Genomic DNA, 115,343 nt, shown 5'->3' with positions numbered 1-115,343 from the left:
CGCGGCAACGAGAGCCTGGCCACCGTGCGCGGCCTGGGCCCGCGCATGACCATGGGCACCGTCAACGGGCGCGAGATCGCCTCGTCCGAACCCAATCGCGCAGTGCGCTGGGAAGTGTTTCCCACCGAGATCGTCTCCACCGTCAAGGTCTACAAGACCCAGTCGGCCGACCTGGTCGCCGGCGGCCTGGCGGCGACCGTGGACATCTCCACCATCAGCCCGCTGGACTACACCGGCCCCGGCTTTGTCGGCACCGCCGGGCCGGTGTTCTACGACCACGCCAAGGACGTGGACGGCTACACCCCGTGGGGCAGCCGCTTCGGCGCCAGCTGGGTGCACAAGTTCAACGACAATCTGGCCGTGGCCTTCGGCGCCACCTATCAGAAGCAGAAGAACGCCAGCTCGTCGATCGGCAGCTGGGGCTATACCGACGCCACCACCTCGCGCGACGTCGATGGCGATGGCACCGTGGATCCCACCCCGTGGGGCGCGGCCGACCAGCTCAAGCTGATCGAGCAGACCCGCACCGGCGCGATGGGCACCGTGCAGTGGCGCTCGGGCAATTTCGAGTTGAAGTTCGACGGCTTGTATTCGCGCATCGAGATCGACGAAGACCAATTGCAGAACTGGTTCAACGGCCTGGCCTTCAGCACCTTCTCCGGCGCGACCAATCCGTACACCACGCCGGGCTCGTCCTACACCATCGTCGATGGCGATGTGGTGGCCGCCACCTTGGCCAATTCCAACCTGCAGGTCGACCATGTGGTCAGCCACTACAACGAGGTCAAGACGCTCACCGCCGGTGGTTTGAACGCCAAGTGGAACGGCGATGTGTGGACCTTGGGCAGCGACCTGTCGTTCTCGCAGGCCAAGCGCGACAACGTTTGGCAGGCAGTGCGCTTCGGCAGCAACCCGGACACGGTGTCGTTCGATTTCCGCCGCAGCGTCACCCCCACCATCAGCACCAGCTCGGACACGCCCGAATACGGCATCGCCGGGCAGACCCAACCGCAGGCACTGCGCGACAAGATCGCCGCGCTGGCGCTCAATGCCAGCCGTGCAGTGGACGCAGGCCCGTTCACCTCGCTGGAATTCGGCGCACGCGCCGCACGCCGCGAAAAGCAGAACCGGAATTTCATCGGCAACCAGTCCGGCTACGACCAGCCGATCTCGGCGTATCAGGGCTTGATCTACCCGGTCACCATGCCGGACTTGAATGTGCCCACGCTCACCGGCGGCAACATGGCCGAGATCGCACGCATTGGCTTTGGCGGCTTCGATCCGGCCGCGCTCGATGAGCAGATGCTAGATCACTGGAACGTCAAGGAAGACGTGCGCGAAGCCTTCGCCAAGGCGGTCTTCAGCTCGCAGCTGTTCGGCACCGATGTCACCGGCAATATCGGCGTGCGCCTGGTCAACACCAAGACCACCAGCGACGGCTTCGATTCGGTCGGCGGCACCGTGCAGGCCAGCAGCGACAGCAAGGAGTACACCGACGTGCTGCCCAGCGCGACGCTCAACTTCCTGATCGACGATCAACGCATCCTGCGCTTTGCGGTGGCCAAGGTCATCGCACGCCCGCCGCTGGACGAGCTGCGCACCGGCCGTCGCCTGGACGACCCCACCGTGACCGTCGGCCAGCTGACCGGCAGCGGCGGCAACCCGCAGCTGGACCCGTTCAAGGCCACCCAGGTCGATGTGTCGTACGAGTGGTACTTCCACAAGGAAGCGCTGGCGGCGTTGGCGGTGTATCGCAAGGAAGTGGATTCCAGCATCGGCTACCGCACCGACCGCGAAGTGATCAACGGCCTGGATTACCTGGTCAGCGCGCCGTTCAATGGCGGCGGCGGCTACATCAATGGCGTGGAACTCACCTTCCAGACGCCGTTCTTCTTTATCCCGCACATGGAAAACTTCGGCGTCTATTCCAACTATTCGTTGGTGGATTCCAACCTCAAGGAATTCTCGCCGGAAAACAACCCGCTGCCGCTGAGCGGACTGGCCCGCAAGACCGGCACCTTCGACCTGTGGTACAGCAACGGCACTTTCGAAGCGCGCGTGGGCTACAAGTACCACAGCCCCTACACGGTGGTGTACGGCTGGAATGCCGCGCGTCTGGCACGCCTGCAGAGCGAAGGCACCGTGGATCTGAGCTTGAACTGGCAGTACAGCAAACAGCTGGGCTTCCGCTTCCAGGCCGGCAATCTCACCAACGAGCCGCTGCGTGCCTACACCGACAACAAGCCCAACCGTCTGGCCAATCAGGACGATGGCGGCTACCAGCTGTTCGGCCGTCGCTACCAGCTGGAAGCGACGTACCGGTTCTAAGAGCAGCGAACAAACCTACTGTGCTCACCGCCAGGCGGGCGCGGCCGGTGCTCGATGCGGCATGTACCACTCGTACACTCCGCTTCTGAGCGCGCCGTCCACACCCACCTGACGACTGCCCGGCTACGTTTTTTTAGCTGCTCCAAGCATGGTGGCGAACGCATGACGCGCAGTCGGCGGCACTGCATGAACGGCACGCAGGAACCGGCAGATACGCGTTGTAGCTGCCGGTTCCATGCAGACCGCTATGCGCCTGGCGCCTGCACCGTCGTGTTCGATCGCCACCCCACAGAAACATCCGGCGCCTGCTGCGCCGGGCAGCAGGCGAGTGACGTCGATACGCGGGAACGCACTGCGACTCTGGTTGCGATTCCGCACACCGCCTGCGCTGCACGATGGCCACATGCAGCATGCTGTTGGCCGCTCCATGGTTGATTTGTCGAGGAATTACATGCGCTCTACACGCCGCTTCTGGACGCCGACGCTGCTGGCGTTGGCATTATCCGTTTCCGCACACGCCGCCCAGCCTCCCGCCACGTTGTATCTCGGCGCGGACCTGTCCTACGTCAACGAGATGGAGGAATGCGGTGTGCAATATCGTGAGAACGGTGTGGTCACCGATCCGTTCGAACTGTTCCATGCGCATGGCGCCAACCTGGTGCGTGTGCGGCTGTGGAACGACGCGCGCTGGACCAAGTACAGCGACCTGACCGACGTCAAAAAGACCATTGCGCGCGCACGTGCACAAGGCATGCAGGTGCTGCTGGACCTGCACTATTCCGACGATTGGGCCGACGGCGAAAAACAGCTGATCCCCAAGGCCTGGGCCAGCATCACCGATACCGACGAACTGGCCCGCACGCTCTACGGCTTCACCTACGACACGCTCAGTGCGCTCGACCGCGCCGGGCTGATGCCGGAGCTGGTGCAGGTGGGCAACGAAAGCAATTCCGACCTGATGGACAGCCAGCCCTGGGACAAGAAGCGCCCCATCGACTGGCAGCGCAACGCCAAGCTGTTCAACGCCGGCATCAAGGCAGTGCGCGACATCAGCGCGCGCTCCACGATCAAACCGCGGGTGATGTTGCATATCGCCCAGCCGGAAAATGTGGAGCCGTGGTTCGCCGCCGCCACCAAGGCCGGCGTCACCGACTTCGACCTGATCGGCATCAGCTACTACCGCAAGTGGTCCACCCAGTCGATGGCGCAGTTGGGCAAGACCATCCAGCGCTTGCGTGGCCGCTTTGATGCCGACGTGGTGGTGGTGGAAACCGCCTACCCGTGGACCCTGGAGTCCGGCGACACCTCGCAGAACCTGCTCGGCGAAGACTCGCTGATTGCCGGCTATCCGGCCACGCCGCAAGGCCAGTCCAAGTACATGATCGATCTCACCCAGCTGGTGATCGATACCGGCGGTGCCGGCGTCGTGTACTGGGAACCGGCATGGACCAGTAGCAGCTGCAAGACGCGCTGGGGCACCGGTTCGTCGTGGGAAAACGCCAGCTTCTTCGATTTCAAGCATGGCAATGACGTGCTGCCGGCGATCGATTTCATGCACCATCCATACACCGGCGCGCCGCCCTCGTACACGCCTGCAGCGCATACGCCTGCACCGGCACACCCAGCAGGCGCCAGCACGAGGACACAGCCATGACCGGCATCAATCGTCGCGAGTTGCTGCGCGGCATGCTTGCAAGCAGTGTGAGCGCCGCACTTCCGGTTGGCGCGGCTGCCGCCCTGGTGCCAGGCATTGCCGGCGCCGCATCGGCGACTGCCAAAAACACACCACCGGCTGGCCCATTAGGTGACGCAACGCTGGCGCCACGCGAGCGGCTGCTGTTCGACTTCGGCTGGCGCTTTCATCTGGGCCATGCCAGCGACCCGTCGCGCGATTTCGAATTCGGCACCTTCCAGCGCACCTTCGCCAAGGCCGGCAAGGACACCGCCACCGCTGCGCAACTGAGCTTCGACGACAGCAACTGGCAACAGGTAGATCTGCCGCACGATTGGGCCGTGACCCTGCCCTTTCGCCCGGAGCCGATCTCCGCTTCGATGACCGAGGAAGACCCGGCGGCCGCACACGGCTACAAGGCGTTGGGAACGAGCTTTCCCGAAAACAGCGTGGGCTGGTATCGGCGCACGCTGCAGATTCCAGCCAGCGATCTGGGCAAGCGCATCTGCCTGGTGTTCGACGGCGTGTTCCGCGATTGCGTGGTGTTCTGCAATGGCCACATCGTCGGGCGCAATGCCAGCGGCTATTGCGGCTTCGAGGTCGACCTGAGCGAAGTGCTGGACTACGGCAAGCCCAACCTGATTACCGTCCGCGTGGATGCCACGCTGGGCGAAGGCTGGTTTTACGAAGGCGCCGGCATCTATCGGCATCTGTGGCTACAGAAGACCGACCCCTTGCACATGCCGCAGCACGGCGTGTTCGTGCGCAGCACCCTGCAGGGCGACAACGCCACTGCGCAGGTCTCTGCCGAAGTGCGCAACGACGGCACCGCCCCGCGCCAATGCAGCGTGCAGGCCCGCATCACCGCACCGGATGGACGCGTGGTCGCGCAGACGGTGAGTGCTTCCATCACGGTGGCGCCAGGCCAGGTGCAACAGCTCGAACACACCCTCCCGCTGGGTCAGGCGGCATTGTGGTCGATCGACACCCCACAGCTGTACACCCTGACCACCAGCGTGCACAGCGACGGCAAGGCCACCGACGCCGTGGTCACCGCCTTCGGCGTACGCAGCATCGCCTTCGACGCGCAGCGCGGTTTTCTGTTGAACGGCGCGCCACTCAAACTGCACGGCACCAACAACCATCAGGACCATGCCGGCGTCGGCACCGCTATCCCCGACGCCCTGCACGAGTGGCGCCTGCGCCAGCTCAAATCGATGGGCTGCAATGCCTATCGCAGCTCGCACAATCCGGCCACCCCCGAGTTGCTCGCCCTGTGCGACCGGCTCGGCATGTTCGTGATCGAAGAAACCCGCCGCATGTCCACCGACCCCGAAGCGATGGGCGAACTGGAGACGATGGTGCGGCGTGGGCGCAATCATCCCAGCGTGATCCTGTGGTCGCTCGGCAACGAAGAACCGCAGCAGGTCACCGAGCGCGGCGCGCGCATCGTGTCGCGCATGCAGCAGCGCGTGCGCCAGCTCGACCCCACCCGCCCCACCACCTTCGCCATGGACAAGGGCTTCGGCGATGGCGTCGGCCAGGTGGTGGACGTGGTCGGTTTCAATTACCGCACCAGCCAGATGGACAGCTTCCACGCGCAATACCCAGACATCCCCATCTACGGCAGCGAAACCGGCAGCACCGTGTCGGTGCGCGGCAACTACCAGCGCGACGACGCACGCGGCTATACCCGCGCCTACGACCTGGACCACCCCTGGTGGGCCAGCACCGCCGAAGCCTGGTGGAGCTACGTCGCCCAACGCCCCTATATCGCCGGCGGTTTCATCTGGACTGGCTTCGACTACCGCGGCGAACCCACACCCTACAACCGCTGGCCGAATGTCGCCTCCCAGTTCGGCGTGCTCGACAGCTGCGGGTTTCCCAAGGACAACTACTGGTACTACCGCGCGCAGTGGACGCGCGAGCCAGTGCTGCATCTGTTCCCGCACTGGAACTGGGACGGTCTGCTGCAACCCGACGACAACGGCCACCTCGCCGTCTGGTGCCATAGCAATCTCGACGCGGTGGAGTTGCTGGTCAATGGCGTCAGCCAGGGCCTGCAGCAGGTGCCGGCCTACGGCCATGTCGAATGGCGGGTGCAATACGTCCCCGGCGTCATCGAAGCGCGCGGCTATCGTGGGGGCGCACTGGTGCTCCGCGAACGCCGTGAGACCGTTGGCAAGCCCGCCGCGATCCGCCTGAGTTGCGACCACAACGCACTACGTGCCGATGCAGAAGATGTGGCAGTCGTGAAAGTGGAGATCGTCGATGCGCAAGGCCGCTTGGTACCCAACGCCAACAACCAGGTGAACTTCGCCCTGCGCGGCCCCGCGCGTCTGATCGGCGTCGGCAACGGCGACCCCAGCAGTCAAGAAGACGACAAGGCGCCGCAGCGCAAGGCCTTCAACGGACTGTGTGCTGCGCTGTTGCAGACCACCAGAAGCAGCGGCGATATCGTGCTGCAGGCCAGCACGCCCGGATTGCGCCCGGCTACGCTGCGCCTGCAGGCTGCCAAATCGCCCCTACGGCCGTCGGTGGGCTAAGCGCGGCTACCAAAACGTCGCGAGCAATCGTCAGGTGGGCGTGGACGGCGCGGAGGAACCGGTGTGTAGGCGTGGTACATGCCGCACCGAGCACCGGCCGCGCCCGCCTGGCGGTGAGCACAGTCCTGTTATTAGCTGCTCTAAACCCCGGCCATCAAGTGCAGTTCGCCGCTGCACAGGCCCGCGCCTCGAATCGGAGCGGGCACTGGAGAGCTAGCTCGCCACGGAAACGATAGGGCACGGCAGTACAGCGTTGCACGGCTTATGTATGGCTCTCCTGCAACCCGAATGGACTTCCGTACCGCACGGAAATGCACTCGCCCGACATCCAGAAACCGCGCCTGACCATCGCGCATGAAACTTTCTGCCTGAGTCGCCTGCAATCCTCTCCAGGCACACCACCGGTCATCGCTCCATGCCGGCAGCCCATGCCCGACGGCCAGTCTCGAAGCAATACCGCTGACGGACATAGCTGCCGAGAGACAGCCCCGTCGCAAAGCGGTATCAGGGCGTTCTTGCACGCCTCTTCGCTCTGACAACCAATCGAGCAGACAACCGCCGGGTTTCTCTCGCTGAGTTCGCACAAGGTCACGTTTCGCGTTCTGGACGTCAGCGCACATGGCGTTGGCCAGCTCGCGCGTAACGCCGCCAAACCAGCCAAGTCACCTGGTCATTCGAGAACGGGGCGATCCAGTCGTCATTGCGTCTGTCTCCCGGCGTACGGTGGCACTGACGTTACGGAGAGAGGCCGGGCAGAGAGGTGGCCTAGCTTGGCCGAAAGCAAGACGAGAAAAATTTATTTTCTTGACTGCTGCAACTTGCTTGACGCGCCGCCCTATCGACACCGGATCATCCGCCGCTATTCCACAGCCATACAAAACCCATCCATTTTCATCATGGCAGAGAGAAAACTTGCATCAACCATCAGCTACTGCATCGCTTAAATAAAACCAGCTTCGCAATTTTGCATTATTTTTCAATGCAAAGATTTGGTTATCTTTTGAGATTAACGAACACTTTTTAACACCTGTGAATCCCATGCTTTTCGCTTGAAGTAAATTACCCAAAGATAGTAACCAACTTTATCGCAGCAACTGACGATTCGTGGCAATAACTGACATAGATAACGCTACTTGAACATGTACGTTTATCGAAAGCAGCAATAGTTCGAACCTGATTCGGGAAGTCATAAAGACCCATCCGAATTAGATAAAGTCTCGAAACCGCACTACTGAGATCACGACTTAGAAAAAAAAAGACCTAGTCACAGACCCCGCGCCGGCAAATGCATACCCCCATTAGCTAGAGCAACTAGCATTCACGCATACCGCAATGTTATGCCCCGTCAATTTCAAATTTATTGAATATCCAGCTAATTATACGCCCGAGAAAAATCAATGACTGACAACATTAGATATACCCATCCGGGAAAGCCGGCCGCGCCATTCGTCATCGGAGGACTCGTGGCGGTCATTGGAGTGTGCTCATTGGCTTATCTTGGAGTTCAATCAAGCAGCGACAACAACGTTGACGCAAGCCGCGTACCCCAGACGCTCAACCCTGTCGGAGGTCGCCACGCTCCGCAGACGGCGCATGCAAAGATGAGCGGGAGCGAATTCAGCGATTTCATAGATGCTGACAGCGACAAGCCCTTTGGCCCGAGCGAAGTCCAGCACCGCTTACAGGATTTTTTTGATCGTTGGGATCAAGGTCATGCCATGTCCCAGGCGCAACAAAAAATCTTCATGGCCCGCTTACTCAACACAATCGACTCCAGCCCGGAAGCACGCAAGGCGGTGGCTGATTATTATGCAAAAATACCCGCAAAAGACGCTGCCAATCGCGAAATTATTCAAAACATGATTGTTCGCAGCGAGTCCGGCAGAAAAATGATGGTAGACGAGGCGAGTCGCATCTGGAAAAGCAAGGACTCCAGCCTCTACACTGCGATGTACAAAACGTATTCAAACTTTCCTGGCACAGCTTCCAGGGAAACGCTGTCCGAAGCGATGTCCACTCTCAATAGCCACGCCAGCGACGTACCTACATCGGTCGCTGCGTTGAACTTTATTGGCACGATCGAAGAAGACACATCCAAGGATGCGATGTCCCTCAGAAGAAACGCGATTTCCCAGCTGAATTCGGTTGCCACTGGAAACGGCGACGATGTGGTGAAGGCATTGGCGGCCCAGAAGGTTTACCGACTCTCCGCCCCCGATGCCGCAGCAGATGCTGCGGTCGACTACCTGAGAGGCGGTGCAACCGAACCGCTGGTGAGACAGACGCTCAATGCGATCGCAAGTGGAGAGGTTGAACTCACTCCTCCACTAAAGTCGACCCTGCTGACCGCAGTAGCACGCCCCTCTGCGTCGCCTCAAGAACGGAAAATGCTGGAGTCTTTGCTGCAGGGTCACAGCTGAGAGCACTCGTCCAACTCCAACCAGCACGCACATGCATGACCTAGCCAGCTGTGCTGCGGGCCATGCAAGAAATAATCTTAAACACCAAGAAATTACCCGCCGTTTTTTTAAATCACATTGATCCGGACCAACCGGATCAATTGATAGAGCAGCAATGCACGTAACTCTTGAAAAAACCCAAATATAAAAAAATAAAAAACACCCATCACCTATTGCGCACCTGCAGATTATTGATATCCAGCGAAATTTAACCCGCATTGGGCCAAGCCACACCAGAAATACCCCCCCCTAAAAATTTAAACAACCGCACAGAGATGATCATGATCAAAAAAATAAGTAAGTACCTATTCCCCGTTCTATTGGCGTTGACTTTGGTGGGAACCACCCAGGCGGCATCACCACCGGACAAACACATGTTCACCACCTTCGGAGGATGGCTAGGAAAAAATCAAAAGTCTTTCTACGAAGATCACGGAACCCTTTCGGTATGCTACGGGGACGAAGCACATTGCCCGACCTCCACGGAGTCCACAACGCGCGGCGCATGCCGAGACCAAAGCTTCGACATGGGCGGAAGCTGGGAACTGCCGCTCAAGATTCCCGGATTATCCCTTTCGGGGAACTTCAGTAATAGCTGGACAGAATGCAATGAAAAGGCGGAAGAGAACTCCTGCCCTCCGAAAGCGCACTCGGCATACGCTCCAGCGATCTTGGTCGGCGAACGGTGGGGCCGCACCCGTGTCACACATGTCAATACCGGATGGTTCCAGAATGGCAGTTGCGAAGCTGGCTATAAGAAGACCTGGATGGGTGGCGCTAACTTTCGCTGCGAATATAACGGCGCTCCGTACGACAAGGATGGCTACCTCCCTGAATTTCGCTACAAAAGTTGCGAATACATCCCGACCTGACAGAAAATATTGAGCAGCAATCAGCTCGGTCACTCAAAGTAACGGTCGCGTCCGTGTCTGCTCTGTTGAGCAGGCACGGACGTCATAGGACGCGTGGCAGAAGGCAAACGCCAATGCTTCGCGCCGAGCTGGTGACGGAGCAATTTAACCACTGACTGACTGCAGCGCCGAGGATGGCGAATGATTGCACAGCAAATGCGTGGTTGGCATCTTGCCGCAGAATCATTGCGATGGTCACGCAGGATGCACGCAGATGTGTCATGCAATGATGTCTGCGATCTCGCGAAGATGGTGTAGCCCCCCAGCTGCCCATTATTGACGCATCAGGATCGCGCTAAAAATAGCGGAGAAATCCATATCCCCCCCTGAAATCGCTCCAGCGTGCAGCCATCAAGATGGTCTTCGTTATCGAAATGAAGGCACTACCGCTTCCGGGCTGATTTGGGAAGCCTGCACCTGCCGGCGATGCGAGTTGGCTAACCCGCCAGGCTATCTTCGGGCAACACTCAGCTCGTCAGTACTGTGTTGATTGCTATTGGTCGCGATGCGGCGCTCGATACCACTGACAAACACTGCTCTATTCCGCCGAGTCTGATCCAGCTAGCAACGACGGTACACAATGGCATTGCCGCTGAAAGCCTGGCGCATGCATCCCAGCCACCGACAGTGAATGACAATCGGTGCCTTGCGACGATGCCAGCTCGAATGAGACCCGCAACCGACGTCCTGTACCAGTTGCACACCGTGCTCAGGTCAGGCGATTCAATCTTGCTTATCGCCCATGTCCAGACACCTGGGGAAACAACGATTGAGCGTCTCATCCCATGCCAGGAACTACGCAAGCGTGTGATGTACCCCTCCATGGGACGTGGATCGTCGGCCACCGTTTTTTGCTTGGCCACGTAAGCGATGCGTTGCGACGACAGCTCGTCCCACGCTTTGCGGCGCATGACCGGATCCGGATGCGACACCGGCATCACTTCGAACAACGGTCGTGGCCACGCGCGCGTCCAGCAGATCGCCAGGCGCTTCGGTCGCGGCCTGCATCCGCTCATGCTGTTTCTGTTCCATACCCACCAGGTTGCCTGCGTAATGCGCCACGCACCATCGCGCGTCGTCCGGGAGGCACAGCTTCACCGCCGCTCGCGCATTCTCACGCCTGCGAAACTGCCTCGCTCCAGCGATGCACTCCCTCGCAGCGCTTGGCCGCGAGGGAGGCAAGCGCTCAACGCAAGCGCGAAAACGCACCGATACCCGCGATCGCCAGCCGCTCGGCGGGCACCGCCGTTTCCGCAAACGACAGCCGCAGATAGCGGATCTGGCGAACCTCGGGGAAATTCAGGCGCTGGGTCGAGAGCGCGTAGGCGATATTGGATAGCTCGCCGGCGCCGGCCGGCTGCCAGCGTTGACCATCTTCGCTGGTTTCGGCGCGATAGCCCTTCGGTGGCGCCGCACCGTTCATCACCGTGCGCGAGGGCGTGAGGCTGAAACCGGCCACCTGATGCAGCGCACCGAGGTCCATGGTCACCTGCGCGGGATGGCCCGGCGTGGGAGCGGGCGTGATCCAGATCGTGCTGGCATTGTCGTCCAGCAACGTGTCCGCCCCTGGCGCGCTCGCCTCGACGATGCGCCAACCGGCGGTGGACAGCACGTCCGGCGCGTTTGCCGTGGGGCGTGCCACCGGCACCGGCGCCACGGCACGGAACAGCGCGAATTCGCTGATCGCCGGGCACACCGGCGCCTCAAGCACGACCAGGCGCACCCGGCGCGCGGCAACCGGGCGCTCCAGCCGCACGATGCGCTGTGCACCGATACATTGCGCTTCGGCCAGCCGCCGCCATTGCCCATCGACCTCGGCTTCGACCGCAAAGCGGGTGACGCGCACGCCCAGCGGCAGGTACTCGCGCAACCTGATCAGGTCAAAGCTGTGTACCGCAGACAGGTCCAGCGTCAGCGTCGGCGTGGTGACGTCATCCGGTGTGGACCAGTAGCTGTCCGGCTGCCGATCAAGCACGCGCGCCGGCTCGAACCCGGGACCACGCAACGCGCTAGCGCTTGCCTTGGCGCCCTTGGCCAGATCGATGGCGAAGCTGGCGCGGATTGCGTCGCCGAAACTCTGCAGCACCGCCACATCGTGGTCGGCGATGCGGCCGCGTCGGTCGGGCGGGAGATTGAGGTTCATGTTGGTGCCGCGCGCCACCGAGGTGTCGAAATAGCGCACCAGATTCTCCGGGCTGCGCACCTTGCCGTCTTCATCGGCATGGTAGAACCAGCCCGGGCGGATCGAAGTGTTGGTTTCGGCCGGCCACCACAGCGCCCCTCCGCGCACCCCGGAATTGCCGTTTTCCTGTGTGTAGGGCGCGTTGGGCATGGTGGGCCAGGACGGATCGCCGGCGACACCGTCCTCGTTGCCGCCCCACCGGATATCGGCGCCGAGCGGGTCGAAGGTGCAGGCCATCGGCTGATGCCGATGCACCAGCTCGATCATGCGTGGCCAGTTGTAGTAAGCGGGCGCATCGATCTTGCGCGCTTCGCGCGCTCCACCGTAATAGCCGTCGCCACCATTGGCGCCATCGAACCAGAACTCGAACAGGTCGCCATAGCCCGTGCAGAGTTCGACGATCTGCTTGCGGAAATAGTCGAGATAGCCAGGCCGCCCATACTCGGCGTGGTTGCGATCCCAGGGCGAGAGATAGAGGCCGAACGCCAGGCCAGCGCGTCGACACGCCGCGGCCATCTCACCAACGATGTCGCCTTTGCCGTTCTTGTACGGCGAGTTCCGGATGCAATGCTCGGTCAAACGCGTCGGCCAGAGACAGAACCCATCGTGGTGCTTGGCGGTAAAAATGAGCCCTTTCAGATTGCCAGCCTTGGCAGCAGCGACGATCTGATCGGCTGAAAAATCGCTGGGATCGAATTTGCGCGGATCCTCGTCGCCGTAGCCCCATTCCTTGTCGGTAAAAGTATTCATCGCAAAATGCACGAAGGCGTATTGCTCCCACCGATGCCACCGTAGCTGTCGCTTGCTGGGCAGCGCACCCCACGGTGCCGGCCCGTTTGCGCGCGGCGTCTGTGTGATCCGCGCCGCCGGGGAACTGAAGCTGGCGGCAGCGGCCACCACACCCGTGGCAAGAAAAGTACGACGATCGATCATTGGCACCTCCGACTTTGCACAAGTTTCGATCTTAGCTTTTCCAAAGGCGAAAGAGTCCTACCCCCGAAGCAACAGGCGGTGATGCAAGGCACCGCGCACAGGCCGCTGCGCGGCTGGCCTTGAATCGCGTGCGACGCACGCTGCGCGAAGGTGTGGTTTGACGGCCGATTGTCTTTCTACGCTGCGCTGTTGGCGCTTGCATGGCGACTCATCTTCCGCACGCGAAGCGAGCTGCGTGAACAGAGACAACAATGGCTAACTGATGACACCCAACAAAGACCGTACGACAACCCGGGCGAGCCAACATCTGCCATTTTTTGTCATCACGATTGACCACAGGCGCCCTATTTTGGCTGCACTGAAGTGCGCGGACCACAGAGACGTTGCGTCACAGCAGTTGCTTGGGCTGCTTGTGCATCCCCCTTCGATGCCAGGACGCCCTGGTCGTCAGCCGTACGCACTAACGAAGATGCTGCGGATTGATCTGCTGCAGCATTTGGACGCCAGCGATCCGGCAATGGATAAAACGCTGCACGAGTCCCCATCTCGCGACATTTGCCAAGCTCAAGCCCACGACGCGCGTCATCTCGGCCGTGGCATTTGAACTTCAAGCATCCCGCAGGTTGTGCGGAGCTTTCTGCATCGGGGCAATTAAGCAGGCGTCACGGACATACACCGCTCTCCGTCTGTTGCTTTGCGTTTTCTACGGAGGCGAGAACGCTCGACCGCGGATCTATTGCCTATCCACATCGCGCGGAAAATAGCGACGAAACTTTTCTTCCCAGGCCTGGAATTGTTCCAGCGTGTACTCATCCATTGGCCGTTCCACCGAGGCGACTGCCTTGTTCTGTGCAACGATCGCGATCCGCTGAGACGACAGTTCGTCCCAGGCCTTCCGCAAGGCCGCCGGATCGGGATGCGACACCAGCATGGCTTCCAGCAGCGTGGCCTGCGCAACACGCGCGGCCAGCAGGTCGCTGAGCGCATCGGTCACTGCGCGCATCCATTCCTCGTTACGAGTGTCCATTCCAAGCGTACCGCGAGCATTGAGAGTGCCGCAGCGTAGCGCCTGTACGTCAACGGCAATGTGCAGTGCGCCTGATCGGTCACCGGCCGCGCAATGGCCTGGCGATGAACACCAGAAACCCAGCGCATTGTCAGTCGGTTTTTCCCTGACAGCGGGGGAAATACCGGCTAAACGCGAGCTCGGCCGCAGGATTTCAGTTCTGTGGTGGTTGGTCGCTATCCCGTTGCCGAGCCATCACGCGGACTTCACGCGCACGCGGGTCGGTGCCTTCTTTATGGACACCAGGACCACCTACATGACTGCTTACTTGCAACGCTATAACGTCGGCCGCCGCCTAGGCGCTGCATTTGGAATCCTGATCTTGCTGTCGAGCCTGCTCGTGGCGATCGGCCTGGTCACCATGGCCAACGCCAAGCAGCAATTGGACTTTATCGTTCTGGATCGCATGGCCAAGATCCAGATCGGCAACGGCATGCTGGACGCGAACTCCACGATCATGATCGCGCTGGGCACCTACTCTATGGCAACCAGCCCCGAGCTCGACGCCGAAGCGCTGGCGACCATCAAGGAGCAACGCCAGCGCTACAGCGACCTGCGCGCCAAGCTCGACACGCTGCCCAGCTCGGAGGAAGGCCGCAAGATTCGTACAGTGCTGGACGAGCGGCGCACGATCTCGGCCAAGATCAACGACGAGGTCATGAAACTGGCGGCCGCAGACGACAATGCACCGGCGCAGGCGCTGCTGAGTGCGAAGGCACGCCCGGCCACCATGGCGTGGCAGGACAAGATCCGCGAGCTGGTCACCCGCCAGGAAGATCAGAGCCATCAGGCCTATACCGAAGCGGTTGCGTCGATGAAACGCGGCAAGCTGCTGATCAGTCTGGGCGGTATCGCTGTTGTGGCGATCAGCAGCCTGCTGGCCTGGCTCATCACCCGCAGCCTGACCCAGCCGCTCGCGCGTGCGACCAAGGCAGCCGAGGCCATCGCCAACGGTCAGTTGGATAACAACGTCCAGACCGATGCAAAAGACGAAACCGGCCGCCTGCTGCGCGCCATGAGCGGCATGCAGACACAGCTGCAAGCCTTGCTCAGCGCACAGGGCGACATGGCCAAGCGCCACAACGATGGGCAGATCAGCTTCCGCATCGATGCCAACGCATTCCCCGGCGACTACGGCCGCATGGCGCAGGACACCAACACCCTGGTCGCCTCGCATCTGGCCGTGCAGACCACGCTCGCGCGCATCATGGGCCGCTATGCCATTGGCGACCTGAGCGAGAGCATGGACGCGCTGCCCGGCGAAAAAGCCGTGCTCACCCAGACCATGAACGAGGTCAAGGCCAACCTGTCGGCGATGAATACCGAGATCAAGCAGCTGGCGCAGTCGGCGGCCAACGGCGATTTCAGCGCGCGCGGCGATGCCGACCGCTTCCAGTACGACTTCCACATCATGGTCGACAGCCTCAACCAGCTGATGGCTACCGCCGATGGCAATCTGCAATCGCTGTCGTCGCTGCTGCAATCCATCGCCGCAGGCGACCTGACCGCACGCATGAGCGGCGACTTCAAGGGGGTGTTCGCACAGATGCGCGACGACGCCAACGCTACCGCCACACAGCTGGCCGAAATTGTCGGGCGCATCCAGCACTCGGCGGTGTCGATCAATTCGGCCGCCAGCGAGATTGCCGCCGGCAATCAGGATCTGTCGCAACGTACCGAGCAGCAGGCCGCCAACCTGGAAGAAACCGCCGCATCGATGGAAGAACTCACCTCCACCGTGCGCCAGAACGCCGAACATGCGCGCCAGGCCAATCAGCTGGCGATCGGCGCCGCCAGCGTCGCTTCGCAGGGCGGCGACATCGTCAGCAAGGTCGTGGGCACCATGACCGGCATCGAAGCCTCGTCCAAGAAGATCGCCGACATCATCAGCGTCATCGACGGCATCTCCTTCCAGACCAACATCCTGGCACTGAACGCAGCGGTCGAAGCCGCACGCGCCGGCGAACAAGGCCGCGGTTTTGCGGTGGTCGCCAGCGAAGTGCGCACCCTCGCCCAGCGCTCCACCGCTGCGGCCAAGGAGATCAAGAGCCTGATCGACGATTCGGTCGAGCGTGTGGCCGAAGGGTCGGCACTGGTGCACAGCGCCGGCACCACGATGGCCGAGATCGTGGCCAGCGTGCAGCGTGTCACCGACATCATGGGCGAGATTTCCGCCGCCTCGCAGGAGCAGTCGGCCGGTATCGAACAGGTCAACCTCACTGTCACCCAGATGGACGAAACCACGCAGCAGAATGCCGCGCTGGTGGAAGAAGCCACCGCCGCCGCTCGCTCGATGGAAGAGCAGGCCGTGCAGCTCAGGCAGGCGGTGTCGATCTTCAAGATCGAAGCCGAACGCCCGTCGGTTGTGCGCGCAGCTGCACCGACCGTGCTGCATTCCAAGAAGCCGGCCGGCGTTGCCGCAGCGAAGCCGCGCGTTGCCGCGACATCGATCAAGCGTCCGGCCAGACCGGCGGTGGTCGCCAGCGCGTCGAGCAATGGTGCGGATTGGCAAGAGTTCTAAGCAGGCGTTCTTAGCAAGAGATGGCGCAATACGAAGGCCGGCTGCGTGAGCAGCCGGCCTTCTGCATTGCACCCGATTGCCCTCCAGTCAATGACGACGAGACAGCGATCAGCTCCACTCGGCCAGCAACTGCGCCATCCGCGCCAGACCCAGCTCCAGTTCCGCAGGCGACACCCCGCCCGCGCCCAACCGCAGGTGCTGCGGGCATGCATACGCACCACCGGACATCACAAACGTCTTGAACGGCGGCGCAAGCAACCGGCGACTGAAGGCATCGGCGTCGATCGGCAAGTTGAGATGCGCAAGACCGAGCAAGCCTGCCTGAGGCCGCTGCCATGTCAGTGCCGGCTGCTCGGCGACAAAGCGATCCAGTAGATCGATCCGCGCGCGCCCCATCGCACGCGAGTGCTCGACCGTCGCATCGAAATGTTCCGGTCGCAGCGCAACCTCGGCAATGCGCTCCCCCAGCACGTTCATGATCTCGCTGGTGTTTTCGCGCAGCACCATCGCCGCATTGAGCAAGGCTTGGTCGCGCGTCACCATCCAGCCGGTCCGCAAGCCCTGCAGGCCGAGCAGCTTCGACACGCTGCCGGTGCTCACTCCGCGGTCGTAAAGGGTTGCGATGCGTGGCGTCTCTTGCCTATCCCACTCCAGGCCGCGATAGACCTCGTCGGAAAGGATGTAGGCACCCACGCGTTCTGCCGCAGCCACAATGCGCTGCAACGTCGCCAGGCTCTCCACGCGTCCAGTCGGATTATTGGGATTGCACAGGAAGATGAGCTTGGTCTTGGGCGTGACCAACGCTTCGAGCTGGTCGATATCCAGTGCCCAGCCGGATGCCTCCGAACGTGTCACCAACTTGGGCACCGCACCGATCTGCTGTGCCAGCACCAGCGGTTGCTGCCACCCCGGCGCATCGATGACGAACTCATCGCCGGCAGCGAGCAACTGCGTCAGCACCAAGTAGTTCGCCTCCTGCGCGCCGGCGGTGATCAGCACATCCTGCAACCCGCATGTGCTGGCATACCCATACTGCGCCAGCACCCGCTCGCGCAGCAGTGGCAAGCCTTGATAGTCCTCGCCGGTCCAATCCAGCGACTGCGCAGGATCCAGCTGCGACAGATAGCGCTGCAATGGCGGCGAAGGCGACAACGAATAGGTGACGCAGGCATCGGGCTTGGCACGATGCGCAGTGAGCCATTGCTCCCAAAAACTGTTCGACGGCACAGGCATGCGTAAGACTCCCTTATCCCATGACGGCCGGGCACACGCCCAGCCCAAGCGAAGCATCGATCACCGCGCCGCGTAGAATGCGTGCCTCATCGCGGCACAGGTAAAAGCACAGGTCGGCAATCTCCCGCGGCGCGATCAACCGCCCGCCGGGCAGCGATGCTTCAAGCGCCTGGCGTTGTTCGGCCGACAAGGCATTCAAGGTACTGGCCTGAAACATCGGTGTATCGGTGGCGCCAGGACAGACAGTGAAGACATCGATGCCTGTGCAGGCGTAGGTGGCCGCAAGTTGCCGCCCCAGAAACGCCACTGCCGCCTTGCTCATGCCATCGGCAGCGCGAAAGCGCGGAAAGTGCGTGATTCCGCCGTCCACCGAACTCATGAACACGATCTTGCCGTGTCCGCGCGCCAGCATGCTCGGAATCACATCCTCGCTGAGCCACAGCGGCCCCAGCGTATTGACCCGGAAAAATACCTCGTCCTGTTCCTTGTAGCTGGCCGCCGCACGTTCAACGGTCTTGGTGCCGACGCCAGCGTTATGGATCACGATGTCCAGCGGCAGAGACAGTGCCTGCATCAGTTGCGCGTGGCTCTGCTGGTCGCCCACATCCAGCTCCAATGCGTGCACGTACTCATCGCCGACCTCATCGAGCAGCACCTGCGCCCGTTGCCGGCTCTCCTCCCCCGGGCGGTAGGTAAAGCTCACCCTGTAACCGGCCTGCGCAAAAACGTGCACCAGCTCGACGCCGATGCCTCCTGCACCGCCGGTAATCAGCACATGTTGACGATCGATCCCGATTGCATTCATCGCGCAACTCCCGCAGTGACGGCCTGCATCAGCGCATCTCGTTCGTCCAGCGCAGCAAAGGCGCCCTGCAACGCATCGCCCAGTCGAACCACATCCTCCATCGCGGCGTAGACCTGCATGGAAACACGCAGCACGTAGCTCGCGTTGTCTGGCCAGGCGGTCACTGCCACGTCGATGGCATGGGTGTCGTACAGCCAGTCCTGTAGCGCAGCCGCATCGGGATACGCCGCGCAGAGGCGAGGTGGCAGCGCGAACGCCACCATGCTCCCCAGGTGTTCGTCGGAGGCCAGGCGTTTCAGCGGCAATCGCGCAGTCAAGTAGTGCGCACAGCGCAGCGCCAACGCATGGTGATGTGCGAACACTGCAGGCAGGCCCCCAGGCAGCACGTTCTGCAGGAAAACGATCGCTTCGGGAATGCACAGCAGCGGCGTCGGGTCGGAGGTACCCAGCCAATCGAATTCCAGATGCAGCCGCGGGCGAGCGCTGCTGCTGTCGCCATAACCGCGACTGATCACCGGCGGATGCACGCCCGTCTGACGATCGCGACGCACATGCAAAAATCCCGCACCACGCGGGCTGCACAGCCATTTATGGCAATCGCCCGCGTAATACGCCGCTCCGATCGCCTGCACATCCAACGGCAACATGCCTGGTGCATGCGCACCATCGACCACTGTATCGATGCCACGTTCGGCCAGCGCCGCGACCAGGGCTTCGATGGGAAATACGATCCCGGTGGGGCTGGTGACATGATCCAACACGGCAAGCCGCGTGCGCGGAGTGACTCGTTCCAGCACGGCCTGCACGACACGCTGCGGGTCCGACACCGGAACGCCGACCTGCGCAACCACCACGGTGGCCCCGGTGTTGCCGGAGACAAAGTCGAGCAGATTGCGTGCAGACAAATACGCATGGTTGGTGGTCAGAATCTCGTCGTCGGGCCCAAAAGAACGCGAGCGCAGCACCGCGCTCAATGCGGTGGTCACATTGGGCAGCAACACCAGGTCGACTGGATCGGCGCCGATGACCCCAGCCAGCGCCTCGCGCGAGGCATCTAATAAGCGCGGTAAATCGCGCAGGATGAACACAGATGGCAGCCGCTCGATCTGCGCACGAAACGCCGTCTGGCGTTCCAATACAGCGTTGGGGCATGCCCCCAGCATGCCGTGATTGAGACAGGCGACGCCTGGATCGAGCAAAAAACGTTGCTTCATCCGCACAGCCGGTGCGTCGGATTCCCACGGTGATTGCATCAGACACGTCCTCTCGGCAACGGCAGATCAGGAAACAAGGGTGGGCTCGGCCGCGACGCGGTGCTGAGCGATCAGCTGCAGCAGTGCCTCTCGCGAAGGTGCGGCCGGCGATGGCACGGCAGGTGTCGCGGCAAGACTGCGCACCCGCGTTACGACGTCGTGTCGATTGAAAATTGCAGACGGGTCTTCGAGCATTCCCGTGCGCCGTGCCAATGCGTGCCAGACCACTGCATCATGGCGCGCAGCGGCAGCGATGTGCGGCAAACCGATCGCATCCGGGTGCTGAAATGCAAGCGGTTCGCCGGCCCACAGCGCGCTGCGTGTGCGGTCTTGCGCCACGCTATCGACGTACCAGGGCCGCACAAGACGCTGTGCAAGCGCGTCGGCATGGATGGCAAACCGCAGCGGGTCATCCAGTCCTTCGCGATGCGCAAGATCGGCGACGGCATATGCATAGCGCATCGCCAAGGACATACCGCGCGTATAGGTCGGATTGGTAGTGCACAACGCATCGCCGACCGCGATGGTCCCAGCCACTGTCGGCGTGCCACTCGCCACCGCAGACCGATAGCGGTTTTCGCACACTGGCCAGCGCAGCACATCCGACACCGGCTCGCAGACGCCAGCGTCAAGCCAGGGCGCGATGCCGGAGTGTGCGCCTGCGGCTGCAGTGAACACCGCTGGCTCAACCATGGCATGCCATGCGCTATCGCCATGCGGTGCCATCAGCGTGATGGAGACATAACCGTTATCGGCGGGACACACGATGCAGCCACTGGACGCGGCATAGCCACCCACCGAAAAACCCGCAGTGAGTTGCACGTTAGGCAGCTGCCGGCAGCGATACCACCGCGTGAAATATGCGAGCCCGCAGTTGTCCACCAAGGTATCGGGCGTCTGCACACCGGCCTGTCGCAACCATTTGCCGAACGCAGAGCCGCGACCCAGCGCATCGATGGTCAGCGCCGCGCGTAGCTCACCGCGCGAGCTGCACACCCCTTCCACCAGTGGACTGTCGTCGGTGCGAACCAGCAGGCCATGGACGCTGGTTGCGTCATGCACCGTGATGTTCGGCTCTGCCAGCACCACCGCACGAACGACGTCCTCGATCAACGAGCGGCGCGTCGACAGACCGAACAACTCCGGATCGTCGTTGCGAGGCACAGCGACACCTGGCGCAAGCGTTGCGCCGAACGGCATCTCGACCGCACCGGCATCCAGCAACGCCTGCCAGATATCCGGCGCGCGTTCGCGCATCACCTGTCGCCCCAGCGCGGCCAGCGCATGCGTATGACGCGCGTGCGGCACGCCTTTGCGCCACCAGCGCTGCGTGGGCAGATGGGCATCGCCCGCCAGCGATGACCCACCGACGACCCCGTCGCGTTCAAGCACGGTCACCTGGTAGCCGTGTCTGGCAAACGCCAGTGCGTTCATCAAGCCGGCGATGCTGCCGCCGACCACCAGCACCTGCGACGTATCGGTCATGGCGCACACCCTGCGTCCGCATCGATCAGGCATGGCGCCAGGTCGTACGCAAACGGCAAACGGGTGGCGACGACAAACCCCGGCCTCATCGGCCGCCCTCCATCGCGAATCCATACCCGTCCGGGTTGTCGAGCACAGGCACGCTGGAGGTGCGCAACAACAACGAGCGCGCCGTCCACAGTTCCGCAAAAATTCGGTAGCGCAGCGCGGTCTGATCCAGGTAGTCCACGCCCGCGGAACCGCCCGTGCCAACGCGACGGCCAATGAAGCGCTCCACCATGCGCGCATGCCGCTGCCGCCAGATCAACATCGCCTGTTCCAGCTCGACCACGTTTTCCAGCAGTTCGCGCGGCCACGCAAGCTGCGGCAATTCACGATGACTTTCGACAAACACCAAGGCCGCACGTACCGCACGGTGTGCGTCGTGGGCGGGCGCGTCGAGCTGCGCGTGCTCGTCTGCCAGCAGGAACGCCTGGGCGCTCTCGTCTTCCGCCGCATGCCGCGCACGCAGCCGCTGCAGCTCTTCTACACTGCTGCCACGCTCGGCGGCCAGACGCCAGCGACGCTCGCTGTCGGCGCGCATCGCCTGGATGTAGCGACGTGCGAAGCGCTCCTTCGCTGTCGGCGTCGTGGCGCCATCGATCGGTAGCCGAGCCAGCCATGCATACAGACACTGCTTGAGGGATGGCCCGGCCTTGGCGCGTGCTTCGACACGTTGCGCAGCAGTCGAGGGACTGCCATCCGGCAGTTTGAGCGCATCGCGATAGGAGCCCGCGCCGATGGAAATACGTTGTGCATCTTCAAGACCCAACAGGATCTCGATCTCGCGCAGTTGCGCCGATTGAAACCCGCTGGCTGGCGTCAACCGCTCGCGAAACTCCAGAAAGTCGCGCGCCGTCATCGTCTCCATCAGTCGAAAATGCTGATTCGCTTGCTCGAATACCGTGATTGCACGACGGAGCGAACGCACCCCGGCAACCACCTGATGCCCGGCCACGTCCGGTGCATTGAGCAGGTCACGGGTCAAGGTCAACTCGCGCAGCACCAGCTTGAACCACAGCTCGTGGACTTGGTGCACGCTGATGAACAAGGCCTCGTCGTTGCTGACCGCCGACTCATCGTCGTCAAGTCCTCCCTGCAGGGCCAGCAGCTGCTCGACCTTGATGTAGTCCCAGTAGTTTGCCGTGACCGCCCGCGCGCCTTTTTGGTGCTGCGATGCCAGGTCGGGCTCTGCACTCAACCGGCCAGCATCATCCAAGCAAATGCTCCCTTTTCAGTTGCGTCCACGCGGCGAGATTGGCGTAAGCCATCTTCTCCAGATCGTCCCAGATGGCCGTTTGCGCCACCTCCGGTTTGACGATCAGCTCCAGGCGATGCCCATTCGGGTCGCGGAAGTACCACGACGTGGCCAATTCGGCATGCCGTCCATCTCCGGCCACGTCATGGATCACCGGCCCCTCCACCTCGACGCCGCTGTCGCGCAAGCGGGCGCAGAGTGCGTCGGCCCGCTCGCTGTCGCGTACTTCAAGGGCAAGATGCTGCGCCCAGTCCTCCTCGACCGGCACCAGCGGCAGCGCACTGCCAAGCACCTCGAAGAAACAGATATAGCTGCCGTCTTCCATTTCAAAGAAGACATTATTGTTGGTGGCCTTCAGACCACTGGAAGGAACGTGGTCAATCAATGCCGCCGCAAACTTCAAACCCAGGGTATCGGCATAGAAACCCACTGTTTCTGCCGCATCCCGGCAGCGATAACCCACATGATGAAGTTTACTCAACATACCGCACTCCCATATTCCGCCCATAGAAATTCGACTTTCAATTAAATGAAAGGTCTTCAACACATATTTTCTAGCCAGCAACAACACACAGCCACGCTTGCGCACAGCTTGATATAGCGACTGCAGCTATCGGACGCAGTTACCCCTTACAGCCCATCCACCGGCGATGCTGGCGAAGAGCCGACTGGCTGCAAGCGTTCTCATCCACAACGAGATGGAACTTAACACTTATAGCGGGAGATTTTTAGTAATACCTCAACGATTTTTCGAAGGCATTTGCAATCGATCGCGAGTTTTTCCGAGGGCGCCGTAGATCGCTACCGATGGGAAAATTCAATTTTTCACGAGAGTTGCAGGTGAGCACGCAGATCCGTCGAGACATGCATCACAAAGTGGTCCTCTGCAGATCTTCCGAAGATCATCGGAGGTACCTGCAGAAACTTCGAGATTTACATCAATTTCTCGAGACAGATCTCATTCCAGCATAATCACCACATGGTTACTTAAACGGAACCATTATCTACCCCGGATTTCGCGGCAGCCATAAAGAGGCGTGGACTGTCACTGAGATGACACCTTGGAAGCGGATGCATGGCTACTTCACCAGACGACCTCCGCACAAGAATCGACTACGCGTGGCCCCGACACCCCGCACGATCATCGCAAGCGGCGCTGGCCCGATTTGCAGCGGATGTCCCACACGGAGCCCGGGCACCCAACCCGCCGCTCTGACCCCATCGGCAGCGCTCCGCTTGTGCGTCTGCCCAGGCGTGCAGCGCTGCACCCTGGATCGCGGTTCCGGCCCGCTCGGCTTAAACTTGTCGCCCCCCCCCGGTCGACCCGACCACCGCAGCCGCCGCACGCGGCGCACCGCAGGCCATTGCCGCACGCCCTGCACGCCATCGCCTGCCCGCCCCTCACCGCGCCCAGATTTCGGAAGACGTTTCTTGCAAAGCACTGACACCAAAGACAAATCCAAGCCCAGCAGCGGAGCCCCCGAGCACACCCCGCTGATGAAGCAATTCTTCGCCGCCAAGTCGGACTACCCCGATCTGCTGCTGTTCTTCCGTATGGGCGACTTCTACGAGCTGTTCTACGACGATGCGCGCAAGGCGGCGCGGCTGCTCGATATCACCCTGACCCAGCGCGGCAGCTCCGGTGGTGCGCCGATTCCGATGGCCGGCGTGCCGGTGCATGCCTACGAAGGCTATCTGGCGCGGCTGGTGGCCTTGGGCGAGTCGGTGGCGATCTGCGAGCAGATCGGCGACCCGGCGCTGGCCAAGGGTCTGGTCGAGCGCAAGGTGGTGCGCATCGTCACGCCGGGCACGGTCACCGACGAGGCGCTGCTGGACGAGCGACGCGACACCTTGTTGATGGCGATCTCGCGCAGCAAGCAAGGCTATGGCCTGGCCTGGGCCGATCTGGCCGGCGGGCGTTTTTTGGTCAATGAAGTAGACAGCGTCGATGCGCTGGAAGCGGAGATCGCGCGCCTGGAGCCGGCCGAACTGCTGGTGCCCGACGAAGACAACTGGCCGGAATTTTTGCGCGGGCGCATCGGCGTACGTCGCCGGCCGCCATGGTTGTTCGATGCCGATAGCGGGCGTCGTCAATTGCTGGCGTTTTTCAAACTGCACGACCTGTCCGGCTTCGGCATCGACGACAAGCCGTGCGCCACCGCTGCCGCCGGCGCGCTGCTCGGCTATGTGGAAGAAACCCAGAAGCAGCGCCTGCCGCATCTGACTTCCATCGCCATGGAAGTGGCCAGCGAAGCGATCTCGATGAACGCTGCCACGCGCCGGCATCTGGAGCTGGACACGCGCGTCGATGGCGATACCCGCAATACCTTGCTCGGTGTACTCGATAGCACGGTCACGCCGATGGGCGGGCGGTTGCTGCGACGTTGGCTGCATCGCCCATTGCGCTTGCGCGATGTGCTGATGCAACGTCACCACGCGGTCGGCAGCCTGATCGATTCCGGCGCCGATGCCGACGTGCGCGAGGCCTTCCGCGCGCTTGGCGATCTGGAACGCATTCTCACGCGCGTGGCATTGCGCTCGGCACGCCCGCGCGATTTTTCCACCCTGCGCGACGGCCTGGCGTTGTTGCCGAAGGTACGCACCATCCTGGCGCCGCTGGATTCGCCGCGCCTGCAGACCTTGTTCGCCGAACTGGGTGAGCACGACGCCACCGCGCATTTGCTGATCGGCGCGGTAGCCGAACAACCGCCGCTCAAGCTCAGCGATGGCGGCGTCATCGCCACCGGCTACGACGCCGATCTGGATGAGCTGCGACGGCTGTCCACCAATGCCGATCAATTTCTGATCGACCTGGAACAACGCGAACGCGCCAGCAGCGGCATCGCCACGCTCAAGGTCGGCTACAACCGCGTGCACGGGTATTACATCGAGATCAGCAAGGGCCAGGCCGACAAGGCGCCGCTGCATTACAGCCGCCGTCAGACCCTGACCAATGCCGAGCGCTACATCACCGAAGAACTCAAGAGCTTCGAAGACAAGGTGCTGTCGGCACGCGAGCGCTCGCTGTCGCGCGAAAAGCTGCTGTATGAAGGGTTGCTCGATGCACTGGGTAGCGAGCTGGAAGGCCTCAAGCGCTGCGCCAACGCACTTAGCGAGCTGGATGTGCTGGCCGCCTTCGCCGAGCGCGCGCAGGCGCTGGACTGGGCGCAGCCCGAACTGGAAAGCGCGCCGTGCCTGCGCATCGAACGCGGCCGCCACCCGGTGGTGGAAGCAGTGCGCGACCAACCGTTCGAACCCAACAATCTGGACCTGCACACCGACCGCCGCATGCTGGTCATCACCGGCCCGAACATGGGCGGTAAATCGACCTATATGCGACAGAACGCGTTGATCGTGTTGCTGGCGCATATCGGCAGCTTCGTGCCGGCCAGCCGCGCGGTGATCGGGCCGATCGATCGCATCCTCACCCGTATCGGCGCTGGCGACGACCTGGCGCGCGGGCAATCCACCTTCATGGTGGAAATGGCCGAAACCAGCTATATCCTGCATCACGCCACGCCGCACTCGCTGGTGTTGATGGACGAGATCGGCCGGGGCACGTCCACCTACGACGGTCTTGCCTTGGCCGATGCGGTGGCGCGCCATCTGGCGCACACCAATCGCTGCTACACGCTGTTTGCCACGCATTACTTCGAGCTCACTGCGCTGGCCGACGAATCGCATGCCGGCGGCACCAGCGGCATTGCGAACGTGCATCTGGATGCGGTGGAACACGGCGAGCGTCTGGTGTTCATGCATGCGGTCAAGGACGGCCCGGCCAATCGCAGCTTCGGTCTGCAGGTGGCCGCACTGGCCGGCCTGCCCAAGGCGGCGGTGACGCAGGCGCGGCGTCGCCTGGCGGAGTTGGAGCAACGCGGCGGCGAAAGTCATAGCGCACACATGGCGCCCGCTGCCCTGGATGCCCCGCAACAGTTCGGGCTGTTCACCGCACCCTCCTCCGCGGCGCAGGAAGCACTGCAGGCACTGGACCCGGACGAACTCACGCCCAAGCAGGCGCTGGAAGCGCTGTATCGGTTGAAGGCGTTGCTGTGAGGGCGGGGATTGGGGAGTCGGGATTAGGGATTGGTTAGTCTGAGAGCGCGATTGGGGAGTCGGGATTAAGGATTGGTTAGAGCGCAGTTGGGTGGTTTCATTCTTCGACGCACAGTGTGCAAACACCCCATTGCTGTCGTGACCAGATGCGTTCGCTTCGCCGCTTGGCGGTGAGCGCTACGCAGCCGCCCTGGATCACGCTTCGCGTGCGCCGGTCCGCAGGTGGATTGCTCTGACGCTGCGACAGGCGCACCCTGCCGCAACGCTTTGTCCAACAGGGAACCCGACGCATGACCACCTCTGCCTCGCTGACCGATCAGCTAGCCGCGCAATTGCAAGGCCCGCAGTTGCAACAACTCGCCAGCCGCCTGGGCATTGCGCCCGAGCAGGCCCAATCGGCGGTGCAGACCGCGCTGCCGCTGTTGATGGGCGCGCTGGGGCGCAACAGCCAGCAAGCCGGCGGCACCGATGCCTTGCTGGGCGCCCTGCAGCGCGATCACGCCGCCAGTCCGGACATCGGCAGCCTGTTCGGTGCGTTGCTGGGCGGTTCGGCTGGCGGGCAGCAAGCCAACGGTGCCGGCATCGTGAGCCATCTGTTCGGCGACAAGGCACCGCAGGCGGCGGCCGGCCTGGGCCAGGCCACCGGGCTCGAACCCAGCAAGGCCGGCCAACTGCTGCAGTTGCTCGCCCCCATCGTGATGGCGTACCTGGCCAAACGGTTTCTTGGTGGCGGTGCGGCGACCAGCACTCAGCTCGGCCCTGCCCTGGCGCAGGAACATCAGCAGGTCCGCAGCACTGGTGGTGCCGGCGGTTTGCTGACCAGCGTGCTGGATCAGGATGGCGATGGCCAGCTGGGTCTGGGCGATGTCATGAAGTTGGGCGGCAGCCTGTTCGGCAAACGCTGACCACGGGGCGATGCACCGAGTGGGCACCGCCGTGCTATCCATAGTGCGACGCTATCGATATGGTTGAATAATTCGAATTCACCAAATGATCGATGCTCTTTATCGTGTGCCAACGCCGCCATGATGAGTCCGCCTGAAGTATCCGCCTGTCTGTTGCGTCTTCCGTCAGCCAGATCGCACTTGCGACGCCAGGCAGCCGCTAGCATCGGCAGGGCCGGCAGCCGTCGTGGAGCGGCTGCCGCATTGTTTTCGTCATCGATGACCACGCCTCACGCACTGCTCCACTTCGATTCCACCAGCACGTGTCGCGCATCGGCACGCAGCTCCCCAAGTGCTCACGCACATAGGTATTGCCATGACCACCGAAGCAAAGTGTCCGATCAACCACGCCGTCGTCGGCGCCGGAACCACCAATCGCGATTGGTGGCCGCAGCAATTGCGCGTGGATCTGCTCAGCCAGCATTCGACCAAGTCCAACCCGCTGGGCCAGACCTTCAATTACGCCGAGGCGTTCAAGCGCATCGACCTGCCCGCGCTCAAGCAGGAACTGCGTGCGTTGATGACCGACTCGCAGGACTGGTGGCCGGCCGACTTCGGCCATTACGGCCCGCTGTTCGTGCGCATGGCCTGGCATAGCGCCGGCACTTACCGCATCGGCGACGGTCGCGGCGGCGGCGGTCGCGGCCAGCAGCGCTTTGCACCGCTCAACAGCTGGCCGGACAACGTGAGCCTGGACAAGGCGCGCCGCCTGCTGTGGCCGATCAAGCAGAAGTACGGCCAGGCCATTTCCTGGGCCGACCTGATGATCCTCACCGGCAACGTCGCGCTCGAATCGATGGGCTTCAAGACCTTCGGCTTTGCCGCTGGCCGCGAAGACACCTGGGAGCCGGATCAGGACCTGTACTGGGGCCGCGAAACCAAGTGGCTGGGTGGCGACGACCGCTATGCGCACGGCTCGCCGGGCGTGGACGAAGCGCACGGCGTGCTGGTCAAGGACGACGACAGCCAGGTCAAGCACACCCGCGATCTGGAAAACCCGTTGGCCGCCGTGCAGATGGGCCTGATCTACGTCAACCCGGAAGGCCCGGACGGCAAGCCCGACCCGGTTGCCGCCGCACACGACATCCGCGACACCTTCGCGCGCATGGCGATGAACGACGAAGAGACCGTGGCGCTGATCGCCGGCGGGCACACCTTCGGCAAGACCCACGGTGCCGGCCCCGCCGATAACGTCGGTGCCGAGCCGGAAGCCGGCGAGCTGGAAAGCCAGGGCCTGGGCTGGCACAACCGCTACGGCAGCGGCAAGGGCGCCGACACCATCACCAGCGGCCTGGAAGTCACCTGGACCACCACGCCCGCGCAATGGAGCAACGACTTCTTCGACCATCTGTTCAAGTTCGAGTGGGAACTGAGCAAGAGCCCGGCCGGCGCGCACCAGTGGGTGGCCAAGAACGCCGACGCCATCATTCCCGATGCGCACGACGCGGCGAAAAAGCATCGCCCGACCATGCTGACCACCGATCTGGCGCTGCGCTTCGATCCGGCGTATGAAGCGATCTCGCGCCGCTTCCACGCACACCCGGACCAGTTCGCCGATGCGTTTGCACGCGCCTGGTTCAAGCTCACCCACCGCGACATGGGTCCGCGTGCCCGCTACCTGGGTCCGGACGTGCCGGCCGAAGAACTGCTGTGGCAGGACCCGGTGCCGGCGGTCGACCATGCCCTGGTCGACGCGCAGGATGCTGCTGCGCTGAAGCAGACCATCCTCGCTTCCGGCCTGAGCGTGGCGCAGCTGGTCACCACCGCCTGGGCCTCGGCATCCACCTTCCGCGGCTCGGACAAGCGCGGCGGCGCCAACGGTGCACGCATCCGCTTAGCACCGCAAAAGGACTGGCAGGCCAATCAACCCGAACAGCTGGCCAAGGTGCTCGGCACGCTGGAGCGCATCCAGGCCGACTTCAATGCCGCGCAATCAGGTGGAAAGAAGATTTCGCTGGCCGACCTGATCGTGCTTGCCGGTAACGCCGCGGTGGAACATGCAGCGCACGCCGCAGGTCACAGCGTCACCGTGCCGTTCGCGCCGGGCCGCACCGATGCATCGCAGGAACAGACCGATGTCGAATCGTTCGCCGTCCTCGAGCCGGTGGCCGATGGCTTCCGCAACTTCGCCAAGCGCCGCTACGCGGTGCCTGCCGAAGCGATGCTGATCGACAAGGCACAGCTGTTGACCCTGACCGCACCAGAGTTGACCGTGCTGGTCGGCGGCCTGCGCGTGCTCGGTGCCAACGCAGGCGACGCGAAGAATGGTGTGTTCACCACCCGCCCCGGCGTACTGAGCAACGACTTCTTCGCCAACCTGCTCGATATGCGCACCGAATGGAAAGCGACCTCGGACGCGAAGGAGCTGTACGAAGGCCGCGACCGCAGCACCGGCGAACACAAATGGACCGGCACACGCGTGGATCTGGTGTTCGGCTCCAACTCCATCCTGCGTGCGGTGGCCGAGGTCTACGCCAGCGCCGATGCACAGGAGAAGTTCGTGCACGACTTCATCGCCGCCTGGACTAAGGTGATGCAGCTGGATCGGTTTGATCTGGCCTAAGCGCAGCTAACACACCGACTGTGTTCGCCGCGAGGCAAGCACTGTCGGTGCTCGGAACCGGCATGGACAATCCATACTGGTTCCGAGTGCGCTGTCCACAGCGACCTGACGACTGCTCGCTATGATTTGTCAGCCGCTCCAAGCCGCAGCAGTAACGCAAACGCCCCGGATATCCGGGGCGTTTTGTTTTGCGGCACTGCAGCCGCAGTGCCATGCGTTCCGACTGCAGTGATGCTGTTGATCAGATGCGTTGCTGCTCAGCATCGCCATCACCCCGAACAACAGCGAGTCTCCTTCGACAGGAGCGCAGGTTTTCAGCTGAATCGCACGCCCGAATAGCCACAGCAATGGTGTGCCATGGTCGGATATGGGCAACGCACGCGCCCCACACCCACCGATTTTTTACAACGCGTCAATATCGCCCAACGCGTTGATCAACCGGCGGGCACGCTTGTCTGGTTTTCCTTCCGGTGCGCGGTAACCGGTGCGCTCGGCAGCGCGCTGCAACCGCCATTGCACACGCGCCTCGCGTGAGGCATCGCCCTCCACATACAGCGCCTGCGCAACCGGCGCGGGGCCGCGCACGTCGCTGAGTGCAGCCACTGTGACCTCAAAGATTTCGCCACCGCGGTCGATGCGCAATTGCTCGCCGCTGCGCAGCGTGCGCGACGGCTTGGGTCGCTGACCGGCCACATCCACCTTGCCAGTCTCCACCGCCGTCTTGGCCAGGCTACGCGTCTTGAAAAAGCGCGCGGCCCACAGCCACACATCCAGCCGGACCGTCTTGCCCTGTTCCAGCTCCAGATTCATGCGTCTTGCTGTCTCGTTCTATCAGGTAAGCAATGTTTGGGCAGCCATTCGGGAACTCAAGCTGGACCGTCAGCCCTGCGATGGTGATCGATTGCCAGGTCGATGGTCGGCGCGCCCCCATCCGCCCTGCGGGCACCTTCCCCCGCAGGCGGGGGAAGCGACCTGTTGTGCGTGTGCAACGCCGATCCATCAAATGCTCGCAAACCCCGACCCTTCTCCCGCCTGCGGGAGAAGGTGGCGCGCAGCGCCGGATGAGGGACACGCCCCTGCTCTGCAGCGCATCCCGAACAGCAAGCGCAACATCTTGCAAAGGCGGTCACCGCTAGTATCGAACGTGGAGCGTGTCCCAACCCGACATCTGCAGCGCAAACCAAATGGCACTGCATCGGATCTCACCCGCGCAATGCTAGTGTGCGCAGCTTCTGCGCGACGATACGCCTGCGATGCCCAAATCCGCTGTCCTGACAGAAGGCCCGATCGGCAAGAACCTGCTGTTGTTCGCCCTGCCGATCATGGCCGGCAACATCGCCCAGTCGCTCAACGGCTCGGTCAATGCGATCTGGATCGGCCGCTATCTCGGCGAAGAAGCGCTGACCGCAGCAGCCAACGCCAACAGCATCATGTTCTTCCTGATCGGTTCGGTGTTCGGCATCGGCATGGCCTCCACCATCCTGATCGGTCAGGCCATGGGCGCGCGCGACATCGCGCAGGCACGCAAGGTGATGGGCACCAGTGCGAGTTTCTTCGGCGGGCTGTCGGCGGTGATTGCCGTGCTCGGCTGGTATCTGGCGCCGCACCTGCTCACTGCCATGGGCACGCCGGCCGCCTCGCAGACGCTGGCCGAAGACTATCTGCGGGTGATCTTCCTGGCGATGCCAACGCTGTATCTGTTCGCCTTCCTGTCGGCGGCGTTGCGCGGTACCGGTGATGCGCGCACGCCATTCCGGTTTCTATTGTTGTCGGTGCTGCTGGATATCGTGTTCAACCCATTGCTGCTGTTTGGCATCGGTCCATTTCCTGCGCTGGGCATTGCCGGCGCGGCCTGGGCCACGCTGATCGCGCAGGTCGTCGCACTGGCCGGCCTGCTGCTCTATCTGCGCAAGAAACGCCACGTGTTGTGGCTGGGTCGGCGCGATCTGCATCTGTTCCGCATCGACCCGGCCATCCTGCGCGCCCTCATCGTCAAGGGCGTGCCGATGGGCCTGCAGATGGTGATGATCTCGCTGGCGATGATCGCAATGCTGTCGCTGGTCAACGGCTTCGGCACCGACACTGCGGCCGCGTTCGGTGCCGGGCTGCAGCTATGGAATTACGTGCAAATGCCGGCAATGGCCGTCGGCGCCGCCTGTTCGTCGATGGCCGCCCAGAACGTGGGGGCCGGCCTGTGGTCGCGCGTGGATGCCATCGCTCGCACCGGCATTGCCGCCAACTTCCTGATGACCGGCCTGCTGATTGCGCTGTTGATCGGATTCGATCGCTGGACCCTTGCCCTGTTTCTGCCCGCAGGCAGCGCCACGTTGGAGATTGCGCGGCATCTCAACCACATCGCGATCTGGTCGTTCCTGCTGTTCGGTGTCAGCTTCGTGGTGTCGGGCGTGGTGCGCTCCACCGGCGCGGTGATCCCGCCGCTGTTGATCCTGGCATTTTCGCTATGGGGCGTACGCGTGCCGTTAGCCAACGTGTTGCTGCCGCATCTTGGGGCTGATGCGGTGTGGTGGAGCTTTCCGATCAGCTCCACCTGCTCGATGCTGCTGTCGCTGGCGTATTACCGCTGGGGCGGCTGGCGCAAGGCGCGCATGCTGGCCACACCCACGCATCCGTCAGCACTGGCCGCCCCGGCTGAAGTACCCGCACATCCCGCTTCGCCGGTCGCCGATACCGCACCCACCGCCGAGCCGACGCAGACACGATCGCACTGAACGTGCACGTCAAGCGGAACGTGCAGGCCAAGCGCAGCCAAGCTGTGCGATCAATGCCGGTGCGCAGATGCGTTGATTGGCTTTCAGATGTCGCGCAGAACCAAGGACTGACACGTGATAAATCCAAGCGGCTTCATGCTGTCCGCCCGATGTCGTCATCCATCGGCATCCAGCAACGCCTGACATCCTGACGACCAAGCAGCATCTGCTCTGCACTTGGCCGTGCCTGAAACAGTGCAGCGGTTTTACAGCGCCCTGAGTGAGCAGGTCCGGGGGTTGCTGCATCCGTCGCGCAGACCCCATGTCCCAGACACGTAGAGTGGATCGACATGCGATTGTTTGCTGACGTGCATCCACTCCAGGGACCGGATGCAGGGAGATGCCTTCCATCTGCGTCGATCCATCTGCGTCGATGACGACTAGCGATCTGCATAGCGCGTAATCCGCCACTGCGATGGCATCAGCATCAGCGCATCGCCCATCGAGCGCACCCTAAAAAAGCACGCCCTGAGCGTGGTCGACATTTCCCATTCCACAAACGCAAACGGCCGCCCGAAGGCGGCCGTCTGGCAAAGGCAGATCTTAAAGACATGCCAGTGTGGCTTACTCGGCGGACTTGGCAGCAGCCTGGCGAGCGGCCTTGGCCTGTGCAGCGGCGGCCAGATCTTCCTTGATGCGGGCAGCCTTGCCTTCCAGACCACGCAGGTAGTACAGCTTGCCGGCGCGGACCTTACCGCGGCGCTTCACTTCGACCGAGTCGATGATGGCGCTGTGGGTCTGGAACACGCGCTCGACGCCGAAGCCGTGCGAGATCTTGCGCACGGTGAAGGCGGAGTTCAGGCCGGCATTCTTGGTACCGATCACGACGCCCTCATAGGCCTGCACGCGCTCGCGGTTGCCTTCCTTCACCTTGACGTTCACCACAACGGTGTCGCCCTGGTTGAATTCCGGCAGCTTGCGCTGAATCTGGGCGGCTTCGAAGTCAGCCAGGATGGTCTTGTTGAGTTTGCTCATGATGGGCACCGCGTGTCTGGTGATATTGGACCGGCAGTCGCCGCACGGCGATTGCTCGAGGTTCGTAAAGAGGGCCAGACGCAAGGCTGACCAGCAAGCCGCATATTGTACCCCAATCAATCTTGCAAGAGCTAGGGGTGAGCCCTTATTTCTCGTTATCGGGTTTATCGTCGCTTGGGGCGAGTTCGCGGCGAAACTCGTCCAACAGACGGCGATCGTTCTTGTCCAACCCGGCCTCGTCCAACAGGTCCGGGCGTCGCAGCCAGGTCCGGCCCAGCGACTGCTGCCGGCGCCAGCGCGCGATGGCGCCGTGGTTACCGGAGCGCAACACGTCCGGCACATCGCCCCAGGCATGGGTCGATGGATGGCTGTAGTGCGGGCAATCCAGCAGGCCTTGCGGGCCTTCGAAACTGTCCTGCGCGGCAGATTCGGCATCGTTCAACACACCGTCCTGCAGCCGCGTCACCACATCCACAAGGACTGCAGCGCCCAACTCGCCACCGGACAACACGTAGTCGCCGATGGAGATTTCCAGATCCACTGCCTGCGCCAGGAAGCGCTCGTCCACACCCTCGTAGCGCCCGCACAACAAGATCATGCGCGGCAACTGTGCCAGCTCGCGTGCGAGCGGCTGGGTGAGCGGCCGCCCTTGCGGGCTGAGGTAGATCACCGGTGCCGGCCGTGCATCGGCGGCTTGCACCGCATCCAGACAGGCCCGCAACGGCTCGATCAACATCACCATGCCGGGCCCGCCACCGAACGGACGGTCGTCCACCCGGCGGTAATTGCCCTGCGCATGGTCGCGCGGATTCCAGCCTTGCAGCTCCAGCAAGCCACGCTCCTGAGCCCGCCCGACCACACCGAACGCCGCGCATTGCGCGATGAACTCCGGAAACAGGCTGATGACGTCGATGCGCACTTAAGAATCGGGAATCGGGATTGGGGAATGGGTAGAGCAAGAGCGAAGCCGAGGCAACGCGTCGATCAGAAATCCGGATCCCAGTCGACCACGATCAAATTGGCCTCGAAGTCCACCGATTTGACGAACTCCGGCAGCACGAACGGGATCAGCCGCTCACGATCGCCGCGCACGACGACCACATCGTTGGACCCGGTGGAAAACAGATGCGACACCGTCCCCAGCTTGACGCCCTCGACGGTTTCCACCTGCAATTCTTCCAGATCCACCCAGTAGTACTCGTCGGGCTTTGGTGGCGGCAAGACGCTGCGGGAGACATAGATTTCGGTCCCGTGCATGGCCTCGACCGTATCGCGGTCGGTCACGTCCGGGAACACCGCAATCAGGTTCTTGCCTTGATCGCGCCCACGTACGCCGCTCACAACCGTTTCCTGTCCCGATGGCGAGCGCACGATCCACGGCTGATACCGAAAGATCGCACTGCGCGGCTCGGTCCAGGATTCGAGCTTGAGCTCGCCCTTGACACCAAAAGCGCCGACAACCCTGCCTAACAGGATGCGGCGCTCGGTCGGCTTCATCTGCGTCGACTCTGGGCCAGGCAGCGACGCCCGGCCCTCAAGATCAGGCCGCAGCGGCCTGGGACTTGGATGCTTCGCGATACAGGTTACGCACCTTATCGGTCAGCTGCGCGCCCTGGCCGACCCAATGGTCGACGCGTGCAACGTCCAGCACGATGCGCGGTTCTGCGCCCTGTGCAACCGGGTTGTAGTAACCCAGACGCTCGATGTTGCGGCCGTCGCGCGCGCTGCGCACGTCGGTCACGATGATGTGGTAGAACGGACGCTTCTTGGCGCCGCCGCGGGTCAGTCGAATCTTGACCATGGTGTCGTTTTCCTGAGTTGCCCAGTCGCCAGAGTGGCGCGGTAAGCCGGCGATTATAGCGGGCTCCGGCGGCGAAGCCAAGTCAGCCGGCGCCGGCAGGCCAGATCGCTCAGATCGCTTGCCAGGCATGGGTTTGCAAGGCCCGCTCCAGCAGCGGCAACTGTGCGGCATGCGGCCCCCAACGCGCCGGCCCCAGCGCCACGATGGCCTGCTGCCCACGCGCGTTGCAGGCGAATGCGCCATCGAAGCGGTCCAGCTCGCTGAGCTCCACCGGGCGACTGACCTGCGTGACGCCCAGCGTTTTCAGGCCGGACTGCAGCAACTGCTGCCGGGTGCCCAACAGTGACGCCCCTTGCGGCCAGACCAACCCGCCGCGCTCCCACAGCCCCAGATTCCAGAACGCCCCCTCCAGCACCCTGCCCTGACGGTCCTGCAGCACCACATCGTCATGGTCGGCCTGCATGGCCAGCCGGCGCAGATGCAGCAGCGGGAAAGTGCCGACATGCTTGAGTTCCGGCCGCTCGCGCACGTAGTCGGTGACCTGCACACGCAGCCCGGTCTCGGGCATGTCCGCCGGCGGCGAGATGGCGACCAGCACATCCAGTGTGACCTCGCGCAACGGATTGCGGAAATCGTAGTCGGGCGCGAACACGGTGACGCGCAGACTGGCATCGGCCATGGCCGATGCCACCAGCGCAGCGTGCAACTGCGCCCGCAGCTGGTCTGCTTCCAGTTCCTGCCCGAACAGCGCGCGACTACCTTCCTGCAGGCGCTGCAGATGCAGATCCAACCCCAGCGCTGCTCCGTTGCGCACCTGCAGCGTGGTGAAGTGGCCGTAGTTGATCAGCGCCGCAGCACCGAGCTGTTGCGCGCTCGCCGGCGCGCCGTTGCAGAAGATCAGCGACATAGCAGTGCCTGCGCCTGCTCCCACCAGTGCGTGACCAGCTCACCGGCCGGCTGCACTGGCGCCATCCACGCCGATTGGCCCGCCCAGGCCTGCATCGACGCCAGACGGTTGTCGCGCGCTGCCGCCTGCCGCATTGGTGCAGTCAAGCCGCGCTGCACCGGATACGGCGCCGGCGGCACTGCATCCGCAGCAGCGGCCGCACGCACATAAGGCGTGAGCAATGCCCGTCCCAGGCGACCTGAAAACGCGCGGGTTGGCTGGGTGTGTTCCGGCTCGGCGGCCGCAAGCGCATCGGCCCAGGCGCTGGGCAGCGCGGCTTCGGGCGTGCGCAGCAGGCCGGTGCCGATCTGCACCGCGCTGGCGCCCAGCGTCAGCGCCGCGGCAATGCCGCGCGCATCGGCGATACCACCAGCAGCGATGACCGGAATCTCCAGCCGATCGACGAGCCGCGGCAGCAACGCGAACAACCCGGTCATCTGCTGCGCTGCCTGACTGGCATCGAACGCGCCGCGATGGCCGCCGGCTTCAGCACCTTGCGCAACCACCGCGTCGGCACCGGCAGCCTGCGCCGCACGTGCTTCGTCCAGGGTGGTGGCGCAGGCGAACCAGGCGATGCCGGCCGCCTTCAGACGCGCAACCTGGTCGGGCCGGAACAGGCCCATGATCGAGGATGCCACCGCCGGGCGGGCAGCGAGCAAGGCATCGAACTGTGCATCGAAGTCGGCTGGGGTGGCATCGCCTGCGGTCTCGGACACTGGCGGGCCCCACTGCGCAAGAAACCCGCGCAGCCGCGCTTCTGCCTCTGCATCGCGCACAGGCGCCGGATCGGGAATCCACAGATTGACCTGCGCAGGCCCGGCACTCGCTTCACCAAATGCGGCCATCCACGCAACGATGTCCTGCGGCTGCGATAACACCGCCCCCATCGCGCCCATACCACCCGCATTGGCGACAGCGACCGACAGCGGCACCGGGCAAGCGCCGGCCATGGGGCTGAGCAGGATCGGGACGCGCAAGCCAAAGCGCTCGCAGAAAGCGGCGACGTTTGAGTACGGGCCATCCAACGCGAGCGACTGTGTCATGACACCCTCAGCGATAGCCTTCGAGCAGTTGCACGATCCTGGGCCACTGCATCTGCCGCGCCAGGTCCAGCGCGGTGTTTCCCGAGGGCGTGCGCAGCGACGCATCCGCGCCGTGCTTGAGCAGCAGCGAGACCGGCTGATAATTACCGGCCAGGGCATCGCGCTGCAACAGCGTCCAGCCAGCGTCGTCGCGGAAATGCGCCATGTCGGGCTGATCGCGCAGGCCCTGATCGAACTTGGCGCCCATGTTCTCGCTCATCGGATGCTCGCACTCCGATGGGTCCTGCTGCGCTGCGGCGGGCTGAGCCGGCTTGCTGCCGAACAGCTTGCCGAACAAGCCGCTTTTGCGCTCCTGCACGCGCGCAGGCACCAGGCGCACGGCACCCGGACCACCGAAATCCAGGCCCCACGCGGCATCGTGTTCGGCGCGTTCGTCCTGCGGCATCGCGCGACGCATCGCATCGATGGTGTGGCCGCCGTAAGCCAGCCCATCGATGACATACATCCAGTCTTCCAGTTCGCCGATCGGCGCAGAGACGGCGTCGCCGGCGGCCAGCTCCAAGATCCATGCCGGGTCGTTGAGCAGGCTGCCGGACAGCTGCTCGCCATCGAACTGCACGTCCGATACCCACATGTGCTCGTGTGACGGCGCACCAACCGCGGATGCGTCGGTGGCAAACGGTAATTTGATCGCTGCCAGGGACAACGCCGGCACGATCCGACGATATTCCCAGGACAGCTCACGCCAGAAAAACTTGAACGTCGCGCGTGCATCGGCATACGCCGCCAACATCGCAGCGTCGTCCTGGGCGGGATACATACGGCTTTCGGTCACGGTTACCTCGACTAAGAGCCGCCAACAAAACTACTTCACGCAAGTCTACTGCAGGCCGGCTGATCTACTGCCTGGCTGCAGGGCCCTTGCCCGCCCACCCTCGCGGGACACGCTGCAAGTACGTCCTTGTCAGCGCTTACGCGGCATCCATGCCGCTTAAGGTCCCGCGACGGTGGGCGGGCGAGGACTAGTCGAGATAGTCGGTGTGCATACTTTTGAATAAAGCAACCGACCAACTTTCTGGTGCGGTGTCCTCGCCGCTTGCGGGACCGTGTGGCGGCATGGATGCTGCCACCGAGCCCCCAGGGACGGGTTTACGGCGTGTCCCGCGAGCGGTGAGGACACCGCGCCCTCGACCCACGCAGCGTTTGATATGGACTTCTGACTGCATCCATGCAATCCCACCTGCATCTGCGCGAAACCCTACATTGCCAGCGCAGGGCCAGTGCGGCGCCGCACTGGCCACGTCAGCGCATCACTAAACTCAACGGAACGGCATGCCGCCGCGGCCGCCCATGGCGCCCATCATGCCCTTCATGTTGCGCATCAGGCCCTTCATGCCGCCGCCGGCCAGCTTGCCCATCATCTTTTCCATCTGCTGGTACTGCTTCATCAGCTTGTTGACGTCGGCCGGCAGCATGCCCGAGCCACGCGCGATACGGGCGCGGCGCGAGCCGTTGAGCAGGGCCGGGTTACGTCGCTCTTTCTTGGTCATCGAATTGATGATGGCGATCATGCGCGGCACTTCCTTGCCGGTGACCTGCTGCTTGACGTTGTCCGGGATCTGGCCCATGCCCGGCAGCTTGTCCATCAGCCCATGGATACCGCCCATGTTCTGCATCTGCTCGAGCTGTTCTTTCATGTCGTTGAGGTCGAACTTCTTGCCCTTGGCGACCTTGGCGGCGAGCTTGGCGGCCTTTTCCTGATCGACGCTCTGCTCGACCTGTTCCACCAGCGACAGCACGTCGCCCATGTCCAGGATGCGGCTGGCCACACGGTCCGGATGGAACACGTCCAGGCCGTCGGTCTTTTCGCCGGTACCGACAAACTTGATCGGCTTGCCGGTGATGTAGCGCACGCTCAGTGCGGCACCGCCGCGGGCGTCGCCGTCGGTCTTGGTCAGCACCACGCCGGTCAGCGGCAGCGCCTCGCCGAACGCCTTGGCGGTGTTGGCGGCGTCCTGGCCGGTCATGGCATCGACCACGAACAGGGTTTCGGTGGGGTTGATCGCGGCGTGCAAGGCCTTGATCTCGTCCATCATCGCTTGATCGATCGCCAGACGGCCGGCGGTATCGACCAGCAGCACGTCGGCGAAGGACTTGCGCGCGTCGCTGATGGCCGCGCGCACGATGTCGACCGGCTTCTGCGAGGCATCGGAGGGGAAAAACAGCACGCCGACCTGCTCGGCCAGGGTCTTGAGCTGCTCGATCGCGGCGGGGCGATAAACGTCGGCCGAGACCACCATGACCTTTTTCTTGCGCTTTTCCTTCAAGTGCTTGGCGAGCTTGCCGACCGTGGTGGTCTTGCCCGCACCCTGCAGGCCCGCCATCAGGATGATGGCCGGCGCCGGCACGTTGAGGTTGAGGTCGGCAGCGGCAGCACCCATGACGGCGGTGAGCTCGTCGCGCACGATCTTGATCAGCGCCTGGCCCGGGGTCAGCGACTTGAGCACGTCCTGGCCGACCGCACGCACCTTGATGCGCTCGATCAGCGCCTGCACCACCGGCAATGCGACGTCGGCTTCGAGCAGTGCGATGCGCACTTCACGGGTGGCTTCGCGGATGTTTTCCTCGGTCAGGCGGCCGCGTCCGCGCAGGCGCTCCATGGTGCCGGAGAGACGTTGGGTTAGGGACTCGAACATGCGCAAAGGACCGCGTAAGGGGAAACGGGCACCGATTATAGCGGCACAGGCCAACTGCCGGCCCCGCCGCCCGCCCGGCGAAGCCAGACCAGGAAGAAGCCACCCCAACACTAGGCAATGTGCAGAGCCAACCCGCGCGACAGCGCGCCAGCGCCAGGAACGGCAGCTGCAGCGCCGACGGGCAAGTCTCCCTTACCCGCTCGCGCGCCGGCCCCACTTGGCCAGCCCACCTCCAGCCCCGCAGCTCGCAACCTGCTTTCCCGATTCCCGATTCCCGATTCCCGATTCCCGATTCCCGATTCCCGATTCCCGATTCCCGATTCCCGGTTCCCGGTTCCCGGTTCCCGAATCATCAATCCCGACTCCCCGCCGCCAATATGCGAAACTTCCACGATGACAATCGTTCTCATCGCGTTCGCCTTGTATCTGCTGGCCGCGGCGCTGCTCACCCAGGCGGTGCTGCGCGATGGCAACCAGGCCCCTGCGCGCTGGCTGGCACCGGCACTTGCCGCAGTTGCGCTGCACGCGGGGTATCACGTGCTGGTGGCGTTCCGCACAGCAGGCGGGCCGGACATGCATTTCTTTGCGGCGCTGTCGCTGTGTGGCCTGGGCATGGCCGCGCTAACGGCGGTGTTCGGCGGCCGCGGGCGGATGGCGGCGGTGGGCGTGGTGGTGTTTCCGCTGTCGGCGATCCTGCTGGCCAGTTATCACGCCTACGGCCACGAACCGAGCGCGGACCTGGGCTGGCGGCTGGAGTTGCACGCCTGGATGGCTTTGCTGGCCTACGCCACCCTGGGCATCGCCGCGCTGCTGGCGATCATGCTGTGGCTGCAGGAGCGTGCGCTGCGGCGGCGCGACTTCCACACCTGGCTGCGAGCGCTACCGCCGTTGACCGAGCTGGAAACCTTGTTGTTCCGCACGATCACGGTCGGCTTCGTGTTGCTGAGCCTGACCCTGCTGACCGGGCTGCTGTTCGTGCAGGACTTCCTGGCGCAGCGGCTGTTGCACAAGACCGTGCTCAGCATCCTGTCGTGGATCGTGTTCGGCGCGCTGTTGATCGGCCGCTGGCGCAATGGCTGGCGCGGCAGCAAGGCGGTGCATTGGACGTTGACTGCGATGGCGCTGCTGGTGCTGTCGTTCTTCGGCAGCAAGTTCGTGATCGAGCTGGTGCTGGGGCCGCGTTGATGGCGGTGGGCGTGCAACGGTCTTGCACGTCATCTGGGCGGGACGCATGCCGGAGGTGTTACGACGTGGGTCACTGCATGTTGGTGCCAACGAAACAATGATCAGTCGTCTGCGCGAATACGCGGGCGATGCGCTTCAGAACGCAGGCCTGGAACTGGCTTGCCACTGCGGCGTTTATCAACAGTCAGGCTGACCTGACTGCTGTGTGGATCGATTTGCAGTGCACGCCTGCCGATGTCGCCGCGTTGCTTGCGCCCAGCTCACGAGCGCACTCCATGCTTGCGCGGTGACCAGACGCAGCAACGCCTGTTTCCAGCAGCGGCCGCGCAGGCCTATCGCCTTCCCTTCCCCTGACGCCGCCGCTCACGCATCCAGCGCCGCACTGACCACATCCCACGGCTGGTCCCGGCCGGGGCTGGCGAAGCGATAGACGATACGGCGGCGGTAGGTCTCGCCAGGGCGCAGGATCGTGGAAGGGAAGTTGGCGTGATTGGGCGCGTCCGGGTAGTCCTGCGGCTCCAGGCAGACGCCGCGGCCCAGGCCGGGATGATGGGCGTCCAGATGCTGCCCTTCGTAGAGCTGCACTGCCGGTGCGTCGCTGCTGATGCGCAGCGCCACGCCACTGTGCGGCGAGTACAGCTCGGCCACGCGGTCCGCACCGTCTGCCAACACCAGGCACTGGTCGTAGCCCTTGCCGAGCACCACCTGCGGATGCGCGGGGTCGATGCGGTCGGCCAGCGCGGCAGGCGTGCGGAAATCGAAGGGCGTACCCGCGACCGAGGCGATCTCGCCGGTCGGGATCGACTCGGCATCCACCGGCAGATAGCGGTCGGCAGGCACCCGCAACACCTGTGAAGCCGCACGCGTCTGCGGGTCGCCCGACAGATTGAAGTACGGGTGATGGGTCAGGTTTAACGGCGTGGCGGCATCGCAATGCGCTTCGAAGTCCAGCTGCAGGCTGCGCTCGTGCAGCGCCAGACGCGCACGCACCTGCAGATTGCCGGGGTAGCCTTCTTCGCCATCGGGCGAGTCGTAACCCAGCAACACCTGATCCGAGGTCTGCTCCAGCACGCTCCACACGCGTCGACCGAACCCGCGCAGGCCGCCATGCAGCTGGTTGCGCCCTTCGTTGGCCGCCAGCGTGTGGGTGACGCCATCCAATGTGTAACGCGCCCCGGCGATGCGGTTGCCGAAGCGGCCCACCAGGATATTGAGGCTGTCGCCATCGGCCGCGTAGGCAGGCAGATCCGGCAAGGCCAGCAGCAACGGCACCACGCCGTGCGCAGTGGTCAGCCGCAGCGCGTGCAGGATGCCGCCATACGTCAGCACCTCGGCCTCCAGCCCGGCATCGCTGCGCAGGGTAAGCGCGTGGACCTCGACACCGTCTGGCAACTGCCCGAACACTCGCTGCATGAATCGCCCCGCCACTGATGGAAGCTGGCGAGCATAGCGGTGTCGCGCATCTGACGACCATGCCCTTGCGCACATCTCCACGTGCGGCACGCGCAGCCGCAGCCGCAGCCGCAGATCGGTGTCCGCGGCCGTGCTCGCCTGCGGCGCTCGCGCTGCAGCACGACAACCGGCCGCGCCACGCACTACGCTAAGGCAGCGCCGCTCCTACGGCAGCGCGTGACCAACCCGACGACCAACACAGGAGCGCACAGCCGATGCAGTGGATTTCCCTCACGTTGCGGACTTCATGCAAACGACTGGCGCAGACCGTCGTTGCGGCCGCCCTGGCGACCGCCGTCTGCAGCGTGTCGGCGGCCGAGGTCAAAGTGACCGGGACGCTGCGTGCGGACCAACCGGGCGCACAGGTCTCGCGGCAGCTCTTTGGTCAGTTTGCCGAGCATCTGGGTACGGGCATCTACGGCGGCGTGTGGGTGGGCGAAGACTCCCCGATTGCCAATACGCGCGGATACCGCAACGACGTGCTCGCCGCGTTGAAGGCCATTGCGGTGCCGAACATCCGCTGGCCGGGCGGCTGCTTTGCCGACGAATACCATTGGCGCGATGGCGTGGGTAACCCGGCCAAACGCCCGATCCGCGTCAATACGCATTGGGGCGGCGTGGAGGAATCGAATCGGTTCGGCACCCACGAGTTCATGGACTTCACCGAACTGCTCGGCACCCAGGCCTATATCGCCGGCAACGTGGGCAATGCGGCGCCGGACGAGATTGCGCAGTGGACCGAATACATGACCGCGCCCACACGCTCCAGCCTGGCCAACGAGCGCCGCGCCAACGGCCGCGATGCGCCATGGAAGGTGCCCTACTTCGGTGTGGGCAACGAGCTGTGGGGATGCGGCGGCAATATGCGGGTGGAATACGCGGCCGACGTCTATCGGCGCTACCAGACCTTCGTCAAGGCACCGGCCAATCAGCCGCTGCTCAAGATCGCGCCCGGCCCCAATAACGACGACTACCACTGGACCGAGGTGATGATGCGCCAGGCCGGCACGCTGATGGACGGCCTGAGCCTGCATTACTACACCGTGCCCGGCGGCTGGCCCCCGCGCGCCTCATCGACCGACTTCGACGAGCGCGCCTGGATCGACACACTGTCGCGCACGCTGGTGATGGACGAGCTGATCACCAAGCACAGCGCGATCATGGACAAGTACGACCCGGTCAAGAAAGTCGCGCTGGTGGTCGACGAATGGGGCACCTGGTACGCAGGTCTGCCCGATGCGAATCCGGGATTTCTGCATCAACAAAACAGCCTGCGCGATGCGCTGGTTGCGTCGCTGAACATCGATATCTTCAGCATGCATGCCGAGCGCGTGCGCATGGCCAACATCGCGCAGATGGTCAACGTGTTGCAGGCGATGATCCTCACCGATGGCGACAAGATGGTACTGACGCCCACCTACCACGTGTTTGCGCTGTACAAGCCCTACCAGGACGCCACGCACCTGCCGCTGCAGCTGCAGACACCGGAGTACCGCCACGGCGACGCGCATGTGCCGGCGGTGCATGGCTCGGCAGTCAAGGCGAAGGATGGGCATGTGTATGTCGCGCTGACCAACCTGGATGCCACTGCCGCGGCAAGTGTCAGCGTAGACGTGCAAGGGCTGTCTGCACGCCGCGTCGACGGGAAGATTCTGACCGCTCCGGCGATCACTGCCCACAACACTTTTGCGCAGCCGCGCGTCGTCGAACCGAAGCCATTCAACGGCGCCCGTTTGCAAGCGAAGGTGTTGACGGTGGCGCTGCCTGCGCACTCGGTAGTGATGCTCGAGCTGCAGTAAACCAGCTATCGAGGGGTTATCGCTTCAAGAGCGCGCAACAAAACGAGTGCGCGACCACCATGCAAGCCAGGCAGTTGCTGGAAATCAGCATGTCACGTGCGCACGTCAGGGTGCGTACGCCGCCCCCCCACACTCGCGTGGCCGGTCGCTGCGCTTGATTGGCCGATCTAGACCGATGTAGGCGCCGATGCCGGTAGCGGATCCGGCTCAGCAACGCGCCACTCTAGGGGCAAGCGTTCCAGTACGTGCGCCATGAAAGCGCGCACTTTCGGAGTGAAGTCGCGGCGGTCGGCCACGCAAAGAAATAGACGCAATGGCTCGACGGCGGCCTGCGTCGCGTCGCTGCCATCGGGCACAAACAACGCTTGCAGTTGACCGCGCTGCAGGTAGGGCTGCACCACGAAGGCGGCCAGGCGGGTGATGCCGCCGCCAGCGACGGCCATGGTGGCCAGCGCGTCGACATCGTCGCTGACCATCGCCTGGCCGAGTTGCGGCTGAAACCGCACGCCGTCGCGCACGAAGTTCCAACGCAAAAAGCGCCCGTCCACCGGGTAGCGCAGCAATAGACAGTCGTGATATTTGAGCTCGTCCGGGTGCTTGGGGGTGCCGCAGCGGGCCAGATACTCGGGCGCCGCGCATACCACGAACGGCACATCCGCAATGGGCCGTGCCACCAGTCCATCTTCCAGCTGCGCTTCGATACGCAAACTGACATCCACGCTCTCCTGCGCGTGCTGCACCACACGGTCGGTGCACAGCAGTTCGATCTCCAACTGCGGAGACTGCTGACGCAGCGCAGGCAGCATCGGTGCGAGCACATGGCGTGCGAACGCGGCGGTGCTGGCCACGCGCAGTCGTCCCGCCAGCGCCTGCTGAGGGCCGGCCACCAGTTGCCGCGCACGCTCCAGGTCGCGCTCCAGTTGCCGCACCTGTTCGAAATACAGCGCACCGCGTTCGGTCAACGCCAGGCTGCGGGTGGTCCGGTGCAGCAAGCGCACGCCCAGGTGCTGTTCGAGCCGCGCGATGTTCTGGCTGACCGCGGCGGCGCTGACGCCCAGCAATTTGGCTCCACCGGCAATGCTGCCGGCATCCACGGTGCATACGAAACTGCGAATCGACTGAAGAATATTCATTAATGGAGCAAGTATTTCCGAGCGATTCGTAAGATTCTCTTACGTAAGCCGCAAGGTTACGCGATCTACCCGAGCTGCGACGCTCGCCCTAGAGTTGCGCCATGCCGCTGGTTCGCGGCAAGCGAGGCCCCCCCTATGTCGTCATCCCCACCCTCCTCCGCACTGGCACGCTCACGTTGGAAGCTCGGAGTACGCGCCACGCCATTCGTGTTTGCGTTTTACATGGCCGCGATCATGGCGTTGCTGATGTGCGTCGTGATCACCGGCGCCAATACCGGGCTGACGCCGGGATTCGGATGGCGCGTGCTGGATGCCTACCGCATTGCGATGCCCACCGCGTTTTGCTGCGTACTGGTGGTGCGGCCGCTGGTAAGCCGCCTGGTTGCGTGGACCGTGCATGCGGGGCAGTGACGAACGCCTGCACGTGCAACGCTGGTGATCGACAGGCGCATCCGCATGGCCGTGCCTGCGCGCGGACGGCGTAGATGGCACCGCCATGCTGCAAGCGCTTCCATGCGTCTTCGACACATTTGAGGTGTGACTGGCTCGCGCATGCCGGCCGCTGCGCGGCAGTGAAATACCCCGAGCATGCGCGATCGCATCAGGCTGCTGCCGCGCAACATACGGCAGCCGACGTTTGCGACCGTCGTCATACCAATGATTGATTATTCCGGAATGAACACCACGGAACGGAAACACGCCGAACAATTGCTTTGACTCTGAACCAGGCGCTGCGCAGCGTCGTTTCTCCACGGACCCGGGTCCATCATCGGAGAGGCGCATGAGCGTCGTACGCAGCGTCACCATGCAGTTCGCTGTTTTGCTGGGCATCGCACTGGCCCCCTGCACGCAAGCGCAGACCCTGGTGTGGGAAGACAACTTCAACGGTCCATCGATCGACGGCACCAAGTGGACGTACGACGTCGGCAACGGGTGTCAGATCAGCTTGTGCGGTTGGGGCAATGGCGAGATGCAGTACTACACCAGTCGCCCCGACAACGCGCGCATCGAAAACGGCCGGCTGGTGATCGAAGCGCGCCGCGAAGCGTTTGGCGGCATGCCCTTCACCTCGGCACGGCTCAAGACCGAAGGCCGCATGCATTTCACCTACGGCACGCTCGAAGCGCGCATCAAGACGCCGGTGGTCGGCAATGGGCTGTGGCCGGCGTACTGGATGCTGGGCACCATCGGCGTGTGGCCCGGGCGTGGCGAAATCGATCTAATGGAAGCCGGCATGGCTGCGGCGATCGCCAACGGCACCGCCAATCGCCGTATCGGTGCGGCCGTGCATTGGGACTACAACGGCGCGCAGGCCGACTACGACACCAGCTACACCAGCCCGGTGAATCTGCACACCGATTTCCATGTGTACCGCATGACCTGGGACCCGCAGTTCATCCGCATCTCGATCGACGGGCAGCAGTACTTCGAATTTGCGATTTCCAATATCGAAGGTGCCTCGCTGCACGAGTTCCATCAGCAGCAGTATCTGCTGCTCAATCTGGCGGTGGGTGGCACCTACACCGGGGTGACCTCACCGGCCGCGGTGACCGCACCGCTGCCGGGCAAGATGGAGATCGATTACATCCGTCTGTATCAAAACCCCGATTCGCAATTGTATGTGGGCAGCCAACACGCCATGCCGGCCGGACGCTTCGGTGTGTTCACCGACCAGGCCGATACCAGCGCGCGATTGACCTTCGGCCAGGATGCCGAACTGTATCTCTGGAACAACCTCACCCCGATCGCGCAGGCGCCATTTGAAGGGGCCAACGTCATGGCGTATCGCGCCAACGCGGGGGCCTGGTATGGACTGGGAATCCAGAGCGATTACCGCAATCTGGCTGCCTACGCCGGCGGCGCGCTGAAGCTGCAGGTAAAGACCACCACCGCATCGACATTCAAGATCGGCATCAACACCAGCTTCGGCGACAGCTGGGTGGATTTTGCGGCCGGCGGCAACCAGTACGGCCTGGTGCGCGATGGCGCCTGGCACGAAGTGAGCATTCCATTCAGTGCCTTCTACGACCTGGATCTGCAAGCGGTCAAACAGCCTTTCATGCTGGTGGCCGAACCGCCGGGCGCGCCGGTGGAGATCGCCATCGACAAGGTCTACTACCAGAGCCGTTGACGCCGCAGCGGATGCAAATCTGCGGCCAGCGCTCAGGCGTTGGCCGCAACGCCCTTCAACATGTCGATGAGCTGACGCAGGCGATAAGGCTTGGGCAGGAAGTCGACCCCAGCCGGCAGCGGCGGCAGCTGCGCTTTCGCAAACCCCGAGGCCAGGATGACGCGTGCCTGCGGCAACAGCTGCGCCACCTGCTCGCTCAATTCGATCCCTGACATGCCGTTGGGCATGCGGATATCGCTGAACACCACGTCGTAAGGGCCGCTGTCGCGCAGCATGCGCAAGGCGTCCTGGGCATCGTCGGCGGTGTCGACGGTGATGCCTGCATCGCGCAATGCCTCGCCGATCAACTCGCGCAACTCTTCTTGGTCTTCCACCATCAACAGACGCAGGGGTTCAGTCATGCTCGGCCTCCTCGATGGCCGGGAGAAACAGGGTGACGGTGGTGCCGCACCCAGGTGCGGTCTCCAGATCGACGAAGCCACCGGATTGGGACGCAAAACCATACACCTGGCTCAATCCCAGGCCGGAGCCTTTGCCGACATCCTTGGTGGTGAAAAACGGCTCGCTGGCGCACTGCGCCACCTGTGCCGACATGCCGGGGCCATTGTCGCGCACTGCGACGCTGACGTAACTGCGCGTTGCGCCCTGCGGCGCCGATGGTGCAACGCGCTGCTGCGCGGCGGTGATCACGGTGATGGCGCCACCGGCCGACATCGCGTCGCAACTATTGAACACCAGATTGAGCAGCGCCGCTTCCAGTTGGCCGGGGTCCACGCATACATCGGGCAACGCATCGGCGAAGTCCAGCGAGAGTGTTACCGCGGTCGGGCAGGCGCGGCGCAATAGTTCGAGCGTGCGCGTCACCACCGCGTTGGCGGTATGCCGCTCCGGAACCAGGCGCTGCCCACGTGCGAAGGCGAGCAGCTGGCGTGTCAGCAAGGTGCCGCGATCCACCGCGGTCTGCGCCGCTTCCACCAGCATGCGCGTGCGCGCATCGTCGCCGGCACGCAGCGCGATCAGATCCAGGCTGGTCACCATCACCGTCAGCAGATTGTTGAAGTCGTGCGCCATGCCCAGCGTCAACCGACCCAGTGCCTCGACTTTCTGCGAATGCAACAGCGCGTGCTGCGCCTGCTGCAATAAACGTTGCGCGTCATGGCGGTCGGTGACATCGCGGGTGATCTTGGCAAATCCCACCAGCACGCCGAACTCCAGTACCGGTTCGATTACCACGCTGGCCCAGAAGCGGCTGCCGTCCTTGCGTACGCGCCACCCTTCAGCAGCAAGACGCCCCTGCCGCTTGGCAATGTCCAGGTTCTGCATGGGCTCGTCGCGCTGCACATCTTCGGGCAGATAAAAACGCGAAAAATGCGAACCAAGCACGTCAGCAGCGGTGTAGCCCTTGATGCGCTCACCGCCGGGATTCCAGCTGCGCACATAGCCGCCGGTGTCGAGCATATAGATCGCGTAATCGGAGACGCTTTGCACCAACAGCTGGCATTGCCGGCTGTCGTGCGACAGCGGCCCTGCGTTGTCGATGGCGGTTTCCGTCTCCATCGCGCGATGTTCCCCCAGAAAAGCGCGCGACCATAATGACGTTGCCGTGAAGGTTGCGTGCAAGCCAACTCGGCTGGAAAAGCGTCAAAAACCCGGCGATTGGCGCGTGAAAGTTATCGGCTACCATGACCGCCCTCTCAGTTTGGTGCGCGCGCCTCATGCAGAACATCTCGACCACACGCGACCGCTGGATCTGGGTCATCGCGGCGGCCTTGATGGCTGGCACGTTGAGCGTGGAGTTGGTCACGCCGCTGGGGTATGCGGTGTGGCTGACCTACTTCGTGGCGGTCGGCGTGACGGTCTTTCAGAACCGCCCGCAGGCGCCGCTGGTAGTGGGCGTGCTGTCGTGCGTGCTACTGGCGATCGGTTTTCATCTGGCGCCGCCCAGCACCAATTCGAGCTTCTCATCGATCAACCGCAGCATTGGCGGCGTCTCGTTTCTGGCGATGGCGTTGGTGGTGACGCAGGCGATCCGCGCACGTCGTCAGGCCGAATTGGCGTTGTGGCTGCAACAGGCCGAAAACACGGTCGAAGCCAGCCTGCGCGGCGATCAAAGCCCTGAAGACTTGGCCGATGCCGCGCTGCGCGCGCTGTGCGACACCTTGGGCGCACAGGTCGGCGCGCTGTACCGCATCGAAGGCGAGCGCCTGCGGCTCACCGGCGGCGCGGCGCTGCCGGTCGACATGCCCAAGACGCTGCCCAGCAATGCCGGCCAATGGGGTGAGGTGTTGCAGCGTGGCACTGTGCGCCGCGTGCGCGGCGTGGATGCCGGGCATCTGCAGATTGCCTCCGGCCTGGGCCAGAGCGCCTGCCAGGAATTGCTGCTGGCCCCGGTGACTGCCGATGGCCGGGTAATTGGTCTGCTGGAACTCGGTCGGGTCACCGACGTGCAGACATCCGGATCGCGCGAGCAAGAATTGCTGGCACGTTGCGGTGAAAACATCGGCCTGGCGCTGCGCACCGCGCTGCTGCGCGCGCAGTTGATGGCCCTACTGGAAGAAACCCAGCGGCAGAGCGAGGAACTGCAGACGCAGCAGGAAGAACTGCGCGTGGCCAACGAAGAACTGGAAGAACAAAGCCGTAGCCTGCAGCAATCGCAAAGCGATCTGGAACAGCAGCAGGCAGAGCTGGAACAAACCAACGTCCAGCTGGAAGAACGTACCCAGGCGCTGGAAGCGCAGAAGCAGGCGCTGTTGGTCGCGCAAGGCCAGCTGGTGCGCAATGGCAACGAACTGGCCACCGCCTCGCGCTACAAGTCGGAATTTCTGGCCAACATGTCGCACGAGCTGCGCACTCCGCTCAACAGCGCGCTGATCCTGGCCAAGCTGCTCGCCGACAACAAGGACGGCACGCTCAGCGCCGACCAAGTGAAGTACGCGCAGGCGATTCTGTCGTCCAACAACGATCTGCTGGCGCTGATCAACGACATCCTGGACCTGTCCAAGATCGAAGCCGGTCACGTGGAACTGACCGACGACACCATCGCCACCAGCTCGGTGCTGCAGCGACTGCGCGACACCTTTGAACCGCTGGCGCGACAGAAGGGCCTGACCCTGGAAATCGGCACCGAGGCCGACGCACCGACGCAGCTGGTGGTCGACAACCAGCGTCTGCAGCAGATCCTCAAGAACCTGCTGGCCAACGCGATCAAGTTCACCGAACGCGGCACGGTCAGTCTGTCGATCCAGGCGAGCGCGCCGGGACGGGTGCTGTTCAAGGTCGACGACACCGGCATCGGCATCGCACGCGAACAGACCGATGTGATCTTCGAAGCGTTCCGTCAGGCCGATGGCAGCACACGGCGTCGCTATGGCGGCACCGGCCTGGGCTTGTCGATCTCGCGCGACCTGGCACAACGCATGGGCGGCAGCATCAGCGTGGACAGCGAACCCGGACGCGGCAGTTGCTTCACCCTGGAATTGCCGACCGACGGTGCACCGGCAGAAGCGATGCGCGCCGCCGAAGCGACATCGACCCCGACATCGACATCGACATCGACATCGACATCGGGTGCAATCAACGCGCCCGCGCTATCGCGTCACCACACTGGCATGACGATGACACCGCGGCCTGGCGAGCACCCCGGGGTTGTCTCCGCTGCAGTACCGCTGCCGATTCCTGCGCCCAACGCGGCGCCACAGCAACGCGCACAGGACGACCGCGATCAGCGCACCCGTCCCGGCCGGCTGATCCTGGCGGTGGAAGACGATACCCGCTTTGCGCAGGCCCTGGTGGACCTGGCGCACGAGCTGGACTTCGATTGTGTGGTCGCCCCCAGCGCCGAAGAAGCGCTGAGACTGGCCGCCGAGTTGCGCCCCAGCGGCATCCTGCTCGACATCGGCTTGCCGGATGCCTCCGGCCTGAGCGTGCTCGAACGCCTCAAGCGCGATCCCGCCACCCGTCACATCCCGGTGCACGTGGTGTCTGCACTGGAACGCAGCCAGATCGCACTGGAACTGGGCGCGGTGGGCTATCTGATCAAGCCGGCAACGCGCGAGTTGCTGGCCGGTGCGATCCGTCAACTGGAAGACACCAACGCGCGTGCGGTGCGTCGCCTGCTTATCGTCGAAGACGACAGCGCCTTGCGCGAAAACCTGCAGTTGCTGCTGGCGCGCGACCAATTGGACATCGTTGCGGTGGGCAGCATCGCCGAGGCGATGGCGCAGTTGGCTGGCTCCACCTTCGACTGCATGGTCACCGATCTCACTTTGCCCGATGGCAGCGGCTACGACCTGCTCGAACGCATGGCCGGCAACGACGCGGTGGCATTCCCGCCAGTGATCGTCTACACCGGCCGTGCGCTCACCCGCGACGAAGAACAGCGCCTGCGCCGGTATTCCAAGAGCATCATCATCAAGGGCGTGCGCTCGCCCGAACGCCTGCTCGACGAAGTGACCTTGTTCCTGCACAGCGTGGAAGCCTCGCTGCCCAGCGACCAGCAACGCTTGCTGCGCGAAGCACGTCGCCGCGATGCGGTGCTCGATGGCGCCACCGTGCTGCTGGCCGAAGACGACGTACGCAACATCTTTGCGCTGTCCAGCGTGCTCGAACCGCTGGGCGTGACCCTGGAGATCGCACGCAATGGCCGCGAAGCGCTGGAACGCCTGGCCGAGCGTGAGGTGGACCTGGTACTGATGGACATCATGATGCCGGAGATGGATGGCATCACTGCGATGCGCGAGATCCGCGCCAATCGCCAGTGGCAGGATCTGCCCATCATCGCGCTGACCGCCAAGGCCATGGCCGACGACCGCGAACGCTGCCTGGAAGCCGGTGCCAACGACTACATCGCCAAGCCCATCGACGTGGACAAGCTGGTGTCGCTGTGCCGGGTCTGGTGCTCGCGGCAATGACGCCGGTTGAACTGTTCGATCTGGAGTTGCGGGTGCTGCTGGAAGCGGTATACCAGCGCTATCACTACGATTTTCGCGATTACGCGGTGTCGTCGTTACGGCGGCGCATGCGCCATGCCATGGCGCGTTTCGAGTGCGCCCGCGTGGCCGATCTGCAGCATCGGCTGCTGCACGAACCGGAAACGTTTGCGCAGGCGATGCAGTTCTTCACCGTGCAGGTGTCGGAGATGTTTCGCGACCCGGCGTACTTTCGCGTGTTGCGCGAGCATGCGGTACCGGTGTTGCGCACCTATCCGTCGATCAAGTTGTGGGTGGCCGGCTGCAGCACCGGCGAAGAGGTCTGGTCGCTGGCGATCCTGCTGCACGAAGAAGGCTTGCTGGAAAAGGCCGTCATCTACGCTACCGACATCAATCCCGAAGCGTTGAACATGGCCGAAGCCGGCGCGTATGGCATCGATCGCATCGCACAGTTCAGCCGCAACTATCTAGATGCCGGCGGCCGTGGGTCGTTGTCGGACTACTACACCACTGCCTACGACGGTGCGGTGTTCGACCGCCGCTTGAAGCGCAATATCGTGTTCGCCGATCACAGCCTGGCCACCGATACGGTGTTCTCCGAAGTGCATCTGGTGTCGTGCCGCAATGTGCTGATCTATTTCAACCGCGGCCTGCAGGACCGTGCCGTGGGCCTGTTCTTCGACGCGCTGGTGCACCGCGGTTTTCTGGGCCTGGGCAGCAAGGAATCGCTGCAATTCGGCGCACATGCGCAGGCCTTTGAAACCTGCGCACGCGAACAACGCCTGTATCGGAAGGCCGCATGAGCAGCACGCCTGCGCACCGGCAGTTCGACGCCATCGTGATCGGCACCTCCGCCGGTGGTGTGATGGCGCTGCAGGCGCTGTTGTCCCACCTGCCCGCCGATCTGCCGATGCCGGTGCTGGTGGTGCTGCATCTGCCGCGCGACCGCACCAGCCATTTGGCCGAGCTGATGGACGCGCGTTGCGCGCTCCCGGTGCGCGAGGCGGACGACAAGCAGCCATTGCGCGCCGGCACCGTGACCATTGCCCCGCCCGACTATCACCTGCTGGTGGAAACCCGCGACAGCCTGGCCCTGTCGATGGATGCGCCGGTGCTGTTCTCGCGGCCGGCGATCGACCCCTTGTTCGAATCGGCTGCGGACGTGTTTGCCGAGCGTCTGTTGGCGATCCTGCTCACCGGCGCCAGCAGCGATGGCAGTGCCGGCGTGGCCGCAGTGCGCGCAGCAGGCGGCACCGCCTGGATCCAGCTGCCCGATGATGCCGCGTCTCCGCTGATGCCCGCCTCTGCCCTTGCCCACGCCGGTGCCGATGCGGTGCTGACCCTGCAGGCGATCTGCAACCGACTGGAAGTCTTTCACCCATGAATCTCACCACGACCGGCCTTGCTGCGCACGGCGACGAACCCGCCAAGCTCCTGATCGTGGACGATGTGCCGCAAAATCTGGTGGCGATGGAAGCGCTTCTGCAGCGCGATGGCATCCAGGTGCTGTGCGCATCCTCCGGCGCGCAAGCGCTGGAGCTGCTGCTCGAACACGATGTGGCGTTGGCCCTGCTCGACGTGCAGATGCCGGAAATGGACGGCTTTTCGCTCGCAGAACTGATGCGCGGCTCGCAGCGGACCCGGCATGTCCCGATCATCTTCCTGACCGCCTCGCCAAACGATCCGATGCGCGCGTTCCAGGGCTACGAAAGCGGTGCAGTGGATTTTTTGCACAAGCCCATCGAGCCCCACGTGATCCTGAGCAAGGTCAATGTGTTTATCGAGTTGTACCAACAGCGCCGGCTGCTCAAGGCGCGCAATGCCTCGTTGGAACGCGCGCTCACGCTCAACGAAACCATGATGGCGGTGCTCACCCACGATCTGCGCACGCCGCTGTCGGTGATCCTGTTGTGTGCGGACAAACTGAGCCTGGACGTGGATGGCGACGGCTCGGCCGCACGCACGCTCGGACATCTGGAAACCAGCGCGCGGCGCATGGCGCGCATGGTCGAACAATTGTTGGATTTCTCGCGCCTGCGCACCGACGGGCTGTCGATGCAGTTCGGCCCCTGCAATCTGGGCGAAGTGGCGCACAGCGTGGTCGGCGAGGTGGCGCAGGCCAACCCGCTCACCACCATCGACCTGCGCACCGAAGGCGACCTGGACGGCGACGGCGACGGCGATCGGCTGGCGCAGGTGGTGTCCAACCTGGTCGGCAACGCGGTGCTGCATGGCGGCAGTCATCCGGTGCAGGTGCATCTGGACGGCCGCGAGCGCGACGTGCTGCGGCTGTCGGTCCGCAACACCGGGCACATCCCCGACAGCCTGATGCCGCGCTTGTTCGAACCATTCAAGGCCAGCTTCCATGCCAGCCAGGGACTGGGCCTGGGATTGTTCATCGCCGATCAGTTCGTCAAGGCGCACGGCGGCACGCTGCAGGCGCGCAACGAAGCCGGCGACGTGGTGTTCGAAGCCAGACTGCGGCGGCACAACCTGGCTGCATGATCGCAGCACGCGCAGGCGGCCAGGCAACGCACTGGCGGCCTGCGACAACGCATGCGGCCACGCTGCGCTGTGCGGCTCCACGCCCGCGCAATGCCCGGCGCAGGCGCCCCCGCACCACCAGCCCCTCTGGGCGTTGCAGCATCGCAACCGCACCTGGCGCGCGCATCCAACGTGGATCGCACGTCATCGGCGCGCCCTGTAACGCATCGCCGGACTCAACCGCAGCCGATTGGGGGTCATGCGAGCGCAAGCAGTGCCAGTCGCCGAAATGCACCGTATGCTCCGCTCGATGCCCTGGTGCCACGCGCCTGAACACGGCTCTCTACGTTCTTCGATCGCACCAACATCTGTTCGTCATCATCAGGCGCACGCCGTGCGTCATGTCAGCGGAGGCGGTTATGTCGTATGTCGATGGGTTTGTCCTTGCAGTGCCCAAGGCCAACAAGGACACGTTTCAGGAGTACGCCCGCATGGGCGATACGATCATCATGGAGTACGGCGCACTGCGCGTAATGGAGTGCTGGGGCGACGATGTCCAGCAGGGCCAATGGACCGACTTCCAGCGCGCGGTAGCGGCCACCGAAGACGAGATCGTGGTGTTTTCGTGGATCGAATGGCCGGACAAGGCCACCCGCGATGCGGGCATGCGCAAGATGATGGACGACCCGCGCATGGACCCGGCCGTCAACCCGATGCCCTTCGACGGCAAACGCATGATCTACGGCGGCTTTGTCCCGATCGTGGCGCTTGGGCGTTCGGCCTGAGCGAAGCAGCGCGCGATTGCCGCGCGCTGTCGCCTGGCCGCCGCAGGCATCATGCGCGGCGGCCGGCCTCCCGACACAGGGCCTTCTGCCGTGGTCGCTAAACTGACCACATGCAGCCGCATGTGCCGTCAGTGATGTCCGGGCGTCGCGACTGCATTGCCTGTCCACCGGAGACCACCGCATGACCGACGCACCGCTCCTGATCGCCTGCCCGAACTGCGCCGCCATGAACCGCGTTGCGCGCGCACGCCTGCACGATGCGCCCAACTGCGGCAGTTGCCATCGGCCGCTGTTTCTGAGGGCGCCGGTGACCTTGTCGGCGGCGGATTTCGACAAGCACGCCGTGCGCAGCGAGCTACCGCTGGTGGTGGATTTCTGGGCGCCGTGGTGCGCGCCTTGCCTGAGCATGGCACCGCAATTTGCGGCCGCCGCCGCGATGCTGGAGCCGCAGGTGCGGCTGGCCAAGGTGGATACCGATCTGCATCCTGCACTGGGCACGCGTTTTGGCATCCGCAGCATCCCCACCCTGCTGGTCATCCGCGGCGGCCATGAGATCGGCCGTCATTCCGGCGCGGTGAGCAGCGCGCAGATCGTCAGCTGGGTGCGCTCGGTGCTGGACGGTCGCTGATAAAAAAAGCCAGCTGCGCATGCACGCAGCTGGCCTTCGTCGATACAGGCACGGCTGCGACGCGTACGCCGCAGCCCACCGATCAGCTGGCGATCACTGCCAGTTGACGTTGACCGACACGCCCACGATGCGCGGCTCGTTGTACACCGCCGCCATGTAGTTTTCGATCACGCCCTTGACGTTCTTTTCGTTGGTGATGTTGCGCGCGAATGCCGCCACTTCCCATGCACCGTAGCCGCCGGTGTAGCCCAGCTTGAGGCCACCTTCGAAGTTGCCGTCGGCACGGAACTCGGTGGAGTCGTACAGCACAAAGCTGGTCTCGCCCTGCTTGTTCCAATCGGTGGACACGAAAAACGCGCCGTCGTTGCCCATCGGAATGTCGTAGCGTGCGGCCAGGTTGAGGTTGTACTTGGGCGCGTTGGGCAGCGGGTTGCCGTCGATCTGCGCGAAGGTGTTGGCACCAACTCGGATGGTGGGGTCGTTGACCGTGCACACCACCACGCCATTGAGCGCGCAGGCCTGCGCAAACACGCGTTTGTCGTTGATTTCGCTATGCAACAGGCTCAGGCCCGCGGTCAGCGACAGGTTGGAGATCGGGCGCCAATCCAGGTCTGCTTCCAGACCGTAGGCCTTGGCCTTGTCGGCATTGAACAGCACGCCGTTGCCGTCCGAATCGTTGCCGTTGAGCTGGATGTCATCGACGGTGTAGGTGAAGCCGCTGACATTCAGGCGTAGCCGGTTCTGGAACAGGCTGCTCTTGATGCCGGCTTCCCACGACAGAATGGTTTCCGAATCGGCAGTGGTGAAATCCGAATTGAACACCGCGCTGCGGCCCTGGATGGTGGGGCCGCGGAAGCCGCGTGCCACGCGTGCATACACGCTCAGGTCCTGGTTGAGTTCATACATCGCGCTCAGGTCCCAACTGGGCTGGGTGTCGGACATGCGCACATCGCGACGGCCGCGGTAGGTCACCGCGCCGGCCGCGGTGTCGGCGGTCTTGAGCAGACGGGTTTCCTTGGTGTCCTTGGTCTGGCGGATGCCGGCAGTCAGCGTCAGCGCATCGGTGGCCTTGTAGCTGAGCTGACCGAAGCCGGCCCACGAGGTATTGGTGTTGCGCAGCCGCACCCAGTTGTTGGGATTGCGCGCAGCAGTGCGCAGGAAATACGCACGCTGATAAAAATCGGTGGTGTCGCGGCCATCGAAATAGAACGCGCCCACCTGCCACTGCAGCGCGTCGTCGCCCTCGCTGGCCAGGCGCAGCTCCTGGGTGTACTGATCCAGATCGCGAATCTGCCCCATCGATTGGCCGAACCCGTTCGGCACGCCGTTGACCGGATAGTTGGCCGCCGCGCCGCCATCGGTGTCGCCACGGCTGTAGCCGGAGGTGGTTTCGTAAGCGGTGATCGAGGTCAGCGAGACGCCGCCGAAATCGTAGATCGCCTTGATCGAGCCGCCATCGGTCTTGTAGGCCTGCGGATTGTCGTTGGCTTCGTCGTAGGCCACGCGATCGCGCGGCACGTCGACCTTGTCGCTGCCGCGCGTCACCGCATTGCGCAAGAACAGCGTGGAGGTGCCGTCGTAATCGCGGGTGTGCACCGAGCCCAGCAGCGAGAACGCATCGTTGGGCTTCAACAGCACCTGCAGGCGCGCATTGCGGTCGTTGTAGCCGCCCATCGCATCCTTGCGCGGTGTGCGCGTGCCATCGGCGCTGCTGCCGGCAAAGGTGTTGTCCACCCAATCGTCGCGGTGCTGGTACAACGCCGACACGCGGAACGACAGCACGTCGTTGATCGGCCCGCCGAAGCCGCCATCCAGCGACACCGTGTTGTAGCTGCCGTAGCTGGCGTCGACGCGGCCGGTGTAGGTATCGCCGGGCTTGACGGTGTCGAACTTGACGATGCCGGCGGTGGTATTGCGGCCGAACAAAGTGCCCTGCGGGCCGCGCAGCACTTCGACCTGGTCCACGTCGTAGACCGGGTTGGACTTGAGCACCACGTGCTCCAGCACCACGTCGTCCTGGATGATGGACACCGGCTGCGAGGCACCCAGATAGAAGTCGATATTGCCCAGGCCACGGATATAGAAGCGCGGGAAGATGCGCCCGGTGGTGGTCTCGGCGTAGAAGCCCGGCACGCGGCCGGACAGCGCTAGCAAGGTGTCGTCGCCGCCGGCGGTGTACTCGCGCATCGCCGCGCCCTGCACCACGCCCACCGACACCGGCACCTCCTGCAGGTTCTGCTCGCGGTGCTCGGCGGTGACGGTCACCGCATCCAGCGCAGTAGGGCTGCCCTCGCCCTGGCTGGCCGGCGCCTGCTGGGCCGATGCGGCAGCGGCCATCGAGGCGAGCAGCAGACCGGCGCAGGCGCGTGCCAGCGGCGTACGTCGCGGTGCACGCGCATCCAGATGTGCAACAACGGACCTCAGCGACGGAGAAACAGACGAGTACAACGACATGCGGGTTGATCCTTGGGTAAAGACGCGAAGATGAGTCCGTTCGGCATGGGTCTGCCAGAAGGGGGCGCCGCATGGCGCCGCGCGCACGATATGTCAGCAATGTTGCAGCGAAGTGGCAGGCGTGCCGATCCGCGCCCATCGGCCACGTTGCGCACAGCCATGCCATCACACGCGTGCGGCATGGCAAAACGGCATGCCCTGCCCGGCGGCGAGCTGTCATGCTGCCGCGAGGCTGGCGCTACGCCAGTGGCGCGCATCGGGGGACCTGTCGTGAAACCAATCGGATGGATGCTGGGCCTGATGGCCACCGTGAGTTGTCAGCTGGCCTACGCCGGCAGCGCACTGATCACCCAGGTGGATTACCAGGGCGATGACGGCGGCCCGTTGCCGACCGAGGCGCAGTACCGCAATCCGGTGGTGGCCGGTTTTTATCCGGACCCGTCCGCGATCCGGGTCGGCGACGACTTTTATCTGGTCAACTCCACGTTCGGCTATTTTCCCGGCCTGCCGGTGTTCAAGAGCAGCGACCTGGTGCACTGGAACCAGATCGGCAACGCGATCGATCGCGCCGACCAGATCGACTACGGCCGCGACGAACTGACCCGTGGCCTGTTCGCCGCCAGCATCAGCCACCACGACGGCACCTTCTACATCGCCAACACCTGTTTTTACTGCGATGGCGGCAACTTCCTGATTACCGCCACCGATCCGGCCGGGCCGTGGTCCGATCCGATCTGGCTCGACGCCAAGGGCATCGACCCGTCGCTGTTTTTCGATGACGACGGCAGCGCCTGGCTGGTCAACAACGATGTGCCCGCCGGCAAGTTGCGCTACGACGGACACCGCGCCATCTGGCTGCAGCAGCTGGATCTGACCCGCATGAAGCTGGTCGGCACGCGTCAGGCAATCGTGGATTCGGGCTTTCAACCGGCCACCAATCCCGAGCACATCGAGGGCCCGCATCTGTTCCGCCGCGATGGCTATTACTACCTCACCGCGGCCGAAGGCGGCACCGGCGAGCAGCATGCGCAGATGATCTACCGTAGCCGCCAGATCACCGGCCCCTACGAGCCCTGGAGCGGCAATCCGGTGCTGACCCAGCGCGACCTGGACCCGAGCCGCAGCGCACCGATCACCTCCACCGGGCACGCGCAGTTCGTCGAGCTCAAGGACGGGACCTGGTGGGCGGTGTTCCTGGGCACACGTCCGTATCAGGGCAACCACTACGCGCTTGGCCGCGAAACCTTCTTATTGCCGGTGCAATGGCGCGACGGCTGGCCGCAGGTAGTGCCGCATGGCAGCGCTGTGCCGCCGGTGGCCACGCGCCCGGCACTGCCGAGCGGCACCCAGACCCTGCCCACCAGCGGCCCGATGCAATGGAGCGAGCGCTTCCAGGAAGCGCGCGTGCCGATGCAATGGATGACCATCCACCCGCCCACCCAGCCGTGGTACCTGCCCGGCCCGCAGGGGTTGCGCATCACCCCGTCGCAGGTCGCGCTGGGCGACATCGGCCGCGGCCAACCTGCGTATCTGGGCCATCGTCTGCAGCATCACCACGCCACGCTGGCGGCCAGTGTCGATGGCAGCGCGCTGGCGGCCGGCGAACAGGCCGGTCTTGCACTCGTGGCCAAGGAAAGCCACTTTCTGGCGGCCATGCTGGTGCGCGATGAGGCTGGCGCGTCGGTGGTGCTATATCGCCGCGCCGGCCTGCAGGGCCCAAGCATCGGCACCGTGATGGCGCGTGCGCCGCTGCCCGATGCAACGCAACCGGTGCAGCTGCGCTTTGCGCTGGACGGAGCGCGCGTGCATGTGGATTACGCGGTGGGTAGCGGCCAGTGGCAGACGTTGCTCGAACAGGGTGACGCCACCCTGCTCAGCACCGAGACGGCCGGCGGCTTTCTGGGCGCCACGTTCGGGCCGTACGCGTATTCGCGTTGACTGCCGGCACGCGTACACCGCACTGCCGCGCAATCAGCTCCATGCAGTGCACGTGAAAACCGGCGCGCTCTGTTGCTTGCGTTATCTGCGCCTGGCGCAGGCCTGATCGAACGCGCTACTGCGGATGCGACTTATCACATCCAGTGCCAAAACAGCAGCGTCGTGCCGCAGCGTCGTCGTATCCAACGTCGCATCCACCCACACCAACATGCAAATCACTACGCTTTACGCGCGCGCCAGCACGCTGCTGTCGAGCATCTGCCCCACCGTATTGAGCAGATCGTTGAGGCTGAAGGGCTTGGGCAGCAAGGCCATGCCGTCGGCCAGGAACTCCTGCCGCGTGATCGCGTTTTCGGCGTAGCCGGTGATGAACAGAATCGGCAACCCCGGGCGCAACGTACGCGCCACGTCGGCCATGTCGCGCCCGTTCATGCCCGGCAGGCCGACATCGGACACCAGCAGATCGATCTGCACATCGGTACGTAACTGCTCCAGTGCGCCGATGGCATCTTCGGCTTCGGTCACCTCATAGCCGGCGTCGCTGAGCACCTCGCTCACCATCATGCGCACCACGTCGGTGTCGTCCACCAACAAAATGCGCGCGTTGCGCGCCCGTGGCGTTGTCGGCGCCGGTGCCGGCGGCACCGCGCTCGCCGACAGTCCGCGCGGCAGCATCAACGCGACCGTGGTGCCCTTGCCGATCGCACTGGTGATACGCGCAGTACCGCCGGATTGGCGCGCAAAGCCGTATGTCATCGACAACCCAAGGCCGGTCCCTTCGCCGATGGGTTTGGTGGTGAAAAACGGCTCGAACACCTGATTGAGAACGGCAGGTTCGATGCCGCTGCCATTGTCGATGACGTTGACCGCCACGTACTCGCCATCATCCAGTTCCGGGTCGTTGTGCGCGGTGTAGGCCGCGGTCTGCACACAGATCGTGCCCTGCCCGCGCAAGGCGTCGCGGGCGTTGATCACCAGATTGAGCACCACGTTCTCGAGTTGGTTGGCATCGGCAATGGCCACCAGCGAGGTATCGGCAAGCTCCAGCTCCAAGGCGATGTTCTCGCCGATCGAGCGTTGCAGCATGTCTTCCAGCGAACGCACGCGCAGATTGACGTCGAACGGCTGCGCATCCAGCGATTGCTTGCGCGCAAACGCGAGCATGCGCTGCGTCAGCGCTGCAGCCCGATGCGCAGAGCCGGTGGCAATTTCGGCAAGACGCGGCACACGTTCGATACGGTTGGATTCCACCGCCAGCTGGATCATGTCCAGGCCGGAAATGATGCTGGTCAGCAGATTATTGAAATCGTGCGCGATGCCGCCGGTGAGCTTGCCCAGCGCTTCCATTTTTTGCGCCTGCAGCAGCTGGATTTCGGTGCGCTGGCGTTCGGCGATCTGGTGCGCCAGTTCGGTGGTGGCGGTATCCAGCTCCTGGCGCTGCTCGCGCTCGCGCTCGCGCCGCTCGGTGACGTCTTCCACCATCAGCAGGCCCAGATCCGGCTCGCGGTACGGCGACACCCGCCATTCGGTTTCGCACAGCTTGCCATCGCGCAGGATCGACAGCGTGCCGCTCCAGCGCTCGCGCTGCGCCAATGCGCTGGTCAGCGCCTGCACCGTGGCCGTTTGATCCAGCCCGGCGGCGTGGATCGCATCGCCCGGCGTGGCTTCGCCGATCAGGCGCTGAAACGCCGCGTTGAGTTCATGCGTGTGCAGGGCGGCATCGACCACCGCGATCGGCGCGCTGATGTGCTCGAAGATCTCGCGGAAGCGGGCCTCGCTGACCCGCAACGCTTCTTCGGCATTGCGCGCGCGCAACAGCGTACGCAAGGTGGCGACCAGCACATTGGGGTCGACCGGATGGATCAGGTACGCATCGGCGCCGGCATCCAGGCCGGTGATCATGTCGCCGGTGGCGATCGATGCGGCAGACACGTGTACCACCGGCAACAATGCGGTGCGCGGCTCGGCGCGCAAGCTGCGCACGATGTCGAAGCCGCTCATGTCCGGCAGGTTGACGTCCAGCACCACACCGGCAAAGGTCTGCGTCGCCAGCTTGCTCAGGCCTTCGGCGCCGGTGCCGGCTTCGTCGACCACAAAACGGTGATGCTCGAGCACACGCCGCACCGAATAGCGCGTCACCGTGTTGTCGTCGACGACCAGAATGTGCTGCTTACTGCTCAAGTGCCTTCTCCGCTGCCAGCGTCACCGGCAGGACCACAAAAAATTCCGAGCCTTGCCCGACCACGCTGTTGATACCGACCCGTCCGCCAAGCAATTCGGCAAACCGCTTGCAGATCGCCAACCCCAGCCCGGTGCCGGTCAGGCGCTTCTGCAGCGGCGAGTCCACCTGTACAAAATCTTCGAACAAAGCATCGTGAAGCTCGGGCGCGATACCAATACCGGTGTCCTGCACGCTGAAGCGCACGTGGCTGTCACCTTCCAACTGCGCCAGCACGCGCACCTGGCCTTGCGGGGTGAATTTGAGCGCATTGGAAATGAAGTTGCGCAGGATCTGCGCCAGCTTCTTGTCGTCGGTGTAGAGCATCGGCAGCACCGGCGGATCTTCGAAAATCAAGGTCGTGCGGCTGGCATCGGTCAGCGGGCGGAACATCCCGCGCAACGCTGCGAACAGGTCCATCAGATCGAACCAGCCCGGCGAAATGGTGACCCGCCCGGCTTCGATCTTGGCCAGATCCAGCAGGTCGTCGACCATATCGGTGAGCTCGCGTGCCGAAGTGCTGACAAAACGCACCTGCTTGACCTGTTCGGCATTGAGCGGCCCATCCATACCGTCTTCCAGCAACCGGGTGATGCTCAGGATCGAACTGAGCGGCGTGCGGAACTCGTGGCTCATGTACGACAAAAACCGGCTCTTGAGCTCGGACACGCCGCGCAGCTGTTCGGCTTGCTGGTCGAGCTCGGCGTACAACGCCAGCACGCCCTGGTTGGTTTCTTCCAACTCTTCGCGCAAGGCCTGGTTCTGCTGCCGCAACGCGTGCAGTTCGGCCATCGGGTCGATCGCCGATGCATCATCGGATGAAGTCATTGCATGCCTCCCAACCGCATGACGAACACGCATGCATCGTCGCGGCCGCGCGCGTAATCGCGCAACAGCACCGCAGCAACAATACGCGGGTGGCGCGCCAATAGCGCCGGGTGATCGCGCAAATTCCAGCGCGTTTGCAGGCCATCGCTATGCATCACCAGCAGTTTGCCGGCCGCATTCGGGAAGTCGAACGGCTGCGCCTTGCGAAACTGCACCCCGACGATGCCTGGATGCGAAGGCATGCCGCGCATTCCATCGCCATCACAGAGCGATGCAACGATATTGCCCACACCGGCAAAGCGCACCTGGCCGGTACGGCTGTCGAACTGCATCACTGCCGCCGCACCGCCGCGCGTTCCTGACATGCCGGCATGCAGCTGCGCGATCAGTTCGCCAGGCTCGCCACTGGCCGCCGCCGCAACGCGCGTGCCGACATCGGCAGCATCGGCGGCATCCGGCCCGTGGCCCAGGCCGTCGATCAGCACGACCGTCGCCCGCTGTTCGCGGATCGCCAACTGCCAGGCATCGCCGCAGACCGTTTCGTTGTGCAGCGGCACACGCACCGCGCCATACGGCAGATCCAGTTCGGCGCGTTGTTGCGCAAACAACCGCGCCATCACAATGGCGCCTTTTGAATCCGAATACGCATCCAGCACTTGCGCCTGACGCTGGATCGCACCCAGACCTGTGCCGGGCGTGCCGACAGTGGAATAGCCATCGCGCAGACCGTCTTCGAGCGCAAACCCGGGGCCATCGTCGATGGCGCAGATTTCCACGCCCATGCCTTCGCACGTAGCCACGCGCGACAACTGCAGGCAGCCGCCACGCCCATGCTTGACCATATTGGTGGCAAGTTCGGTGGCCACCAGGGCGACGCGCCCGCATGCGGCTTCATCGAAGGCCAGCGTCTGCGCCAGCGCCGCTGCTTCGCGACGCGCTTGTCCGACCTGGCTGGTTTCGTCGACGCGAAACGCGCGGGTCAGCTCACCGGCGAGGGTCACTTCCATTTGGTGATGGTGACGCGCGTGCCCTTGCCAGCGGCAGTGTCCAACACAAAATCATCCACCAGGCGACGGCTGCCCGACAGGCCGAGCCCCAGCCCGCTGCCGGAGGTCCAGCCGTCGGTCAGCGCAAGATCCAGATTGGGGATGCCCGGGCCTTCGTCGCGGAAGGTCAGCTGCACACCCTTGCGGATGCCGCTTTCCAGCAGCGCCCAGTCCATGTCGCCGCCGCGACCGTAGATCACGGTGTTGCGCGCCAGTTCGCTGGCCGCGGTGATCAGCTTGGTCTGGTCCACCAGCCGCAGGCCGCACTGCACCGCCAACTTGCGCACGGTCTGCCGGGCCAGCACCACATCCTGTTCGGTGCGTACCGTTTGCGAGCCCGTGGTCGCCATCACGACTCGTGATCGGGTTGCTGCAACAGGCGCATGCCGCGTTCGACGTTGAGCGCGGTACGCACTGCTGGCAAGGTCAGTCCCAGTTCCACCAGGGTGATCGCCACCGCCGGTTGCATGCCCACCACCACGGTGCGGGCACCCATCAGCGTCGCCAGCCCGGAGATGGTGCTGATCATGCGGCCGATGAACGAGTCGACGATGTCCAGTGCGGAGATGTCGATCAGCACGCCGCGCGCGGAGGTGACGCTGATCTTTTCCGACAAGTCTTCCTGCAGCTGCAGCGCGAGCTGATCGTGCATGTCCACCTGGATGGTGACCAGCAACAGATCGCCCATCCGCAGGATCGGGATGCGCTCCATGTCAGCTCGCCTTGCTCACGATCACACCGGTGCGCTTGAGCGCCAGCGCCAGCGCATCGGACAGGTTGGCCTTGGTCACGATGCCCTGCAGATCCAGGCCCAGATGCACGATGGTCTGCGCAATCTGCGGGCGCACGCCGCTGATGATGGCATCGGCGCCCATCAGCCGGATCGCGGTGACGGTCTTGAGCAAATGCTGCGCCACCAGCGTGTCCACGGTAGGCACGCCGGTGATGTCGATGATGGCGATCTCCGAGCCGGTGTCGACGATGCGCTGCAACAGCGATTCCATCACCACCTGGGTGCGCTGTGAATCGAGGGTGCCGATCATCGGCAATGCCAGCACGCCGTCCCACAACTTCACCACCGGCGTGGACAGCTCCAGCATTTCTTCCTGCTGCCGCACGATGATGTCTTCGCGGGTCTTCTGGAATGCCTTGACGGTGTACAGCCCCAGGCGGTCCAGCAGTTCGGACAGCGCCCACAGCTGCTGGGCGAGGTCTTCCGGCGTGCTGGCGTATTCGCGCTGCACCAGCTCGAACAGCACTCGCTTGAGCGAAAAGATGAAGTTGGCGGTTTCCTGCGAATCGAAGCCGCGGGTGGCGCGGTCGCGCGATAGATTTTCCAGGAAGCGACGCACTTCGCTCCACTCGGCACTGTCCAGACTGCTACCGTCGTCCTTCAACGAGCCGACCAACAGCCGTAGAAAGTCCGCGCCCTGGGCCTGCAGATCCTGCCGGGAGATGCGCGCATCATTGCCGAGGCCTGCGTCCAGCCATGCGGCCAACAACGCCGCTTCCTGGTCACGGATCGCGTCGATTGAGCGCTGCTGCAATGCCACCATGAGATCACCCGCCAAAGTTAAGAAGGAGATACTGGGCATGCGGGCTGGCCGGCGCCATGACTGACGCGGCGCCCCCACGCCGATGCGCAGCAGAGTAAAGCAATTCAGATTCGGCAACCAGCAACCAAACCTGTAGCAGTCAGAGGACGCTACTGGCGGCAGTTTGACATTGCAGCGCAAGCGCCGAACGTGCACCGGGACACGTCGTTGGAATTGGGAATTGGGAATTGGGAATTGGGAATTGGGAATTGGGAATCGGGAATCGGGAATCGGGAATCGGGAATCGGCATTAGGGTGCTTGGTGTTGGTCGGGAGTGCGCAGGCGCGGACTGCATGTGTGTGATTGACTGCTGACATGTATGCCTGAGCAACCGCGAGTGCCGGTCTCTTGCAAGGTGCATGTCGCGCGTTGCTACGGTTGCTACGGTTGCTGCGCGGGTCTTGCGTGTGCGCGCACGCGCCTGAAGAGCGCACATGGCGCCATTGCGCCGCGCATCTGCCCTTTGCTTCTGCCACCCACCACGCCCTGGCACTCAAGCAACCGCTACCGGCCTCAGCGGTGCCCCCCCCAAGCCGCTGCAACGCGGTGTGCTACTGGCAGTGTTTTGATCCGGCCGTCGGCGTGGTCTGATCGCCAACCGCTTTTTCCAAGGTTCCCTGCCCGCAATGTCGTCGCTTTTTTCGCCTTACCAGCTCAAGGATGTCTCGCTGCGCAATCGCATCGCGATCCCGCCGATGTGCCAATACACCGCCATCGACGGCTTTACCAACGATTGGCATCAGGTCCACTACGCCAGCATGGCGCGCGGTGGCGCCGGGCTGGTCATCGTCGAGGCGACCGGCGTGTCGCCAGAAGGTCGCATTACCCCGGGCTGTCTCGGCTTGTGGAACGACGCGCAGGCCGAAGGACTGGCACGCATTGCCGCCTCGATCACCGCAGCAGGTGTGGTGCCAGGCATTCAGATCGGTCATGCCGGTCGCAAGGCCAGCGCCAACGCACCGTGGGAAGGCGACGACCATATCGCCGACGGCGATGCGCGCGGCTGGGACACGTTGTCGCCGTCCGCAGTCGCCTTCGGTGGCGGCCTGTCCAAACTGCCGCGGGCAATGACGCTGGACGACATCGCCCGTGTGCGTGGCGATTTTGTCGCCGCCGCGCAACGTGCACGCGATGCAGGCTTCAAGTGGCTGGAACTGCACTTCGCCCACGGCTATCTGGCGCAGAGTTTCTTCTCGGTGCACGCCAACCACCGTGAGGATCGCTACGGTGGCAGCGCCGAAGGCCGCGCGCGTTTTCTGCTGGAAACGCTGCAGGCCGTGCGCGCGGTGTGGCCAGAACATCTGCCGCTCACCGCACGCTTCGGTGTCATCGAGTTCGACGGCCGCGACGAACAAACGTTGGCCGAGGCGATCGACTTGACCCGCGAGTTCAAGCGCAGCGGCCTGGATCTGTTGAACGTCAGCATGGGCTTCAGCACGCCGAATGCGCAGATTCCGTGGGGCCCGGCGTTGCTGGCACCGATCGCCGAACGCGTCAGCCGCGAGGCGCAATTGCCGGTCGCCTCGTCCTGGAACATCGACGACCCCATCGAAGCCAACCGCGTCATCGCCGATGGGCAGATGGAGCTGGTGATGGTCGGACGCGCGCACCTGGCCAACCCGCATTGGCCGTACCAGGCGGCACTGGCACTGGGCGAAGCGCGTCCGTCCTGGGTGCTGCCGCCGTCATACGCGCATTGGCTGGAGCGCTACGGCAACCGCAGCTAATCACACGCGGACTGCGACGTTGCCGCTAACGCGGCAACGTCTTACTCAAGCAAAGACATACCCCGCGCCGCCACGATCGTTGCAAGCACGGGGGGACCGTTACCTCGCACGTCCGCGCAGACTGCACGGACGGCGCGCAGAACAGCACGCCAATCCCGAATTCCCAATCCCTGCGGCGACCCGCGACACACCGGTCGCACGACGCGTTGGGACGGCGCGCTAAGAACCGAAGTGTGCCAGTCGCAAACGACCACGCGCATTGAGCGTTGCACGCGCGAGAACCGACGCACCTTCGCACGTCACCGCAGACCGCATAGACGGCGTGCAAAGCAGCACGCCAATCCCGAACTCCTAATCCCTGCGGCATCAGCCGCTCTAAAGCCCGTAGCGCTCCACCGCCTCCAGATGCGGTCGCGTGTCCTGCTCGCAGGCTTCGGCCAACCGCAGCCAGCACATCGGATGCGACCAGCGCGACGTCGTGCACCGCAGTACGCGATGCAGTTCCTGCGGCGCGACGTTTTCCGGAAGCGCCACGGTGAACAACACGCCTGGCAGCCCGGACGTCGCATCCTCCGGGTCGAATGCATCCGGGTGCTCCGGGTCGACCACGCGATAGTCGTCGCGACTATGCAGCCACGCCTTCCACCCGCGCGTCTCCATATCTGCACGCAGCGCCTCAATCACCTCGTCGCCAGGGTGGACGCCGTCCACCAGCCAGCTGCTGCCATAGCCACCTGTCTGCAGCACATGCACCTGCGCATAGGTCGGTACGAACCCCGCACGCTCGGCCTCGTCCTCCGGCGCCGGATACAGCAGCTCCGCATCGAACACCACCCAATCGCCAACATGCTGACGGCGGTGGGCCGGTGCGTTTTCGATGATGCGCGCGGTCACCGGACCGGTGCGACGCGCGTAGTACTCGCCCACTTCGCCGTCGTCCACACACCGCACGATCACCCAGCCCCAATCTTCTTCGACAACCCCGCTGGTGCTGCTCAGCTCCATGCCGATCGCGGCTGCCGACACCCGCACCGCATCCCAGTCCTGCGCGGCACTGGCGGCGGTCATATGGTCCCAATGCGCCGAACGCGGCTCGTCCATCAGCGCGATCAGTTGGCGGTAGACATCGGCCGCTTCGGCAAAGCGGCCGGTGTTGAGGTACATGCGCGCCAGCAGCCCGCGCGCACCGTGCGAGCCCGGCGAGAGCTCCAGTAGCGCGCTACAAGCCTGTTCCAGCGCCGGCCAATCGCCCAACCGTTGCGCAAGCTGGGCCTCGCACCACAGCGCCGCCACCGGTACCTGCGGGCGATACAGCAACGCCAGCCGGCGCACGCCAGCGTCATCGCCGCGGCCAAGCAACAGATTCATCAGGCGGAAGGTGGGGCTGGTTTCGCGGTCGGCATGCCGCTGCACGAAATCCCACAACAGCGTGATCGCCTGCTCGTCTGCCGCGCAGGCACTCAATGCCGACGCCGCGGTATCGACCAGCTCGGCATCGTCCGGACGCTCGGCCACCGCCTGCAGCAACCATTGCGCTTCGCGCTCGGGATTGCGCACCGCCTCCTCGCCCTGCGCGTTCAACCAGTCCAGCAACTGCGCCGCAGGTACAGGCGCGTCCTCGCCCGCCGATGCGGATGCGATGCGCGCAGCCCACCCATCCAGCGCCTGCGTGGCGCCACGGTCCTGCCGCAACTTGGGCGCATGCGCGCGCGCCAGTGCCAGGTGCCGGCGTGCGGTCCACACCGCACCGCGCTGCAGCGCCAGATCCATCGCGAGCTCGGCGGCCTCGATCAGGATGCGATGCGCACCGACCTGCGCGTAATGATCCAGCATGACCTGCAGGCGGCTGCCCAGATCCCAGGTGTTGCGCTCGGGTGCGCGTGACGTCAGCACCGCCACCGCGCGCAGCCAATGCAGGCGATAGCGCGGCGCCACTTCGCGCCACGGCAGCAACGCCTCCATCGCTTCGTCATCGCGCTGCAACAGCGCCAGCGCACGTGCCTTCTGCAGACGACGCGGCTGACTGCAGTTGGCCCATTCCGCGCCCTCGCGCGCGGCCTCGACTTCGCGCTGTTCGATCAGCGCCAGGGCTTCAGCTGCACGCCCCAACGACAGCAGGATCGAGATCCGCATGTCCGGCACGCCGTCGTAGATCTGGCCGCCGTGCGCCACGATGGTCTGCGACTGCTGCTCCAGATAGCTCAGCGCCGCGTCGCCGCGGCCGTCGTCGAGCAAGGCGTCGGCTTTTTCGCAGCTCAGGCACTGGTAGCACGACCAACTCGGGTCGATACGGCCCAGGGTTTCATCGCAGACCTCGATGCGCTCTTCCACCCAGCCCGGGCCATCGATGTTGGCGTAGCACGCTGCCAGATCCTGGGTGACACACACCGATTGCGGGCACTCCACCGCGTCGGCGCGATGCGCGCGCTCGAACAGCGCCACCGCATCGCCCAAGGCGCGCTCGCCTTCGCATAGATTGCCGACCCGGTTGCGCATTTCCCAATGGCCGACGAACACCTCCAGCCAGGGGTTGGCCAGCGTCTTGCCCAGCGCACGCGCCTCGGGCAACAACGCTTCGGCACGCTCGATCTGCAGATCGCAGATATGGTCGGTCAGGCGTGTCAGCAGCTGCGCATTCTGCGGCTGCCCGGCTTCGCCCAGGTCGTCCTGCAGCTTCTCCACCCAGTTCCAGATTTCCATTGCGTTGTTCCTTGAATGCGGCGCTCAGCGCGCCAGCAATTGGGTCACGGCCTCGGCAAGATCGCCGAAGGCCTTGTTGAGATCCGAACCGCCCGACTCCGCGCCGCCAGCCTGCGGCTGCGCGCGCCCTTGCGCAGAGACAATCACCTTGAGCGAGCGCAGCAAGCGCGCGGCGACCGCGGCTTGCGGGTTGCCGGCACGTTGTGCGGCGAGCAGTGCCTGCAGCGCAGGATTGTCGAGATTGAGATACAACCGCTGGGTCTGGCGCGCTTCGATACGCGCAGTGAACTGCCGCGCCAGCCGCAGCGCTGCAGTGGACACCCGCTTGTCGTTTTCGTCCTGCTCCAGCCGGCGTTTGAGTTCCGCCTCGCGGTCGGGCACCACCACCAGCGGCAGCTCTTCGGGGCTGAAACGCGCCGGAACCAGCGCTTCGCCATCGCCCAGATGCTGTTCGAGCCACGCCAGTTCGTCGGCCGGCAACGTATCGAGATGGAACAACTGGCGATTGCCATGCTCGGTGCCCAGCTCGACCAGGCGCACGCCCTTGGCCTGCGCCCACCGACGCAGAAACGGCACTACCGCGTAGCGGTTTCCGTACGCCACCGGCACGCCCATCGCGCGGAACAACATTTCTTCGAAACCGCTGTCGCTGTCCAGGATCACATGCACTGCACCACGCGCCGGTAGCTGCTGGGCCGGCAGATCGCCTTGCGAGGTCGGCACGCGCACATGTTCCAGCAGCAAGTCGAACAGACGCTCATCGCACAGCGCCGCACCCAACAAGGCCTCGTTATGCCGCAACAGAATGCGACGCCAGGCTTCGGGCTGTTGCCGCGCCACCTCCGCCAGGCCCTGCACCAGGGCTTCGGACAAGGCGTGCTGCACCGAGCTATACACCGTATCGCGCTGCAGATCCTCGCGGCTCGCGGTCGGCGTCAAACGGTTGGATTCGATCACTCCGCCGATGAAACCGGCCCACGGCGGCAGCAATTCGCGCGCATTGTCGTCCAGCAACATGCCGCGCAAGAACACCGACAGATTGCGATTGTCGCTGGTGCCGTAGGTGGCCCCGTCCTGCACCCATAACAGGCCGACCGCATCGCTGCCGTCGGCGGCACGCACCGGCATGCAGCACAGCGGTTCGAAATTGCGTTCGAAGCGCGCGGCAAACTCGCGTTGCCGGCGCCATGCCTGCACCGGATGCAACGGCACTGCGTCGTCCATGCGCCACGGCGGCGGCTCCGGATTGATCGGCTGCGCATCGGCACCGACCCAGATCGGCTCGCGCAACAAGGCGCAGTAGCGCGACAGAATCTCGTGCAGGCGCGCGTCCTGCGCCAACGACAGATACTGGTCGTGCAATTCCAGCACCACCTCGGTGCCCACCTGCGCGCGCGCCGGGATCGAGCTGACCGTGTATTGCTCGGCATTGCTGGAGATATAGCAATGCCCCAGCGTCGGGCTCTGGTACGAGGTGGTGCGCACGGTGACGCGTCGCGCCAGTACGAAGGCCGACAAGAAACCCAGCCCGAACATCCCGATCAGGCCGCTATCTTCGTGGCCTCCCTGGCGCAGCCCGCGGGTGTAACCCACGCCTACGGTGGCCAGATAATCGTGAATTTCCTGCTGGGTGAGCCCGGCCCCGGTATCGGTAATGCGCACGATGCCCTGCGCCGGATCGGCATGCACATGGATGCGCGCTTCGCCTTGCCAATCGGGCTGTTCCAGGCGGCGCCGCAGGATTGAGTCGTGCGCGTTCTGCACCAGCTCGCGCAGGGCGACCACTGGCGTGGAATACAGATGCTTGCTGAGAACGGACATCAGTCCATTGAGATCGACGCCGGCGCGGCGGATCTGTGAGGCGTCCGTCGCCTCGGAGATATGATCTTGCATGATCGTCGTCGTTTCCTTGGCGGCCACGCCCGTCCTCGGACGCGCCTCCTGGGTGGCAGTGCGAGCCGGCAAGGATAGCCGCAAGCCATCCTGGACGCACGTCTCACTTCGGCTTCTGCGCCAGCGTGCGTACAGCTGCGTACGTCCCGCGACCAGCCCGTATCCAGTCGTCGGAAACGACGCGCCACGGCCCGGCGTACATGCCGGGCCGTGGCGCTGTCGGCTAACGTTGCAGGGTTTCCATCGGCGCTTCATTGAAGTGCTGGCGATAGCCTTTGGCCAGCGCTGAACGACTGCCAACGCCCCAGCGGCTGGCCGCCTGCAACACGCTGCCGCAGCCGCCTTCGGCCAGCAGCTCGTCGCGGATGCTCTGCATGCGATAACGCCGCAGCACCTGGGTCGGCGACAGCCCGGTGGCCGACTTGAACGCCTGCTGCAAGGCACGCCCGGTCACACCGATCTGCGCGGCCACTTCATTGATCGACAGGTCCGAGCGGTGGGCATTGGTGATCATGTAGCCGTAGGCACGCCGGTACTTGGCCGGCAGACGCGCGGAGATATCGTCGCTGACGTGCGCCGGGGTGCCGCTTTCCAGCAGACGCGGTGCCTGCACTTCGCTGCGCAGGCATTGCACCGCACCCAGCGCGTAGCGGTTGTACAGCAGCAGGGCCTGTTCGGTACGGCCCAGCGCCTGGCTGATCTTGGCCTGGCAGTACTCGAACTCCAGATTCCAGCGCGGCGCGTGATGCCGGCCGGCCCCGGCCAGGGCACGCTCGGCCAGATCGGCGCGGCCTACCGCCAGTGCAGCCAATGCCAGCTCCACCTGCGCATCCTGCCGCGCGCAGGGCGGGCAGCCGGTTGCCGCGGCCGGCAGCGCATCGATCTGCGCGTCGAACCCAAAGGTGTCGCCGCCAGCGATCCGCAGCAGGTTGCGCACGTGGCGCATCCGCTGCGCCAGCACCGGCATGCTCTCGGCCAGATCGGCGATACAGGCGCGCAGCTCGCTGGGCTCAAAGGCATGCGCGGCGTCTTCCTGGCGCAGCGTGGCCTGCCAGAACACGTGATCGCTCATGCGGTCGGCACGACGGATGCGCAACTGCGCAATCATGTCCAGGCGCAGCGCGGTGGCAATGCGCAACCAGTCCGAGGCACCGGTTTCCAGCTCGGACAGCGACTCGCGCGCACGCTCCAGCGTCTGCAGGGCCAACGTACTCTGGCCGAGGTGAAAGTGGGTCAGCGCCTTGCCAAGCAGACCTTCGCCGCATAGGCAGGCTGGCGTATCGCGGTCCATCGCAAGCTGCGCGAAGCAGTTCAACGCCGCACTCAGACGACGCTGGCTCAGCATCAACCAGGCGGTATTGCGGCACGAGAGCAGCCGCAGCTGCCGCTGTTGGCCGCGCATTGCCTTCAGCGCATGGCGGTATGCATCTTCGGCTTCTTCCTGGTATTCGAGAATCAATAGGGCATCGCCGCTGGCGCCCAGCAGGCTGACCTCATCGTCGGGGCCATCGGGTGTTCCCTGGCCATCACGGCGTTGTTGAAGATGTTGCAGACCTTGCGGCCAGGCACCAACCAGCATCCTGCTTGTATAGGTAGGAAGACGATCTGCGTAAGACAACGCAGAAATCGCTGCGAAGTAGGTTGAAAGGATCATGCCGGGCTCTCTCTTGGGGGGACGAGCAAAAACAAACAATGCGCAGCTCTCACTGGCGCAAACGATTGTATGCAGCGGATCCAATGGAATTTCCCACCTGCAAGCACCGCAAAAATCAAAAAACCTCACTCTGTCTTCCAACGCTTCTGCCGTGCGTTTTGCATATGCGGCATTCTTTTCTGCAGAGCGTGCACATTGTCTAGCGCAGGACATTTCCCACCATCCGAACACGTACGGACGTCGCGCTGCGCCCGGATAGCGCAGCGCCGTCCTGTAACGTCTGCCAACGCACGGTCTCGATGCGGATTCTGGGGTGTTTGAGTCGATTTCGGCATGCGCGACAGGCGCACCATAGTCACCCAGCTGCGGGCACGTCCCGCTCATAACGAAAGTAACTTTCGTGTTACCTGCCCAGCTGAACCTATTCCCTAAGCGCGGCGGCTTCGCCGTAATCGCAATACCTTGGTCTAGACCTTTCCAAACCAATTTTCTACTGCCCATCCGGACAAACATGTCCAGACACGGCGCGTGGATATGCATGTATCGGCTTATACATACCCAAGATGTAAGAGCTGCGTTGCGTATAGATGAGCGCAAGCTAAAGCGCACCGACCCAAACCCGAAGAAAAGTGCGTAGCAGTGAAACTTTCTGCCGCTGGAATGGTACATACCATTCGTCCGACCTCGGTCAGACCCTCCCCCCCCTTCGCAGCCGGATGGTATGGCAATGCACTTATCTCTCTCTGTGGATTTTGTGGCGACGCCTGCGGCCCGTGATCGGCACCGCACGCATGACTGGTACGTGTGCCGTCATGGGAAGGCTGGCTGATGCACGGTAATCCTCCCGGCAAGCATGGATCGGCTTTCCTGTTGACGCAGGACGCGCGTCTGGCATCGCAGGTCAACGCGAGCCTTGCCCCGCTGGGGCCACAATTTGCAGTGTTTTCCGATGAGCTGGAGCTGTTGCGCTCCTTGCGGCATTCGCCCTGCGAACTGCTGATTTTCGATGCGACCTGCGTCGCCTCGGACGATAGCTCGGTTCTGGCGTGGCAGCGCTGCCACAGCGGTCATCCCACGCCGCTGATCGTGCTGGGACGTTTCGACTGCCCCGACGACATCCTGGCCTGGTACCAAGCCGGCGCACAAGAAGTGTTAGCGCTCCCATTCAATTCGTGCGAGCTACAGGTGCGCGCGGCATTGGCGATTGCCCCTGCACCCCAGACCTGCCAGGAATCGCAGCACCTCACCGTCGGCCCGTATCAGCTGATACGCGAAGAAAACACCGTCTATCTGCACGGCAAACCGATCGTGCTCACCGCGCGCGAGTTCTCGATTGCCTGGATGCTGTTTTCCAGCCCCGGCGTCTGTTTCCGCCGCTGCCAGCTCGCCAAGGCGGTCTGGGGTAGCCACACCGAGTTCACCGATCGCACGATGGAGCAACACATCTACAAGCTGCGCAAGAAATTGCAGCTGTGCAACCACAGTGGAGTGGTGCGCATCAGAACCGTGTATTCGCATGGCTACAAGCTTGAGCTCGCGCTGCAGGACAGGGACCCGCCAATGCTTGGCAAAAGCGTGGGTTCGAGTACCGGACATCACGCCGCCGCCTGCTGAACGCTGCTCTCGGGATCAGGCCAGACCGGTGCACGTATCGAGGTAACTGCATTGCGGATAGCGACGGTAGCGACATGCATTCACTAGCGACGGCACCATGCGGTTTCGCTTGCGATTTTCAGCGCACTTGAGTTATCCGATTAACTTCATTTTCGAACTATTTAGGCCGACTTAAACAGGAACCGACAGGGTTCCATCGGCGCAGATAGACTGCAGGCCGCTGCGCTGCTCATGCGCTCTCCCACGCTGAGAACCAGCCAAGTGAGGCGCCTTGCAGGCTTGCTGCCTTGTCCTCTTGTGGAATGCAGTTCGCCCCGTTGCATGCGCAATAAGCACCTGCATTGGCCGAGGTACAACCGATTGCGCTTAGGGCCGCTCCGCTGGAGCAGCTAGCCCAGTGCAGACGCCTAAAAAGGGCAACTGACAGAACGACTGCGCAACCATCGGGCGGCAACCGGCTCGATGCGGCCACAGCGCGCCGCCGTGATTGCGCCCGGCGATGGCGTGCTCGGTACGCCATGCGATCAACGCGGCGACGCAGCCCGTGCTGGAGATCGGCAGGTACCACGCGACATTGCGACTTCTTCGCGCCGTCTACGCGACCTGACCAACGCTCGCGACGCTTGCCTGGTCGCTCCAAACCGCATAAACGACGATGGCGCAGGAATCCCTGCGCCATCGTTCAATCCACTTCGTGCGAAGCGATTACTGCTTCGGGCTCTCACCGTACTGGTTCGGGCCCGGGGTGCCGTCCAGGCACATGAACACGAGCACGATAAACCCGCCGACGTAAGGCACTAAGCTGATCAGATAGAACCAGCCCGACTTGTCCTGGTCGTGCAGCCGGCGCACGGTCACTGCAATGCTGGGCACGATGAGCGCCAACACGAAGATTGCGATGATGGCGCCGACCACCCATGCCAGCGGACCGGGGCCGTTCTCGCCCCCCATCACCGCCGCTGCGATACCAAACATGATGCCCAGCACGACCAGAACGATCACCTGCAGCAGCATGAACATCCAGTATTCCTTGCGACGCGAACGACCTTCGAAGTCGGCGTAACGCTTGAGCGGCAACAACATCCATTCCATCGTGGTTCTCCAGTACGAGCAGTCAGCAGTGTTTGTGATCCGGTGCACAGTGCAACGGGCCGCGCATGGTGCCATAGCCGCACTCTGGTGAAAACGCTTTCTTCACACTCACATGAAAATTGCCGGGCGCCAGCCGACAGACGGTCGCCGGCTCCGCTGGGGAGCGTCAGGCGATGGCAATGTTTGACGCCGCCTGCTGGCAGCGCCCACTGCGCGAACCCGCGCTTGGCCGGACATCCTGCCCCCTCTCTGCCCCACCCATGCCCCCGGCCCAGTCGCACACCTCAGTCGGCCGCGGCCTCCAGCGCCTGACTCAACCGCTCCACCACGATGATTTCCATCCCCTTGATGCTGGCTGTCTTCGGTGCGTTGGCACGCGGCACGATCGCGCGCTTGAAGCCATGGGTGGCGGCTTCCTTCAGACGGTCCTCACCATTGGGCACAGGACGGATCTCGCCGGACAACCCGACTTCGCCAAAGGCAATCGTCTTCTCGGACAACGGCCGGTCGCGCAGCGAGGACAGCACCGCCAGCAACACCGGCAGATCGGCCGCGGTCTCCTGCACGCGAATGCCGCCGACCACGTTGACGAACACGTCCTGGTCGCCCACCACGATGCCGCCATGCCGATGCAGCACCGCCAACAACATCGCAAGCCGGTTCTGCTCCAATCCCACCGCCACCCGGCGTGGATTGGACAGCGGCGAGGCATCCACCAGCGCCTGCACCTCCACCATCAGCGGCCGGGTGCCTTCGCGGGTCACCATGACGCAACTGCCGGGCTGCTGGGTGCTGCCGCCAGACAGAAAGATCGCCGACGGGTTGGAGACCTCCTTGAGGCCCTTCTCGCCCATCGCGAACACCCCCAGCTCGTTGACTGCGCCGAAGCGGTTCTTGAACGCGCGCAGCAGACGGAACCGGCTGCCGCTTTCGCCTTCGAAATACAGCACCGCATCGACCATGTGTTCGAGCACGCGCGGGCCGGCGATGCCGCCCTCCTTGGTCACGTGCCCGACCAGGAACACGGCCGTACCGGTCTCCTTGGCATAGCGCACCAGCCGCGCCGCGCTCTCGCGCACCTGGCTGACCGACCCAGGTGCTGCGGTCAACGATTCGGTCCACAAGGTCTGTACCGAGTCGGCCACGATCAGTTTCGGCCGCGCCACGCTGGCATGCTGCAGGATGTTTTCGATGCCGGTTTCGGCCAGGGCGTTCAAGCCTTCCAGCGGCAGATCCAGCCGCACCGCTCGCCCGGCTACCTGCGCCAGCGATTCCTCGCCGGTGACGTACAGCACCGGCAGCGTTGAGGCCATGCTGGCCAGCGCCTGCAACAACAGCGTCGACTTGCCGATTCCCGGGTCGCCGCCGATCAGCACCACCGCACCTTCAACCAGGCCACCGCCCAGCACGCGATCGAACTCGCCGATGCCGGTGGACACGCGCGCTTGTTCGGACTGCTGCACATCCTTGAGCGCAGTGATCTTGGGTGCCTCGGTCTTGCCGGCCCAACCACTGCGACGCGACGCCGCGGGCGAGGCCTTGCCGCCAGGGGTGGCACTTTCCAGCACGATTTCGCTGAGCGTATTCCACACACCGCATTCGGTGCATTGCCCCTGCCATTTGGTGTACTCGGCGCCGCACTCGCCGCAGACATAGGCCGTCTTCGCCTTCGCCATCGTCGTCTTGCCTGTTGTCGTTGATGCGACAGGATAGTGGCTGACGGTCTCAGCATGCGCGACGGCGCTGCAGCGCGCGGCCGACATGCGATCGGGAAGTTCTGATTCTGCAGCACAAAAAAGCCGCAGGATCGACGTCCGTCGCCCCTGCGGCTGCGTTGTCGACATGCGCCTACGCGCGCACATCAGCCATGCACTTACCTGGCCTTGTACAACTCACTCAAACGGTCAGGCGTGCCGGCGATGCGTTCCAGATGCGGATACAGCAGACCACCGTGGTAATCGATGCGCACGGTGTCGTAACGATCGCCGCGCTTGACCAGCAACTCGATCGGCGCGGTGGTGCCCTTGGCCGCCTTGATCGCGTCCTTGATCACCTCACTGCTGAAGGCGCGGCCGTTGACCGCCATGATCGTGTTGCCGGCGATCAAGCCGGCGTTGAAGGCCGGGCCGTCCCACAGCACATCGCTGATATCGCCCGAGGCTTTCAAAGACAGTCCAAGCGAATAGGTCAGGCTGGCGTCCTTGTCGTCGCTCTCGTCGGCCTTGGTGGCCAGATTCGGCTCCTCGTTGTAGACCAGCTTCCAGCCGTTGGCTTCGATGCCGCCGTTCAACGAACCATGCCCGTCCATGCGGCTACGCAACAGGCTCGCCCAGTCGTAGGCGGCCACGCCGTTGAGTGTGGCGACGATGTCGTCGAAGGTGTACGGATTGACGTCCCAATCGCCGTTCTTCATGCCGAAGAACGCCTTGCCGAAATCGTCGATGGAGCGTTTATTGTTGGTAAGCGCGCGCAGCTTGCTGTCCACTTCCAGCCACATCATCTGGCCGCCGGAGTAATAGTCCTCGGCCATCTGATAGCTGCGGTATGCCTTGGGACGGCGCATCGACATGGTCGGGTCGTTGGTGGTGTCCTGCACCGTACGCCAGGCCATGCCGGGGCGGCCGCGCTCATAGCTGGCCGCCACGCCGGCCAGCATCTCGCGCGCCTGATCCTGCGTCCACAGGCCCGAACGTGCGGACATCACTTCGCCCCAGAACTGGGTCTGGCCCTCGTACAGCCACAGCAGGCTGTCGCCCATCGGCACGTTGAAGTTGGGCGTGGCCAGATCGGCGCCGCGGCGGTACTTGCCGTTCCAGGAATGGTTGAACTCGTGTGCGAGCAGGTCGCGCCCGGTCCAGCTCTTGTCCCACTCGGTGAAGTAAGTGGGAACACCGCTGTTTTCGCTGGAGCGATGATGCTCCAGGCCGATGCCGCCCAACTTCTTGGTCAGCGCCAGCAGGAATTCGTAGTGATCGAAATGCCGCGCGCCGTAGAGCTTGTCCATCTGCTGCACCAGCGAGGCATGCGCCTTGATCTGCTCGGGCTTGGCGTCCAGCGACTTGGCTTCGTCGGCGAATACGTTGAGGTAGACCGGCTGCTTGCCGGCGCTCAGCTCCACGCGCTTGTAGTACTTGCCGGCGAACATCGGCGAATCGACCAGATCATCGAAATCGATCGGCTTGAAGGTCACCGTGTCGCCGACGCGGCGCTCGGTTTCAAGCGCCGTGGCATAGCTCCAGCCAGCTGGCAGCGTCACGCTGGCCTGCGCCTTGATGTTGCGTGCGAAAACGCCGGCCGGATACAGCGCCGTAGTGTTCCACTGCAGGTTGAGCATCTCCGGAGTCATCATCACGCGGCCCTGGTTGGGGGCCTGCGGCGAGAGGAACTTGAACTCGGCCACCAGTTCGGTGGCGCCCTGGGGCACATCCACCTTGAACGCATAGACGTCGAATTGGTCGCGAGTCCATGGCACCACCTTGCCATCGACCTTGATCACCAGACCGGCCAGCTTGTCGATCGGACCGGTGGGCGAGTGGTTGCCGGGAATCCACTGCGGATACAGCAGCGTCATCGGGCCGGGCTTTGCCGGCATGGTGGTCTTGACCTTGAAGATGCGGTGCGCCAGGTCGGTGGCATCGACGTCGATCTTCAAGGTGCCGTCGAACGGCACGTCCTGCGGCGGCGCGGTTTGCGCGGCGGCGGGCAACGACAGCGCTGCCAGCAACGACACGGACAACAGGGTGGGCATCTTCATCGCAACTCCGCGGGTGACCTGGAACAGGCAAGCCCACGATGCTAAGCGCCCACCACGGCTTCCCCGTATGCCATTGGTCATGCCGCAGGCAAATTCATGCGCAAAAAAAAGCCGCCAATCGCTGGCGGCCTTCTTCATAACAGCATGACGCGATCCGGCGTGGCGCCGTCTCAATGCATCATGTTGACGTTCATGTTGTGCAGCACCCACAGCGAACCGACGATCACGATGCCGATGATCAGCAGCGAGAACAGGCCCACCTGCACGTTGGAGCGCTGCTCGGGCGTGCGATCCATATGCAGGAAGTACACCATGTGCACCAGCATCTGCACCGCGGCCATGACCGAGATCACGACGATGGTGACGCCCTTGGAGAACGCCCCGCTCATCACCATCGCAAACGGGATGACGGTGAGGATGACGGCCATGACGAAGCCGATCAGATAGGACTTCAAACCGCCGGCATGCGCATCGGCCGCGGTCTCGGTGTGGTGGTGATTGGCCATTACAGCGCTCCCAGCAGATAGACGACGGTGAACACACCGATCCAGATGATGTCCAGGAAGTGCCAGAACAGGCTCAGGCAGGCCAGACGCGTGCTGTTGCGCGCAGTCAGGCCGTTCTTGGAGATCTGGATCACCAGCACTGCCATCCACAACAGGCCCGACGCTACGTGCAAACCGTGGGTTCCGACCAGGGTGAAGAAGGCGGACAGGAACGCGCTGCGCCCCGGGCCGGCACCTTCATGGATCAGGTGATTGAACTCCCAGACTTCCATGCACAGAAAGCCGATACCCAGTAGCGCGGTCACGCCCAGCCAGCCATACAGGCCGGTCATGCTGCGCTTGTGCGCAGAGATCATCGCGAAGCCGAAGCTCAAGCTGCTGAACAACAGCAGGAAGGTTTCCACCAGCACGAACTTCAGATCGAACAGCTCCTTGGCGGTCGGCCCGTCCACCGTGGCGCCGGAGAGCACCGCATAGGTGGCGAACAGACCGGCAAACAGCAGGCAGTCGCTCATCAGATAGACCCAGAATCCGAAGACGGTGTTGCCACCGCCGTCGTGATGCTCGTGGTCGTGATCGTGGCCGCCCGCGTGGGCGGCGTGGTCAAGCGTGGTCGAGGAAGCCATGGTCATACCACCTTCGCGGCCTGCGCCGCCTGTTGCTGTTCGAGCAGGGCAAAGCGCGCGTTTTCGATGCGCTCCACTTCATCGGCCGGCACCCAGTAATCGATGTCGTCGTCGAAGGTGCGCACGATGAAACTACCGATCATGCCCACCAGGCCGAGGATGGCCAGCCACCAGATGTGCCAGATCAGACCGAAGCCCATCAGCACGCTGAAGGCACCCATGTACACGCCTGCACCGGTATTGCGCGGCATATGGATCGGCTCGTACTTGGACGGACGCACCCAGCCCTTGCCATTCTGCTTGTCGGCCCAGAACTGATCGCGGTCGTCGATGTGCGGCAACACGGCGAAGTTGTAGAACGGCGGCGGCGAAGAGGTTGCCCACTCCAGCGTACGGCCATCCCACGGATCGCCCGTGTAGTCCATGTGCTCCTTGCGCTTCCACACGCTGTAAACGATCTGCAGCAGATTCAGGAAGATACCCATGCCGATGATCGCAGCACCGGCCGCAGCGACATACAGCCACGGCGCCCACTCGGGATGGTTGTAGGTGCTCATGCGACGGGTCATGCCCATGAAGCCGAGCACGTACAACGGCATGAAGGCCACGAAGAAACCGATGATCCAGCACCAGAACGAGGCCTTGCCGATCTTCTCGTTGAGCTTGAAGCCGAACGCCTTCGGGAACCAGTAGGTCAGACCTGCCAAGTAACCGAACACCACGCCGCCGATGATCACGTTATGGAAGTGCGCGATCAGGAACAGGCTGTTGTGCAGCACGAAGTCCACGGCCGGAATCGCCAACATCACGCCGGTCATGCCGCCGATGGTGAAGGTGATGATGAAGCCGATGGTCCACAGCACCGGTGAGGTCATGTGCACGCGACCGCGGAACATGGTGAACAACCAGTTGAAGATTTTCACGCCGGTCGGAATCGAGATGATCATCGTCGTGATGCCGAAGAAGGCATTGACGTTGGCACCCGAGCCCATGGTGAAGAAGTGGTGCAACCACACCACGAACGACAGCACGCCGATGCACGAGGTGGCGTACACCATCGAGGTGTAGCCGAACAAGCGCTTGCGGCTATAGGTGGCGATCAACTCGGAGAAGATGCCGAACGCCGGCAGGATCAGGATGTAGACCTCCGGGTGACCCCAGATCCAGATCAGGTTGACGTACATCATGGCGTTGCCGCCACCGTCGTTGGTGAAGAAGTGCGTGCCCAGGTAACGGTCGGCACCCAGCAGCGCCAGCGCCACGGTCAGGATCGGGAATGCAGCGATGATCAGGATGTTGGTGATCAACGCGGTCCAGGTGAAGATCGGCATGCGCATCAGGGTCATGCCCGGCGCGCGCATCCGCATGATCGTCACGAAGAAGTTCACACCGGTCAGCAACGTGCCTAAGCCGGAGACCTGCAACGCCCAGATGTAGTAATCGACACCGACCCCTGGACTGTATTCCAGCCCCGACAACGGCGGATACGCCAGCCAACCGGTCTGCGCGAATTCACCGACGCCGAGCGAAATATTGATCAACGCTGCGCCGGCCACGAACAGCCAGAAGCTCAGCGAGTTCAGGAACGGAAACGCCACGTCGCGTGCACCGATCTGCAGCGGCACGATCAGGTTCAACAGGCCAGTCATGAACGGCATGGCCATGAAGAAGATCATGATCACGCCATGCGCGGTAAAGATCTGGTCGTAATGGTGTGGAGGCAGCACGCCTTCGCCACCGTTACCCGCCAATGCCTGCTGGGTACGCATCATGGCCGCATCGGCAAAACCGCGCAGCAACATGACCAGCGCCACGATGATGTACATCACGCCGATGCGCTTGTGATCCACCGAGGTGAACCACTCCTTCCACAGGTAGCCCCACAGCTTGTACTTGGTGATGGCGCCCGCGATGAGCAGGCCGAGCAGGCCTGCACCACCCAGCGCGATCATGATGATCGGCTCGTGGTACGGAACCGCCTCGATGGTAAGTTTGCCTAGCATCACTTGTCTCCAGAAGTGCACATGGCAACCGGCTCTACAGCCGATGCCTCATGGTCGCCATGGCCCTTGCTATGGCCCGGACCATTCATGTATTTGTCGACCAGCGACCGGAACATGCCGTCCTGCACCGACGAGTAGTAGGTGACGGGGTACTGTTCTTTGTCGTTGCGATTGGCAGCCAACACCTGATATTCGGCGGCATTCAAGGACGTCGGCGATGCCTTGACCTTGGCCACCCACGCGTCGAAGCCGGCCTGATCGACCGCATGCGCCTTGAAGCTCATCTTCGAAAAGCCGTGACCGCTGTAGTTGGTCGACAGGCCGAAGTATTCGCCGGGCTCATCGGCCACCAGATGCAGCTTGGTTTCCATGCCCGCCATCGCGTAGATCATGGTGCCCAGGTGCGGAATGAAGAACGAGTTCATCACCGTATCGGAGGTGATCTTGAAGTTCAGCGGCGTGTGCACCGGGAACGCGATCTCGTTGACGGTGGCGATGTTCTGATCCGGGTAGATGAACATCCACTTCCAGTCCAGCGACACCGCTTCGATGTTGAGCGGTTTGACGTCCGAATCCAGCGGCCGGTACGGGTCCAGCGCATGCGACGAGCGCCAGGTCAGCACCGCCAGCACCAGGATGATCACGCACGGGATCGACCACACCACCACTTCGATAGCAGTGGAGTGCGACCAATCCGGCTCGTAGCGCGCCTTCGTGTTGGATGCGCGATATTTCCAAGCGAACGCAATCGTCATCACGATCACCGGGATGACCACGATCAGCATGAGCACCACGGAGGTGATCAGCAGTTGCTTCTCGTCGTGGCCGATCTGGCCTTTCGGATTGAGGATGGCCGAGTTGCACCCTGCCAACAGCAGGAAGGGCAACATCAGACCTGGACGAAGTAAACGCCCGAGATGTTTCAGCGGAATCATCGGTCGATCCAAGTGCGAAGGAACGCCAGCCGCGCGCATCGTCTCCGGCAAGGGAGATGTCCGACGATGCCCTTCCCTTTTGAAGGCGGGCCAGCGCAGACCGAAGACACGAGTTAGCGCGCTAATTTTAGTCTTTGCTGCACCTGCACGAAACCCATTGGCAATGATCTGCCGCAATAAATGCGCGCAAAATCGTGCGACATGTTGTCGCAGCGCAGCGTAAGCCAGGATGGGTGCCGTGATGGCCGTCGTTGCGGCCTGCAATCGCACTGAAATGCATGCGACAACTGGGTGAAATTGCGCCTACAGAGGCCAAAAACGCAACTGGGCCGGCCAAGGGCCGACCCAGTGCTGAAGCGATGGTGCCGGAAATAGGAATCGAACCTACGACCTACGCATTACGAATGCGCCGCTCTACCAACTGAGCTATTCCGGCGAGCCGTGCATTGTAGGAGCGGAGCCGGGGGCTGGTCAATCGCCCCAGGGGCGGGCGGCTACCGTGGCCGGCGCCAGTGACGTGGCGGTACCCAAACGCTGCTCACTCTGCCGCGGGCAACATTGGCCACCGCCGCGCAGTCAGCTGACCAGACGCAGCCGCAGTTCCTTGGGCAGTGCGAACACCATCGATTCGGGCTCACCTTCCAGTTCGGACACGCTACCCGCACCCAGCTCGCGCAACCGGGCCAGCACGCCATCGACCAGTACCTGCGGCGCAGACGCACCGGCGGTGAGGCCAATATTCTGCTTGCCGACGATCCAGGCCGGATCGATCTCGCTGGCGTTGTCGATCAAGTACGACTCCACCCCGTCACGGCGGGCGAGTTCGCTCAGCCGGTTGGAATTGGAGCTATTGGGCGAGCCGACCACCAGCACCAGATCGCACTGCCGCGCCAGATCGCGTACCGCGTCCTGGCGGTTCTGGGTGGCGTAGCAGATGTCGTCGTGCCGCGGCCCCTGCATCGCCGGGTAGCGTGCGCGCAGCGCCTCGATGATGCCCATGGTGTCGTCGACCGACAGCGTGGTCTGGGTGGTGTACGCCAGATTTTCCGGCTGATTGATCTGCAGCGTAGCGACCTGATCGATGTCTTCCACCAGATAGATCGTGCCCGGGCCGCGCTCGCGGCTCCACTGCCCCATGGTGCCTTCCACTTCCGGATGCCCGGCATGGCCGATCAGCACCACATCGCGGCCGGCCCGGCAGTGCCGCGCGACCTCGAAATGCACCTTGGTCACCAGCGGGCAGGTAGCGTCGAACACCTTCAAGCCACGGCGTTCGGCCTCCTGGCGCACCGCCTGCGAGACGCCGTGTGCGCTGAAGATCACCGTGGCGTTATCGGGCACCTCGTCGAGCTCTTCGACGAAAATCGCGCCGCGTTGCTTGAGGTCGTCGACCACAAAGCGGTTGTGCACGACTTCATGGCGTACATAGATCGGCGCGCCCAGCGTCTCGATCGCGCGCTTGACGATCTCGATCGCGCGGTCGACACCGGCACAAAAACCACGGGGATTGGCGAGCAGGACATCCATGGCGCGCATTCTACGGGAATGGAGAAGAGGGTCGGAGCAAGCGGGGCGCGTCGGCAACCGGGCTTCAGGGGCGATTCCCGATTCCCGGCTCGCGCTTGCCGCCCTTGTCGAACAGCCCGAACACGGCAATCCCGATGGCACCGCCCACGATGGCCGAGTCGGCGATATTGAATGACGGCCAGGTATGGCTGCCGATGTACCACTGAATGAAATCGACCACGTGGCCGTGCATCAGCCGGTCGATCACATTGCCGATCGCCCCGCCGATCACCAGCGCATACGGCAGCGCACTGCGCCATTCGCCGCGCGCGGTGCGCGACAGCCAGAACGCCAGCAGGCCGCTGATACCCACCGCCAAGGCGGTGAAGAACCACAGCTGCCAGCCGCCGGCATCGCTCAAGAAGCTGAAGGCTGCACCGGTGTTATAGGTGCGGTACCAGTTCCAGAAGCCGTCGATGACCGGCACCGGGGTGTACTCCGGCAGGCTGGACAGCACCCAGGCCTTGCTCCACTGGTCCAGGCCGATTACGACGGCCGACAGCACGAGCCAGATCAAGGCAGAGGGTTTGGGTCTTGCGGTCATGGAATCACCTTAACTGTTGCTACTCCCGGGTTCGGGAGAAGCTGCCCGACGGGCAAATCGGCAAGCAACGCCGAATGCGCCATCGCGGCCCTCATCCGGCGCTGCGCGCCACCTTCTCCCGCTTGCGGGAGAAGGAATAATTGGAACGGACTCCCGCTTGCGGGAGAAGGTGTATTGAAACGGACTCCCGCTCGCGGGAGAAGCAATCACGACATCAGAACCAGCGACGCTCCTCGCCAGGGCCTTCGATATTGCTGACGCAACGACTGCACAGTTCCGGGTGCCGCGCATCGCTGCCCACGCTGGCCTGGTGGTGCCAGCAGCGCACGCACTTGGCCTTGGTGGTCGGCTGCGCGCTGACGAAGATGTCGTCGGTACTGGCCGCGGTCACGGTGACGTCACCACTGATGAACAAAAAGCGCAGCTCCTCGGCCAGCGGCTGCCAGCGCGCGGCGGTCTGCGCATCGGCGGCCACCGTGATCTCCGCTTCCAGCGCCGCACCGATGGCGCCATTGGCACGCATCGGCTCCAGCACCTTGGACACCTGCTCGCGCAGGGCCAGCAACTTGTCGACATCCGCACTGGTCAGCGCGGCAGCAGCAGGCAGCGGCGCCAGCCCGTCGTACCAGGTAGCGAACAACACGTTGCCGACATGCTCGCCCGGCAGATACGCCCACAACTCTTCGGCAGTAAAGGTCAGCACCGGCGCCACCCAACGCACGAACGCTTCGGCCACGTGATACATCGCGCTCTGCGCCGAGCGGCGACCGCGCGCGTCTTCGGCCATCGTGTACAGACGGTCCTTGGTGACGTCCAGGTACAACGAGCCCAGGTCCACGCTGCAGAAATTCAGCAGCGCCTGCACGATCTCGGCAAAGTCGTAGCGCGCGTACGCGGCGACGATCTTTTCCTGCAGCTCATGCGCGCGATGCACGATCCAGCGGTCCAGCAGCACCATGTCGTCCAGCGCCACCAGATGCTGCAAGGGGTCGAAGCCATGCAGATTGCCGAGCAGGAAGCGCGCGGTATTGCGCAGACGGCGATACGCATCGGCGTTGCGCTTGAGGATCTCCTGCGACAGCGACATCTCGTTGCTGTAATCGGCCGATGCGATCCACAGGCGCAGGATGTCCGCGCCGAGGGTCTTCATGATCTCCTGCGGTTCGATGCCGTTGCCGGACGACTTGGACATCTTGCGGCCGTGCTCGTCCACGGTGAAGCCATGAGTGAGGCACTGCTTGTAGGGCGCCGCCTTGTCCATCGCCACGCCGCTCAGCAGCGAGGACTGGAACCAGCCGCGGTGCTGGTCGGAGCCTTCCAGATACAGGTCGGCCGGTTTGGGCAGGCCGCGGTCCACCAACACTGCTTCATGCGTCACGCCGGAGTCGAACCACACATCCAGGATGTCGGTGATCTTGTCGTAGTCGGCCGCTTCATCGCCCAGCAGTTCGGCCGCGTCCAGCGTGTACCACACGTCCACGCCGCCCAGCTCTACGCGGTCGGCCACCTGGCGCAGCAGTTCGGTGCTGCGCGGATGCGGCTCGCCGGTTTCGCGGTGCACGAACAAGGCGATCGGCACGCCCCAGGTGCGCTGGCGCGAGATGGTCCAATCCGGGCGGCCTTCGACCATGCCGGCGATGCGCGCCTGGCCCCACGCCGGGTACCAGGTCACCTGCTCGATGGCCTTGAGCGCATCGGCACGCAGGTTGGCCTGCTCCATCGAGATGAACCACTGCGGCGTGGCGCGGAACGCGATCGGCGTCTTGTGGCGCCAGCAATGCGGGTAGCTGTGCTCCATCTTGCTGGCCGCCAGCAACACGCCGGTGTCGCGCAGCGCCTCGATGATGACGTCGTTGGCCTTCCAGATATGCAGACCGGCCAGCACGGTGTCGCCCAGCGGCGGCGTGGAGGGCAGATACACGCCACGCCCGTCCACCGGATTGATCTGCGCGGCGCTGTAGCGCTCCAGCAGGCCGTACTGCTTGGACACCTGATAGTCCTCCTGACCATGACCGGGGGCGGTATGCACGGCGCCGGTGCCTTCCTCGGCAGAGACGTGCTCGCCCAGCAGCAGCGGGATCTCACGCTCGGCATAGAAGGGGTGATTGAGGAGCATCTGGTCCAGCACCGCGCCCTTGGCATGGCCATGCACCGTCACGTCGTCCACGCCATAGCGCGCCAGCACCCTGGCCGCCAGGGCCTCGGCCACCACCAGCCAGCGCGGCTGACCGCGATCGGCCGGGCCTTCGACCAGCACGTAATCGAGCTCCGCACCCAGGCTCACTGCCAGCGATGCCGGCAGCGTCCACGGCGTGGTGGTCCAGATCGGCACCGCCACGCTGGTGCCTGCCGGAAGGCTGGCGCCGAACGCAGCAGCGACCGCCGCCGGATCGCGTGCCGGATAGGCAACATCCACGGTCGGCGACACCTTGTCGGCGTATTCGATCTCGGCCTCGGCCAGTGCCGAGCCGCAATCGAAGCACCAGTGCACCGGCTTGACGCCGCGGGTCAGATGGCCGTTATCCACCACCTTGGCCAGCGCGCGGATTTCGTTGGCTTCGAAGCGGAAGTCCAGTGTCTTGTACGGGTTGTCCCAATCGCCGACCACGCCCAGGCGCTTGAAGTCGCGCCGCTGCAGATCGATCTGCTCGGTCGCGTATTCGCGGCACTTCTGACGGAACTCGGCCGCGTCGAGCTTGACGCCGACCTTGCCGTACTTCTTTTCGATCGCGATCTCGATCGGCAGGCCATGGCAATCCCAGCCCGGGATATACGGCGCATCGAAGCCAGCCAGATACTTCGACTTGACGATGATGTCCTTGAGGATCTTGTTGACCGCGTGACCCAGATGGATCTGGCCATTGGCATACGGCGGGCCGTCGTGCAGCACGAACAGCGGGCGCCCTGCCGCGTTGGCGCGCAGCTGCGCATACAGCCCCTCGCGCTCCCAGCGGTCCAGCATCGCCGGCTCGCGCTTGGGCAGGTCGCCGCGCATCGGAAATTCCGTCGCAGGCAGATGGAGAGTGGCTTTGTAGTCTTGGGTCACAGGAATCTACCGTTGCGCTGCATGAGGTGATGTACGGGGATGGTGCAAGGGAGTGGCATCGGCGGCGTCTGCGTCTGCAGAGCGGTGCGAAGAACCGCCGTGTTGCCCCTCCATGGAAAGACCGGCGGAGCGTGCAACGCTTTCATCGGCAGCACGCAGTCGCGAGGGGCTCGCCTTGAGCACGGCGCGCGCCTGCTCGGCATCGCGGTGCATCTGCACGGTGAGCGCGTCGAGCCCATCGAACTTTTCTTCGTCGCGCAGCTTGGCGACGAATTCGACTTCGATATGCCGGCCATACAAATCGCCCTGAAAATCGAACAGGTGCGCTTCCAGCAATGGCTCCACGCCGGCCACGGTGGGCCGCGTTCCGAAGCTGGACACCGATGGCCACGGCCGCTCGGCTACGCCATGCACCCAGGTCGCGTAGATGCCCGACAACGCCGGGGTGCGCGGAAAACGCAGATTGGCAGTGGGATAGCCCAGCGTGCGCCCCAGTTGCTTGCCGCGCACTACCCGCCCACCGATGGCATACGGGCGGCCGAGCAATTCGCCGGCAGGCACGAACTCGCCGGCACCCAGCAGCTCGCGAATGCGCGTGGCAGAAATCCGTTCGCCATGCAGGTGCACCGGCGTGATTTCGCCAGCCACAAATCCATGCTGCTCACCCAACGCACGCAGCAAGGTGATATCGCCGCCACGCCGATGACCGAAACGGAATTCCGGGCCGATCCACACTTCGCGCGCACACAGCCGGCCAACCAGCCCCAGGCGTACGAAATCTTCTGCACGCATGGACGACAAGCGGCCGTCGAAACGAATCAGGCCAACGCTGTCGGCACCGAAGTCGTACAGGCCTTCGATCTTGGCGCGCGCCAGGGTCAGGCGCGGCGGCGGCGCGGCCGGGGCGAAAAACTCGCGCGGCAGCGGCTCGAAGCTCAACGCTACCGCTGGCACGCCCAGCGCACGCGCACGCGCGACGGCGTGCTGCACCAACGTCCGATGCCCCAGGTGCAGGCCATCGAAGGCGCCGATGCAGACCACGCTTCCGTGCGGGAACAGCGTCCCGCCCTCGACGTCTCTAAACAGCCTGCTCATTCCTCGATCCAAACAGATGCCGGCTTGCCGGCCGGCCCTCGCTGATACATAACCTGTAAGTATAGCCGTGCCTGTCAAGCCGCATGGCCGCGCACCGGACGCGCGTAGCGTCGGCAGAGACCGCAGCCTAGGCAGGCGGCGGCCTGCAATCGCTCCCTGGCCGCAACGCCGGCACAGACCGCGGCAGACCTGCCACGGCTGTGCGGCCCTTGCCGACTGCAGACACCGGCTGCACTCGCCAGGGGGCCATTGCAGCGTTCGGCATCCGCGACTCAGCTCTCGCGCAGATGCCGCGGCCGCAAGCCCAACGCCAGTTGCGCGACCACATAGGTCAGCCCGCCACTGCTGACCAGCACCGCCAGCCAACCGATACGATCCCACTTCTCCATCACGGTGAACGATGGCAGCCACCACAGCAGACCCAACAGCACCGTCACCATGGCCGCGCACGCCAGCAGCAGGCGCGCTGCATAGCCGCCCCACCCTGGCCGGCGCTGGTACACGCCGGACTTGCCGAGCCAGTACCACAGCAAACCCAGGTTGAGATAACTCGACAGCGCGCTCGCGATGCCCAGCGCCAGGTGCAGACCCGGCTGCTTGCCCAGCGCCTGCATGACGCCCTGCGCCTTGAGTTCGGGCGGCACCATGATCTGGTAGACCACCGCCAGCAATGCGAAGTTGAACACCATGTTGGCGATCAGCGCCGCCACGCCGGCACGCACCGGGGTGCGGGTGTCCTGCCGCGCGTAGAACGCCGGCAGCACCACCTTGAGCATGGCGTACGCCGGCAGGCCAAAGCTCAGGCCATAGACCGACATCGCGGTCATCCGCGTATCGAAGGCGGTGAACTGGCCGTACTGGAACAAGGTTGCCACCAGCGGCTCGGCCAGCAGCAGCAAGCCGAGCATCGCCGGCACTGCGATCACCAACGTGATGCGGAATCCCCAGTCCAACGCACCGGAAAACGCGCCGCGGTCAGTCTTGACGTGATGGCGCGCCAGCGCCGGCAGGATCACCGTCCCCAGCGCCACCCCGAACACACCCAGCGGCAGCTCCAGGAACCGGTCAGCCAACGACAGCCACGATTGCGAGCCATCGGTCAGTTTGGCCGCGATGACGGTGTCCAGCAGCAGGTTGATCTGCGCGATCGATGAGCCGAACAGGGTCGGCACCATCAGCGTCAGCACCTTGCGCACGCCTGGATGTTGCCAGCCCCAGCGCGGCAGGGTCAGCAGGTTAATGCCTTTCAGCGAAGGCAGCTGGAACAGCAACTGCAGCATGCCTGCCGCCAGCACCGCCCAGCCCAGCGCGAGGATCTGCTTCTCCGGCGTGCCACCCAGCTTCGGCGCCAGCCACACGGCGCCGGCGATCATGCACAGGTTGAGGATCACCGGGGTCAGCGCCGGCATGGCGAACTTCTGGAAACTGTTCAGCGCCCCGCCCGCCAGCGCGGTCAGCGAGACGAATAGCAGGAACGGGAAGGTCAGACGGAACAGATCCACCAGCAGGCCATGCTTGGCCGGGTCGGTGTCCACGCCGCTGGAGAACAGCGTGGCCAACTGCGGTGCGAAGATCAGCGCCAGCGCGGTGACCAGCAGCAGCACTCCTCCTAGGGTACCGGCCACGCGCGCCATCAACTCGCGCAGTTCGGCGTGCGGGCGGGTCTCCTTGACCTCGGTGAACACCGGCACGAAGGCAGTGGCGAAGGACCCTTCGGCAAAGAGCCGGCGCAGGAAATTGGGGACCCGGAAGGCCGTCCAGAACGCATCGGTGATCGCATTGGTGCCGAAAGTGGTGGTGATGACCTGGTCGCGCACCAGCCCCAGCACCCGCGACACCATGGTCATACTGCTGAATGAGAGCAGGCCTCTCAACATGCCAGGCTTGCTCACGCTGCATCCCTCTTGACAACTGACTTGACGTACATATCTAGGTCCATCATACTTTCGCGCTTGCTTTTTCCACCATACCGATTCTTCAGGAACCCACCACCGTGGCCAATATCAAGTCCGCCAAGAAGCGCGCCAAGCAGACCGTTGTGCGCAATGAGCGCAACACCGGACAGCGCTCGATGCTGCGCACCGCCGTCAAGAAGGTGATCAAGGCCCTTGACGCCAACGATGCTGCAGGCGCCGAAGCTGCTTTCGCCGTTGCTCAGCCCATCCTCGACCGTTTCAGCGCCCGTGGCCTGATTCACAAGAACAAGGCTGCGCGTCACAAGAGCCGTCTGACCGCTCGCATCAAGGCCATCAAGGCCGCGTAAGCGATCAGCTGCGACGTTACCGGAAGCCTGGCTTCCGGTAGCACAGAAAAACCCGGCCTCGGCCGGGTTTTTTGTGTGCCTGTCCGTGCACTCAGCCCGCATTGCGCGCCTCGAGCTCGTCCTCGCGCTGGCGGTCGAAAAATGCCATGACGTCCTTCATGATCGGGAAGGTGCCATCGCGACCCAGCGCGGACACCAGGTACCACGGCGCGGTCCAGCCCAGTTCGGCCACGATGGTTTCGGCAGCGGCACGCGCCTCGTCCTCGAACATCAGGTCGGCCTTGTTGAGCACTAGCCAACGTGGCTTCTTCAGCAGCTCGGGGTCGTGGCGCTCCAGCTCACGCTCAATGGTGCGCACCTGATCCACCGGCGACACATCCACACCGCCATCCATCGGCGAAATATCCACCAGATGCAGCAACAGGCGCGTGCGCTGCAGATGGCGCAGGAACTGCGTGCCCAGGCCGGCGCCGTCGGCGGCACCTTCGATCAGGCCCGGCACGTCGGCGATCACAAAGCTGCGGTAGGCCTCGACGCTGACCACACCCAGATTCGGATACAGCGTCGTGAACGGATAGTCGGCCACCTTCGGCGTTGCCGAGGACACCGCGCGGATCAGCGTGCTCTTGCCGGCATTCGGGAAACCCAGCAGGCCGACGTCGGCCAGCAGCTTGAGCTCCAGCTTGAGCAGGCGCTCTTCGCCCTCTTCACCGGTAGTGGACTGGCGCGGCGCACGGTTGACCGAGCTTTTGAAATGCATGTTGCCCAGGCCGCCCTTGCCGCCCTTGGCGACCAGCAGGCGATCGCCGTGCTGGGTCAGGTCGCCGATCACTTCATCGGTCTGCACGTTGACGACCATGGTGCCGACCGGCACCACGATGACGCGATCTTCGCCACCCTTGCCATAGGCCTGGCGGCCCATGCCGTTCTCGCCGCGCTGCGCCTTGAAGGTGCGCTCATGACGGAAATCGACCAGGGTGTTGACGTTCTCGTCAGAGACGATCCAGACGCTGCCGCCGGCACCGCCGTCACCACCATCGGGCCCGCCGAGCGGAATGAACTTCTCGCGGCGAAAGCCGACACAGCCATTGCCGCCATTACCGGCGGTCACCAGGATTTCTGCTTCGTCGACTAACTTCATGAGCTTACAACCGGGAATTGGGAATAGGGAGTGGGGAATCGGCCATAGAAAAGCGGCGTGACTCCTGCCAGCGAGCGCACTCACCGGCACGACGGCAGAGAGCGAAACGGAGTCAGGAGCCGGCTTTCCCGATTCCCCATTCCCCATTCCCGATTCTCAGCCGTCAAACGAAAAACCCCGCCGAAGCGGGGCTCTCCGTGTCGTTCGCAACCGCGCTGGCGCGGCTACGAACTGGCCTGCATGGAGCGGGCGATTACGCCTCGGCAACCACGCTGACGGTACGACGCTTCTTCGCACCCTTGACCGAGAACTCGACCTTACCGTTGACCAGCGCAAACAGCGTGTGGTCACGACCCAGACCGACGCCGGCGCCCGGATGGAACTGGGTGCCGCGCTGACGCACGATGATGTTGCCGGCGTCGATGGCCTGGCCACCAAAGATCTTCACGCCGAGGTATTTCGGGTTGGAATCGCGACCGTTGCGCGAGGAACCTACGCCTTTTTTATGTGCCATGACTGGTTCTCCTTACTTCTTGTCGCCACCGGCGATGCCGGTGATCTCGATTTCGGTGTAGTACTGACGATGTCCCTGACGCTTCATGTGGTGCTTGCGGCGACGGAACTTGATGATGCGCACCTTGTCGGCGCGGCCATGGGCCACGACCTTGGCGGTGACCGAAGCGCCCTTCAGCGCATCGCCCAGCTTGATGCCATCGCTATCGCCCAGCATCAGGATGGTGTCGAACTTGATCTCGTTGCCTGCTTCGACTTCGAGCTTTTCCACGCGGAGCGTTTCGCCCTGCGCGACGCGGTATTGCTTACCGCCGGTTACCAGAACTGCGTACATGACCAGGTTTTCCTCTGTAGTTATTATGGTCGCACTGACGTGCCCTAGGGCAGACAGGAGCGGGATTGTACTGGCTTAGCCGGTTTCGGGTCAACCTGCAAGCAGGTCAACCGCCGCGCACCGGAATCGGGCGGGTGCAACGCATCATCCGGTCGCCACAACGGCCCGGTCAGACTGGCATTTGGGGCAATTGCCCTCACCTAGGTCGGCGGGTAGGCTGATCGACTGCCACTCATTCCTGCTGAGCACGCTCGCACCACTGCCGGTTCGCCGGCCCGACATCGGATCCCCCATGGCGATGGATTTCATCCGCATCCGCGGCGCGCGGACGCACAACCTCAAGAACATCGACCTCGACCTGCCTCGCGACAAACTGATCGTGATCACCGGCCTGTCCGGCTCGGGCAAGTCGTCGTTGGCGTTCGACACCATTTATGCGGAGGGCCAGCGCCGCTACGTCGAGTCGCTGTCGGCGTATGCGCGCCAGTTCCTCAGCGTGATGGAAAAGCCGGACCTGGACCATATCGAAGGGCTGTCCCCGGCGATTTCGATCGAGCAGAAGTCCACCTCGCACAACCCGCGCTCCACCGTGGGCACGATCACCGAGATCTACGACTACCTGCGCCTGCTGTATGCACGCGTCGGCCAGCCGCGTTGCCCGGATCACGGTTTCCCGCTGGAAGCGCAGACCGTCAGCCAGATGGTCGACCACATGCTCACCCAGGATCAGGAGCAGCGCTACATGCTGCTGGCGCCGGTGATCCGCGACCGCAAGGGCGAACATGCGCAGGTGTTCGAACAACTGCGTGCGCAGGGCTTCGTGCGCGTGCGCGTGGATGGCGAGTTGTACGAGATCGATGCGGTGCCGGCACTGGCGCTGCGCCAGAAGCACACCATCGAAGCGGTGATCGACCGTTTCCGTCCGCGCGAAGACATCAAACAGCGGCTGGCGGAAAGTTTCGAAACCGCGCTCAAGCTCGGCGAAGGCATGGTGGCGGTGCAGTCGCTGGACGACCCGGCCGCAGCCCCGCATCTGTTCTCGTCCAAGTACAGCTGCCCGGTCTGCGATTACTCGCTGCCGGAGCTGGAACCGCGACTATTCTCGTTCAACGCACCGGTGGGCGCCTGCCCCAGTTGCGATGGCCTGGGAGTGGCCGAATTCTTCGACCCGGACCGGGTGGTGGTGCATCCGGAACTGTCGTTGTCTGCGGGTGCGGTACGCGGCTGGGATCGGCGCAATGCCTATTATTTCCAGCTGATCGCCTCGCTGGCCAAGCACTACAAGTTCGACGTGGATGCGGTGTGGAACACGCTGCCGGCCAAGGTGCGCCAGGCAGTCTTGTTCGGCAGCGGCGATGAGGTGATCAGCTTCACCTACTTCACCGATGCGGGCGGGCGCACGACGCGTAAGCATCGTTTCGAAGGCATCCTGCCGAATCTGGAACGGCGCTACCGCGAAACCGAATCGCCGGCCGTGCGCGAAGAGTTGACCAAGTACGTCAGTCAGCAGCCCTGCCCTGCCTGCAACGGCACACGCCTGAATCGCGCTGCGCGCAACGTGTTTGTGGCCGATCGCCCGCTGCCGGAGTTGGTGGTGCTGCCGGTCAACGAAGCGCTGAACTTTTTCCGTGGACTGTCGCTGCCGGGTTGGCGCGGCGAGATCGCCAGCAAGATCGTCAAGGAGATCGCCGAGCGGCTGGGCTTCCTGGTCGATGTCGGCCTGGATTACCTCACCCTCGAGCGCAAGGCAGACACGTTGTCCGGCGGCGAAGCGCAGCGCATCCGTCTGGCCAGCCAGATCGGCGCCGGCCTGGTCGGGGTGATGTACGTGCTCGATGAGCCGTCGATCGGCCTGCATCAGCGCGACAACGAACGCCTGCTCGGCACGCTGACGCGATTGCGCGACCTGGGCAATACGGTAATCGTGGTCGAGCATGACGAAGACGCGATTCGACTGGCCGATCACGTGCTGGACATCGGCCCCGGCGCCGGCGTGCACGGTGGCGAAATCTGCGCACAGGGCACGCTGCAGGACATTCTGGATTCGCCACGCTCGCTGACCGGCCAATACCTGTCCGGCAAGCGCCGCATCGAAATTCCCAAGCAGCGCCACAAGCCCAACCCGAAGATGATGCTGCATCTGCGCGGGGCGACCGGCAACAACCTCAAGAATGTCGACCTGGAGATTCCGGCCGGCCTGTTGACCTGCATCACCGGCGTGTCCGGCTCGGGCAAGTCGACGCTGATCAACGATACCTTGTTCACGCTGGCCGCCAACGAGATCAACGGCGCCTCGCATACGGTGGCACCGCATCGCGAAGTGGAAAATCTGGACTTGTTCGACAAGGTCGTGGATATCGACCAGTCGCCGATCGGACGCACCCCGCGCTCCAATCCGGCGACGTATACCGGCATGTTCACCCCGCTGCGCGAGCTATTCGCACAAGTGCCCGAGTCGCGTGCGCGCGGCTATTCGCCGGGGCGTTTCAGCTTCAACGTGCGTGGCGGCCGCTGCGAGGCGTGCCAGGGCGACGGCATGATCAAGGTGGAGATGCACTTCCTGCCCGACGTGTACGTGCCGTGCGATGTCTGCCACGGCAAGCGCTACAACCGCGAGACGCTGGAGATCCGTTACAAGGGTTTCAACATCAGCGACGTGTTGCAGATGACCGTCGAAGACGCGCTGCGCTTGTTCGAGCCGGTGCCGTCGATCGCGCGCAAGCTGGAAACACTGATCGATGTGGGGCTGAGCTACATCAAGCTGGGCCAGAGCGCGACCACGCTGTCTGGCGGTGAAGCGCAGCGTGTGAAGCTATCCAAGGAACTGTCGCGCCGGGATACCGGGCGCACCTTGTACATCCTCGACGAACCGACCACCGGCCTGCATTTCCACGACATCGAAGCGCTGCTCGGCGTGCTGCACAAGCTGCGCGACGAGGGCAACACAGTGGTGGTGATCGAACACAATCTGGATGTGATCAAGACCGCCGACTGGATCGTGGATCTGGGCCCGGAAGGCGGCCATCGTGGTGGCACCATCCTGGTGTCCGGCACACCGGAAGACGTGGCCGCGCACGAGGCGTCCTACACCGGGCAGTTCTTGGCCAAGATGCTGCCGTCGGTCAAGGCACGCGAAACCCGCCCGGCCGCAATGGCCAACAAGCCGGATGCGCGCCCACCGCGCAAGGTCAAACCGGAGAAGGTGGCCAAGGTCGCCAAGTCCGCCACCAAGAAAACTGCAAAGAAGAAGGCAAGCTGATGAGCGAACACAAGATCCTGGCACGCATCCCGATCAGCGTGCGCTGGCGCGACATGGACAGCATGGGCCACGTCAACAACGCCAAGTACATTTCGTATCTGGAAGAAGCGCGCGTGCGCTGGATGCTGGGCGTACAAGGCGTTTCGATGACCGACCGCATCGCGCCGGTCGTTGCCGCCACCAACGTCAACTACAAACGCCCTCTGGTGTGGCCCAACGACATCACGGTGGAGTTGTTTGTCGAGCGTCTGGGCAGCAGCAGCATCACCATCGGCCATCGCATCGTCGACCAGAAGGACGAGGGCGTGCTGTATTCGGACGGCAACGTGGTGGTGGTGTGGATCGATACGCAGACCGGCAAGAGCGCGGCACTGCCGGAGCCGGTGCGCGCAGCGAGCAGTTGACGCAGACTTGCGCAGACGCAGGTCAGTGATGCAGGGCGGCTTCGTTAGCGGAGCCGCCGTTTTTGTTTTTGGTGGCGTCCACGGCTGCGAGTGACTGCAAGCCTTGGGGCTCTGGATGCGATGTGGGCGCGTACGATTTCGGCGGCGCCTGGCCGTACTTTGCATCGCACTGACGTACTGCACTTACGTACTACAAGCACACAGCGCAGGTTGCTGCGCAGCGCCCGATCCGCAACTCGGGGCGAGACGGTTATTACTTCGGCGCGCGGGTCCGTGCCTGTAGCGTGGCCTGTACCTGCCGGCCATCCTGCAAGATAAATACCACCGGCACCTGTGCGCCCTCCTTCAACGGTGCCTGCTCCTGCATCAGCATCAGGTGCAACCCGCCTGGCGCCAGCGTCACCACCGCGCCCGGCACCAACAACAACTCGGGCACGGCACGCATGCGGCTGACCCCATCGGTCTGCAGGGTCTGGTGCAGCGACACCTCGCTAAAGGCGGCGCTCTTGATCCCGGTCATCCGCACTGCATGTGGGCAGTCGTTGTGAAAGCTGCCAAATCCTGCCGCCATGCCCACACCAACGGGCGGCGGAATCCGCACCCAGCCGTCCTTGAAGGTCGGCATGCATTGCGCAGATGCGCCTGCACTGACCAGTAGCGCCACTGCGCCAATGACGCTGCGCCGCATGCGCCGCCGGCTGTCACTGCCGTCTATCATGGCCCGACCTCCAGGAGCCCCGAATGAGCATCCAGATCTTAGACCACGGCCGAATTCGTGAAATCCGTCTGGCGCGCCCGCCGGTCAATGCACTGGATACCGCGCTCTGCCAGGCACTGAGCGCGGCCGTGCAGCAGCTGGAAGCCACGGTCGACGGCGTGGTGCTATCGGGCAGCGCACGCATTTTTTCCGGTGGCATGGATGTACCGCACCTGCTGTCGCATGGCACCGACCGCGCTGCACTGCTGGCCAGCTGGACCGCCTTCTTCGATGCAGCGCAAGCACTGGCCAACTGCCCGGTGCCGGTGGTCGCGGCAATCGGCGGCCATGCACCGGCCGGTGGCTGCGTGCTGGCGCTGTGCTGCGACTACCGGGTGATGGCGCGCAGCGCCGATACCGCCCGGCCGTACACCATCGGCCTGAACGAAGTGCAAGTGGGGTTGGCGGCGCCGGAAGGTATCCAGCGGCTGTTGCGCCGCGTGGTCGGTGCGCATCGTGCCGAACGCTTGTTGATTTCCGGCCAGTTGCTACCAGCCGAACAGGCCGCCCAGATCGGCTTGGTCGATGAGCTGGTGGACGGCGAACTGGTCACCGCGCGCGCGGTGGCGTGGCTGCAGGAGCTGCAACAGTTGCCGCGTCAGCCGATGCTGGCCACGCGTGCGGTGGCAAGAGCCGATCTGCGCGCGGCGCTGGCGCCGGAGCTGATCCAGCTGGAGCGCTTCGTCGACGGCTGGTACGCGCCCGATGCCCAGGCCGCGTTGCGTGGCTTGGTCGAACGCCTGCAAAAGGCCTGAACGGTGGTACGCAGGCGGCCCGCTATAATCGTGGTCCGTCGCACGCCCAGGCCAGCCCCTTGTCCGCCACCGCCGAACCCGTCGTCTCCGAACTGATCAGCCTGCTGTCGCTGGAGCGCCTGGAAGACAATCTGTTTCGCGGCCAGAGCCGCGACATCGGCACCAAGTACGTGTTCGGTGGACAGGTACTGGGCCAGGCCCTGTCGGCTGCGCAGGCCACGGTGGAAAACGGCCGCCAGGCGCATTCGCTGCATGCCTATTTTCTGCGTGCCGGCAATATCGACCACCCGATCGTCTACGACGTCGACCGCACCCGCGATGGCGGCAGTTTCTCAGTACGCCGGGTCACTGCGATCCAGCACGGCAAGGTGATCTTTTTCTGCGCGGCCTCGTTTCAGGAACACGAAGACGGCGCCGAGCATCAGTCAGTGATGCCGGTGGTGCCGCCGCCGGAAGACATCGAACCGGCCGCACCGCTTGCGCCGGAGGTGCTGGCGAACCTGCCGGCCAAGGTGCAGCGCTGGCTCTCGCGCGGTGGCCCGTTCGAGTTTCGCCACGTATTTCCGCGCGACGAACTCAAGCCACCCAAGCGCCCACCGTTCCAGCAGATGTGGCTGCGTCTGAACGACCCGATCGGCGACGATGTCGGCCTGCACCAGGTGCTGTTGGCCTACGCCTCGGATTTTCAGTTGCTGGGCACCTCCACGTTTCCGCACGGCATCAGTTATTACACGCCGAATGTGCAGATGGCCTCGCTCGACCATGCGCTGTGGTTTCACCGCCCCTTCCGCACCGACGACTGGTTGCTGTACTCGCTGGATAGCCCCACCGCGCAAGGCTCACGCGGCCTGGCACGTGGGCAGTTCTTCACCCGCGATGGCGTGCTGGTCGCCAGCACCACGCAGGAAGGACTGATCCGTGTGGTGCCCGAGGGCAGCGCGATTGCCGTGCCGGCCAAGGGCTAGGCGCAGATGGGTGGCGCTACCGTGTCGCGGACTCATCAATCGATGGCGCAGGTGGCGGGCATGCGGCCGGCTCGTCGCGCAGCACGCAAGCTGTTACGACGACGCGCCGGCCAGCTCACCGGCGCGCGTGCGGCCACTTAGCCGTAGCCATCACCCACATCTTTCTTTTCATCTTGAACCGGCGCAGCACTGGCGCCATTTGTTCGGGACCCAACGGCGGTTTCCACCAGCATGCGCAAGATCTTCAGCAGTCAACGTATCGAAACCGCCGAGGGCGTGGCCAATCTATTGCGCAACGCCGGCATCGATGTGCGCATGAGCAATGGCCGCTCGTATGAGAGCAAGCGCACCGGGCAGTTCAGCTACCTGGAGCAAGGCAACGCGCAGGCGTATCCCACCGTGTGGATCGTGCACGCCGACGACCAGCCGCGCGCGCGCGACCTGCTGCGCGATGCACGCCTGCTCGACACCACCCGCCGCGATCTGCCGAATGTGGAATACACCTTCCGCGAAGGCGAAAACGGCTCGAGCTCCAGCGCGCGCAGCTGGGCCTGGCGTATCCGTCTGGTGCTGTTGCTGGTGATCGGTGCGGTGGCCATGTTTGTGGTGATGCGCCATCGCAGCACACCGGCGCCGGTCGCCCCAGCAACACAGCCCGCATCGCAATCGGCACCGGACGCAACGCCGCCAGCGGAGGACGACGAAATGCGGGTGCGGATTCAGCCGGCACGCTGAGCGCTTCTGCGCTGTGGTGGCGTGGTTTGGGCTAGCAGGGTCAAGCCCTGGCGCCGTGATCGTCAGCAACGTCGCAGTGATACTGGCGATCCTGCATCACTCCATCAAGCTGGGGATGCTATGAGGCGCGCCAACACAAGGATCGATCTGCGTGCCAGTCGCGCGCGCATGGCAGATCGTCGGGATGCGCGCAGTACGCGTGTTAGCTGCCTAACAACGCACACACAAAAAACGGCCTCCTGCTTACGCGGGAGGCCGTCTGTCGATCGGCGCCTTGTTAACTGTTGCGAATGAGCAACCGCCATGACGGCGGTGTCATCCCACCACTGCACTACTCAACCAATTGCACTCCACCTAAGAGCAGCTCACAGAACTACCGTGCTTACTGCCAAGCGCGCGCGGCCGGCGCTCGGAATCGGCACGTACCACCCGTACGCTCCGGTTCCTGCGGGCCGTCCGCGCCCACCTGACGACTGCTCGCTACGTTTTGTTTGCCGCTCTCAATGCTCAGTTGCCCGCGGCAGGCTTGGCCGGCATCGGACGCTTGCCGTGATCGCCACGGTCGCCGTGCTCACCCGGGCCACGCGGACCATGCTCGCCGCGCATCTTGGATGCGGCGTCGAACTCGGCCTTGCTCAGCTTGCCGTCCTTGTCGGTGTCGGCCTTGGCAAACCACGCATCGCGATGCTGCTGCATGCGTAGCTCACGGTCGGCGCGATCGACAAAGCCGTCCTTGTTGACGTCCATCTGATCGAAGCGCGCGGCAAACTTCGGGTCGGCCTTGGCTTCCTCGCGACTGATGCGGCCGTCCTTGTTGGTATCGAATTTAGCCATCCACTCGCCACGTCCCTCGCGACCCGGACCGCGATGACGCGGGCGCTCATCGCGTGAAAGCTTGCCGTCCTTGTTGGTGTCCAACGTGTCGAACTGCGCAGCCAGCTTGGGGTCAGCGGCGGCTTCGCTACGATCGATGACGCCATCGTTATTGCTGTCGAGCTTGCCAGGACGCGGCGCATCGCCGGCAGCAGGCGGAGTGGCGGCGAACACGACGCCGGTGGACAGCGCAGCCAGCACGGCCAGGGCGAGGAAAGGTTTGCGAGACGTCATGAGAAACTCCTGATTGTGGGAACCACACGCGGCACCTGCATGGGCCGCATCGCGTGGGTGGCGCATCCGGAGAGGCCGTGCGCTGCCACCAACACCCACATCAACGAGCCATCGGCGCACACGTTGACGCGCACACCTGGCGTATTCATCCGGCGGACAGTCGCCGCTGTTGCGACGCACAGGCGCTATCCTGCGCGCATGGCCATCCACGCCGACACCCACGACGACCTGCGCCTGTTCCAGACCGGCGAGCATGCCTGCGGCTACTGGCCCGAGCGTCGTGCGCGCGATCTGGTGCTGGACCCGCACGACCCGCGCCTGGGCACGATCTATCCGCAAGCATTGGCATGGGGGTTTCGTCGCTCCGGCGACTTGGTGTACCGGCCGCATTGCGAACGCTGCCGCGCGTGCGTGCCGGTGCGCATTGCAGTGGATGCATTTCGACCCGATCGCAGTCAACGCCGTTGCCTTGCGCGCAATCAGGATCTGGTCGTGCGCGTGGTCGCAGCCGAACGCACCGACGAGCAACTCGCCCTGTATCGCCAGTACCTCAAATCCCGACACCCCGGTGGCGGCATGGACGAGCATGGCGGCACCGAATTCGATCAGTTCCTGATCGGCGGCTGGTCGCATGGGCGGTTTCTGGAGATTCGCGAACCGGCGGTGGCGCATGCACCGGGGCGGCTGCTCGCCGTTGCGGTCACCGACGTCACCGAACATGCGTTGTCTGCGGTGTACACGTTCTACGCGCCGGAGGCGGCCGCGCGCGGCCTGGGCACCTTTGCGATCCTGCAGCAGATTCAATGGGCTCAGCGCGAGCGACGCGCGCATGTGTATCTGGGCTACTGGATCGACGGCCATGCAAAGATGAATTACAAGCGTCGTTTCAGCGCACTGGAAGCCTACGACGGCCGCCAGTGGCGCGGATTACCCGCGACCGCATCGGCGCCGTGAATCGCAGCGCGCGACATCGGGCTGTCGCATCCAGCATGCGAGAATCGCGCGATGATCAGACCTCTTTTGTTGCTTGCGCTGACCGCGCTCTGCGCTGCCTGTACCCATCGCACGCCGGCATCGGCCGCTACCTCCGATAGCGCCACCGGCGACCCTGTGCCGACACAGCTGCGCATCGCCACCTACAACACCTCGTTGTACTCAGACGAGGCCGGCGGCCTGGTGCGCGAACTGCAGGGCGACAGCGCGCATGCACGCAAGATCGCCGCGGTGCTGCAGCGCGTGCGTCCGGATCTGGTGTTGCTCAACGAATTCGATTTCGACCCGGACCACCGCGCTGCCGATCTGTTCCAGCAGCGCTACCTGCAGGTCGCCCAGCCAGGCGGCGGCGAGCCGCTGGGTTATCCGTATCGGTATCTGGCACCGGTCAATACCGGCGTGCCGAGCGGCCTGGATCTGGACAGCAACGGTACCGTCGGTGGCGATGGCCGCTCGCGTGGCAACGATGCCTGGGGCTATGGGCTGCATCCTGGTCAGTACGGGATGCTGGTGTTGTCGCGGTATCCGATCGATGCGCAGTCTGTGCGCAGTTTTCAATTGCTGAAATGGAGCGCGCTGCCGGGTGCACTGCGGCCGCTGGATCCGGGCACCGGGCGTTCGTTCTATAGCGACGCGATCTGGTCGCAACTGCGCCTGTCGTCAAAATCGCATTGGGACGTGCCGGTGCGCACGCCGCTCGGTGTCGTGCATGCGCTGGTGTCGCACCCGACGCCACCGGTGTTCGATGGCGCGGAAAAGCGCAACGCCGCACGTAACCACGACGAGCTCGCGCTGTGGCGTGCGTACCTGGACAACGCCGCCGACAGCAAGCGCTGGCTGTGCGATGACAAGGGGATTTGCGGCGGCCTGGCGGCCGATGCGCACTTTGTGATCCTGGGCGATCTGAACAACGACCCGATCGATGGCGCAGGCCGCCACGACGCGATCCGCGCACTGATCAATCATCCGAGCGTGCTGCAGTACCCCACCCCGCGCAGCGACGGCGGCCCGGAAAAGACCGCCGAATACGCCGCGCAAGGCATCGTGCACACCGGCGACCCGCACCAGGTCACCGGCGACTTCGGCCCGCAAGCCGGCACCATGCGCCTGGACTACGTGCTGCCATCGCACCAGTTCACCCTGATCGGCAGCGGCATCTTCTGGCCGGCCAGCACCGCCCCGGAAGCGGCAATTGCCGATGGCAGCGACCATCATGCGGTGTGGGTGGATGTTGGTTTGTAGCCGGGATTAGCGATTAGGGAGTTGGGATTGGTAACGTCGCGTTTTGGAATCTGCCGTACTTCCAAAGCGGGCGATGACAGGTCCATGGACGCAGGCATCGCTTGCGCTGGCTTGTACAGAACTGACGACAGCTGCACTTCGGCGAGTGACTGCTCGCACAGCTTGCCATCGCTGTTGATGGCAAGCGCATCACATGCTTGCAGCTGGCGTTCTGAAAGAAGTGCAGCACCAAGCTGCACTCTTTCAAGCAAGGCGCTGCTCAGTCTTTCAACTGAATCGTCAACGCCGCCGCCGCTACGCGCGCTTTCTCGCGTGCTGCATCGATGCTGTCAGCACGCGCCAACGTGACGCCGACACGGCGGTGGCCATCGACGCGCGGTTTGCCGAACAAGCGCAGCGCGGTGTCCGGGTCGCGCAATGCATCGGCAACTTTGTCGAACACCGGCACGCCATTGCCGTGCGCAAGCAGCGCGCAGGAAGCAGACGGGCCGCTCTGACGGATGACGCCGCCGTTTTCAGCACCGACCGGCAGGCCGAGGATTGCGCGGGCGTGCAGCGCGAATTCGCTCAATTCCTGCGACACCAGCGTTACCAGCCCGGTGTCGTGCGGGCGCGGCGAGACTTCGCTGAACCACACGTCGTCGCCCTTGACGAACAACTCCACGCCGAACAAGCCCCAGCCGCCCAGATCGTCGGTGATGGCTTTCGCAATCTCCTGCGAGCGCTGCAATGCGGCAGCCGACATCGGTTGCGGCTGCCAGCTTTCGCGGTAGTCGCCATCCTGCTGCCAGTGGCCGATCGGGTCGCAGTACGAGGTGCCGCCCGCGTGCCGCACGGTCAGCAAGGTGATCTCGTAATCGAAATCGATAAAGCCTTCGACAATGCAACGCCCGGCGCCGGCACGTCCACCGGTCTGCGCGTAGTCCCACGCCGCATCGATGTCGGCCTCGCTGCGCAAGGTGCTCTGGCCTTTGCCCGAGGACGACATCACCGGCTTGACCACGCACGGCAGGCCCACCGCGGCGATCGCATCGCGGTACTCGGCAGCGGTGTCGACAAAGCGATACGGCGAGGTCGGCAGGCCCAGGGTTTCGGCAGCCAGGCGGCGGATGCCTTCGCGGTCCATGGTCAGGCGTGCGGCGCGCGCGGTGGGAATCACGCGCTGGCCCTGATCGCGCTCCAGCGCCACCAGGGTTTCGGTATGGATGGCTTCGATCTCCGGCACGATCAGGTGCGGCTGCTCTGCGGCGATCAGCGCGCGCAGCGCGGCGGGATCGAGCATGTCCAGCACGTGCGAGCGGTGCGCCACCTGCATCGCCGGTGCATTGGCATAGCGATCGGCCGCGATCACTTCCACCCCGAAGCGCTGCAGTTCGATCGCTACTTCCTTACCCAGTTCGCCCGACCCCAGCAGCAGCACCCGGGTGGCGGAAGGCGATAACGGCGTGCCGAGAGTAGTCATGAGCGCGGGTCCAGATCGGAAGGGGGCGGCCATTCTAACTGGGCCTTCCGCTCGAACGCTGCCCGCAAATCTTGCATCACTTGATATCACTTTGATATCTTCATTCCAAACTCAAGGACATCCGCTCATGAAAGAGAAGCCGATCAACTCACTGCCTGGCATCCCCGTCATCATCGCCGTTGGTGCGGCGTTCGCAGCCAGCGCCTGGATGCTGCTTACCGTGGCGGCCTCGGCCGAGGCGATTCCGCTCGCGTTGATCGCCACCATCGTGGTGGTTGCCGTCGGCATCTTTTTCCTGGCCGGGCTGTACACCCTGGAACCCAACCAGGCCGCCGTGCTCAGCCTGTTCGGCAAGTACGTGGGCACGGTCAAGGACCCTGGCCTGCGGTGGAACAGCCCCTTTTATGCCAAGCGCCGGGTCAGCCAGCGTGTGCGCAATTTCGAAAGCGGCCGGCTCAAGGTCAACGAACTGGATGGCAGCCCGATCGAAATTGCTGCCGTGATCGTGTGGCAGGTCATGGATGCATCGGAGGCGGTGTACAACGTCGACGACTACGAAAGCTTCGTGCATATCCAGTCCGAAGCGGCGCTGCGCGCCATGGCCACCAGCTATCCCTACGATCAACACGAAGATGGTCAGATTTCGTTGCGCAGCCATCCGGCCGAAATCAGCGAACAGCTCAAGCGCCATCTCGACGAGCGCCTGACCCAGGCCGGCGTGGACGTGATCGAAGCGCGCATCAGCCATCTCGCCTACGCACCGGAAATCGCGCAAGCCATGCTGCAGCGCCAGCAAGCCAATGCAGTGATCGCCGCACGCACGCGTATCGTGGCGGGTGCCGTGGGCATGGTGGAGATGGCACTGGCCGAGTTGCAGAAAAACGGCGTGGTGCAGCTGGACGAAGAGCGCAAGGCGCATATGGTCAGCAACCTGCTCACCGTGTTGTGTTCTGATCGCGGCACCCAACCGGTGGTCAACGCCGGCTCGCTCTATTGAGGTGAAACAATGAATGTCATGGTGCCACTGGTAGTCGCTCTGTCCGGTTTGCCCGCGCTGGCGATCGCCGCCTCCATCGGTGCGGACGACGACGACCGCGCACGCGGTCTGGGCCTGCGCTGGGCGCTGATCAGCCTGGTGATCCTGATCGGTGCCGCCTGCCTGTACTGGGCCGGCGACAACCGCGCTGGTATCTATGCGGTGGTGATCGGCATGATCATCGGCGTCAACGTATTGATCGTCTCGATGGTCATGCACCTGCGCCGTTACAGCGGCCGCGGTGAGCGCGAGTGAGCGAAAAGAAGGCCTATCCGCTGCGCATCAACGCCGATGTACTGGCTGCCGTGCAGCGCTGGTCCGACGACGAGCTACGCAGCCTCAACGCGCAGATCGAATACGTGCTGCGCGATGCGCTACGCAAGGCAGGGCGCTTGCCGAAGCCGCAGGGCGACAAGGAGCCGCAGACATGAGCAGGCGCTGCAACGGGCGAAGCGTCGCCGCATCGCTGTCATGTCTCCACGCCGTCAACGGCGATGACATCCAGGTCGCGGTGGCCATACCAAACAACCCCGGCATGCTCGCTGCCGGCGCCCACACGTATCGCCAAGCGTCACGCCACAGGTGACGATCAAGGACGCCCGATGACGACGCGATCCGGTCAACGCCACGGCGGCGTTGCACAGCACACGGCACACACCGGTCACCGCCAGCCACCGCATCGGCGCGAGTACGCCGTCGCTCCGGTCGCGCCCTGGAGGCTTGCGCTGTGGCTATGGCTTCCGTTGCTGGCTGTCGCGTGCGTGATCGTCGTGGTACATGCGGACAATGTCCGTCATGGGCATCCTGCCGCCCTGTACACCCACCTGGCATTGCTGCTGGCAATCGCAGTGAGCTGCACCGCCGCGCATGCGCGACGCGGTATCCGGCTGCAGGACGATCGCTTGATCGTGCGCTCGACACTGTTCACCAAGCAGGTACCCGTCGACCAGATGCGGCTGGACACCGCGCGCGTGGTCGATCTGGCCGAGCACCCGGCCTTCAAGCCAGGCCGAAAGTCGTTGGGCTTTGGCTATCCGGGTTTCCATTCCGGGTACTACCGCAGCAGACAGGCAGGCCCGGGGTTCTATCTGGTCACCCAATCGGCCCGCGTGCTGACCCTCCCGCTCAAGGACGGCAGCGTAGTCGTGCTCAGTCCCGAACAGCCGCGCCAGCTGCTGCAGGATCTACAGCAACTGGCCGCGCAACGCGCTTAGCCCTACCCTGTCGCGATGCGCCCAAGACTGTCCCTGCTGCTCAACAACACCGCCATCGAACTGGTGCCAGCTGCCCTCTTGCGCGCGCGCAGCAATGCCGATGCGCGCGTCCTGGCGCAGGCCGACTGGCTACTGCGGCGCAAACGCGATGGGCGCTATCTGGCCGCGCAGCTGCCACACGGGCTGATGCCGCTGGTGCCGCGACTGGCGCGCGAACCTGGTCTGGACGAGGCACTGGACCGGTTGCAGGGCGCCACTGCGCGTTCCAGCCAAGGCCACGCGGGCGTCCTGGCGATCGACGGCTTGCAGCATCGCCTCACACAGCTCGGGCTTGTTGCAGATGACTATGTAGAACAGACCGGCCTGCGCCTGATCGCCGAACCGGCAACGTTGCAGTTCGCCGGGCGCGATCGCTTCGGCCGGCCGCTCTGGCTCAACGCAGGTGCGGTGCGTGCGTGGCATCAGATGCGTGCGGCTGCGCTGCGTGCGGACATCGTGCTCGATGCGATCTCCGGCTACCGCAGCCACGATTACCAACTGGGCATCTTCGAACGCAAGTTCGCACGCGGGCTGACGCTGGACCAGATTCTGGCGGTCAATGCCGCACCGGGCTTCAGCGAACATCACAGCGGCGATGCGCTCGATATCGGCACTCCGGGCGAACCACCGGCAGAAGAATCGTTCGAGGCCACCACCGCGTTTGCGTGGCTGCGCAGTCACGCGCCGCGCTTCGGCTACCGCCTGAGCTATCCGCGCGATAACCCCCATGGCATCGTGTACGAACCCTGGCATTGGCGGTGGCACGCGCCATGAAGCCTGCCGCACGCTGTGTCGTCGCCATGACAGGTCCAACGCGTGAGCACGCGCGCTGCATCGCCATCACCTCCATAGCCTGCCGATCCCCCCGGCTGTGGTCTGACGCAACACTCGGCCGCCTGCCGCCCGCCGCCACCTGATTCCCAACCCTGCTGGAAACATCCGCTTATGGACGAGCACATCGATAGACAGCGCCGCACCGCCACCGCCGCACTCCTCGGCGCCGGCGTTGCGCTGACCATGCCCGGATGCGGCAAGAGCCCCGACACATCGCTGCAGATCACCGATATTGCCGGCATCGATCGCACTACGGTGGCACGCATCGCGCGGCCGCGCAGCGTGGACGAGGTGGTCAGCCTGCTACGCGGCAGTACCGGTCCGGTGTCAATCGGTGGCGCGCGTTACAGCATGGGTGGGCAAATCTCTTCACCCTCTTCGCTGCACCTGGACCTACGCGAGCTGGTCGGCCTAGTGCATCTGGATGTCGCTGCCCGACGCATCCGCGTGCGTAGCGGCATGCGTTGGCGGGACGTGCAGGACCTGATCGATCCACATGATCTGGCAATCGCGGTGATGCAGAGCTACAGCAACTTCAGCGTCGGTGGCTCGATCGGGGTCAATTGCCATGGCCGCTACCTGCATGCCGGGCCGATTGCGCACACGGTGCATGCCTTGCAGCTGGTTGACGCAGGTGGCCAGATACACGAACTCAACCGCACGAACACTCCGGAGCTGTTCTCCGCTGTCATTGGCGGCTACGGCGGGCTCGGCGTGGTCACCGAAGTGGAGTTGTCGCTGACACTCAACGACATGCTGGAGCGGCGGGTGGAACAAGTGGCGTTGGACGACTACCCCGCCTTCTTCGCCGACCGTATCGCCGCCGACCCACTGGCGGTGATGCACAATGCCGACCTGACGCCGCCGCACTTTGATCGCCCATTGGCAGTGACCTGGGTCAGCAGCGATGCCGCACCAACCGATGCCAGGCGCCTGATTGCGCGCGACCTGGACTACAGCCGCGAACAGAATCTGATCTGGGCTGCATCGGAACTGCCGCTGAGCACGTCGCTGCGCGAGCGCTATCAGACCGCGCCGCTGTTGCAGACGCCGGTAGTGATGCGTCGCAATTGCCAGGCCAGCCTGGATGCGCGTTCGCTGGAACCGCGCACGCGGCGCATGTCCACCTACCTGCTGCAGGAATATTTCGTGCCGGTGCCTGCATTTACTGCATTCGCGCGCGAAATGGCCGCAATCCTGCGCCGCAACGATGTCAACGCACTCAATATCTCGATCCGCCACTCGCCTGCCGATACGGTGTCAATGTTGCGCTGGGCAACGCAGCCGGTGTTTTCCTTCGTGCTCTATTACAAGCAGCGCAGCGGCAGCTCGCCTGACAAGGCAACGGTGGCCTGGACCCGGCAGTTGATCGATGCGGCGCTGGCGCACGGCGGCCGCTACTACCTACCCTACCGGCTGCATGCCAGCCAGCAGCAATTTTCCGCCGCTTACCCGGAAACCGGGTCTTTTGCGAGCGTCAAAAGGAACATCGATCCAGAGCGTCGTTTCCGCAACCACTTGTGGGACAAGTACCTGCCTGGGTGAGTAACGCCGGGAACCGGCCATTACCGGCGCCCAGGACGCCCCTGATAACGCCCCCCCGCCCGCTCGCGCCGGCGTGCGCGCTTGTACATCCACCCGGTGCACCTATTCCTGCGAGCGCGGGGTCGGCACTTTCGCCGCGACGCTGAAGTCGGCGATCTTCCATAGATAAAACGCGGCGTAAGTGCGGTATGGGCCCCAGCGTTGCCCGCGCTCGGCAAGTTCCTTCGGCGTGGGCATCTGCGCTTGTTTGTCCACGCGCTGGGCGCCCTTGCGCACACCCAGGTCGTCGATGGGCAGCAGGTCCGGGCGGCCCAGGCGGAACATCAGCATCATTTCCACCGTCCAACGGCCGATGCCACGCACCGGCACCAGTGCTTCGACGATGGCGTCGTCTTCCATGAAGGCGAGCCTGCGTAACGAGGGAATTTCTCCATCCAGCTCACGCCGTGCCAGATCGCGCAGTGCCAGCGCCTTGTTGCCAGAGACACCGCAGGCGCGCAGCGCCGCATCGTCCACGCGCCCCAGGGTGTCGGAATGCAGACGGCTCGATCCGATCGCCAACTCCACCCGCGCCACGATCGTGGATGCGGCCTTGCCGCTGAGTTGCTGAAACAAGATGGCACGCGCCAACGCGTCCACCGGGTCGAACGGTTTGCGCCAACCTGGCTGCGGAGCGATGGGACCGATGCGCTTCATCCACGCGCCCAACGCGCGGTCGCGCCGGCTCAACTGCGCGAACGCCGCCTCTACATCGAATCCGCGGGTATGCCGTGGCATCTCAGCGCCTCAACGCGCCGATCGCCAACACCACCCAGCCCAGCATCAAGCCGACCCCGCCGATCGGTGCAAGGCTGGTCGGCCAGTGCAGCAAGGCGCCGCCAACCAGGCTGCCGGCAAACAGCAACGTGCCGAGCAACAACAGATACAACCCGACGCGCGCGAGCGCACGCGTTTCGGTGGCGCCCAGCACGACCAGTACGGCACCGTGCCCAAATGCGTACAGCGATGCCAACTGCAACCGCGACTGCACCAGCGCGTCGGTCACGCCGTGCGAGGCGTAGGCCGACAGCCCCACCGCGATGGCGGCCAGCAAGCCGCCGCAAAAGGCCAGCAACGAGGGATGTTTCTTGCGACGTTCGATTAAAGACATGCGGGCAGTTTCCGTTGCGGCGCCGTGGCGCAAAAAAAAACGCGCCGCAAGACTGCGGCGCGTTTTCGTCTGGATCAGATCATCGTGGTGAAACGATTACTTGATGGCCCAGTAGACGTCATAGGTACCGTCCTGCGTAAACGACTTGTCCACGCCGCCCTTCCAGGACTCGTACGGACGTTCGGTCACGTCGTTGCCGCCGGTGGCAGACCAGGCACGCAGGGAGCTGCGGACGGCATCCAGGCCGGCCATATGGCCTGCGTAGGTAGCAAATGCCGAACGGTGTGCCTTGGTGCGCTCGTACTTCACCGGAGCTTCGGACGGGATGTTGAGCTTCAGCTCTTCACCCGTTGCGGCAACCGGTGTCGCATCGACAGGTGCAGCAGCTGCTGCGGCGTCGTCCTTCTTGGCGTCGGTCTTGGCGGTGTCAGTCTTGGCATCGGCCTTCGGCGCGCCACCGGCACGCTTGCGGACCGGCTGCACGACGTCGAACGCGTACTTGTCGCTGGCAAAGTCGGTGGTGACGATCCGAACCGGACCAGCAGCTTCCAGACCATTGGCGTCCATCACGCGCTTGATCCACTCCTGGTTGTCCTTGATCGACTTCTTGATCGTCTCGTTATCGCGATCGATGTTGCCCGCGGTGACGACCAACAGGTCCTCGGCCGGCACATCGACGATCTTGAGATCGCTCAACACCGGCTTGCCGTCCAGCTGCGCGCGGTAGTCGAAGTTCGGCACGGTGGCCAATGCAGTTGCCAGACGCGACAGGCCCAGCTTCAGGTCGTCGCCCACGTGGCGGCTGACATACAAGCCCGCATAACGACCGAACAGGTTCCAGCCGTACTTGACGCTGTAATCCTGGGTGATCTTGACGTTCTTGTTGTTCTTGCCGGTCGGAGCCAGAGTGAAATTGGTGACCTTGTCATAGCCCTTGGTGGGATCTTCGATCGCGATCTCAACACGCTCGTTCTTGACGGTGTTTTTAATTTCCCAGCTGCCGCTGCCGATATAGCCCTCGGTGGAGCTGTATTCGACGCGTGCACCCTTGCCCTCTTCCGGGCCGGCCAGCTTCAGCTGGATCTTCGGGTCACGCAGCACAAGCGGGTTCCAATCCTTGAAACGACGGAAGCTGTTCACGGTGTCGTAAACAATCGTCATTCTGCGGTTGGTCTCAACACTCTCGGACATCTGCCGCTCCGAGGGCAACACCAAGCCCACCACGACAAACAAGCCAGCCACGATCCCCAAGGCGATCAGGAACTCGATAATACGGGTCATTCAGGAGGTCTCCGGGGCCGATCCCACGGCCGGGTTGAGTGAAGCGAAGCCACCATCCTAGCAGGCTTCGAGAAAGATGTTCAGTTGTGCGACGGGTAGCGCGGTCTTGCGGTGTCATTTAGCGCACGCGGCGCTGTTGCGGAACTGCGCAATCCCAGTCTGTACAAGGGTTTGCGCCAATTGCGCGCAGTCATCATGCACATCGCGCGCTGCGTGCGTGTGATGCCGCATTAGCCAAAGGCATTTAGGGGCGTGTCACCGCCCCACTCGGCGCAACGCAATCGCATAAAGATGCATGCAGGACGGCGATGCCGCGTCGGGCAGCAAGCGCCGTGCAGGGCGGCATTGAGTTACGACGGCACTGCCGTCAGACGAGCTGCAGTTCGAACGCCTTGAGCACCGCACAGGTGCGGTCGCGCACGCCCAGTTTGGACTGGGTGAGCAGGCGCTGCCTGCAAGCCTCAGGCTTGCGCG

The 115,343-nt window shown here is 63.8% G+C and carries 91 protein-coding genes, 1 tRNA gene, 4 other RNA genes and 1 pseudogene (1 of these 97 only partly in view); 40 read left to right on the top strand and 57 right to left on the bottom strand.

Translation table 11 applies throughout. The features are described 5' to 3' along the window. The 4 genes from ABQU90_RS03020 to galA all read left to right on the top strand — a co-directional run. Nucleotides 1-2,328, top strand: the 3' portion of a protein-coding gene (locus tag ABQU90_RS03020) for a TonB-dependent receptor (RefSeq protein WP_323521898.1). Its footprint begins 366 nt before the window's first position; 2,328 of the gene's 2,694 nt are visible here — the last part of the coding sequence; its start codon lies off the left edge, out of view; its stop codon occupies nucleotides 2,326-2,328. A 61-nt stretch (nucleotides 2,329-2,389) separates the two neighbouring features. Then, nucleotides 2,390-2,467: non-coding RNA, sX9 sRNA (locus tag ABQU90_RS03015), on the top strand. Between the two features lie 312 nt (nucleotides 2,468-2,779). Then, complete coding sequence (locus ABQU90_RS03010) at nucleotides 2,780-3,982, top strand: glycoside hydrolase family 53 protein (protein ID WP_323521897.1); 1,203 nt, start codon at nucleotides 2,780-2,782, stop codon at nucleotides 3,980-3,982. Next, the gene (galA, locus tag ABQU90_RS03005) at nucleotides 3,979-6,546 is read left to right on the top strand and encodes a beta-galactosidase GalA (protein ID WP_323521895.1); all 2,568 of its coding nucleotides are present in this window, start codon (nucleotides 3,979-3,981) and stop codon (nucleotides 6,544-6,546) included. Before ABQU90_RS03010 ends, galA begins: the two co-directional genes overlap by 4 nt. Nucleotides 6,547-6,550: 4 nt before the next feature. Here galA and ABQU90_RS03000 read toward each other — a convergent pair. Then, nucleotides 6,551-6,626, bottom strand: a non-coding RNA gene (locus ABQU90_RS03000) — sX9 sRNA. Nucleotides 6,627-7,943: 1,317 nt separating this feature from the next. Between ABQU90_RS03000 and ABQU90_RS02995 the strand changes: the two genes are divergently transcribed. After that, nucleotides 7,944-8,966 (top strand): hypothetical protein, encoded by a 1,023-nt coding sequence (locus ABQU90_RS02995; RefSeq protein ID WP_323521893.1) that lies wholly within the window; start codon nucleotides 7,944-7,946, stop codon nucleotides 8,964-8,966. Nucleotides 8,967-9,379: 413 nt separating this feature from the next. Next, complete coding sequence (locus ABQU90_RS02990) at nucleotides 9,380-9,877, top strand: hypothetical protein (protein WP_349780876.1); 498 nt, start codon at nucleotides 9,380-9,382, stop codon at nucleotides 9,875-9,877. 762 nt (nucleotides 9,878-10,639) lie between these two features. Here the strand turns inward: ABQU90_RS02990 and ABQU90_RS02985 are convergent. The 3 genes and pseudogenes from ABQU90_RS02985 to ABQU90_RS02970 form a co-directional block, all read right to left on the bottom strand. After that, nucleotides 10,640-10,971 (bottom strand): annotated as a pseudogene (locus tag ABQU90_RS02985) (hypothetical protein). 131 nt (nucleotides 10,972-11,102) lie between these two features. Next, nucleotides 11,103-13,031: an alpha-L-fucosidase gene (locus tag ABQU90_RS02980; RefSeq protein ID WP_323521890.1), complete on the bottom strand. Its 1,929-nt coding sequence runs from the start codon at nucleotides 13,029-13,031 to the stop codon at nucleotides 11,103-11,105. A 733-nt stretch (nucleotides 13,032-13,764) separates the two neighbouring features. Beyond that, nucleotides 13,765-14,058 carry a hypothetical protein gene (locus ABQU90_RS02970; protein WP_055845404.1) on the bottom strand — a complete coding sequence of 98 codons (294 nt, stop codon included), beginning with the start codon at nucleotides 14,056-14,058 and terminating at the stop codon, nucleotides 13,765-13,767. A 295-nt stretch (nucleotides 14,059-14,353) separates the two neighbouring features. On the opposite strand from ABQU90_RS02970, the gene ABQU90_RS02965 reads away from it, so the two are divergent. Further along, on the top strand, nucleotides 14,354-16,618 hold the full coding sequence (locus ABQU90_RS02965; protein WP_323521888.1) for a methyl-accepting chemotaxis protein: 2,265 nt from the start codon (nucleotides 14,354-14,356) through the stop codon (nucleotides 16,616-16,618). A gap of 108 nt (nucleotides 16,619-16,726) precedes the next feature. On the opposite strand, the gene ABQU90_RS02960 is transcribed toward ABQU90_RS02965, so the two are convergent. From ABQU90_RS02960 to ABQU90_RS02935, 6 genes are all read right to left on the bottom strand, one after another. Next, nucleotides 16,727-17,851 (bottom strand): aminotransferase class I/II-fold pyridoxal phosphate-dependent enzyme, encoded by a 1,125-nt coding sequence (locus ABQU90_RS02960; protein WP_323521887.1) that lies wholly within the window; start codon nucleotides 17,849-17,851, stop codon nucleotides 16,727-16,729. Between the two features lie 13 nt (nucleotides 17,852-17,864). Beyond that, complete coding sequence (locus tag ABQU90_RS02955; RefSeq protein ID WP_323521886.1) at nucleotides 17,865-18,656, bottom strand: SDR family oxidoreductase; 792 nt, start codon at nucleotides 18,654-18,656, stop codon at nucleotides 17,865-17,867. Continuing rightward, nucleotides 18,653-19,870: an aminotransferase class V-fold PLP-dependent enzyme gene (locus ABQU90_RS02950; RefSeq protein ID WP_323521885.1), complete on the bottom strand. Its 1,218-nt coding sequence runs from the start codon at nucleotides 19,868-19,870 to the stop codon at nucleotides 18,653-18,655. The genes ABQU90_RS02955 and ABQU90_RS02950 overlap by 4 nt, the downstream gene beginning before the upstream one ends. Nucleotides 19,871-19,936: 66 nt before the next feature. Next, a complete protein-coding gene (locus tag ABQU90_RS02945; RefSeq protein WP_323521884.1) occupies nucleotides 19,937-21,394 on the bottom strand; it encodes an FAD-dependent oxidoreductase in 1,458 nt (485 codons plus the stop codon). An 85-nt stretch (nucleotides 21,395-21,479) separates the two neighbouring features. Then, nucleotides 21,480-22,652 carry a tryptophan 2,3-dioxygenase family protein gene (locus tag ABQU90_RS02940; RefSeq protein ID WP_323521882.1) on the bottom strand — a complete coding sequence of 391 codons (1,173 nt, stop codon included), beginning with the start codon at nucleotides 22,650-22,652 and terminating at the stop codon, nucleotides 21,480-21,482. After that, nucleotides 22,645-23,175 carry a VOC family protein gene (locus tag ABQU90_RS02935; RefSeq protein ID WP_055845418.1) on the bottom strand — a complete coding sequence of 177 codons (531 nt, stop codon included), beginning with the start codon at nucleotides 23,173-23,175 and terminating at the stop codon, nucleotides 22,645-22,647. The genes ABQU90_RS02940 and ABQU90_RS02935 overlap by 8 nt, the downstream gene beginning before the upstream one ends. Nucleotides 23,176-24,122: 947 nt before the next feature. Here ABQU90_RS02935 and mutS point away from each other — a divergent pair. The 4 genes from mutS to ABQU90_RS02915 all read left to right on the top strand — a co-directional run bounded on the left by mutS (nucleotide 24,123) and on the right by ABQU90_RS02915 (nucleotide 30,386). Beyond that, the gene (gene mutS, locus ABQU90_RS02930; RefSeq protein ID WP_323521881.1) at nucleotides 24,123-26,744 is read left to right on the top strand and encodes a DNA mismatch repair protein MutS; all 2,622 of its coding nucleotides are present in this window, start codon (nucleotides 24,123-24,125) and stop codon (nucleotides 26,742-26,744) included. Nucleotides 26,745-27,034: 290 nt separating this feature from the next. Further along, the gene (locus tag ABQU90_RS02925; RefSeq protein ID WP_115553299.1) at nucleotides 27,035-27,649 is read left to right on the top strand and encodes a DUF937 domain-containing protein; all 615 of its coding nucleotides are present in this window, start codon (nucleotides 27,035-27,037) and stop codon (nucleotides 27,647-27,649) included. A gap of 355 nt (nucleotides 27,650-28,004) precedes the next feature. Continuing rightward, nucleotides 28,005-30,251, top strand: coding sequence for a catalase/peroxidase HPI (gene katG, locus ABQU90_RS02920; RefSeq protein ID WP_323521880.1), 2,247 nt, complete (start codon nucleotides 28,005-28,007; stop codon nucleotides 30,249-30,251). A gap of 62 nt (nucleotides 30,252-30,313) precedes the next feature. Further along, a non-coding RNA gene (locus tag ABQU90_RS02915) (sX9 sRNA) lies at nucleotides 30,314-30,386 on the top strand. A 267-nt stretch (nucleotides 30,387-30,653) separates the two neighbouring features. On the opposite strand, the gene ABQU90_RS02910 is transcribed toward ABQU90_RS02915, so the two are convergent. After that, nucleotides 30,654-31,061, bottom strand: a complete 408-nt coding sequence (locus tag ABQU90_RS02910; protein ID WP_323521879.1) for an RNA-binding S4 domain-containing protein — start codon at nucleotides 31,059-31,061, stop codon at nucleotides 30,654-30,656. A 443-nt stretch (nucleotides 31,062-31,504) separates the two neighbouring features. Between ABQU90_RS02910 and ABQU90_RS02905 the strand changes: the two genes are divergently transcribed. Next, a complete protein-coding gene (locus ABQU90_RS02905; RefSeq protein ID WP_323521877.1) occupies nucleotides 31,505-32,980 on the top strand; it encodes an MATE family efflux transporter in 1,476 nt (491 codons plus the stop codon). Between the two features lie 603 nt (nucleotides 32,981-33,583). On the opposite strand, the gene rplS is transcribed toward ABQU90_RS02905, so the two are convergent. The 8 genes from rplS to ffh all read right to left on the bottom strand — a co-directional run bounded on the left by rplS (nucleotide 33,584) and on the right by ffh (nucleotide 40,480). Continuing rightward, nucleotides 33,584-33,994 (bottom strand): 50S ribosomal protein L19, encoded by a 411-nt coding sequence (gene rplS, locus ABQU90_RS02900; protein WP_115512230.1) that lies wholly within the window; start codon nucleotides 33,992-33,994, stop codon nucleotides 33,584-33,586. Nucleotides 33,995-34,139: 145 nt separating this feature from the next. Continuing rightward, nucleotides 34,140-34,913, bottom strand: coding sequence for a tRNA (guanosine(37)-N1)-methyltransferase TrmD (gene trmD / locus ABQU90_RS02895; RefSeq protein ID WP_323521875.1), 774 nt, complete (start codon nucleotides 34,911-34,913; stop codon nucleotides 34,140-34,142). A gap of 65 nt (nucleotides 34,914-34,978) precedes the next feature. Further along, the gene (gene rimM / locus ABQU90_RS02890; protein WP_115553295.1) at nucleotides 34,979-35,491 is read right to left on the bottom strand and encodes a ribosome maturation factor RimM; all 513 of its coding nucleotides are present in this window, start codon (nucleotides 35,489-35,491) and stop codon (nucleotides 34,979-34,981) included. 43 nt (nucleotides 35,492-35,534) lie between these two features. Beyond that, a complete protein-coding gene (rpsP, locus tag ABQU90_RS02885) occupies nucleotides 35,535-35,795 on the bottom strand; it encodes a 30S ribosomal protein S16 (RefSeq protein WP_005989876.1) in 261 nt (86 codons plus the stop codon). A gap of 109 nt (nucleotides 35,796-35,904) precedes the next feature. Continuing rightward, entirely contained in the window at nucleotides 35,905-36,702 is a 798-nt protein-coding gene (locus ABQU90_RS02880; protein WP_323521873.1) for an aminotransferase class IV family protein, read from the bottom strand. Further along, on the bottom strand, nucleotides 36,693-37,784 hold the full coding sequence (locus ABQU90_RS02875) for an NAD(P)H-dependent flavin oxidoreductase (RefSeq protein ID WP_323521872.1): 1,092 nt from the start codon (nucleotides 37,782-37,784) through the stop codon (nucleotides 36,693-36,695). Before ABQU90_RS02875 ends, ABQU90_RS02880 begins: the two co-directional genes overlap by 10 nt. 7 nt (nucleotides 37,785-37,791) lie before the next feature. Further along, nucleotides 37,792-38,619 (bottom strand): DUF2314 domain-containing protein, encoded by an 828-nt coding sequence (locus tag ABQU90_RS02870; protein ID WP_323521871.1) that lies wholly within the window; start codon nucleotides 38,617-38,619, stop codon nucleotides 37,792-37,794. 484 nt (nucleotides 38,620-39,103) lie between these two features. After that, nucleotides 39,104-40,480: a signal recognition particle protein gene (ffh, locus tag ABQU90_RS02865; protein ID WP_323521870.1), complete on the bottom strand. Its 1,377-nt coding sequence runs from the start codon at nucleotides 40,478-40,480 to the stop codon at nucleotides 39,104-39,106. Nucleotides 40,481-40,873: 393 nt separating this feature from the next. Between ffh and ABQU90_RS02860 the strand changes: the two genes are divergently transcribed. Next, the gene (locus ABQU90_RS02860) at nucleotides 40,874-41,665 is read left to right on the top strand and encodes a cytochrome C assembly family protein (protein ID WP_055845453.1); all 792 of its coding nucleotides are present in this window, start codon (nucleotides 40,874-40,876) and stop codon (nucleotides 41,663-41,665) included. 363 nt (nucleotides 41,666-42,028) lie between these two features. Here the strand turns inward: ABQU90_RS02860 and ABQU90_RS02855 are convergent, their stop codons facing one another. Next, on the bottom strand, nucleotides 42,029-43,078 hold the full coding sequence (locus ABQU90_RS02855) for an aldose epimerase family protein (RefSeq protein WP_323521869.1): 1,050 nt from the start codon (nucleotides 43,076-43,078) through the stop codon (nucleotides 42,029-42,031). Between the two features lie 254 nt (nucleotides 43,079-43,332). Here ABQU90_RS02855 and ABQU90_RS02850 point away from each other — a divergent pair, with 254 nt between their 5' ends. Continuing rightward, entirely contained in the window at nucleotides 43,333-44,916 is a 1,584-nt protein-coding gene (locus tag ABQU90_RS02850; protein WP_323521867.1) for an alpha-N-arabinofuranosidase, read from the top strand. 167 nt (nucleotides 44,917-45,083) lie between these two features. Here ABQU90_RS02850 and ABQU90_RS02845 read toward each other — a convergent pair whose 3' ends face one another. Then, entirely contained in the window at nucleotides 45,084-46,049 is a 966-nt protein-coding gene (locus ABQU90_RS02845) for a LysR family transcriptional regulator (RefSeq protein ID WP_323521865.1), read from the bottom strand. A 135-nt stretch (nucleotides 46,050-46,184) separates the two neighbouring features. Here ABQU90_RS02845 and ABQU90_RS02840 point away from each other — a divergent pair, with 135 nt between their 5' ends. Beyond that, the gene (locus ABQU90_RS02840; RefSeq protein WP_055845463.1) at nucleotides 46,185-46,460 is read left to right on the top strand and encodes a DUF2798 domain-containing protein; all 276 of its coding nucleotides are present in this window, start codon (nucleotides 46,185-46,187) and stop codon (nucleotides 46,458-46,460) included. 370 nt (nucleotides 46,461-46,830) lie between these two features. After that, nucleotides 46,831-48,180, top strand: a complete 1,350-nt coding sequence (locus tag ABQU90_RS02835) for a glycoside hydrolase family 16 protein (RefSeq protein WP_323521864.1) — start codon at nucleotides 46,831-46,833, stop codon at nucleotides 48,178-48,180. 32 nt (nucleotides 48,181-48,212) lie between these two features. Here ABQU90_RS02835 and ABQU90_RS02830 read toward each other — a convergent pair whose 3' ends face one another. Continuing rightward, nucleotides 48,213-48,581, bottom strand: a complete 369-nt coding sequence (locus ABQU90_RS02830; RefSeq protein ID WP_323521862.1) for a response regulator — start codon at nucleotides 48,579-48,581, stop codon at nucleotides 48,213-48,215. Next, nucleotides 48,574-49,737 carry a PAS domain-containing hybrid sensor histidine kinase/response regulator family protein gene (locus ABQU90_RS02825; protein ID WP_323521861.1) on the bottom strand — a complete coding sequence of 388 codons (1,164 nt, stop codon included), beginning with the start codon at nucleotides 49,735-49,737 and terminating at the stop codon, nucleotides 48,574-48,576. The genes ABQU90_RS02830 and ABQU90_RS02825 overlap by 8 nt, the downstream gene beginning before the upstream one ends. Before the next feature lie 158 nt (nucleotides 49,738-49,895). Here ABQU90_RS02825 and ABQU90_RS02820 point away from each other — a divergent pair, with 158 nt between their 5' ends. From ABQU90_RS02820 to trxC, 6 genes are all read left to right on the top strand, one after another. After that, nucleotides 49,896-53,090, top strand: coding sequence for a response regulator (locus tag ABQU90_RS02820; protein ID WP_323521860.1), 3,195 nt, complete (start codon nucleotides 49,896-49,898; stop codon nucleotides 53,088-53,090). Then, nucleotides 53,063-53,911, top strand: a complete 849-nt coding sequence (locus ABQU90_RS02815) for a CheR family methyltransferase (protein WP_193552536.1) — start codon at nucleotides 53,063-53,065, stop codon at nucleotides 53,909-53,911. The genes ABQU90_RS02820 and ABQU90_RS02815 overlap by 28 nt, the downstream gene beginning before the upstream one ends. Continuing rightward, complete coding sequence (locus ABQU90_RS02810) at nucleotides 53,908-54,492, top strand: chemotaxis protein CheB (RefSeq protein ID WP_323521859.1); 585 nt, start codon at nucleotides 53,908-53,910, stop codon at nucleotides 54,490-54,492. Before ABQU90_RS02815 ends, ABQU90_RS02810 begins: the two co-directional genes overlap by 4 nt. Then, nucleotides 54,489-55,613 (top strand): hybrid sensor histidine kinase/response regulator, encoded by a 1,125-nt coding sequence (locus ABQU90_RS02805; protein ID WP_323521857.1) that lies wholly within the window; start codon nucleotides 54,489-54,491, stop codon nucleotides 55,611-55,613. The genes ABQU90_RS02810 and ABQU90_RS02805 overlap by 4 nt, the downstream gene beginning before the upstream one ends. A gap of 398 nt (nucleotides 55,614-56,011) precedes the next feature. After that, nucleotides 56,012-56,377: a DUF1428 domain-containing protein gene (locus tag ABQU90_RS02800; protein ID WP_323521856.1), complete on the top strand. Its 366-nt coding sequence runs from the start codon at nucleotides 56,012-56,014 to the stop codon at nucleotides 56,375-56,377. Nucleotides 56,378-56,558: 181 nt separating this feature from the next. Next, entirely contained in the window at nucleotides 56,559-57,005 is a 447-nt protein-coding gene (gene trxC, locus ABQU90_RS02795; protein WP_323521855.1) for a thioredoxin TrxC, read from the top strand. Nucleotides 57,006-57,098: 93 nt separating this feature from the next. On the opposite strand, the gene ABQU90_RS02790 is transcribed toward trxC, so the two are convergent. After that, nucleotides 57,099-59,459 (bottom strand): TonB-dependent receptor, encoded by a 2,361-nt coding sequence (locus ABQU90_RS02790; RefSeq protein ID WP_323521854.1) that lies wholly within the window; start codon nucleotides 59,457-59,459, stop codon nucleotides 57,099-57,101. A 288-nt stretch (nucleotides 59,460-59,747) separates the two neighbouring features. Between ABQU90_RS02790 and ABQU90_RS02785 the strand changes: the two genes are divergently transcribed. Next, on the top strand, nucleotides 59,748-61,397 hold the full coding sequence (locus ABQU90_RS02785) for a glycoside hydrolase family 43 protein (RefSeq protein WP_323522174.1): 1,650 nt from the start codon (nucleotides 59,748-59,750) through the stop codon (nucleotides 61,395-61,397). A 225-nt stretch (nucleotides 61,398-61,622) separates the two neighbouring features. Here the strand turns inward: ABQU90_RS02785 and ABQU90_RS02780 are convergent, their stop codons facing one another. From ABQU90_RS02780 to ABQU90_RS02755, 6 genes are read right to left on the bottom strand one after another with little or no spacing between them, the layout of a single operon-like run. Next, the gene (locus ABQU90_RS02780) at nucleotides 61,623-63,578 is read right to left on the bottom strand and encodes a PAS domain-containing hybrid sensor histidine kinase/response regulator (RefSeq protein WP_323521853.1); all 1,956 of its coding nucleotides are present in this window, start codon (nucleotides 63,576-63,578) and stop codon (nucleotides 61,623-61,625) included. Then, nucleotides 63,568-64,443: a sensor histidine kinase gene (locus tag ABQU90_RS02775; RefSeq protein WP_323521851.1), complete on the bottom strand. Its 876-nt coding sequence runs from the start codon at nucleotides 64,441-64,443 to the stop codon at nucleotides 63,568-63,570. Before ABQU90_RS02775 ends, ABQU90_RS02780 begins: the two co-directional genes overlap by 11 nt. Next, the gene (locus ABQU90_RS02770; RefSeq protein WP_323521850.1) at nucleotides 64,440-65,450 is read right to left on the bottom strand and encodes an ATP-binding protein; all 1,011 of its coding nucleotides are present in this window, start codon (nucleotides 65,448-65,450) and stop codon (nucleotides 64,440-64,442) included. The genes ABQU90_RS02775 and ABQU90_RS02770 overlap by 4 nt, the downstream gene beginning before the upstream one ends. Further along, nucleotides 65,441-65,839 carry an ATP-binding protein gene (locus ABQU90_RS02765; RefSeq protein WP_115527336.1) on the bottom strand — a complete coding sequence of 133 codons (399 nt, stop codon included), beginning with the start codon at nucleotides 65,837-65,839 and terminating at the stop codon, nucleotides 65,441-65,443. The genes ABQU90_RS02770 and ABQU90_RS02765 overlap by 10 nt, the downstream gene beginning before the upstream one ends. Then, a complete protein-coding gene (locus ABQU90_RS02760; protein WP_115527335.1) occupies nucleotides 65,839-66,201 on the bottom strand; it encodes an STAS domain-containing protein in 363 nt (120 codons plus the stop codon). The genes ABQU90_RS02765 and ABQU90_RS02760 overlap by 1 nt, the downstream gene beginning before the upstream one ends. Before the next feature lies 1 nt (nucleotide 66,202). Further along, entirely contained in the window at nucleotides 66,203-67,045 is an 843-nt protein-coding gene (locus ABQU90_RS02755) for an STAS domain-containing protein (protein WP_323521848.1), read from the bottom strand. Between the two features lie 666 nt (nucleotides 67,046-67,711). Between ABQU90_RS02755 and ABQU90_RS02750 the strand changes: the two genes are divergently transcribed. Further along, nucleotides 67,712-68,812, top strand: a complete 1,101-nt coding sequence (locus ABQU90_RS02750; protein WP_323521847.1) for an NADH:flavin oxidoreductase/NADH oxidase — start codon at nucleotides 67,712-67,714, stop codon at nucleotides 68,810-68,812. 375 nt (nucleotides 68,813-69,187) lie between these two features. On the opposite strand, the gene ABQU90_RS02745 is transcribed toward ABQU90_RS02750, so the two are convergent. The 3 genes from ABQU90_RS02745 to ABQU90_RS02735 all read right to left on the bottom strand — a co-directional run bounded on the left by ABQU90_RS02745 (nucleotide 69,188) and on the right by ABQU90_RS02735 (nucleotide 74,984). After that, nucleotides 69,188-71,512 carry a tetratricopeptide repeat protein gene (locus tag ABQU90_RS02745; RefSeq protein WP_323521845.1) on the bottom strand — a complete coding sequence of 775 codons (2,325 nt, stop codon included), beginning with the start codon at nucleotides 71,510-71,512 and terminating at the stop codon, nucleotides 69,188-69,190. A gap of 24 nt (nucleotides 71,513-71,536) precedes the next feature. Beyond that, the gene (locus tag ABQU90_RS02740; protein ID WP_323521844.1) at nucleotides 71,537-73,405 is read right to left on the bottom strand and encodes an ATP-binding protein; all 1,869 of its coding nucleotides are present in this window, start codon (nucleotides 73,403-73,405) and stop codon (nucleotides 71,537-71,539) included. A gap of 223 nt (nucleotides 73,406-73,628) precedes the next feature. After that, nucleotides 73,629-74,984 (bottom strand): helix-turn-helix transcriptional regulator, encoded by a 1,356-nt coding sequence (locus ABQU90_RS02735; RefSeq protein ID WP_193552548.1) that lies wholly within the window; start codon nucleotides 74,982-74,984, stop codon nucleotides 73,629-73,631. A gap of 903 nt (nucleotides 74,985-75,887) precedes the next feature. Between ABQU90_RS02735 and ABQU90_RS02730 the strand changes: the two genes are divergently transcribed. Then, a complete protein-coding gene (locus ABQU90_RS02730) occupies nucleotides 75,888-76,673 on the top strand; it encodes a winged helix-turn-helix domain-containing protein (RefSeq protein ID WP_323521842.1) in 786 nt (261 codons plus the stop codon). Between the two features lie 705 nt (nucleotides 76,674-77,378). Here the strand turns inward: ABQU90_RS02730 and ABQU90_RS02725 are convergent. From ABQU90_RS02725 to murJ, 13 genes are all read right to left on the bottom strand, one after another. Further along, on the bottom strand, nucleotides 77,379-77,765 hold the full coding sequence (locus tag ABQU90_RS02725; protein ID WP_115527329.1) for a DUF805 domain-containing protein: 387 nt from the start codon (nucleotides 77,763-77,765) through the stop codon (nucleotides 77,379-77,381). A 284-nt stretch (nucleotides 77,766-78,049) separates the two neighbouring features. Beyond that, on the bottom strand, nucleotides 78,050-79,441 hold the full coding sequence (radA, locus tag ABQU90_RS02720; RefSeq protein WP_323521841.1) for a DNA repair protein RadA: 1,392 nt from the start codon (nucleotides 79,439-79,441) through the stop codon (nucleotides 78,050-78,052). A gap of 197 nt (nucleotides 79,442-79,638) precedes the next feature. Beyond that, complete coding sequence (locus ABQU90_RS02715; RefSeq protein ID WP_323521840.1) at nucleotides 79,639-81,519, bottom strand: M61 family metallopeptidase; 1,881 nt, start codon at nucleotides 81,517-81,519, stop codon at nucleotides 79,639-79,641. A gap of 170 nt (nucleotides 81,520-81,689) precedes the next feature. Then, entirely contained in the window at nucleotides 81,690-82,025 is a 336-nt protein-coding gene (cyoD, locus tag ABQU90_RS02710) for a cytochrome o ubiquinol oxidase subunit IV (protein ID WP_005989936.1), read from the bottom strand. After that, nucleotides 82,025-82,657, bottom strand: a complete 633-nt coding sequence (gene cyoC / locus ABQU90_RS02705) for a cytochrome o ubiquinol oxidase subunit III (RefSeq protein ID WP_181112921.1) — start codon at nucleotides 82,655-82,657, stop codon at nucleotides 82,025-82,027. The genes cyoD and cyoC overlap by 1 nt, the downstream gene beginning before the upstream one ends. Next, entirely contained in the window at nucleotides 82,654-84,654 is a 2,001-nt protein-coding gene (gene cyoB, locus ABQU90_RS02700; protein ID WP_055845528.1) for a cytochrome o ubiquinol oxidase subunit I, read from the bottom strand. The genes cyoC and cyoB overlap by 4 nt, the downstream gene beginning before the upstream one ends. Beyond that, nucleotides 84,654-85,589: a ubiquinol oxidase subunit II gene (gene cyoA, locus ABQU90_RS02695; RefSeq protein ID WP_055845531.1), complete on the bottom strand. Its 936-nt coding sequence runs from the start codon at nucleotides 85,587-85,589 to the stop codon at nucleotides 84,654-84,656. The genes cyoB and cyoA overlap by 1 nt, the downstream gene beginning before the upstream one ends. A gap of 360 nt (nucleotides 85,590-85,949) precedes the next feature. After that, nucleotides 85,950-86,025, bottom strand: a tRNA-Thr gene (locus ABQU90_RS02690). A gap of 140 nt (nucleotides 86,026-86,165) precedes the next feature. Then, a complete protein-coding gene (ispH, locus tag ABQU90_RS02685; RefSeq protein ID WP_115528229.1) occupies nucleotides 86,166-87,116 on the bottom strand; it encodes a 4-hydroxy-3-methylbut-2-enyl diphosphate reductase in 951 nt (316 codons plus the stop codon). A 64-nt stretch (nucleotides 87,117-87,180) separates the two neighbouring features. Next, nucleotides 87,181-87,699: a signal peptidase II gene (lspA, locus tag ABQU90_RS02680; RefSeq protein ID WP_115561604.1), complete on the bottom strand. Its 519-nt coding sequence runs from the start codon at nucleotides 87,697-87,699 to the stop codon at nucleotides 87,181-87,183. Nucleotides 87,700-87,913: 214 nt separating this feature from the next. Continuing rightward, nucleotides 87,914-90,745, bottom strand: coding sequence for an isoleucine--tRNA ligase (gene ileS / locus ABQU90_RS02675; RefSeq protein WP_323514242.1), 2,832 nt, complete (start codon nucleotides 90,743-90,745; stop codon nucleotides 87,914-87,916). Nucleotides 90,746-90,751: 6 nt separating this feature from the next. Then, on the bottom strand, nucleotides 90,752-91,840 hold the full coding sequence (locus ABQU90_RS02670) for a bifunctional riboflavin kinase/FAD synthetase (protein ID WP_323521839.1): 1,089 nt from the start codon (nucleotides 91,838-91,840) through the stop codon (nucleotides 90,752-90,754). 272 nt (nucleotides 91,841-92,112) lie between these two features. Then, a complete protein-coding gene (murJ, locus tag ABQU90_RS02665) occupies nucleotides 92,113-93,717 on the bottom strand; it encodes a murein biosynthesis integral membrane protein MurJ (RefSeq protein WP_323522173.1) in 1,605 nt (534 codons plus the stop codon). Nucleotides 93,718-93,833: 116 nt separating this feature from the next. On the opposite strand from murJ, the gene rpsT reads away from it, so the two are divergent. Beyond that, complete coding sequence (gene rpsT / locus ABQU90_RS02660) at nucleotides 93,834-94,103, top strand: 30S ribosomal protein S20 (RefSeq protein ID WP_002807888.1); 270 nt, start codon at nucleotides 93,834-93,836, stop codon at nucleotides 94,101-94,103. Between the two features lie 91 nt (nucleotides 94,104-94,194). Here rpsT and obgE read toward each other — a convergent pair whose 3' ends face one another. The 3 genes from obgE to rplU form a co-directional block, all read right to left on the bottom strand. Beyond that, complete coding sequence (gene obgE, locus ABQU90_RS02655) at nucleotides 94,195-95,244, bottom strand: GTPase ObgE (RefSeq protein WP_055845546.1); 1,050 nt, start codon at nucleotides 95,242-95,244, stop codon at nucleotides 94,195-94,197. A gap of 253 nt (nucleotides 95,245-95,497) precedes the next feature. After that, complete coding sequence (gene rpmA / locus ABQU90_RS02650) at nucleotides 95,498-95,758, bottom strand: 50S ribosomal protein L27 (RefSeq protein ID WP_002807880.1); 261 nt, start codon at nucleotides 95,756-95,758, stop codon at nucleotides 95,498-95,500. 12 nt (nucleotides 95,759-95,770) lie between these two features. Next, nucleotides 95,771-96,091, bottom strand: coding sequence for a 50S ribosomal protein L21 (gene rplU, locus ABQU90_RS02645; protein WP_005989959.1), 321 nt, complete (start codon nucleotides 96,089-96,091; stop codon nucleotides 95,771-95,773). Nucleotides 96,092-96,383: 292 nt separating this feature from the next. Between rplU and uvrA the strand changes: the two genes are divergently transcribed. Then, nucleotides 96,384-99,350, top strand: coding sequence for an excinuclease ABC subunit UvrA (gene uvrA, locus ABQU90_RS02640; protein ID WP_055845551.1), 2,967 nt, complete (start codon nucleotides 96,384-96,386; stop codon nucleotides 99,348-99,350). Then, complete coding sequence (locus ABQU90_RS02635; RefSeq protein ID WP_055845555.1) at nucleotides 99,350-99,754, top strand: acyl-CoA thioesterase; 405 nt, start codon at nucleotides 99,350-99,352, stop codon at nucleotides 99,752-99,754. The genes uvrA and ABQU90_RS02635 overlap by 1 nt, the downstream gene beginning before the upstream one ends. A gap of 253 nt (nucleotides 99,755-100,007) precedes the next feature. On the opposite strand, the gene ABQU90_RS02630 is transcribed toward ABQU90_RS02635, so the two are convergent. Further along, entirely contained in the window at nucleotides 100,008-100,472 is a 465-nt protein-coding gene (locus tag ABQU90_RS02630) for a copper chaperone PCu(A)C (RefSeq protein ID WP_323521837.1), read from the bottom strand. A gap of 23 nt (nucleotides 100,473-100,495) precedes the next feature. On the opposite strand from ABQU90_RS02630, the gene ABQU90_RS02625 reads away from it, so the two are divergent. The 4 genes from ABQU90_RS02625 (at nucleotide 100,496) to ABQU90_RS02610 (ending at nucleotide 103,462) form a co-directional block, all read left to right on the top strand. Continuing rightward, nucleotides 100,496-101,266, top strand: coding sequence for an enoyl-CoA hydratase/isomerase family protein (locus ABQU90_RS02625; protein ID WP_323521836.1), 771 nt, complete (start codon nucleotides 100,496-100,498; stop codon nucleotides 101,264-101,266). Nucleotides 101,267-101,325: 59 nt separating this feature from the next. Continuing rightward, nucleotides 101,326-102,231: an acyl-CoA thioesterase II gene (gene tesB / locus ABQU90_RS02620; protein ID WP_055845560.1), complete on the top strand. Its 906-nt coding sequence runs from the start codon at nucleotides 101,326-101,328 to the stop codon at nucleotides 102,229-102,231. A gap of 231 nt (nucleotides 102,232-102,462) precedes the next feature. Next, on the top strand, nucleotides 102,463-102,966 hold the full coding sequence (locus ABQU90_RS02615; protein ID WP_055845563.1) for a putative signal transducing protein: 504 nt from the start codon (nucleotides 102,463-102,465) through the stop codon (nucleotides 102,964-102,966). A gap of 420 nt (nucleotides 102,967-103,386) precedes the next feature. Continuing rightward, a non-coding RNA gene (locus ABQU90_RS02610) (sX9 sRNA) lies at nucleotides 103,387-103,462 on the top strand. Between the two features lie 11 nt (nucleotides 103,463-103,473). Here the strand turns inward: ABQU90_RS02610 and ABQU90_RS02605 are convergent. Continuing rightward, nucleotides 103,474-104,073, bottom strand: a complete 600-nt coding sequence (locus ABQU90_RS02605; RefSeq protein WP_323521834.1) for an EF-hand domain-containing protein — start codon at nucleotides 104,071-104,073, stop codon at nucleotides 103,474-103,476. 39 nt (nucleotides 104,074-104,112) lie between these two features. On the opposite strand from ABQU90_RS02605, the gene ABQU90_RS02600 reads away from it, so the two are divergent. Both ABQU90_RS02600 and ABQU90_RS02595 read left to right on the top strand, forming a co-directional pair. Further along, nucleotides 104,113-105,027 carry an arginyltransferase gene (locus ABQU90_RS02600; protein WP_115527318.1) on the top strand — a complete coding sequence of 305 codons (915 nt, stop codon included), beginning with the start codon at nucleotides 104,113-104,115 and terminating at the stop codon, nucleotides 105,025-105,027. Between the two features lie 51 nt (nucleotides 105,028-105,078). Continuing rightward, complete coding sequence (locus ABQU90_RS02595) at nucleotides 105,079-106,308, top strand: endonuclease/exonuclease/phosphatase family protein (RefSeq protein WP_323521833.1); 1,230 nt, start codon at nucleotides 105,079-105,081, stop codon at nucleotides 106,306-106,308. On the opposite strand, the gene ABQU90_RS02590 is transcribed toward ABQU90_RS02595, so the two are convergent. After that, nucleotides 106,278-106,559: a hypothetical protein gene (locus tag ABQU90_RS02590; RefSeq protein WP_323521832.1), complete on the bottom strand. Its 282-nt coding sequence runs from the start codon at nucleotides 106,557-106,559 to the stop codon at nucleotides 106,278-106,280. The two genes, ABQU90_RS02595 and ABQU90_RS02590, sit on opposite strands and share 31 nt — an antisense overlap. Nucleotides 106,560-106,567: 8 nt before the next feature. Further along, the gene (purT, locus tag ABQU90_RS02585; protein WP_323521831.1) at nucleotides 106,568-107,770 is read right to left on the bottom strand and encodes a formate-dependent phosphoribosylglycinamide formyltransferase; all 1,203 of its coding nucleotides are present in this window, start codon (nucleotides 107,768-107,770) and stop codon (nucleotides 106,568-106,570) included. A 127-nt stretch (nucleotides 107,771-107,897) separates the two neighbouring features. Between purT and ABQU90_RS02580 the strand changes: the two genes are divergently transcribed. The 6 genes from ABQU90_RS02580 to ABQU90_RS02555 all read left to right on the top strand — a co-directional run bounded on the left by ABQU90_RS02580 (nucleotide 107,898) and on the right by ABQU90_RS02555 (nucleotide 112,438). Next, nucleotides 107,898-108,767, top strand: coding sequence for an SPFH domain-containing protein (locus ABQU90_RS02580; protein WP_115527315.1), 870 nt, complete (start codon nucleotides 107,898-107,900; stop codon nucleotides 108,765-108,767). Between the two features lie 9 nt (nucleotides 108,768-108,776). Beyond that, the gene (locus tag ABQU90_RS02575) at nucleotides 108,777-109,061 is read left to right on the top strand and encodes a hypothetical protein (protein ID WP_055845579.1); all 285 of its coding nucleotides are present in this window, start codon (nucleotides 108,777-108,779) and stop codon (nucleotides 109,059-109,061) included. Further along, nucleotides 109,058-109,237, top strand: coding sequence for a type II toxin-antitoxin system antitoxin (locus tag ABQU90_RS02570; protein ID WP_055845582.1), 180 nt, complete (start codon nucleotides 109,058-109,060; stop codon nucleotides 109,235-109,237). Before ABQU90_RS02575 ends, ABQU90_RS02570 begins: the two co-directional genes overlap by 4 nt. A 171-nt stretch (nucleotides 109,238-109,408) precedes the next feature. Next, nucleotides 109,409-110,020: a PH domain-containing protein gene (locus ABQU90_RS02565; protein ID WP_323517374.1), complete on the top strand. Its 612-nt coding sequence runs from the start codon at nucleotides 109,409-109,411 to the stop codon at nucleotides 110,018-110,020. 15 nt (nucleotides 110,021-110,035) lie between these two features. Next, nucleotides 110,036-110,833 carry a M15 family metallopeptidase gene (locus ABQU90_RS02560; protein WP_323521830.1) on the top strand — a complete coding sequence of 266 codons (798 nt, stop codon included), beginning with the start codon at nucleotides 110,036-110,038 and terminating at the stop codon, nucleotides 110,831-110,833. 171 nt (nucleotides 110,834-111,004) lie between these two features. Further along, nucleotides 111,005-112,438, top strand: a complete 1,434-nt coding sequence (locus tag ABQU90_RS02555) for an FAD-binding oxidoreductase (protein WP_323521828.1) — start codon at nucleotides 111,005-111,007, stop codon at nucleotides 112,436-112,438. 102 nt (nucleotides 112,439-112,540) lie between these two features. Here the strand turns inward: ABQU90_RS02555 and ABQU90_RS02550 are convergent, their stop codons facing one another. The 4 genes from ABQU90_RS02550 to ABQU90_RS22750 form a co-directional block, all read right to left on the bottom strand. Further along, nucleotides 112,541-113,215: a DNA-3-methyladenine glycosylase family protein gene (locus ABQU90_RS02550; RefSeq protein ID WP_323521827.1), complete on the bottom strand. Its 675-nt coding sequence runs from the start codon at nucleotides 113,213-113,215 to the stop codon at nucleotides 112,541-112,543. 1 nt (nucleotide 113,216) lies between these two features. Continuing rightward, entirely contained in the window at nucleotides 113,217-113,588 is a 372-nt protein-coding gene (locus ABQU90_RS02545; RefSeq protein WP_055845594.1) for a DUF423 domain-containing protein, read from the bottom strand. A gap of 96 nt (nucleotides 113,589-113,684) precedes the next feature. After that, nucleotides 113,685-114,869: a polyketide cyclase gene (locus ABQU90_RS02540; protein ID WP_055845596.1), complete on the bottom strand. Its 1,185-nt coding sequence runs from the start codon at nucleotides 114,867-114,869 to the stop codon at nucleotides 113,685-113,687. A 367-nt stretch (nucleotides 114,870-115,236) separates the two neighbouring features. Next, on the bottom strand, nucleotides 115,237-115,343 hold a 107-nt coding region (locus tag ABQU90_RS22750; RefSeq protein WP_503064409.1), incomplete at its 5' end, for a transcriptional regulator.

This window comes from Xanthomonas sp. WHRI 10207 (assembly GCF_040202975.1).
In the GTDB taxonomy this organism is placed as follows: Bacteria; Pseudomonadota; Gammaproteobacteria; order Xanthomonadales; family Xanthomonadaceae; genus Xanthomonas.
This window is presented reverse-complemented; position numbering and strand designations above follow the sequence as displayed.

Bases quoted from the DNA above. Each gene is read 5' to 3' on its own strand.
- ABQU90_RS03010 (WP_323521897.1), top strand. From the start codon at position 2,780: ATGCGCTCTACACGCCGCTTCTGGACGCCGACGCTGCTGGCGTTGGCA.
- galA (WP_323521895.1), top strand. From the start codon at position 3,979: ATGACCGGCATCAATCGTCGCGAGTTGCTGCGCGGCATGCTTGCAAGC.
- ABQU90_RS02995 (WP_323521893.1), top strand. From the start codon at position 7,944: ATGACTGACAACATTAGATATACCCATCCGGGAAAGCCGGCCGCGCCA.
- ABQU90_RS02990 (WP_349780876.1), top strand. From the start codon at position 9,380: ATGTTCACCACCTTCGGAGGATGGCTAGGAAAAAATCAAAAGTCTTTC.
- ABQU90_RS02980 (WP_323521890.1), bottom strand. From the start codon at position 13,031: ATGATCGATCGTCGTACTTTTCTTGCCACGGGTGTGGTGGCCGCTGCC.
- ABQU90_RS02970 (WP_055845404.1), bottom strand. From the start codon at position 14,058: ATGGACACTCGTAACGAGGAATGGATGCGCGCAGTGACCGATGCGCTC.
- ABQU90_RS02965 (WP_323521888.1), top strand. From the start codon at position 14,354: ATGACTGCTTACTTGCAACGCTATAACGTCGGCCGCCGCCTAGGCGCT.
- ABQU90_RS02960 (WP_323521887.1), bottom strand. From the start codon at position 17,851: ATGCCTGTGCCGTCGAACAGTTTTTGGGAGCAATGGCTCACTGCGCAT.
- ABQU90_RS02955 (WP_323521886.1), bottom strand. From the start codon at position 18,656: ATGAATGCAATCGGGATCGATCGTCAACATGTGCTGATTACCGGCGGT.
- ABQU90_RS02950 (WP_323521885.1), bottom strand. From the start codon at position 19,870: ATGAAGCAACGTTTTTTGCTCGATCCAGGCGTCGCCTGTCTCAATCAC.
- ABQU90_RS02945 (WP_323521884.1), bottom strand. From the start codon at position 21,394: ATGACCGATACGTCGCAGGTGCTGGTGGTCGGCGGCAGCATCGCCGGC.
- ABQU90_RS02935 (WP_055845418.1), bottom strand. From the start codon at position 23,175: ATGTTGAGTAAACTTCATCATGTGGGTTATCGCTGCCGGGATGCGGCA.
- ABQU90_RS02925 (WP_115553299.1), top strand. From the start codon at position 27,035: ATGACCACCTCTGCCTCGCTGACCGATCAGCTAGCCGCGCAATTGCAA.
- katG (WP_323521880.1), top strand. From the start codon at position 28,005: ATGACCACCGAAGCAAAGTGTCCGATCAACCACGCCGTCGTCGGCGCC.
- ABQU90_RS02910 (WP_323521879.1), bottom strand. From the start codon at position 31,061: ATGAATCTGGAGCTGGAACAGGGCAAGACGGTCCGGCTGGATGTGTGG.
- ABQU90_RS02905 (WP_323521877.1), top strand. From the start codon at position 31,505: ATGCCCAAATCCGCTGTCCTGACAGAAGGCCCGATCGGCAAGAACCTG.
- rplS (WP_115512230.1), bottom strand. From the start codon at position 33,994: ATGAGCAAACTCAACAAGACCATCCTGGCTGACTTCGAAGCCGCCCAG.
- rimM (WP_115553295.1), bottom strand. From the start codon at position 35,491: ATGAAGCCGACCGAGCGCCGCATCCTGTTAGGCAGGGTTGTCGGCGCT.
- rpsP (WP_005989876.1), bottom strand. From the start codon at position 35,795: ATGGTCAAGATTCGACTGACCCGCGGCGGCGCCAAGAAGCGTCCGTTC.
- ABQU90_RS02880 (WP_323521873.1), bottom strand. From the start codon at position 36,702: ATGTCGCTGATCTTCTGCAACGGCGCGCCGGCGAGCGCGCAACAGCTC.
- ABQU90_RS02875 (WP_323521872.1), bottom strand. From the start codon at position 37,784: ATGACACAGTCGCTCGCGTTGGATGGCCCGTACTCAAACGTCGCCGCT.
- ffh (WP_323521870.1), bottom strand. From the start codon at position 40,480: ATGTTCGAGTCCCTAACCCAACGTCTCTCCGGCACCATGGAGCGCCTG.
- ABQU90_RS02860 (WP_055845453.1), top strand. From the start codon at position 40,874: ATGACAATCGTTCTCATCGCGTTCGCCTTGTATCTGCTGGCCGCGGCG.
- ABQU90_RS02855 (WP_323521869.1), bottom strand. From the start codon at position 43,078: ATGCAGCGAGTGTTCGGGCAGTTGCCAGACGGTGTCGAGGTCCACGCG.
- ABQU90_RS02850 (WP_323521867.1), top strand. From the start codon at position 43,333: ATGCAGTGGATTTCCCTCACGTTGCGGACTTCATGCAAACGACTGGCG.
- ABQU90_RS02845 (WP_323521865.1), bottom strand. From the start codon at position 46,049: ATGAATATTCTTCAGTCGATTCGCAGTTTCGTATGCACCGTGGATGCC.
- ABQU90_RS02840 (WP_055845463.1), top strand. From the start codon at position 46,185: ATGTCGTCATCCCCACCCTCCTCCGCACTGGCACGCTCACGTTGGAAG.
- ABQU90_RS02835 (WP_323521864.1), top strand. From the start codon at position 46,831: ATGAGCGTCGTACGCAGCGTCACCATGCAGTTCGCTGTTTTGCTGGGC.
- ABQU90_RS02830 (WP_323521862.1), bottom strand. From the start codon at position 48,581: ATGACTGAACCCCTGCGTCTGTTGATGGTGGAAGACCAAGAAGAGTTG.
- ABQU90_RS02825 (WP_323521861.1), bottom strand. From the start codon at position 49,737: ATGGAGACGGAAACCGCCATCGACAACGCAGGGCCGCTGTCGCACGAC.
- ABQU90_RS02820 (WP_323521860.1), top strand. From the start codon at position 49,896: ATGCAGAACATCTCGACCACACGCGACCGCTGGATCTGGGTCATCGCG.
- ABQU90_RS02810 (WP_323521859.1), top strand. From the start codon at position 53,908: ATGAGCAGCACGCCTGCGCACCGGCAGTTCGACGCCATCGTGATCGGC.
- ABQU90_RS02805 (WP_323521857.1), top strand. From the start codon at position 54,489: ATGAATCTCACCACGACCGGCCTTGCTGCGCACGGCGACGAACCCGCC.
- ABQU90_RS02800 (WP_323521856.1), top strand. From the start codon at position 56,012: ATGTCGTATGTCGATGGGTTTGTCCTTGCAGTGCCCAAGGCCAACAAG.
- trxC (WP_323521855.1), top strand. From the start codon at position 56,559: ATGACCGACGCACCGCTCCTGATCGCCTGCCCGAACTGCGCCGCCATG.
- ABQU90_RS02790 (WP_323521854.1), bottom strand. From the start codon at position 59,459: ATGTCGTTGTACTCGTCTGTTTCTCCGTCGCTGAGGTCCGTTGTTGCA.
- ABQU90_RS02785 (WP_323522174.1), top strand. From the start codon at position 59,748: ATGCTGGGCCTGATGGCCACCGTGAGTTGTCAGCTGGCCTACGCCGGC.
- ABQU90_RS02775 (WP_323521851.1), bottom strand. From the start codon at position 64,443: ATGACTTCATCCGATGATGCATCGGCGATCGACCCGATGGCCGAACTG.
- ABQU90_RS02770 (WP_323521850.1), bottom strand. From the start codon at position 65,450: ATGGAAGTGACCCTCGCCGGTGAGCTGACCCGCGCGTTTCGCGTCGAC.
- ABQU90_RS02765 (WP_115527336.1), bottom strand. From the start codon at position 65,839: ATGGCGACCACGGGCTCGCAAACGGTACGCACCGAACAGGATGTGGTG.
- ABQU90_RS02760 (WP_115527335.1), bottom strand. From the start codon at position 66,201: ATGGAGCGCATCCCGATCCTGCGGATGGGCGATCTGTTGCTGGTCACC.
- ABQU90_RS02755 (WP_323521848.1), bottom strand. From the start codon at position 67,045: ATGGTGGCATTGCAGCAGCGCTCAATCGACGCGATCCGTGACCAGGAA.
- ABQU90_RS02750 (WP_323521847.1), top strand. From the start codon at position 67,712: ATGTCGTCGCTTTTTTCGCCTTACCAGCTCAAGGATGTCTCGCTGCGC.
- ABQU90_RS02745 (WP_323521845.1), bottom strand. From the start codon at position 71,512: ATGGAAATCTGGAACTGGGTGGAGAAGCTGCAGGACGACCTGGGCGAA.
- ABQU90_RS02740 (WP_323521844.1), bottom strand. From the start codon at position 73,405: ATGCAAGATCATATCTCCGAGGCGACGGACGCCTCACAGATCCGCCGC.
- ABQU90_RS02735 (WP_193552548.1), bottom strand. From the start codon at position 74,984: ATGCTGGTTGGTGCCTGGCCGCAAGGTCTGCAACATCTTCAACAACGC.
- ABQU90_RS02730 (WP_323521842.1), top strand. From the start codon at position 75,888: ATGCACGGTAATCCTCCCGGCAAGCATGGATCGGCTTTCCTGTTGACG.
- ABQU90_RS02725 (WP_115527329.1), bottom strand. From the start codon at position 77,765: ATGGAATGGATGTTGTTGCCGCTCAAGCGTTACGCCGACTTCGAAGGT.
- radA (WP_323521841.1), bottom strand. From the start codon at position 79,441: ATGGCGAAGGCGAAGACGGCCTATGTCTGCGGCGAGTGCGGCGCCGAG.
- ABQU90_RS02715 (WP_323521840.1), bottom strand. From the start codon at position 81,519: ATGAAGATGCCCACCCTGTTGTCCGTGTCGTTGCTGGCAGCGCTGTCG.
- cyoD (WP_005989936.1), bottom strand. From the start codon at position 82,025: ATGGCCAATCACCACCACACCGAGACCGCGGCCGATGCGCATGCCGGC.
- cyoC (WP_181112921.1), bottom strand. From the start codon at position 82,657: ATGACCATGGCTTCCTCGACCACGCTTGACCACGCCGCCCACGCGGGC.
- cyoB (WP_055845528.1), bottom strand. From the start codon at position 84,654: ATGCTAGGCAAACTTACCATCGAGGCGGTTCCGTACCACGAGCCGATC.
- cyoA (WP_055845531.1), bottom strand. From the start codon at position 85,589: ATGATTCCGCTGAAACATCTCGGGCGTTTACTTCGTCCAGGTCTGATG.
- ispH (WP_115528229.1), bottom strand. From the start codon at position 87,116: ATGGATGTCCTGCTCGCCAATCCCCGTGGTTTTTGTGCCGGTGTCGAC.
- lspA (WP_115561604.1), bottom strand. From the start codon at position 87,699: ATGACCGCAAGACCCAAACCCTCTGCCTTGATCTGGCTCGTGCTGTCG.
- ABQU90_RS02670 (WP_323521839.1), bottom strand. From the start codon at position 91,840: ATGAGCAGGCTGTTTAGAGACGTCGAGGGCGGGACGCTGTTCCCGCAC.
- murJ (WP_323522173.1), bottom strand. From the start codon at position 93,717: ATGTTGAGAGGCCTGCTCTCATTCAGCAGTATGACCATGGTGTCGCGG.
- obgE (WP_055845546.1), bottom strand. From the start codon at position 95,244: ATGAAGTTAGTCGACGAAGCAGAAATCCTGGTGACCGCCGGTAATGGC.
- rpmA (WP_002807880.1), bottom strand. From the start codon at position 95,758: ATGGCACATAAAAAAGGCGTAGGTTCCTCGCGCAACGGTCGCGATTCC.
- rplU (WP_005989959.1), bottom strand. From the start codon at position 96,091: ATGTACGCAGTTCTGGTAACCGGCGGTAAGCAATACCGCGTCGCGCAG.
- uvrA (WP_055845551.1), top strand. From the start codon at position 96,384: ATGGCGATGGATTTCATCCGCATCCGCGGCGCGCGGACGCACAACCTC.
- ABQU90_RS02635 (WP_055845555.1), top strand. From the start codon at position 99,350: ATGAGCGAACACAAGATCCTGGCACGCATCCCGATCAGCGTGCGCTGG.
- ABQU90_RS02630 (WP_323521837.1), bottom strand. From the start codon at position 100,472: ATGATAGACGGCAGTGACAGCCGGCGGCGCATGCGGCGCAGCGTCATT.
- ABQU90_RS02625 (WP_323521836.1), top strand. From the start codon at position 100,496: ATGAGCATCCAGATCTTAGACCACGGCCGAATTCGTGAAATCCGTCTG.
- ABQU90_RS02615 (WP_055845563.1), top strand. From the start codon at position 102,463: ATGCGCAAGATCTTCAGCAGTCAACGTATCGAAACCGCCGAGGGCGTG.
- ABQU90_RS02605 (WP_323521834.1), bottom strand. From the start codon at position 104,073: ATGACGTCTCGCAAACCTTTCCTCGCCCTGGCCGTGCTGGCTGCGCTG.
- ABQU90_RS02600 (WP_115527318.1), top strand. From the start codon at position 104,113: ATGGGCCGCATCGCGTGGGTGGCGCATCCGGAGAGGCCGTGCGCTGCC.
- ABQU90_RS02595 (WP_323521833.1), top strand. From the start codon at position 105,079: ATGATCAGACCTCTTTTGTTGCTTGCGCTGACCGCGCTCTGCGCTGCC.
- purT (WP_323521831.1), bottom strand. From the start codon at position 107,770: ATGACTACTCTCGGCACGCCGTTATCGCCTTCCGCCACCCGGGTGCTG.
- ABQU90_RS02580 (WP_115527315.1), top strand. From the start codon at position 107,898: ATGAAAGAGAAGCCGATCAACTCACTGCCTGGCATCCCCGTCATCATC.
- ABQU90_RS02575 (WP_055845579.1), top strand. From the start codon at position 108,777: ATGAATGTCATGGTGCCACTGGTAGTCGCTCTGTCCGGTTTGCCCGCG.
- ABQU90_RS02565 (WP_323517374.1), top strand. From the start codon at position 109,409: ATGACGACGCGATCCGGTCAACGCCACGGCGGCGTTGCACAGCACACG.
- ABQU90_RS02560 (WP_323521830.1), top strand. From the start codon at position 110,036: ATGCGCCCAAGACTGTCCCTGCTGCTCAACAACACCGCCATCGAACTG.
- ABQU90_RS02555 (WP_323521828.1), top strand. From the start codon at position 111,005: ATGGACGAGCACATCGATAGACAGCGCCGCACCGCCACCGCCGCACTC.
- ABQU90_RS02550 (WP_323521827.1), bottom strand. From the start codon at position 113,215: ATGCCACGGCATACCCGCGGATTCGATGTAGAGGCGGCGTTCGCGCAG.
- ABQU90_RS02545 (WP_055845594.1), bottom strand. From the start codon at position 113,588: ATGTCTTTAATCGAACGTCGCAAGAAACATCCCTCGTTGCTGGCCTTT.
- ABQU90_RS02540 (WP_055845596.1), bottom strand. From the start codon at position 114,869: ATGACCCGTATTATCGAGTTCCTGATCGCCTTGGGGATCGTGGCTGGC.